The sequence below is a fragment of the Pseudomonas sp. PDM22 genome (assembly GCF_014851965.1).
Classification (GTDB): Bacteria; Pseudomonadota; Gammaproteobacteria; order Pseudomonadales; family Pseudomonadaceae; genus Pseudomonas.
Map to the genome: position 1 here is coordinate 616,506 of NZ_JACVAR010000003.1, position 115,343 is coordinate 731,848.

The 115,343-nt window shown below is 64.2% G+C and carries 99 protein-coding genes and 1 pseudogene (2 of these 100 cut by a window edge); 63 read left to right on the top strand and 37 right to left on the bottom strand.

Annotation, left to right across the window (positions count from 1 at the left end):
- The 9 genes from IB255_RS13820 to IB255_RS13860 form a co-directional block, all read right to left on the bottom strand.
- A protein-coding gene (locus tag IB255_RS13820; RefSeq protein WP_081518962.1) for an aspartate aminotransferase family protein crosses the window boundary here: on the bottom strand, positions 1 to 1,368 show its 5' portion. It extends 12 nt beyond the left edge of the window; only the first 1,368 of its 1,380 coding nucleotides appear in the window; its start codon is at positions 1,366 to 1,368; its stop codon lies off the left edge, out of view.
- A 16-nt stretch (positions 1,369 to 1,384) separates the two neighbouring features.
- A complete protein-coding gene (locus IB255_RS13825) occupies positions 1,385 to 2,842 on the bottom strand; it encodes an NAD-dependent succinate-semialdehyde dehydrogenase (protein WP_081518963.1) in 1,458 nt (485 codons plus the stop codon).
- Positions 2,843 to 2,976: 134 nt separating this feature from the next.
- Positions 2,977 to 3,627 carry a 7-cyano-7-deazaguanine/7-aminomethyl-7-deazaguanine transporter gene (locus tag IB255_RS13830; protein WP_081518964.1) on the bottom strand — a complete coding sequence of 217 codons (651 nt, stop codon included), beginning with the start codon at positions 3,625 to 3,627 and terminating at the stop codon, positions 2,977 to 2,979.
- 240 nt (positions 3,628 to 3,867) lie between these two features.
- Complete coding sequence (locus IB255_RS13835) at positions 3,868 to 4,356, bottom strand: Lrp/AsnC family transcriptional regulator (RefSeq protein WP_081518965.1); 489 nt, start codon at positions 4,354 to 4,356, stop codon at positions 3,868 to 3,870.
- 18 nt (positions 4,357 to 4,374) lie between these two features.
- Entirely contained in the window at positions 4,375 to 5,391 is a 1,017-nt protein-coding gene (gene doeB, locus IB255_RS13840) for a N(2)-acetyl-L-2,4-diaminobutanoate deacetylase DoeB (protein ID WP_081518966.1), read from the bottom strand.
- 4 nt (positions 5,392 to 5,395) lie between these two features.
- Complete coding sequence (gene doeA, locus IB255_RS13845; protein WP_081518967.1) at positions 5,396 to 6,586, bottom strand: ectoine hydrolase DoeA; 1,191 nt, start codon at positions 6,584 to 6,586, stop codon at positions 5,396 to 5,398.
- 238 nt (positions 6,587 to 6,824) lie between these two features.
- Positions 6,825 to 7,817, bottom strand: a complete 993-nt coding sequence (locus IB255_RS13850; RefSeq protein WP_192210491.1) for a cyclodeaminase — start codon at positions 7,815 to 7,817, stop codon at positions 6,825 to 6,827.
- The gene (gene eutB, locus IB255_RS13855; protein WP_081518969.1) at positions 7,810 to 8,784 is read right to left on the bottom strand and encodes a hydroxyectoine utilization dehydratase EutB; all 975 of its coding nucleotides are present in this window, start codon (positions 8,782 to 8,784) and stop codon (positions 7,810 to 7,812) included. The genes IB255_RS13850 and eutB overlap by 8 nt, the downstream gene beginning before the upstream one ends.
- 348 nt (positions 8,785 to 9,132) lie before the next feature.
- On the bottom strand, positions 9,133 to 10,527 hold the full coding sequence (locus IB255_RS13860; protein WP_192210492.1) for a PLP-dependent aminotransferase family protein: 1,395 nt from the start codon (positions 10,525 to 10,527) through the stop codon (positions 9,133 to 9,135).
- Between the two features lie 430 nt (positions 10,528 to 10,957).
- Here IB255_RS13860 and ehuB point away from each other — a divergent pair, with 430 nt between their 5' ends.
- From ehuB to ehuA, 4 genes are all read left to right on the top strand, one after another.
- Complete coding sequence (gene ehuB / locus IB255_RS13865; protein ID WP_081518971.1) at positions 10,958 to 11,812, top strand: ectoine/hydroxyectoine ABC transporter substrate-binding protein EhuB; 855 nt, start codon at positions 10,958 to 10,960, stop codon at positions 11,810 to 11,812.
- Between the two features lie 77 nt (positions 11,813 to 11,889).
- Positions 11,890 to 12,546 carry an ectoine/hydroxyectoine ABC transporter permease subunit EhuC gene (ehuC, locus tag IB255_RS13870; RefSeq protein WP_081518972.1) on the top strand — a complete coding sequence of 219 codons (657 nt, stop codon included), beginning with the start codon at positions 11,890 to 11,892 and terminating at the stop codon, positions 12,544 to 12,546.
- On the top strand, positions 12,546 to 13,202 hold the full coding sequence (ehuD, locus tag IB255_RS13875; RefSeq protein WP_081518973.1) for an ectoine/hydroxyectoine ABC transporter permease subunit EhuD: 657 nt from the start codon (positions 12,546 to 12,548) through the stop codon (positions 13,200 to 13,202). Before ehuC ends, ehuD begins: the two co-directional genes overlap by 1 nt.
- Before the next feature lie 23 nt (positions 13,203 to 13,225).
- Positions 13,226 to 14,071, top strand: a complete 846-nt coding sequence (gene ehuA / locus IB255_RS13880; protein WP_081518974.1) for an ectoine/hydroxyectoine ABC transporter ATP-binding protein EhuA — start codon at positions 13,226 to 13,228, stop codon at positions 14,069 to 14,071.
- Positions 14,072 to 14,197: 126 nt separating this feature from the next.
- On the opposite strand, the gene IB255_RS13885 is transcribed toward ehuA, so the two are convergent.
- The 3 genes from IB255_RS13885 to IB255_RS13895 all read right to left on the bottom strand — a co-directional run bounded on the left by IB255_RS13885 (position 14,198) and on the right by IB255_RS13895 (position 16,821).
- Positions 14,198 to 14,464, bottom strand: coding sequence for a PilZ domain-containing protein (locus IB255_RS13885; RefSeq protein ID WP_081518975.1), 267 nt, complete (start codon positions 14,462 to 14,464; stop codon positions 14,198 to 14,200).
- A 57-nt stretch (positions 14,465 to 14,521) separates the two neighbouring features.
- Entirely contained in the window at positions 14,522 to 15,835 is a 1,314-nt protein-coding gene (locus tag IB255_RS13890; protein WP_081518976.1) for an Nramp family divalent metal transporter, read from the bottom strand.
- Between the two features lie 98 nt (positions 15,836 to 15,933).
- Positions 15,934 to 16,821: a lysophospholipid acyltransferase gene (locus IB255_RS13895; protein ID WP_081519185.1), complete on the bottom strand. Its 888-nt coding sequence runs from the start codon at positions 16,819 to 16,821 to the stop codon at positions 15,934 to 15,936.
- A gap of 157 nt (positions 16,822 to 16,978) precedes the next feature.
- Here IB255_RS13895 and IB255_RS13900 point away from each other — a divergent pair, with 157 nt between their 5' ends.
- Positions 16,979 to 18,955, top strand: a complete 1,977-nt coding sequence (locus IB255_RS13900; protein WP_192210493.1) for a VIT and vWA domain-containing protein — start codon at positions 16,979 to 16,981, stop codon at positions 18,953 to 18,955.
- Positions 18,952 to 20,292, top strand: a complete 1,341-nt coding sequence (gene xrtQ / locus IB255_RS13905) for an exosortase Q (protein WP_168190523.1) — start codon at positions 18,952 to 18,954, stop codon at positions 20,290 to 20,292. Before IB255_RS13900 ends, xrtQ begins: the two co-directional genes overlap by 4 nt.
- Here xrtQ and IB255_RS13910 read toward each other — a convergent pair.
- Entirely contained in the window at positions 20,289 to 20,843 is a 555-nt protein-coding gene (locus IB255_RS13910) for a DNA-3-methyladenine glycosylase I (protein ID WP_081518979.1), read from the bottom strand. The genes xrtQ and IB255_RS13910 overlap by 4 nt on opposite strands.
- Before the next feature lie 192 nt (positions 20,844 to 21,035).
- Between IB255_RS13910 and glyQ the strand changes: the two genes are divergently transcribed.
- The 4 genes from glyQ to IB255_RS13930 all read left to right on the top strand — a co-directional run bounded on the left by glyQ (position 21,036) and on the right by IB255_RS13930 (position 25,455).
- Positions 21,036 to 21,983: a glycine--tRNA ligase subunit alpha gene (glyQ, locus tag IB255_RS13915; protein WP_081518980.1), complete on the top strand. Its 948-nt coding sequence runs from the start codon at positions 21,036 to 21,038 to the stop codon at positions 21,981 to 21,983.
- A complete protein-coding gene (gene glyS / locus IB255_RS13920; RefSeq protein WP_081518981.1) occupies positions 21,983 to 24,037 on the top strand; it encodes a glycine--tRNA ligase subunit beta in 2,055 nt (684 codons plus the stop codon). The genes glyQ and glyS overlap by 1 nt, the downstream gene beginning before the upstream one ends.
- Positions 24,038 to 24,137: 100 nt before the next feature.
- Complete coding sequence (gene gmhB / locus IB255_RS13925; RefSeq protein WP_081518982.1) at positions 24,138 to 24,668, top strand: D-glycero-beta-D-manno-heptose 1,7-bisphosphate 7-phosphatase; 531 nt, start codon at positions 24,138 to 24,140, stop codon at positions 24,666 to 24,668.
- A gap of 13 nt (positions 24,669 to 24,681) precedes the next feature.
- Positions 24,682 to 25,455 carry a lysophospholipid acyltransferase family protein gene (locus IB255_RS13930; RefSeq protein WP_081518983.1) on the top strand — a complete coding sequence of 258 codons (774 nt, stop codon included), beginning with the start codon at positions 24,682 to 24,684 and terminating at the stop codon, positions 25,453 to 25,455.
- A gap of 63 nt (positions 25,456 to 25,518) precedes the next feature.
- Here IB255_RS13930 and gyrB read toward each other — a convergent pair whose 3' ends face one another.
- The 4 genes and pseudogenes from gyrB to dnaA form a co-directional block, all read right to left on the bottom strand.
- Positions 25,519 to 27,936: a DNA topoisomerase (ATP-hydrolyzing) subunit B gene (gyrB, locus tag IB255_RS13935; RefSeq protein ID WP_081518984.1), complete on the bottom strand. Its 2,418-nt coding sequence runs from the start codon at positions 27,934 to 27,936 to the stop codon at positions 25,519 to 25,521.
- 3 nt (positions 27,937 to 27,939) lie between these two features.
- Positions 27,940 to 29,042, bottom strand: a pseudogene (gene recF / locus IB255_RS13940) (DNA replication/repair protein RecF).
- Between the two features lie 9 nt (positions 29,043 to 29,051).
- Positions 29,052 to 30,158 carry a DNA polymerase III subunit beta gene (dnaN, locus tag IB255_RS13945; protein ID WP_024765010.1) on the bottom strand — a complete coding sequence of 369 codons (1,107 nt, stop codon included), beginning with the start codon at positions 30,156 to 30,158 and terminating at the stop codon, positions 29,052 to 29,054.
- Between the two features lie 29 nt (positions 30,159 to 30,187).
- On the bottom strand, positions 30,188 to 31,717 hold the full coding sequence (dnaA, locus tag IB255_RS13950; RefSeq protein ID WP_081518986.1) for a chromosomal replication initiator protein DnaA: 1,530 nt from the start codon (positions 31,715 to 31,717) through the stop codon (positions 30,188 to 30,190).
- Between the two features lie 521 nt (positions 31,718 to 32,238).
- Between dnaA and rpmH the strand changes: the two genes are divergently transcribed.
- From rpmH to IB255_RS14055, 21 genes are all read left to right on the top strand, one after another.
- The gene (gene rpmH / locus IB255_RS13955) at positions 32,239 to 32,373 is read left to right on the top strand and encodes a 50S ribosomal protein L34 (protein WP_003100258.1); all 135 of its coding nucleotides are present in this window, start codon (positions 32,239 to 32,241) and stop codon (positions 32,371 to 32,373) included.
- Positions 32,374 to 32,387: 14 nt separating this feature from the next.
- Positions 32,388 to 32,795 (top strand): ribonuclease P protein component, encoded by a 408-nt coding sequence (rnpA, locus tag IB255_RS13960; RefSeq protein WP_081518987.1) that lies wholly within the window; start codon positions 32,388 to 32,390, stop codon positions 32,793 to 32,795.
- Complete coding sequence (gene yidD / locus IB255_RS13965; protein WP_015479779.1) at positions 32,788 to 33,036, top strand: membrane protein insertion efficiency factor YidD; 249 nt, start codon at positions 32,788 to 32,790, stop codon at positions 33,034 to 33,036. Before rnpA ends, yidD begins: the two co-directional genes overlap by 8 nt.
- Positions 33,037 to 33,038: 2 nt before the next feature.
- On the top strand, positions 33,039 to 34,787 hold the full coding sequence (gene yidC / locus IB255_RS13970) for a membrane protein insertase YidC (RefSeq protein WP_081518988.1): 1,749 nt from the start codon (positions 33,039 to 33,041) through the stop codon (positions 34,785 to 34,787).
- Positions 34,788 to 34,894: 107 nt separating this feature from the next.
- Positions 34,895 to 36,262, top strand: a complete 1,368-nt coding sequence (gene mnmE / locus IB255_RS13975) for a tRNA uridine-5-carboxymethylaminomethyl(34) synthesis GTPase MnmE (protein WP_081518989.1) — start codon at positions 34,895 to 34,897, stop codon at positions 36,260 to 36,262.
- A 548-nt stretch (positions 36,263 to 36,810) separates the two neighbouring features.
- The gene (mnmG, locus tag IB255_RS13980) at positions 36,811 to 38,703 is read left to right on the top strand and encodes a tRNA uridine-5-carboxymethylaminomethyl(34) synthesis enzyme MnmG (RefSeq protein ID WP_081518990.1); all 1,893 of its coding nucleotides are present in this window, start codon (positions 36,811 to 36,813) and stop codon (positions 38,701 to 38,703) included.
- Positions 38,703 to 39,353: a 16S rRNA (guanine(527)-N(7))-methyltransferase RsmG gene (gene rsmG / locus IB255_RS13985; protein WP_192210494.1), complete on the top strand. Its 651-nt coding sequence runs from the start codon at positions 38,703 to 38,705 to the stop codon at positions 39,351 to 39,353. Before mnmG ends, rsmG begins: the two co-directional genes overlap by 1 nt.
- Positions 39,354 to 39,371: 18 nt before the next feature.
- The gene (locus IB255_RS13990; RefSeq protein WP_024765005.1) at positions 39,372 to 40,160 is read left to right on the top strand and encodes a ParA family protein; all 789 of its coding nucleotides are present in this window, start codon (positions 39,372 to 39,374) and stop codon (positions 40,158 to 40,160) included.
- 17 nt (positions 40,161 to 40,177) lie between these two features.
- Positions 40,178 to 41,050, top strand: a complete 873-nt coding sequence (locus tag IB255_RS13995) for a ParB/RepB/Spo0J family partition protein (RefSeq protein ID WP_081518992.1) — start codon at positions 40,178 to 40,180, stop codon at positions 41,048 to 41,050.
- A 153-nt stretch (positions 41,051 to 41,203) separates the two neighbouring features.
- On the top strand, positions 41,204 to 41,611 hold the full coding sequence (locus tag IB255_RS14000) for a F0F1 ATP synthase subunit I (RefSeq protein WP_081518993.1): 408 nt from the start codon (positions 41,204 to 41,206) through the stop codon (positions 41,609 to 41,611).
- A 16-nt stretch (positions 41,612 to 41,627) separates the two neighbouring features.
- Complete coding sequence (gene atpB, locus IB255_RS14005) at positions 41,628 to 42,497, top strand: F0F1 ATP synthase subunit A (RefSeq protein WP_017518843.1); 870 nt, start codon at positions 41,628 to 41,630, stop codon at positions 42,495 to 42,497.
- Between the two features lie 109 nt (positions 42,498 to 42,606).
- Positions 42,607 to 42,864 (top strand): F0F1 ATP synthase subunit C, encoded by a 258-nt coding sequence (atpE, locus tag IB255_RS14010; protein WP_003457994.1) that lies wholly within the window; start codon positions 42,607 to 42,609, stop codon positions 42,862 to 42,864.
- Between the two features lie 52 nt (positions 42,865 to 42,916).
- Entirely contained in the window at positions 42,917 to 43,387 is a 471-nt protein-coding gene (locus IB255_RS14015) for a F0F1 ATP synthase subunit B (protein ID WP_081518994.1), read from the top strand.
- A gap of 12 nt (positions 43,388 to 43,399) precedes the next feature.
- Positions 43,400 to 43,936, top strand: coding sequence for a F0F1 ATP synthase subunit delta (locus tag IB255_RS14020; RefSeq protein ID WP_017518841.1), 537 nt, complete (start codon positions 43,400 to 43,402; stop codon positions 43,934 to 43,936).
- A gap of 18 nt (positions 43,937 to 43,954) precedes the next feature.
- Entirely contained in the window at positions 43,955 to 45,499 is a 1,545-nt protein-coding gene (atpA, locus tag IB255_RS14025; protein ID WP_045213785.1) for a F0F1 ATP synthase subunit alpha, read from the top strand.
- 52 nt (positions 45,500 to 45,551) lie between these two features.
- Positions 45,552 to 46,412, top strand: a complete 861-nt coding sequence (gene atpG, locus IB255_RS14030) for a F0F1 ATP synthase subunit gamma (protein WP_017518839.1) — start codon at positions 45,552 to 45,554, stop codon at positions 46,410 to 46,412.
- Between the two features lie 30 nt (positions 46,413 to 46,442).
- A complete protein-coding gene (atpD, locus tag IB255_RS14035; protein ID WP_045213787.1) occupies positions 46,443 to 47,819 on the top strand; it encodes a F0F1 ATP synthase subunit beta in 1,377 nt (458 codons plus the stop codon).
- Positions 47,820 to 47,859: 40 nt separating this feature from the next.
- Positions 47,860 to 48,285 (top strand): F0F1 ATP synthase subunit epsilon, encoded by a 426-nt coding sequence (locus IB255_RS14040; RefSeq protein WP_045213789.1) that lies wholly within the window; start codon positions 47,860 to 47,862, stop codon positions 48,283 to 48,285.
- 112 nt (positions 48,286 to 48,397) lie between these two features.
- Positions 48,398 to 49,765 (top strand): bifunctional UDP-N-acetylglucosamine diphosphorylase/glucosamine-1-phosphate N-acetyltransferase GlmU, encoded by a 1,368-nt coding sequence (glmU, locus tag IB255_RS14045; protein ID WP_081518995.1) that lies wholly within the window; start codon positions 48,398 to 48,400, stop codon positions 49,763 to 49,765.
- A gap of 120 nt (positions 49,766 to 49,885) precedes the next feature.
- A complete protein-coding gene (locus IB255_RS14050; RefSeq protein WP_017518835.1) occupies positions 49,886 to 50,473 on the top strand; it encodes a MarC family protein in 588 nt (195 codons plus the stop codon).
- A gap of 22 nt (positions 50,474 to 50,495) precedes the next feature.
- On the top strand, positions 50,496 to 51,278 hold the full coding sequence (locus tag IB255_RS14055) for an N-acetylmuramoyl-L-alanine amidase (protein WP_081518996.1): 783 nt from the start codon (positions 50,496 to 50,498) through the stop codon (positions 51,276 to 51,278).
- Here IB255_RS14055 and IB255_RS14060 read toward each other — a convergent pair.
- The gene (locus IB255_RS14060; RefSeq protein ID WP_081519186.1) at positions 51,275 to 53,062 is read right to left on the bottom strand and encodes a KinB sensor domain-containing domain; all 1,788 of its coding nucleotides are present in this window, start codon (positions 53,060 to 53,062) and stop codon (positions 51,275 to 51,277) included. The genes IB255_RS14055 and IB255_RS14060 overlap by 4 nt on opposite strands.
- A gap of 2 nt (positions 53,063 to 53,064) precedes the next feature.
- Positions 53,065 to 54,411, bottom strand: coding sequence for a sigma-54-dependent response regulator transcription factor AlgB (gene algB, locus IB255_RS14065; protein ID WP_081518997.1), 1,347 nt, complete (start codon positions 54,409 to 54,411; stop codon positions 53,065 to 53,067).
- Between the two features lie 228 nt (positions 54,412 to 54,639).
- Here algB and IB255_RS14070 point away from each other — a divergent pair, with 228 nt between their 5' ends.
- The 5 genes from IB255_RS14070 (at position 54,640) to IB255_RS14090 (ending at position 57,408) form a co-directional block, all read left to right on the top strand.
- Positions 54,640 to 55,494 carry a BON domain-containing protein gene (locus tag IB255_RS14070; RefSeq protein ID WP_081518998.1) on the top strand — a complete coding sequence of 285 codons (855 nt, stop codon included), beginning with the start codon at positions 54,640 to 54,642 and terminating at the stop codon, positions 55,492 to 55,494.
- 33 nt (positions 55,495 to 55,527) lie between these two features.
- A complete protein-coding gene (locus tag IB255_RS14075) occupies positions 55,528 to 55,962 on the top strand; it encodes a ferritin-like domain-containing protein (RefSeq protein ID WP_081518999.1) in 435 nt (144 codons plus the stop codon).
- 279 nt (positions 55,963 to 56,241) lie between these two features.
- Entirely contained in the window at positions 56,242 to 56,559 is a 318-nt protein-coding gene (locus IB255_RS14080) for a hypothetical protein (protein WP_081519000.1), read from the top strand.
- Positions 56,560 to 56,737: 178 nt separating this feature from the next.
- Positions 56,738 to 56,899 carry a DUF1328 domain-containing protein gene (locus IB255_RS14085; RefSeq protein WP_081519001.1) on the top strand — a complete coding sequence of 54 codons (162 nt, stop codon included), beginning with the start codon at positions 56,738 to 56,740 and terminating at the stop codon, positions 56,897 to 56,899.
- Positions 56,900 to 56,937: 38 nt separating this feature from the next.
- Positions 56,938 to 57,408 carry an inhibitor of vertebrate lysozyme family protein gene (locus IB255_RS14090; RefSeq protein ID WP_081519002.1) on the top strand — a complete coding sequence of 157 codons (471 nt, stop codon included), beginning with the start codon at positions 56,938 to 56,940 and terminating at the stop codon, positions 57,406 to 57,408.
- Between the two features lie 238 nt (positions 57,409 to 57,646).
- On the opposite strand, the gene IB255_RS14095 is transcribed toward IB255_RS14090, so the two are convergent.
- Positions 57,647 to 58,306, bottom strand: a complete 660-nt coding sequence (locus IB255_RS14095; RefSeq protein ID WP_081519003.1) for a DUF3313 domain-containing protein — start codon at positions 58,304 to 58,306, stop codon at positions 57,647 to 57,649.
- Between the two features lie 684 nt (positions 58,307 to 58,990).
- Here IB255_RS14095 and gltP point away from each other — a divergent pair.
- Positions 58,991 to 60,340 (top strand): glutamate/aspartate:proton symporter GltP, encoded by a 1,350-nt coding sequence (gene gltP / locus IB255_RS14100; RefSeq protein ID WP_081519004.1) that lies wholly within the window; start codon positions 58,991 to 58,993, stop codon positions 60,338 to 60,340.
- 108 nt (positions 60,341 to 60,448) lie between these two features.
- On the top strand, positions 60,449 to 61,678 hold the full coding sequence (locus IB255_RS14105) for a nucleoside recognition domain-containing protein (RefSeq protein ID WP_081519005.1): 1,230 nt from the start codon (positions 60,449 to 60,451) through the stop codon (positions 61,676 to 61,678).
- Here IB255_RS14105 and IB255_RS14110 read toward each other — a convergent pair.
- Positions 61,660 to 62,316, bottom strand: coding sequence for a S1C family serine protease (locus IB255_RS14110; protein ID WP_192210495.1), 657 nt, complete (start codon positions 62,314 to 62,316; stop codon positions 61,660 to 61,662). The two genes, IB255_RS14105 and IB255_RS14110, sit on opposite strands and share 19 nt — an antisense overlap.
- 427 nt (positions 62,317 to 62,743) lie before the next feature.
- Here IB255_RS14110 and IB255_RS14115 point away from each other — a divergent pair, with 427 nt between their 5' ends.
- On the top strand, positions 62,744 to 64,033 hold the full coding sequence (locus IB255_RS14115) for an MFS transporter (RefSeq protein ID WP_081519007.1): 1,290 nt from the start codon (positions 62,744 to 62,746) through the stop codon (positions 64,031 to 64,033).
- Positions 64,034 to 64,157: 124 nt separating this feature from the next.
- Positions 64,158 to 64,709, top strand: coding sequence for a GNAT family N-acetyltransferase (locus tag IB255_RS14120; RefSeq protein ID WP_081519008.1), 552 nt, complete (start codon positions 64,158 to 64,160; stop codon positions 64,707 to 64,709).
- A 25-nt stretch (positions 64,710 to 64,734) separates the two neighbouring features.
- Here the strand turns inward: IB255_RS14120 and IB255_RS14125 are convergent, their stop codons facing one another.
- Positions 64,735 to 66,108, bottom strand: coding sequence for a M16 family metallopeptidase (locus IB255_RS14125; RefSeq protein ID WP_081519009.1), 1,374 nt, complete (start codon positions 66,106 to 66,108; stop codon positions 64,735 to 64,737).
- A gap of 207 nt (positions 66,109 to 66,315) precedes the next feature.
- Between IB255_RS14125 and IB255_RS14130 the strand changes: the two genes are divergently transcribed.
- The gene (locus tag IB255_RS14130; RefSeq protein WP_081519010.1) at positions 66,316 to 67,272 is read left to right on the top strand and encodes an NAD-dependent epimerase/dehydratase family protein; all 957 of its coding nucleotides are present in this window, start codon (positions 66,316 to 66,318) and stop codon (positions 67,270 to 67,272) included.
- 84 nt (positions 67,273 to 67,356) lie between these two features.
- On the opposite strand, the gene IB255_RS14135 is transcribed toward IB255_RS14130, so the two are convergent.
- Positions 67,357 to 68,391 (bottom strand): AraC family transcriptional regulator, encoded by a 1,035-nt coding sequence (locus IB255_RS14135; protein ID WP_081519011.1) that lies wholly within the window; start codon positions 68,389 to 68,391, stop codon positions 67,357 to 67,359.
- Positions 68,392 to 68,489: 98 nt separating this feature from the next.
- On the bottom strand, positions 68,490 to 70,214 hold the full coding sequence (locus IB255_RS14140) for a Na/Pi cotransporter family protein (protein ID WP_081519012.1): 1,725 nt from the start codon (positions 70,212 to 70,214) through the stop codon (positions 68,490 to 68,492).
- A gap of 339 nt (positions 70,215 to 70,553) precedes the next feature.
- Between IB255_RS14140 and IB255_RS14145 the strand changes: the two genes are divergently transcribed.
- Both IB255_RS14145 and IB255_RS14150 read left to right on the top strand, forming a co-directional pair.
- On the top strand, positions 70,554 to 71,861 hold the full coding sequence (locus IB255_RS14145) for a PQQ-dependent sugar dehydrogenase (RefSeq protein WP_192210496.1): 1,308 nt from the start codon (positions 70,554 to 70,556) through the stop codon (positions 71,859 to 71,861).
- Positions 71,862 to 71,878: 17 nt separating this feature from the next.
- On the top strand, positions 71,879 to 72,352 hold the full coding sequence (locus tag IB255_RS14150) for an LEA type 2 family protein (RefSeq protein ID WP_081519014.1): 474 nt from the start codon (positions 71,879 to 71,881) through the stop codon (positions 72,350 to 72,352).
- Between the two features lie 90 nt (positions 72,353 to 72,442).
- On the opposite strand, the gene IB255_RS14155 is transcribed toward IB255_RS14150, so the two are convergent.
- The 6 genes from IB255_RS14155 to IB255_RS14180 form a co-directional block, all read right to left on the bottom strand.
- Positions 72,443 to 73,201, bottom strand: coding sequence for a TerC family protein (locus IB255_RS14155; protein ID WP_081519015.1), 759 nt, complete (start codon positions 73,199 to 73,201; stop codon positions 72,443 to 72,445).
- 17 nt (positions 73,202 to 73,218) lie between these two features.
- Positions 73,219 to 74,523, bottom strand: a complete 1,305-nt coding sequence (locus IB255_RS14160; protein WP_081519016.1) for a CitMHS family transporter — start codon at positions 74,521 to 74,523, stop codon at positions 73,219 to 73,221.
- Between the two features lie 288 nt (positions 74,524 to 74,811).
- Positions 74,812 to 75,348 (bottom strand): hypothetical protein, encoded by a 537-nt coding sequence (locus tag IB255_RS14165; RefSeq protein ID WP_218035500.1) that lies wholly within the window; start codon positions 75,346 to 75,348, stop codon positions 74,812 to 74,814.
- 109 nt (positions 75,349 to 75,457) lie between these two features.
- Positions 75,458 to 76,432, bottom strand: coding sequence for an AEC family transporter (locus tag IB255_RS14170; protein WP_192210497.1), 975 nt, complete (start codon positions 76,430 to 76,432; stop codon positions 75,458 to 75,460).
- Between the two features lie 79 nt (positions 76,433 to 76,511).
- Positions 76,512 to 78,905, bottom strand: coding sequence for a carbohydrate-binding family V/XII (locus IB255_RS14175; RefSeq protein WP_192210498.1), 2,394 nt, complete (start codon positions 78,903 to 78,905; stop codon positions 76,512 to 76,514).
- Between the two features lie 140 nt (positions 78,906 to 79,045).
- The gene (locus tag IB255_RS14180) at positions 79,046 to 79,225 is read right to left on the bottom strand and encodes a hypothetical protein (protein ID WP_139791602.1); all 180 of its coding nucleotides are present in this window, start codon (positions 79,223 to 79,225) and stop codon (positions 79,046 to 79,048) included.
- Between IB255_RS14180 and IB255_RS14185 the strand changes: the two genes are divergently transcribed.
- The 4 genes from IB255_RS14185 (at position 79,224) to IB255_RS14200 (ending at position 83,651) form a co-directional block, all read left to right on the top strand.
- Complete coding sequence (locus tag IB255_RS14185; protein ID WP_081519019.1) at positions 79,224 to 80,198, top strand: ABC transporter substrate-binding protein; 975 nt, start codon at positions 79,224 to 79,226, stop codon at positions 80,196 to 80,198. The two genes, IB255_RS14180 and IB255_RS14185, sit on opposite strands and share 2 nt — an antisense overlap.
- A 58-nt stretch (positions 80,199 to 80,256) precedes the next feature.
- Complete coding sequence (locus IB255_RS14190; RefSeq protein WP_024764976.1) at positions 80,257 to 81,063, top strand: ABC transporter permease; 807 nt, start codon at positions 80,257 to 80,259, stop codon at positions 81,061 to 81,063.
- A complete protein-coding gene (locus tag IB255_RS14195) occupies positions 81,051 to 81,884 on the top strand; it encodes an ABC transporter ATP-binding protein (RefSeq protein ID WP_081519020.1) in 834 nt (277 codons plus the stop codon). The genes IB255_RS14190 and IB255_RS14195 overlap by 13 nt, the downstream gene beginning before the upstream one ends.
- Positions 81,885 to 82,022: 138 nt before the next feature.
- Positions 82,023 to 83,651: a GMC family oxidoreductase gene (locus IB255_RS14200; RefSeq protein ID WP_081519021.1), complete on the top strand. Its 1,629-nt coding sequence runs from the start codon at positions 82,023 to 82,025 to the stop codon at positions 83,649 to 83,651.
- A 216-nt stretch (positions 83,652 to 83,867) separates the two neighbouring features.
- On the opposite strand, the gene IB255_RS14205 is transcribed toward IB255_RS14200, so the two are convergent.
- Both IB255_RS14205 and IB255_RS14210 read right to left on the bottom strand, forming a co-directional pair.
- Positions 83,868 to 84,338 (bottom strand): DUF1348 family protein, encoded by a 471-nt coding sequence (locus IB255_RS14205; RefSeq protein WP_081519022.1) that lies wholly within the window; start codon positions 84,336 to 84,338, stop codon positions 83,868 to 83,870.
- 201 nt (positions 84,339 to 84,539) lie between these two features.
- Entirely contained in the window at positions 84,540 to 85,499 is a 960-nt protein-coding gene (locus tag IB255_RS14210) for a GlxA family transcriptional regulator (protein ID WP_081519023.1), read from the bottom strand.
- 228 nt (positions 85,500 to 85,727) lie between these two features.
- Here IB255_RS14210 and IB255_RS14215 point away from each other — a divergent pair, with 228 nt between their 5' ends.
- The 10 genes from IB255_RS14215 to IB255_RS14260 all read left to right on the top strand — a co-directional run bounded on the left by IB255_RS14215 (position 85,728) and on the right by IB255_RS14260 (position 104,527).
- Entirely contained in the window at positions 85,728 to 86,666 is a 939-nt protein-coding gene (locus tag IB255_RS14215; RefSeq protein ID WP_192210499.1) for a choline ABC transporter substrate-binding protein, read from the top strand.
- Between the two features lie 87 nt (positions 86,667 to 86,753).
- Positions 86,754 to 87,638 carry a 3-keto-5-aminohexanoate cleavage protein gene (locus IB255_RS14220; protein WP_151188814.1) on the top strand — a complete coding sequence of 295 codons (885 nt, stop codon included), beginning with the start codon at positions 86,754 to 86,756 and terminating at the stop codon, positions 87,636 to 87,638.
- Between the two features lie 124 nt (positions 87,639 to 87,762).
- Positions 87,763 to 88,728 carry an L-carnitine dehydrogenase gene (locus tag IB255_RS14225; RefSeq protein WP_192210500.1) on the top strand — a complete coding sequence of 322 codons (966 nt, stop codon included), beginning with the start codon at positions 87,763 to 87,765 and terminating at the stop codon, positions 88,726 to 88,728.
- A gap of 100 nt (positions 88,729 to 88,828) precedes the next feature.
- Positions 88,829 to 89,302 carry a thioesterase family protein gene (locus IB255_RS14230; RefSeq protein ID WP_151188813.1) on the top strand — a complete coding sequence of 158 codons (474 nt, stop codon included), beginning with the start codon at positions 88,829 to 88,831 and terminating at the stop codon, positions 89,300 to 89,302.
- A gap of 6 nt (positions 89,303 to 89,308) precedes the next feature.
- Complete coding sequence (locus IB255_RS14235) at positions 89,309 to 90,238, top strand: alpha/beta hydrolase (RefSeq protein WP_192210501.1); 930 nt, start codon at positions 89,309 to 89,311, stop codon at positions 90,236 to 90,238.
- A 13-nt stretch (positions 90,239 to 90,251) separates the two neighbouring features.
- Positions 90,252 to 91,430 (top strand): gamma-butyrobetaine dioxygenase, encoded by a 1,179-nt coding sequence (locus IB255_RS14240; protein ID WP_192210502.1) that lies wholly within the window; start codon positions 90,252 to 90,254, stop codon positions 91,428 to 91,430.
- A gap of 278 nt (positions 91,431 to 91,708) precedes the next feature.
- Entirely contained in the window at positions 91,709 to 91,957 is a 249-nt protein-coding gene (locus tag IB255_RS14245; protein WP_081519030.1) for a hypothetical protein, read from the top strand.
- Positions 91,958 to 92,124: 167 nt separating this feature from the next.
- On the top strand, positions 92,125 to 93,825 hold the full coding sequence (locus IB255_RS14250; protein ID WP_225594828.1) for a ShlB/FhaC/HecB family hemolysin secretion/activation protein: 1,701 nt from the start codon (positions 92,125 to 92,127) through the stop codon (positions 93,823 to 93,825).
- A gap of 56 nt (positions 93,826 to 93,881) precedes the next feature.
- Positions 93,882 to 104,057 (top strand): filamentous hemagglutinin N-terminal domain-containing protein, encoded by a 10,176-nt coding sequence (locus IB255_RS14255; RefSeq protein WP_225594829.1) that lies wholly within the window; start codon positions 93,882 to 93,884, stop codon positions 104,055 to 104,057.
- Entirely contained in the window at positions 104,054 to 104,527 is a 474-nt protein-coding gene (locus tag IB255_RS14260) for a hypothetical protein (RefSeq protein ID WP_139791603.1), read from the top strand. Before IB255_RS14255 ends, IB255_RS14260 begins: the two co-directional genes overlap by 4 nt.
- Before the next feature lie 23 nt (positions 104,528 to 104,550).
- Here IB255_RS14260 and IB255_RS14265 read toward each other — a convergent pair whose 3' ends face one another.
- The gene (locus IB255_RS14265) at positions 104,551 to 104,877 is read right to left on the bottom strand and encodes a hypothetical protein (RefSeq protein ID WP_081519032.1); all 327 of its coding nucleotides are present in this window, start codon (positions 104,875 to 104,877) and stop codon (positions 104,551 to 104,553) included.
- A 467-nt stretch (positions 104,878 to 105,344) separates the two neighbouring features.
- On the opposite strand from IB255_RS14265, the gene IB255_RS14270 reads away from it, so the two are divergent.
- The 4 genes from IB255_RS14270 to IB255_RS14285 all read left to right on the top strand — a co-directional run bounded on the left by IB255_RS14270 (position 105,345) and on the right by IB255_RS14285 (position 112,291).
- Positions 105,345 to 109,664, top strand: a complete 4,320-nt coding sequence (locus IB255_RS14270) for a hemagglutinin repeat-containing protein (protein ID WP_225594830.1) — start codon at positions 105,345 to 105,347, stop codon at positions 109,662 to 109,664.
- Between the two features lie 11 nt (positions 109,665 to 109,675).
- Positions 109,676 to 110,131: a hypothetical protein gene (locus IB255_RS14275; RefSeq protein WP_192210503.1), complete on the top strand. Its 456-nt coding sequence runs from the start codon at positions 109,676 to 109,678 to the stop codon at positions 110,129 to 110,131.
- Positions 110,132 to 110,944: 813 nt separating this feature from the next.
- Positions 110,945 to 111,250 carry a hypothetical protein gene (locus tag IB255_RS14280; protein ID WP_192210504.1) on the top strand — a complete coding sequence of 102 codons (306 nt, stop codon included), beginning with the start codon at positions 110,945 to 110,947 and terminating at the stop codon, positions 111,248 to 111,250.
- Positions 111,251 to 111,595: 345 nt separating this feature from the next.
- Complete coding sequence (locus tag IB255_RS14285; RefSeq protein ID WP_192210505.1) at positions 111,596 to 112,291, top strand: hypothetical protein; 696 nt, start codon at positions 111,596 to 111,598, stop codon at positions 112,289 to 112,291.
- A 172-nt stretch (positions 112,292 to 112,463) separates the two neighbouring features.
- Here IB255_RS14285 and IB255_RS14290 read toward each other — a convergent pair whose 3' ends face one another.
- Positions 112,464 to 112,868 (bottom strand): type II TA system antitoxin MqsA family protein, encoded by a 405-nt coding sequence (locus IB255_RS14290; protein ID WP_192210506.1) that lies wholly within the window; start codon positions 112,866 to 112,868, stop codon positions 112,464 to 112,466.
- A 2-nt stretch (positions 112,869 to 112,870) separates the two neighbouring features.
- Positions 112,871 to 113,122, bottom strand: a complete 252-nt coding sequence (locus tag IB255_RS31060) for a type II toxin-antitoxin system MqsR family toxin (RefSeq protein ID WP_412548120.1) — start codon at positions 113,120 to 113,122, stop codon at positions 112,871 to 112,873.
- Positions 113,123 to 113,279: 157 nt separating this feature from the next.
- On the opposite strand from IB255_RS31060, the gene IB255_RS14300 reads away from it, so the two are divergent.
- Positions 113,280 to 113,684 (top strand): VOC family protein, encoded by a 405-nt coding sequence (locus tag IB255_RS14300; protein WP_192210507.1) that lies wholly within the window; start codon positions 113,280 to 113,282, stop codon positions 113,682 to 113,684.
- Between the two features lie 12 nt (positions 113,685 to 113,696).
- Here the strand turns inward: IB255_RS14300 and IB255_RS14305 are convergent, their stop codons facing one another.
- The gene (locus tag IB255_RS14305; protein ID WP_192210508.1) at positions 113,697 to 114,350 is read right to left on the bottom strand and encodes a hypothetical protein; all 654 of its coding nucleotides are present in this window, start codon (positions 114,348 to 114,350) and stop codon (positions 113,697 to 113,699) included.
- Between the two features lie 447 nt (positions 114,351 to 114,797).
- On the opposite strand from IB255_RS14305, the gene IB255_RS14310 reads away from it, so the two are divergent.
- Positions 114,798 to 115,277 (top strand): Bro-N domain-containing protein, encoded by a 480-nt coding sequence (locus IB255_RS14310; protein ID WP_225594831.1) that lies wholly within the window; start codon positions 114,798 to 114,800, stop codon positions 115,275 to 115,277.
- A 62-nt stretch (positions 115,278 to 115,339) separates the two neighbouring features.
- Here IB255_RS14310 and IB255_RS14315 read toward each other — a convergent pair whose 3' ends face one another.
- On the bottom strand, positions 115,340 to 115,343 hold the 3' end of the coding sequence (locus tag IB255_RS14315; protein WP_192210509.1) for a hypothetical protein. Its footprint extends 1,460 nt past the window's final position; only the last 4 of its 1,464 coding nucleotides appear in the window; its start codon lies off the right edge, out of view; its stop codon occupies positions 115,340 to 115,342.

The following is a 115,343-nucleotide window of genomic DNA, read 5'->3' on the forward strand; positions in this document are numbered from 1 at the left end:
GGCCGCCACCACATCCACCGCCGCCTTGGCGATACCGACGACCTCGTCCGCTTCGGCGCGGGTCAGCACCAGCGGCGGGGCGAAGCCGAGGATGTCGCCGTGGGGCATGGCGCGGGCGATCATGCCGCGTTCCAGGCAGGCCGCCGAAACCTTCGGGCCGACTTTCAGGGACGGATCGAAAGGCTTGCGCGCCTCGCGGTCAGCCATGAACTCCAGCGCCGCCAGCATGCCGTCGCCGCGCACCTCGCCCACCAGCGGATGGCCCTCGAAGGTCTGGCGCAGCTGCTGGTTGAGGTAGCCGCCGACTTCCGCCGCATTGGCGGTGATGTTCTCGCGCTCGAGGATGTCCAGGTTGGCCAGCGCCGCCGCCGCACAGATGGGGTGACCGGAGTAGGTCCAGCCGTGACCCATGGCGCCTTCGCGGCTCGACGCGCTGTCGATCACGTCCCACACCCTTTCGCCGACTATCACCGCCGACAGCGGCGCATAGGCGCTGGTCAGGCCCTTGGCGGTGGTGATCAGGTCCGGACGCATGCCGTAGCGCTGGCTGCCCATCTTGTCGCCGACGCGGCCAAAGGCGCAGACCACCTCGTCGGCGATCAGCAGCACGTCGTACTTCGCCAGCACCGCCTGGATCGCCTCCCAGTAGCCCTTGGGCGGGACGATGATGCCGCCGGTGCCCATCACCGGTTCGCCGATGAAGGCCGCGACCGTGTCCGGCCCTTCGGCGAGGATCAGGTTCTCCAGTTCCTGGGCGCAATGACGCACGAAACTGGCTTCGTCCATGCCGGCCGGGGCCTTGTAGAAGTGCGGGCAGAGGGTGTGCTTGACGCCCTCCACCGGCAGGTCGAAGTGCTGGTGGAAGCTCGCCAGCCCGGTGAGGCTGCCGGTGACGATGCCCGAACCGTGGTAACCGCGCTGGCGCGAGATGATCTTTTTCTTCTGCGGCCGACCCAGCACGTTGTTGTAGTAGCGCACCAGCTTGACCTGGGTCTCGTTGGCGTCGGAGCCGGAGAGTCCGTAGTAGACCTTCTTCATGCCCGCTGGCGCCCAGTCGCGGATGATCCGCGCGGACAGCTCGATGATCGCCTCGGAGGAGTGGCCCACATAGGTGTGGTAGTAGGCCAGCTGCGTAGCCTGCGCATGGATCGCGTCGGCGACTTCGGTGCGGCCGTAGCCGATGTTCACGCAGTACAGCCCGGCGAAGGCGTCGAGCAGCTCGCGGCCCTGGTGGTCGCGGATGCGCACGCCCGAGGCGCCGGTGATGATCCGCCCCGGCAACGCGCCGCTGGCGTGATCGTGGGCGTGTGTCGAGGGGTGCATGAAGTGCGCGCGGTCGTCTTCGAACAGCTTGGCGTAGTCGGTCATGGCGGTGGTCTCCCGGTCAGATGGCGCCGTGGTGCAGGGCGAAGTACTTGGTTTCGACGAAGGGCTCGAAGCCCTCGCTGCCGCCTTCGCGGCCCAGGCCAGAAGCCTTCATGCCGCCGAAGGGAATGGGGTGGCCGGTGAACCTGGCGCCGTTGACCGCCACCATGGCGAACTCCAGGCGCCGCATCAGCGGCCAGATGTGATCCAGGCGTTGCCCACAAAGGTAGGCGGCCAGGCCGTACTCGGTGTCGTTGGCCTGCCGGACGGCTTCGTCCAGGTCGTCGTACGCGCTGATGCCGGCGATGGGGGCGAAGTTTTCCTCGCGCCAGATGCGCATCTGCGGCGTGACATCGGCCAGCACGGTCGGCTGATGGAACCAGCCGCCCAGCGCATGGGGCTCACCGCCGGCGAGCAGGCGCGCGCCCTGGGCGATGGCGTCCTGCACCCGCTCGCAGGTGACGTCGAAGGCGCCCTGGTGCATCAGCGGGCCGATCTGGCTGCGCGAGTCGCTGGCCGGGCCGACGCGCAGGTCACGCACCGCGCGGGCGAAGCGCTGCAGGAAGGGTTCGTAGAGTTCACGGGCGACCAGGATGCGGTTGGCCGCGCAGCAGTCCTGCCCGGAGGTCTGGAACTTGGCGTCGAGGGCGAACTGCACCGCCTGCTCCAGATCGGCATCGGGCAGCACGATGAAGGGCGCGTTGCCGCCCAGTTCCAGGGCGACTTTCTTCACGTCCCGGGCGGCGGCCTGCAGCACGAGTTTCCCCACCCGGGTCGAGCCGGTGAAGCTCACGGCGCGCACGCGGGTGTCGCCGACCAGGGTTTCCATGGCCATCTGCGGCTCGCCCAGCACCACATTGAACACCCCGGCGGGGAAGCCGGCTTCTTCCGCCAGTTGCGCCAGGGCGAAGGCGGAGTAGGGCGTCTCGTGAGCCGGCTTGACCACCACGGTGCAACCCGCGGCCAGGGCGGCAGCGGCCTTGCGGGTGATCATCGCGCTGGGGAAGTTCCACGGCGTGAGCAGGGCGGCGACGCCGACCGGCTCGACCACCGTACCCAGGTGCGCGTTGGGGATGTGACTGGGAATGTTGCGGCCGTTCAGCCGTCGCGCTTCCTCGGCGAACCAGGGAATGAAGCTGGCGGCGTAGTCGATCTCGCCGAGTGCTTCAGCCAGCGGCTTGCCCTGTTCCAGGCTGAGGATCTGCGCGAGGTCCTCGCGATGCTGGCGAATCAGCTCGGCCCAGCGGCGCAGCAGCGCGCCGCGTTCGTCCAGCGTGCGGGCTCGCCAGGCGGGGAAGGCGGCAGCGGCGGCGTCGACTGCGGCGACGATCTGCTCGCGATCGAGCAGCGGCACATGGCCAATGGCTTCGCAGGTAGCGGGGTTGTCGACGGCGATGCTGGTGCCGCTGGCGCTGTGCAGCCAGTGGCCATTCACATAGCAGAGCGACTTGAACAGCAGGGGATGGGCGAAGGACATGGCGGCGGCTCCCGGACGGTTGGCATGGAGACCATGCTAGGGGCCGGAGGCGCGCGGTTTTTTCCTAAGCGGGGGATGGCGGCGGCAAATCTTTTCGCAGTTCTGCCGCCGCTGTTGGGCTTTTTCGGGTGGCGTCAGACGACAGCGGTCTGGCGCCGCAGGTTACGGGTGATGGCGCTGAGCAGCATGCCGTAGAGCGGCACGAAGAGCATCAGCATGACCGCCAGCTTCACACCGTAGTCGACCCAGGCGATCTCCACCCAGTGCTCGGCCATGAAGGCGTTGTCGCTGTGCCAGAAGGCGATGGAGAAGAAGGTGAAGGTGTCCAGCAGGTTGCCGAACAGGGTCGAGACCACCGGAGCGATCCACCACTGGCGCATGCGCCGCAGGCGGTCGAAGACCTGGATGTCGAGGATCTGGCCGAACACGTAGGCCAGGAAGCTGGCCAGGGAAATCCGCGCGACGAAGGTGTTGAATTCGCCCAGGGAGGCGAGACCTCTGAAGGCACCTTCCTGGAAGATCACCGAGATCACGTAGGAGGCCAGCAGCGCCGGGATCATCACCCGCGCGATGACCAGCCGCGCCGGGCGCTTGCCGAGCAGGCGGACGGTGAGGTCGGTGGCCAGGAAGATGAACGGGAAGCTGAACGCGCCCCAGGTGGTGTGCCAGCCAAATAGGGTCATTGGCAGCTGCACCAGGTAGTTGCTGGCGATGATGATCAGGATGTGGAACGCGACCAGGCCGGCGAGTGCGCCGCGCCTTGCCGCCGGAAGGGATGCCGACATGCTTTGGGCCTTTTTCGTCGATGGGGTGAGGGAACCCATGCCCGGCACCATGCCGAGCGGCGCGCATTGTATACGATCCGGACCTGGAAGTCAGGATTTGTTGCGCAAATTTTGTTCAACCACCGACGGGCGTTTATGTAGGAGCGAGCTGCCCGTAGGGCGCATAACGCGCCAGCGTTATCCGCCGCATGGATTTCCGCCGGATGGAAACGGCGGATAACCTGTTCCAGGTTATTCGCCCTACGAGGAGCTGCCTTCCAGTGCCTCGGCGGGGATCGCCGCCTCCTGCGTCTTGATCACCTTGGTGACGATGTAGGTGAAGTAGCGCTCGATGCCCACGTCCTCCAGCAGCAACTGGTCGATGAAGCGCTGGTAATGGTCGATGTCACGGGCCTGGATCATCGCGATGTAGTCCACCCCGCCGCCGGTGGCGTAGCAGAAGCCCACCTCCGGCGCCTGATGCAGGCGCTGCTCGAAGCGCTTCATGTCCTGCGCGGTGTGGCGCGCCAAGGTGATTTCCACCAGCACCTGCTGCTGTTTGAACAATGCCGACCAATCGATCTGCGCGCGGTAGCCCTTGATCAGCCCGGCCTCCTCCAGCTTGCGCACGCGCTCCCAGGCCGGGCTGACCGAGAGGTTGATCGCCTCGGCCAGGCTCGACTTGGTGATGCGCCCATCGCCGGCGAGGATGCGCAGGATCTTCAGGTCATAACGGTCGAGCTTGATCATGCTTGCCTCCCGAACGGCTCAGTCGAGCACCTCGGCAACCACCGCGAGGGTGTCGCCGCTCTGCACCAGGCCGGGGAAGTGCCGCGCGGCAAGGATGCCGCTGCGTCTGGCGCGGTACTCCACGGGTGCCGCGCCGGTGCGCAGCACGTCGTGCACCCGCGCCAGCACTTCGCCGCGTTCGACCTTCTCACCCAGGTCACGGCACATCTCCAGCAGCCCGCCGTGTTCACTGGCGACGAAGCAGTCGCCGTCGGGCATGTCGAGCATCACCGACTGCGCCGGCTCCAGGTCGCCGCGCAGGATGCCGGCCTGCACCAGCACGTTGCGCACGCCGCGCCGGGCGATGGCTACAGTGTGCGCGCTGCTGCTACCGCCGCCCCCGAGTTCGGTGGTGACGAACAGCTTGCCCTGCTCCTCGGCGGCGCTGTCGTACATGCCCACCGCGTCCAGCTCCAGCATGCGCATGGAGAAGGGCGCGGCAAAGGCACGCATCAGCGCCTCGCTGGCTTCCTGCTGGGCCTTGTCCGGCAGCACATGGCAGGCGGCGAAGGGCAGGAAGTCGAGGGTGCGGCCGCCGGAATGGATATCCAGCACCACGTCCGCCAGCGGCAGCAGGGTGCGCTGGAAGTAGTCGGCGATCTTCTGCGTCACCGTGCCGTCGGGGCGACCGGGGAAACTGCGGTTGAGGTTGCCGGCGTCGATGGGCGAGGTGCGCTTGCCGGCGAGGAACGCCGGGGTGTTCATGAAGGGTACGATGATCACCCGGCCGCGTATGTCCTCGGCGCGCAGCTCCTGTGCCAGGCGGCTGAGCGCCACCGGGCCCTCGTACTCGTCGCCATGGTTGCCGCCGGTGAGCAGCGCGGTAGGACCATTGTCGTTCTTCACCACGCAGATCGGGATCATCACCGCGCCCCAGGCCGAATCGTCCCGCGAGTACGGCAGCTTGAGGTGGCCGTGCTGCACGCCGTCGCGCAGGAAATCGACACTGGCGGCGATGGGGTTTTCGCGCAGCGGCTTGTCGAATGCTTGGGTCATCGCCTCACTCCTTCACGAACAGCTGGCGCGGGTAGTCGCAGAAGGTCTCCACGCCGCGCTCGGTGATGAGGATGCTTTCGGTGATCTCCAGGCCCCAGTCGTCCATCCACAGGCCGGGCATGAAGTGGAAGGTCATCCCTGGCTCGAGCACGCTGTTGTCGCTCGGGCGCAGGCTCATGGTGCGTTCGCCCCAGTCCGGCGGGTAGCTGATGCCGATGGGGTAGCCGCAGCGGCTGTCCTTGTGGATGCCGAACTTCTCCAGCACGCCGAAGAAGGCGCGGGCGATGTCGCCGGTGGTGTTGCCGGGCTTGGCTGCGTCCAGGCCAGCGGCGATGCCCTCGACCACGGCTTTTTCCGCGTCGAGGAAGTGCTTGGGCGGCTTGCCCAGGAACACCGTGCGCGACAGCGGGCAGTGGTAGCGCCTGTAGCAGCCGGCGATCTCGAAGAAGGTGCCGGCGCCGCGCTCGAAGGGCGTGTCGTCCCAGGTCAGGTGCGGCGCGCTGGCGTCGGCGCCGGTGGGCAGCAAGGGGACGATGGCCGGGTAGTCGCCACCATGGCCGTCGGCGCCAAGGATGCCGGTGCTGTAGATCTCGGCGACCAGCTCGTTCTTGCGCATGCCCGGTTCGATACGCTCTACGATGTGCGCGTGCATCTTCTCGACGATGCGTGCGGCGACGCGCATGTACTCGATTTCGCGCAGCGATTTCACTGCGCGCTGCCAGTTCACCAGCGCGGTGGCGTCGATGAACTTCGCGCTCGACAGGTTGGCCTGCAGGGAGCGGAAGGCGGCGGCGCTGAAGTAGTAGTTGTCCATCTCGACGCCGATCGTCCGGCCGGCCCAGCCGCGCGCGGCGATGACCTCGCGGGACAGATAGTCCATCGGATGGCGCTCGGTGGACTGCACGTAGTGGTCGGGGTAGCCGACGATGTTGTCCGCCTGCATGAACACCGTGCGCCGCGCACCGTTGGCGTCCTGGCCGCGACCGAACCAGACCGGCTCGCCTTCCAGCGCCAGCAGCACGCACTGGTGCACATAGAAGGACCAGCCGTCGTAGCCGGTGAGCCAGGCCATGTTCGACGGGTCGGTGACCAGCAGCAGTTCGATGCCGCGCTCAAGCATGCTGGCGCGGACCTTGGCGATCCGCTGGGCGTATTCCTCCCGGCTGAAGGGGAGGTTGACGACGATTTCGGACATGCGGAAATCCTCTTGGGGGAATCTGTTTCGGGCTTCATCCGGACAACCCGTGCCTGTGCAATCCCCTCACCCCAGCCCTGGCTGCGCGCCCCGCTCCTGAGGGAGTGGGGGCAGTCCGAGCCGGCTGACATTGCGGCGTCAGCTGGCTCCGATCAGTTCCCTCTCCCGCTTGAGGAGCGGGGCGCGCAGCCAGGGTTAGGGTGAGGGCGCTCTTCCCGCGAAGCGGGACGAAATTTTTTCAGCTGCTGAAGCGGAACCCCTTGCCCATCCGCTGCGCCCGCTGGAAAGCCAGGCCGGCGATGGCGGTATCCTGTGCGCCGGTGCCGGTGAGGTCGCAGAGGGTGATGTCTTCGGCACGGCGGCGGCCTTCGCGCTGCCCGGCGATGACCTGGCCGAGCTCGGCGAAGTCGGCATCCCGGCTGACGTTGCCGGCCTGCACCGCGTGGTGCAGCTCGCCCAGCACCAGGGTCTGGCTGACGCGGTCGGCGACGTAGCAGTCCACCGCCGCCAGGGCGTCGGCGGCGATCTCGTTCTTGTGCTCGGCGTCCGACCCCATGGCGGTGATGTGCAGGCCGGGGCGCAGGTGCTTTTTCTGGATCAGCGGCTCACGGCTGGGCGTGCTGGTGATGGCGATGTCGGCGCCTTCCAGCGCTTCGTCGATGCTGGCGCAGGCGCTGACCGCAATGCCCAGGCTGGCGCTCAGTTCCTGCGCGCAGTGCCGCGCCTTGTCGAGGTCCCGCGCCCAGACGCTGGCACCCTCGATGGGCCGCACCAGGCACAGCGCCTTGAGCTGCAACCGCGCCTGCTCGCCGGCTCCGATCAGCGCGACCTGCCGCGACTCCTCGCGGGCCAGCCACTTGGCTGCCACCGCGCCAGCGCACGCGGTGCGCACGGCGGTGAGGTAGCCGTTGTCCAGCAACAGCGCGTCGAGCAGGCCGGTGCGCGAGGAGAGCAGCATCATCATGCCGTTGAGGCTGGGCAGGCCGAGCCTGGGGTTGTCGAAGAAGCCGGGGCTGACCTTGATGGCGAAGCGCGACAGGCCGGGCAGGTAGGCGGTTTTCACGTCGACTTCGCCATTGTGCTCGGGCACGTCCAGGCGAAGGATCGGCGGCATCGCCACCGGCGCGGTGGCGAGCAGGCGGAAGGCCTGTTCGACGGCGTCGAGGCTCTCCCGGTCGATGGCCACGCAGGCGCGCAGGTCGGCTTCGCTGAGCAGGGTGACGTCAGCCATGGGCGGATTCCTCGAGGATTTGCTGGTGTTGTTCGATGGCGATGTTGCGGCCGCTGACGATCACCACCACCGGGCCGACCGGGGCGATCAGGCCGTCCAGCAGGGCGGCGATGCCGACGGCGGCGGCGCCTTCCACCACCTGCCGTTCCTCGCGGTAGGCGTGGCGGATGCCGGCGGCGATGGCGGGCTCGTCGAGCAGGTGCAACTGGTCGCAGTAGTCGCGGGCCAGGGCGAAGGTGTAGCGGTTGTCCAGGCCGATGCCGCCGCCGAGGGAGTCAGCCAGGGTCGGCAGCTCTTCCACTTCCACGGGGTGGCCGGCAGCGAGGCTGGCGGCCATGGCGGCGCCACGGCGCATGCTGATGCCGTGCACGCGAATGCTCGGGTCGACGTGCTTGAGTGCCAGCGCCACGCCGCCGAACAGGCCGCCGCCGGAGAGCGGCACCAGCACCTGGCGCACGTCCGGCAGCTGTTCGAGGATTTCCAGACCGAGGGTGCCCTGGCCGGCGATGATCTGCGGATGGTCGAAGGGCGGCAGCAGCGTCGCGGCCTGCTCGCGGGCAATCCGCTCGGCTTCGGCCTGGGCGTCGTCCTGGCTGTGGCCGACGATGCGCACCTCGGCGCCCAGTTCGCGGATCGCCTGGACCTTGTTCCCCGGCACCAATTGCGACAGACAGATGGTGGCGTGCACGCCGAGCACCCGCGCGGCATGGGCCAGCGCCCGGCCGTGGTTGCCGGTGGAGGCGGCGACGACGCCCCTGGCCTTCTGCTCGTCATCGAGCTGGGCTATCGCATTGCTCGCGCCGCGCAGCTTGAAGCTGCCGGTGATCTGCTGCGATTCGAGCTTGAGATACACCGGGGCGCCGAGCAGGCGCGACAGGCTGGGCGAATGCTCCAGCGGCGTCTGCCGCACCAGGCCCTGGATGCGCTGGCGTGCGCGGTACAGCTCGACGGGGGAAATCGGCTCCATCTCGGCCTCCGGGGAATGCAGTGGGGCCGAGTGTAGGGGCGGGTAATTGTCGCGATGAATGTACTAGGACGATGTCGTGGGCGGAGGTGTCTATTGTTGCTGCTGGAATCTCATGCCCACCTCCGCTGCGGACTTTGCCCTCACCCTAACCCTCTCCCGGAGGGAGAGGGGACCGCTCGGCGCAGGAGATACACCACGGCATCAGCCGGCACGTACGGCTCCCTCTCCCCCTGGGAGAGGGCTGGGGTGAGGGCGATCCCGAGCACCGAAACTTCCTGTAGGCCGTAGGGCGGATAACGCTGGCGCGTTATGCGCCCTACGGCTACAAGCGCGGGCCCGGCGTAGGGCTTAGAAATCGTGGATCTTCGGGTACTGCCCGAACAGTTCGCGCATGTCTTCCAGAGCGCTCGCCATGCGCTCGTCGCTGCATTCAGCGCCCATGCACAGGCGCACCGCACGCGGCCTGGGGGTGCCGCGCACCATGAACGGATCGGGCGGCGTCACGGCAATGTGTCGATGACGCAGCTCGCGCACCAGGCTGTCCAGTTCCCAGTGTTCGGGGATGCCGATCCACGCGCTCAGCGAATGCGGATCACACCCGCGCAGATGCTCGCCGAGGTACTCGCGCACCAGCCCCTGGCGCTTCTCCAGCACTCGGCGCTGCAGGCCGATCAGCGCGGCGGCGTTGCCGTTGTGGATCCAGCGCGCCGCCACTTCCGCCAGCAGCGGCGTGCCCATCCAGCTGTTCACCCGCAGGATGCTCTCGGTGCGCAGCGCCAGCCGTCGCGGCATGGCCAGGTAGCCGATGCGCAGGCCGGTGAGCACGCTCTTGGTGAAGCTCGTGCAGTAGAACGACAGGTCCGGCAGGTAATGGCTGAGCGGCGGCGGGCGGCGCTCGCCGAGCAGCGGGCCGTAGACGTCGTCCTCGATCACATACACGCCATAGCGCTGGGCAATGGCAGCAATCTCGCGGCGGCGCGTGTCGGGCATCAGGCAGGAGGTCGGGTTGTTCAGGTTGGGCGTGCACACCAGCGCGGTGATGCGCTCGTTGGCGCAGAGGTCTTCGAAGTGCTCCGGGTCGATGCCTTGCTTGTCGATCTCCACGCCCTTGAGGGTGAAGCCGAGCACCTGGGAATTGCCGATCACGCCGTGGTCGGTGAGCTGCTCGCAGAGCACCACGTCGTCCGGCCCGGCGAGGGAGGCGAGGGCAAGGAAGATGCCGTGGGCCGCGCCATTGGTGATCAGCACGTCATCGCGCTCACGCTTGAGGCCCAGTTGCGCCAGCCATTTCACCCCGGCGTCGCGGTGCGTATCGAAGCCGGCCACCGGGCGGCAGGCGCGCATCCACGGCTGGTCGGTTTCCTGCGCCAGCTCACGGCAGCTGTCCTGCCACAGGCGGTCGTGCTCGCGGGTGTGGACGATGCTGGCGATGGAGAAATCCACCAGCGCGCGCTCGGGGTGATCGACCATGTAGTGGGCCATGCCCTCGGTCATCCGCCGCGTGACGAAGCTGCCGCGGCCGACCTCGCAACGCACCAGGCCCTGGCGTTCCAGTTCCTTGTAGGCGTTGGTCACGGTCTGCACGCTGATGCCCAGGCCATCGGCGACGTGGCGCTGCGGCGGCAGGCGCTGGCCGTCGCTCAGGCGGCCCTGTTCGATGTCGCCGGCAATGGCCTGCACCAGAGTCTTGTACTTGGATTCGCCGACCCGCAGGTCGGCCAGGGCGCGACGCCAGGCTTCCATCTTCAGCGCTCCGTCTGGTCAGGGGTCCAGAGTGACGGACCGGCACACCGGCGGCAATTGTCCTAGTGCAATGTCGACCGTTCCGACCCTTTTGTATGCTCGGGCACAGGACATATAGCCGCGCACCTGTCAGTACATCGGGCAGCACATCGGGCCGCATTGTCAGGCCCGCGCAGAAAAAACCTGCGGATGCGTTCGTCGCGACGGTGGCTTTTTCCCGCCGCGGGGTTGTCGATCAGGAACAGCCGCAAGGCGCCGCGGCTTAGTCTGGCGTCGAGCTTGTCGCCGTCGCCATCGACAGCGGCGCAAGAACTTCGGAAGGCCCCACCCGGGCCCGACCTACAAGAACAACAGTCGTACGACATTGCTACCTGCCATCCATCGCCGCGCGCCCACCGCGTTCGGCAAGCGAAGATCAGGAGATCCGAAGATGAGTACCGCCCCTGTTTTCCTGCGCCGCCTGAGTCTTGCCTGCACCCTGCTGGCCTGCGCCGTCGCCAGCGCTGGCAGCTATGCCGAAACCACCCTGGAACGCATCAAGAGCACCGGCACCGTGCGCATCGGCTACGCCAATGAAGCGCCGTTCGCCTACACCGAGACCTCCGGCAAGGTCACCGGCGAGTCCCCGGAAATCGCCACGCAGATCTTCACGAAAATGGGTGTGAAGAAGATCGAGCCGGTGCTGACCGAATGGGGCGCGCTGATCCCCGGCCTGCGTGCCGGGCGTTTCGACGTCATCGCCGCCGGCATGTACATCACCCCGCCACGCTGCCAGCAGGTGATCTTCACCGACCCGCACTACCAGATTCCCGACTCGCTGCTGGTGAAGAAGGGCAACCCGAAGAACCTGCACAGCTACGCCGACGTGAAGAACAACCCGGACGTGAAGCTGGCGATCATGTCCGGCACCGCCGAGCTGGGTTACGCCCGCGCGGAAGGTGTGGCGGAAGAGCAGATCGTCCAGGTTCCCGACACCACCGCGCAGCTGCAGGCCGTGCGCGCCGGCCGCGCCGACGCCAGCGTCGGAACCGCGCTGACCATGAAAGGCCTCGCGGCGAAAGGCGGCGACTCGGTGGAAGCCATCACCGACTTCAAGGACGACCCGTCGCACATCGGTTACGGCGCCCTTGCCTTCCGCCCGGATGACAAGGACCTGCGCGATGCCGTCAACGCCCAGCTCAAGCAGTGGCTGGGCGGCGCCGAGCACCTGGCGACGGTCAAGCCGTTCGGCTTCGACAAGTCCAACGTCACCGACAAGACCGCCGCCGAACTCTGCAAACAGTGACCGTGCGGGGCGCGTCGCTGGCATAGGGCGCGCCTGCCCGGCCGTTTGGTCGAACCTGTCGCAACGGGATACGTACCATGGGTGAATTGCTTCCTCTGCTGCTGGAGGGCGCCTGGATCACCGTCCAGGTGACCGTCTTCGGCTCCCTGCTGGCGGTCGCCGCCGCCATCATCGCCGCACTCGGCCGGCTCTCGCCGTGGCCGGCGCTGCGCTGGGTGTCCATCGCCTACATCGAGCTGTTCCGCGGCACTTCGCTGCTGGTGCAGCTGTTCTGGCTGTACTTCGTGCTGCCGCTGCCGCCGTTCAACCTGGAGATGAGCGCCTACAGCGTGGCGATCATCGGCCTGGGCCTGCACATCGGCGCCTACGGCGCGGAAGTGATGCGCGGCGCCATCGGCTCGGTGCCCAAGGGGCAATACGAAGCCTCGCTGGCGCTGAACATGTCGCCCTTCACGCGCTTCCGCCGGATCATCCTGCCGCAGGCGCTGCTCTGCGCGATCCCGCCCGGCACCAACCTGCTGATCGAGCTGCTGAAGAACACCTCGCTGGTGTCGCTGATCACCCTCTCGGACCTGACCTTCCGAGCCCGCCAGCTGGACCAGGCGACCTTCGAGACCATGAAGATCTTCCTGCTCACCCTGGTGCTGTACTTCGTCATGGCCCAGGTCATCGTCTTCCTCATGCGCCGCCTCGAACGCTGGCTGGGGCACGGCCGAATCCGCGGAGGCCTGTGATGAAATTCTTCGACTGGGACTTCGCCTGGCAGATTCTCCCGCAGCTGCTGCACGCCTCGCTGCGGACCATCGCCATCACCCTGGTGGGCTTCGCCCTGGCGGTGGTGTTCGGCCTGCTGTTCGCCATCGCCCGGCGCAGCCGGCACATCTGGCTGTCGTGGCCGGCGGCCTGGCTGATCGAGTTCATCCGCAGCACGCCGCTGCTGATCCAGGTGTACTTCCTGTTCTACGTCCTGCCGACCTACGGGCTGAGCATGACCGCCCTGGTGGCCGGCACCCTCGGCATCGCCCTGCACTACGCCTGCTACACCGCCGAGGTGTACCGCGCCGGCCTGGAAGCGGTGCCGCGCGGGCAGTGGGAAGCGGTCACCGCGCTGAACTTCTCGCCGTTCAAGGCCTACCGCGAGGTGATCCTGCCCCAGGCCATCCGCCCGGTGCTGCCGGCACTGGGCAACTACCTGATCGCCATGTTCAAGGACACCCCGGTGCTCTCCGCGATCACCGTGGTGGAAATCATGCAGCAGGCGAAGAACATCGGCTCCGACAGCTTCCGCTACCTGGAACCGATCACCCTGGTCGGGGTGTTCTTCCTGCTCATCTCCATCGGCCTGGCGGGCGTCGTGCGCCAGGTGGAAAAACGTACGGCGCTGCCATGACTGACTCTTCTGGAGGTACTCCGATGTCCGTTCACTCCCTACAGACTGCGCCACGCGTGGCCAGCCAGGATGCCCCGGCCGCGCGCGCCGAGACGGCCCAGCCGATGGTCAGCTTCCGCAACGTGTGCAAGAGCTACGGCAGCTTCAGCGTGCTCAAGGACCTCAACCTGGAGGTGAAGGCCAACGAGAAGGTCGCCATCATCGGCCCCAGCGGCTCGGGCAAATCGACCCTGCTGCGCGCACTGATGACCCTGGAAACCATCGACAGCGGTCTGATCGAAGTCGACGGCGAGCCGCTGACCCACCTCAAGCGCAACGAGACCCTGGTGCGCGCGCCGGAGAGCCACGTGCGCAAGGTGCGCAGCAAGATCGGCATGGTGTTCCAGTGCTTCAACCTGTTCCCGCACATGAGCGCGCTGCGCAACGTGATGGAGGCACCGGTGCAGGTGCTCGGCATGCGCCGCATTGAGGCCCGCGAGCGCGCGGTGGAGTTGCTGGAAATGGTCGGCCTGGGCAACAAGCTCGACCACTATCCGTCACAGCTTTCCGGCGGCCAGCAGCAGCGCGTGGCCATTGCCCGCGCGCTGGCGATGCGGCCCAAGGTGATGCTGTTCGACGAGGTGACTTCGGCGCTGGACCCGGAGCTGTGCGGCGAGGTGCTCAACGTGGTGCGCAAGCTGGGCGCCGAGCACAACCTGACCATGCTCATGGTCACCCACCAGATGGGTTTCGCCCGCGAATTCGCCGACCGCGTGTGCTTCTTCCACCAGGGCAGCATCCTCGAGCAGGGCAGCCCGCAGCAGTTCTTCGGCCATCCGCAGCATGAGCGGACGCGGGCCTTCCTGAGTGCGGTGAACGAGGCGAATTGATCGGCTGGGGCTCTTCGTAGGACCGAGGGGGCGCCTAGCCCTTGCTCGCGAACAAACTCCACTGCGGGTCTTGGGTTCGCGAGCAAGCTCGCTCCTACAGAAAAGCAGTTCGCAGCGCAGCGGGGATCAGGCGTTGCCGACGAAGCGGAAGCCCGCGCCCTCGGCGTCGGTGCGCATCACTTCCATCTCCAGGATTGGCGCATCGAAGGGCATGTCCTGCACCTGGCCGGTCACGCGGGTTCCGGCGGGCAGCGCGGCGAGCACTTCATGACGGACGTAGACGCCGCCATCGGACAGATCACGGGTATGGCCGAACACATCACCGAAGCTGGCATGGCTGATCTTGATCCGGCACTTCATCGGGGTACGCGGGTACTGCCTTTGGTTCGACATGGATGGCATCCGTCCTGAATGTCAGCGCACTAATGGGCCTGAAACCCGGGGGTCAGGTCAAGCCAGCAATTGCGCGAGCAGCCAGAGATTGGCGGCGCTGATGACGCAGAACAAGCCCCAGGCCAGCACACGGGTCAGCAGGGAGTTGGCGAACTCGCCCATCAGCGCGCGATCGCTGGTGAAGCGGATCAGCGGCCAGAGCGCGAACGGCAGCTGCAGGCTGAGCACCACCTGGCTGAACACCAGCAGCTTGCCCACCGCCTTGTCGCCCAGCATCACCACGCCGATCAGCGCCGGGATCAGTGCCAGGGCGCGGGTAATCAGGCGGCGTTGCCAGCAGGGAATCTTCATCTGCAGGAAGCCATCCATGATCACCTGCCCGGCGATGGTGCCGGTGAAGGTGGAACTCTGCCCGGAGGCGAGCAGGGCGACGCCGAAGAGGATCGCCGCAAGGCCGGTGCCCACCAGTGGTTCGAGCAGGCGGTAGGCGTCCTGGATTTCGGTGACGCCGGTGTGGCCGGTCTCGTGGAAGGCCGCGGCGGCGAGGATCAGGATCGCCGCGTTGACCAGCAGCGCGAGGCTCAGTGAGACCACGGTGTCGATGCGTGTCAGACGGATAGCCGCAGCCTTGCCGTTGCTGCCGCTGACCTGCCGCGTCTGCACGATGGAGGAGTGCAGGTAGAGGTTGTGCGGCATCACCGTGGCGCCGAGGATGCCGATCGCCAGGTACAGCGGCTCGCGCTGGGTCACCGCGTCCCAGCTGGGCAGGAAGCCGGCGGCGACGTCGGGCCAGTAGGGCTTGATGAGGATCAGCTCAACCAGGTAGCAGCCGCTGATGGTGACGATCAGGCCGAGCATGATCGCTTCCAGGTGGCGGAAGCGCTGGCCCTTGAGGCCGAGCACGATGAGCGTGTCGAAGGCGGTGAGGATCACCCCGGTGACCAGGTCGACGCCCAGCAGCAGGTGGAAGGCCAGGGCGCAGCCGAGCACTTCGGCGAGGTCCGTGGCGACGATCGAAAGCTCCGCCAACAGCCATTGCAGGCGCGCCGTGCCCAGGCTGTAGCGACTGCGCGAGAGCTGCGCCAGGTCCTGGCCGGTGACGATGCCCAGGCGCATCGCCAGGCACTGCAGGACCATCCCTGCAAGGCTGGAGAGCAGCACCACGAACAGCAGCTGGTAGCCGAAGCCCGAGCCGGCTTCGATGGCGGTGGCCCAGTTGCCCGGGTCCATGTAGCCAATGGAGACCAGCAGGCCGGGGCCGGCGAACTGCAGGATGCGCTTGAACAACGGCGCGCCGGCCGCGACCTGGATGCTGCCTTTGACTTCCGAGGGACAGAACGGCGCAGTGGCGGTAGTCGGCAGGCCGAGCATGGGGAGGGATTCCGGGAGCGTGGGACGTTCAGCCTGACGCCCCTGGCGTCAACAATCCAGGGGCGCCGTGCCTATCGGGTCGATTGAGCCTGGCGTGCTCAGTACCAGCGGGCCTCGCCCTCGGGACGCTTCTTGAAGCGCTTCATGGTCCACATGTACTGGCTGGGATAGGCGCGCACGTACTTGGCCAGCTCGCGGCTGAGCGCAGCCACCGACACTTCCATGTCCTTGTCGTACATGTCCGCCGGCGCGGCTTCGAGGATCACCTTGTAGCCGCTGCCATCGGGCAGGCGCACGGCGTGGAAGAACACCCCGCGGGCCTTGCCGCGCGAGAGCAGGGAGGGCACGAACTTGCTGGTCAGCGCGGTGGTGCCCAGGTAGGGCACGAACAGGCCCGAGCCCAGGTCCGGCTCCGGGTCGCAGGGGATGCCGACACAGCCGCCGTTCTTCACTTCCTTGATCACGCTCTTGATGCCTTCGGGCGTCGAGGGCGCGACGCGGTTGCCCAGCTGTACGCGCTGCTTCTTCAGCAGATCGTCCACCGCCTTGAGCTTGGGCGGGCGGTAGAAAATGATCGGCTTGGCGTAGGAGCAGTAGAAGTGGTTGAGCACTTCCCAGTTGCCCAGGTGGCTGGTGATGCCGACCAGGCCATCGCCGGAGGCCAGCGCTTCTTCCAGCACTTCCATGCCTTCGACTTCGCGGATGTACTGCAGCGACTTCTGCGGCGACCACATCCAGGCGCAGGCGCTCTCGGTCAGCGTGCGGCCGATGTCCATCAGGCTCTGGCCGACGAGCTTCTCCAGTTCAGCCCCGGACAGTTCGGGGAAGCAGTGCGACAGGTTGATCCGCACGATCTCGCGGGACCGGTTGGGCAGTTTCCACATCAGCCAGCCGATGCCGGCGCCCAATGCGCCCACCGCGCGCCACGGCAGCATGGCGAACAACCGCAGGAAGCCCACCACCAGTGCGCCCTTGAATTTCTCCACGGAAAACTCCTTCAAGCAGATGGCGGCCATTGTAGCCGCTCGCGCCGGTAAATCGGGCGCCATCGCGGCTCCACACAATCTCCACCTGGCGAGCACATTGCGCCCACAGCGCGCGCGCAACCTGCGGCCATTCGATCCACTGGCCCGGAGGCCCGCGATGCGTATCCCAACCTTCCTTGCACGGCTGTGCTGCCTGCTGCTGGCGATGAGCGCCAGCCTGGTGGCGCTGGCTGCAGAGGACAGCAGCTCCAGTCCGTACTTCTTCGTCGAGAATGCCGATCCGGCCGTCGATGCCCTGCCGCTCAAGGCGACCCGCGTGGAGGCCCGCGTGCTGGGCAACATCGCCGAGGTGACGGTGACCCAGGAATACCGTAACCAGGGCAAGACGCCGCTGGAAGCACGCTACGTGTTCCCCGCCTCGACCCGCGCCGCCGTCCACGGCATGACCGTCCACCTGGGCGACCGGGTGATCCAGGCGCAGATCCGCGAGAAGCAGAAGGCCAAGGCCGAGTACCAGCAGGCCAAGCAGGACGGCAAGACCGCCGCACTGCTGGAACAGGAACGCGAGAACGTGTTCCAGATGAAGGTCGCCAACATCCTCCCCGGCGACGTGGTGCAGGTGGAGTTGCGCTACAGCGAGCTGCTGGTGCCCACCGACGGGCGCTTCCAGTTCGTCTTCCCCACGGTGGTCGGGCCGCGCTACAACGGTCGCGGTGAATCCGGCAGCGGCAAGCAGCAGTGGATCGAGTCACCGTACCTGCCGGCCGGACAGCCTTCGGCCACGACCTTCGCCCTGCAGGTCGAACTGCTGGCGCCGGTGCAGATCGGCGAGATCGCCTCGCCTTCCCATCGCCTGACCATTCAGCGTGACGGCCGGCGCGCCACCGCGCAGATAGCGGCCGACGATGCCACCGCCAGCAACCGCGACTTCATCCTCGATTACCAGCTCGGCGGTGAGTCCGTGCAGAGCGGCCTGCTGTTGTCGCGCGGCGAGCAGGAGAACTTCTTCCTCGCCATGGTCGCCCCGCCGCGCGCGCCGGACACCCGGCTCATCGTGCCGCGCGACTATATCTTCGTGGTGGATGTCTCCGGTTCCATGAACGGCTTCCCACTGGACACCACCAAGACCCTGCTGCGCGACCTGATCGGCCGCCTCCGCCCCAGCGACACCTTCAACCTGCTGCTGTTCGCCGGCGACAACCGCAAGCTGGCGGAGCGTTCGCTCCCCGCCACGCCGGAAAACATCCGTCTGGCCATCGAGCTGCTGGACAGCCAGGTCGGCGCCGGCGGCACCGAGCTGATGCCGGCCCTGCGCGAGGCGCTGGCAATGCCCACGGACCCGGAGCGCTCGCGCAGCTTCGTGGTGGTTACCGACGGCTACGTCACCGTCGAGAGCAGCGCCTACAAGCTGGTGCGCGAGAACCTGAGCAAGGCCAACCTGTTCGCCTTCGGCATCGGCAGCGCGGTGAACCGCAGCCTGATCGAAGGACTGGCGCGGGCGGGGCAGGGCGAGCCTTTCGTGGTGACCGATGATGAGCAGGCGAACAAGGCGGCGCAGCGCTTCCGCAAGATGATCGACAGCCCGCTGCTCAAGGGCATCCACGCCCGTTTCGAAGGCCTCGATGTCTACGACGTGGAGCCGCTGCAATTGCCCGACCTGTTCGCCAATCGCCCGCTGGTACTGTTCGGCAAGTGGAAGGGCGCGCCGCGCGGCGAGCTGCGTCTCGACGCCCACGCCGCCGACGGCCCGTTCCAGGTACGGTTGCCGATCAGCACCGGCAACCTCACTGACAACGGTGGTGCGCTCGCCCACCTGTGGGCACGCCAACGCCTCGCCAGCCTGATGGATCAGGAGGCGCTCGATGGTGGCTTCGAGTTCAGCTCGCAGATCCTCGACCTCGGCCTGAAGTACCAGTTGCTGACGCCCTATACCTCGTTCATCGCCGTCGACCAGCAGGTGCGCAATGCCGATCCGCAGTTGAGCCAGACGGTCGACCAACCGCTGCCTATGCCACAGGGCGTGAGCAACAACGCCATCGGCAGCACCGTGCCCGGCACGCCGGAACCGGGCGTATGGGCCATGTTGCTGCTGGCCGCGCTGGGGGCCTGGTTCTGGCGGAGGAAGGCCGCATGATCCGCCGCCTGCCCGGCTGGAGCTGGCTGTTGTTCGCCGCACTGGCGGCCTGGCCGAGCTGGCTGTGGGCGGCACGGCGGCTCGGTGATGGCTCGGATGATCCGCTGGGAATCATCGCGCTGGCGGCACTCGGAGTACTGCTTTGGCGCGACCGTCACAGCCTGCGCACGCAACCACGCCTGCACTGGCTGGGTGCGGCAGCGCTGTTGCTGATCTCCGGCGCGCTTTTCCAGTCGATTCTGCCGCCGCTGCTGCGCGGGCTGCTCTCGGTGTTGGCGCTGCTGCTGGTGATCCTCAGCCTGCGAGCGTCCGGCCAGCCCTGGCTGTCCTGGCTGGGGCTGGGCGTGCTGTCGTTGCCGCTGCTGTCTTCGCTGCAGTTCTTCGTCGGTTATCCATTGCGCGTCATCACTGCCGAGGTCAGCGCGTGGTTGCTGCGCCTGGGGAGCTGGACAGTGGAACGGCAGGGTAGTGCGCTGCTGGTGGACGGCCAGTGGGTGATGGTCGATGCGCCGTGCTCGGGCATCCAGATGGCCTGGGTCGGCTACTTCACCGCCTGCGCGCTGGCGGCCTGGCTGCGGCTGCCGGACTGCCTGCTGCTGCGCCGCCTGCCGCTGGTGGGACTGCTGGTACTGGGCGGCAACATCCTGCGCAACACGCTGCTGGTGTGGGGCGAGAGCGGCGCGAGCGGGTTTCCCGGCTGGGCCCATGAGGCGGTCGGGCTGCTGGTGTTCGTCGGAGTCTGCGGGATGATTTTCCGGGTGATCGGGCGGCGTGCTTTTGCACTGCCGGCATCGGTGAAAGCAGCGCAGCCTGACGCTTCGACACATTTCACCGGCAGCCTGCTTGGTGCTCTGCTGCTGGCGATGCTCTGGCCTTTCCTGTCGCCGGCTACCACCGCGTCAGAGGCCGCTCGCGTCGCCCATGAATGGCCGGTGCAATTCGAAGGTCGTGCCTTGCGCCCGCTGGCGCTTTCGCCGGTGGAGCAGCGCTTCGCCGCGGACTTTCCCGGCCAGCTCGGCCGTTTTACCGATGGCCAGCGCAGCATCGTACTGCGCCAGGTGCTGCGGCCGACGCGCAAGCTGCACCCGGCAGAGGATTGCTTCCGCGCGCTGGGCTATCGCATCGAGCAGACGCAGCTTCGGCAACGGGTTAGCGCGCAGGGCCTGCAACGCTGCTTCGTGGTCGAACGCGAGGGAGTGCGACTGCAGGTCTGCGACTACATCGAGGACGCCATCGGCCAATCCTTCTCCGATACCTCGGCGTGGTACTGGTCGGCACTTTCCGGGCGCTCCACCGGGCCTTGGCAGGCGATCACTGTGGCCAGCCCGCTGCCCTAGGCGCGGGTCAGCTGGGCGTAGCGGTCACAGTCAACGGTGTGGTCCATCACCATGCCGGTGGCCTGCATGAAGGCGTAGCAGATGGTCGGGCCGACGAAATTGAAACCGGCCTTGCGCAGCGCCTTGCTCATGGCCTCGGCCTCGGGTGTCACCGCCGGCACGTCGCCGCGGCCACTGAAGTGGTTGACCTTGGGCTGGCCGCCGACGAAGGACCAGAGGAAGGTCACCGGGTCCTCCAGCTTCAGCCAGGCCTGGGCGTTCTGCCGCGCGGCCTTGAGCTTGGCGAAATTGCGAATGATGCCCGGGTCCTGCATGCGCTCCTCGATTTCCTCGTCGGTCATGCGTGCCAGGCGTTCCGGATCGAAGCCGAACAGTACTTCGCGGTAGCGCTCGCGCTTCTTCAGCACGGTGATCCACGACAGGCCGGCCTGGGCGCCTTCAAGGATGATCATTTCGAACAGTGCGCGAGCGTCGCGCTGGGGCACACCCCACTCGGCATCGTGGTAGGCGATGTACAGCGGGTCGTCGTTACACCAGGAGCAGCGGGACATGGCAGTCGGCCTTCGAAACGGGAAGGTTCTGACTATAGACAAATAGCTGTACAAAAATACAGTCATAAATCCTGTTTTTCCCCCTTCGAGGGCCTACGAACGGTCGCGCAAAAATCGCTGTGAAGCCCAAGCTGCAAGCGTCTTGGGGTATACTGCCGGGTTTTAGTCGCATATCCAGCACAGGTGAAATTCGTGAGCCAGACTACGCCCGCCGTGCCCACCTTCCAGGACCTGATCCTCGCCCTGCAAAAATACTGGGCCGATCAGGGCTGTGTGGTGCTGCAGCCCTACGACATGGAAGTAGGCGCAGGCACCTTCCACACCGCCACCTTCCTCCGCGCCGTGGGCCCGGAAACCTGGAACGCGGCGTACGTGCAACCGAGCCGCCGTCCTACCGACGGCCGCTACGGCGAGAACCCCAACCGCCTGCAGCACTACTACCAGTTCCAGGTGGTCCTCAAGCCCAACCCGGAGAACTTCCAGGAGCTGTACCTGGGCTCGCTGCAGGCCATCGGCATCGACCCGCTGGTGCACGACATCCGTTTCGTCGAGGACAACTGGGAATCGCCGACCCTCGGCGCCTGGGGCCTGGGCTGGGAAATCTGGCTGAACGGCATGGAAGTCACCCAGTTCACCTACTTCCAGCAGGTCGGCGGCATCGAGTGCTACCCGGTCACCGGTGAAATCACCTACGGCCTGGAACGCCTGGCCATGTACATCCAGGGCGTCGACTCGGTCTACGACCTGGTGTGGGCCGACGGCCCATTCGGCAAGGTCACCTACGGCGACGTGTTCCACCAGAATGAAGTGGAGCAGTCGACCTACAACTTCGAACACGCCAACGTCGAGAAGTTGTTCGAGCTGTTCGACTTCTATGAAAGCGAAGCCAACCGCCTGATCGAGCTGCAACTGCCGCTGCCGACCTACGAGATGGTCCTCAAGGCCTCGCACACCTTCAACCTGCTGGACGCCCGCCGCGCCATCTCGGTGACCGAGCGTCAGCGCTACATCCTGCGCGTGCGCACCCTGGCCCGCGCCGTGGCGCAGAGCTACCTGCAGGCCCGCGCCCGCCTCGGCTTCCCGATGGCCACCCCCGCATTGCGTGACGAAGTACTGGCCAAGCTGAAGGAGGCCGAATAATGAGCGCGAAGGATTTCCTCGTCGAACTGGGCACCGAAGAGCTGCCACCCAAGGCGCTGAAAAGCCTCGGTGAAGCCTTCCTGGCCGGCATCGAGAAGGGCCTCAAGGCCGCCGGCCTGACCTACGCCGCCGCGCGCTGCTATGCCGCGCCGCGCCGCCTGGCCGTGCAGATCGACCAGCTCGCCGTGCAGCAGCCGGACCGCACCGTGAACCTCGACGGCCCGCCGCTGCAGGCTGCCTTCGACGCCAACGGCAACCCGACCCAGGCCGCCCTCGGCTTCGCCAAGAAGTGCGGTGTGGACCTGGAGCTGATCGACAAGAGCGGCCCGAAACTCAAGTTCAGCCAGACCATCGCCGGCCAACCGGCCGTAGGTCTGCTGCCGGGCATCGTCGAAGCCTCGCTGAACGAGCTGCCGATTCCCAAGCGCATGCGCTGGGCAGCCCGTCGTGAAGAGTTCGTGCGTCCGACCCAGTGGCTGGTGATGCTGTTCGGCGACGACGTCGTCGACTGCGAGATCCTGACCAAGAAGGCCGGTCGCGAATCCCGCGGCCACCGCTTCCACAACCCGGCCAACGTGCGCATCTCGGCACCGGCCAACTACCTGGAAGACCTGCGCAGCGCCCACGTGCTGGCCGACTTCGCCGAGCGCCGCGAGATCATCTCCAGGCGCGTCGCCGAACTGGCTGCCGAGCAGAAGGGCAGCGCCATCGTCCCGGCCGACCTGCTGGACGAAGTGACCGCGCTGGTCGAGTGGCCGGTGCCGCTGGTGTGCTCCTTCGAGGAGCGCTTCCTCGCGGTGCCGCAGGAAGCCCTGATCACCACCATGCAGGACAACCAGAAGTACTTCTGCCTGCTGGACGCCAACGGCAAGCTGCTGCCGCGCTTCATCACCGTGGCCAACGTCGAGAGCAAGGCGCCGGAGCACATCGTCTCCGGCAACGAGAAGGTCGTTCGCCCGCGCCTGACCGACGCCGAGTTCTTCTTCAAGCAGGACCAGAAGCAACCGCTGGAAGCCTTCAACGCCCGTCTGAAGAACGTGGTGTTCCAGGCCCAGCTGGGCACTGTCTACGAGAAGGCCGAACGGGTTTCCAAACTGGCCGCCTACATCGCCGAGCGCATCGGTGGAGATGCCACCAACGCTGCCCGCGCCGGCATCCTCTCCAAGTGCGACCTGGCCACCGAAATGGTCGGCGAGTTCCCGGAGATGCAGGGCATCGCGGGTTACTACTACGCCACTGCCGGTGGCGAAGCCAAGGACGTCGCCCTGGCGCTGAACGAGCAATACATGCCGCGCGGCGCTGGCGCCGAACTGCCGGGCACCCTGACCGGTGCGGCGGTCGCGGTGGCCGACAAGCTGGACACCCTGGTCGGCATCTTCGGCATCGGCATGCTGCCCACCGGCAGCAAGGACCCGTACGCCCTGCGTCGTGCCGCCCTGGGCGTGCTGCGCATCCTCATCGAGAAGCAGCTGGACCTGGACCTGGTCGACGCCATCAGCGTCGCCGTGGCCCAGTACGGCGACAAGGTGAAGGCCGAAGGCCTGTCCGAACAGGTGCAGGACTTCGTCTTCGACCGCCTGCGCGCCCGTTACGAGGATGAAGGCGTCAACGTAGCCGTGTACCAGGCCGTACGTGCACTCAAGCCGACCGCTCCGCTGGACTTCGACCAGCGCGTGCAGGCCGTACAGGCGTTCCGTCAGCTGCCCGAAGCCGAAGCCCTCGCCGCCGCCAACAAGCGCGTGTCGAACATCCTGGCCAAGGCCGAAGGCGACGTGCCTGCCGCCGTCAACGCCAGCCTGTTCACCGAGGCTGCCGAGAAGGCCCTTGGCAGCGCCGTGGCAGCCGCCGAGAGCGAAGTGGCTCCGCTGGCAGCGGCTCGCGACTATCGCGCCGCCCTGGCCCGTCTGGCAGCCCTGCGCGCGCCGGTGGACGCCTTCTTCGAGGAAGTCCTGGTCAACGCGGACGACAACGCCGTGAAGGCCAACCGCTACGCGCTGCTGGCGAAGCTGCGCGGGTTGTTCCTCGGCGTCGCCGACATCTCGCTGCTGGGTTGATGCCCACCTGAAAGCCGGGAGTTCGCAACGGTTCGCCGTGACGGACTCCCGGCTTTTTCATTTCCGACTTATCGAAAGTGTCTGACTTGCCGAATCACCCATGAAGCTACTGATCCTCGACCGCGACGGTGTCATCAACCAGGACTCCGACGCCTACATCAAATCCCTCGACGAGTGGATCCCGATCCCCAGCGCGATCACCGCCATCGCCCGCCTGAGCAAGGCCGGCTGGACCGTGGCCGTGGCCACCAACCAGTCGGGCATCGCCCGCGGCTATTACGACCTGGCCACCCTGGAGAGCATGCACCAGCGCCTGCGCGAACTGGTGGCAGAGCAGGGCGGTGAACTCGGCGTGGTCGTCTACTGCCCCCACGGCCCCGACGAGGGCTGCGACTGCCGCAAGCCGAAACCCGGTATGCTGCGGCAGATTGCCCAGCATTACGGCGTGGAATTACGCGGCACCTGGTTCGTGGGTGACAGCCGGGGTGACCTGGACGCCGCGCTGGCCGTCGATTGTCAGCCAGTGTTGGTAAAGACCGGCAAAGGCGAGCGAACCCTGACCAAGCCGTTGCCCGAAGGCACGCTGGTATTCGACGATCTGGCGGCAGTAGCCGACCAACTTCTTTCCTGAGGACCCATCTCCCATGTCGATAGTGCAGGCCATCAGAACCGTTCTTTTCTACCTGCTGCTGTCGTTCAGCGCTTTCGTCTGGGGCACCCTGAGCCTGCTCATTGCGCCCTTCCTGCCGTACCGCGCGCGCTACCGCTTCATCGCCCAGGCCTGGTGCAAGTTCGCCGTCTGGCTCGCCAGCTGGGTGGTCGGCGTGCGCTACGAACTCAAAGGCGCGGAGAACATCCCCGACCAGCCCTGCGTGATCCTGGCCAAACACCAGAGCACCTGGGAGACCTTCTTCCTCACCGGCTACTTCGAGCCGCTGGCGCTGGTGCTCAAACGCGAGCTGCTGTTCGTACCTTTCTTCGGCTGGGCGATGGCACTGCTCAAGCCCATCGCCATCAACCGCGAGCAGCCCAAGGTGGCCCTCAAGCAGATCGCCAAGCAGGGCGATGAGTGCCTCAAGAAGGGCGCCTGGGTATTGATCTTCCCCGAAGGCACCCGCGTTCCTACCGGCCAGATCGGCAAGTTCTCCCGCGGCGGCGCCTCCCTGGCGGTCAACGCCAACCTGCCGGTACTGCCGATTGCCCACAACGCGGGCCACTGCTGGCCGAAGAACGGCTGGGCGAAATACCCGGGGACCATCCAGGTGGTAATCGGCCCGGCCATGTACGCCGAAGGGGAGGGCGCACGCGCCATCACCGAGCTCAACCAGCGCGCCGAGAACTGGGTCATCCAGACCCTGCGCGAGATGGGCGAACTGCCGGCCGACGCCACGCCTCAATCGGTGGCCGAGGCGTCCTGACACAGCGCCTTCCCGCAGACAAAAGAAAAGGGCCCCGAAGGGCCCTTTCTTTTTGCCTGTAGGTCAGACGTCCAGGTTGGACACCGCCAGGGCGTTGCTTTCGATGAAGTCGCGGCGCGGCTCCACGGCATCGCCCATCAGGGTGTTGAACAGCTGGTCGGCCGCGATGGCGTCCTCGATGGTTACCTTCAGCATGCGCCGCACGTTCGGGTCCATGGTGGTTTCCCACAGCTGATCCGGGTTCATCTCGCCCAGACCTTTGTATCGCTGGATGCTGTGGCGCTTGGTGCCTTCGGTCATCAGCCAGTCGAGGGCTTCCTTGAAGGTGCTGACCGGCTTCTTGCGCTCGCCCTTCTGTACGTAGGCACCTTCCTCCAGCAGGCTGTTCAGCTTGCTGCCCAACTCGGTGACCGCGCGGTAATCGTTACTGGCGAAGAAGTCGCGGTTGAAGGTGATGTAGCTCGACAGGCCGTGAGCGACCATCTCGACTTCCGGCAGCCACAGGTGACGCTCGCGGTCTTCGCGCAGGCTGACCTTGTACACCAGGCCGGATTTCTCGCTGCTCTTCAGGCGCTCCTGATACTGGTCCAGCCAGCTCTGCATGGCAGCCTGGTCACCCAGTTGCTCGGTTTCGATGCGCGGCAGGTAGACGAAGTGCTCGGTCAGGTCCTGCGGGTACAGACGGGACAGGCGCTTGAGGGTGCGCATGACGGCGCGGTACTCGTTGACCAGCTTCTCCAGCGCCTCGCCGGACAGGCCCGGAGCGCTTTCGTTGACGTGCACGCTGGCCTCCTCAAGGGCCGACTGGGTCATGTACTCATCCATGGCCACGTCGTCCTTGATGTACTGCTCCTGCTTGCCGCGCTTCACCTTGTACAGCGGCGGCTGGGCGATGTAGATGTAGCCGCGCTCGACCAGTTCCGGCAGCTGACGGAAGAAGAAGGTCAGCAGCAGGGTACGGATGTGCGAACCGTCGACGTCAGCATCGGTCATGATGATGATGTTGTGGTAACGCAGCTTGTCGATGTTGTACTCCTCGCGACCGATACCGCAGCCCAACGCGGTGATCAGCGTGCCGACCTCCTGGGAGGACAGCATCTTGTCGAAGCGAGCCTTCTCGACGTTGAGGATCTTGCCCTTGAGCGGCAGGATCGCCTGGGTCTTGCGGTTACGGCCCTGCTTCGCAGAACCGCCCGCGGAGTCACCTTCCACGATGTACAGTTCGGAGAGGGCGGGGTCCTTCTCCTGGCAGTCGGCGAGCTTGCCCGGCAGGCCGGCGATGTCCAGCGCGCCCTTGCGGCGGGTCATCTCACGGGCCTTGCGCGCAGCCTCACGGGCACGGGCGGCATCGATCATCTTGCCGACTACGGCCTTGGCTTCGTTCGGGTTCTCCAGCAGGAAGTCGGCGAAGTATTTGCCCATCTCCTGCTCCACGGCGGTCTTCACCTCCGAGGAAACCAGCTTGTCCTTGGTCTGCGAGCTGAACTTCGGATCCGGCACCTTCACCGAAATGATCGCGGTCAGGCCTTCGCGGGCATCGTCGCCAGTGGTGGCGATCTTGAACTTCTTCGCCAGGCCTTCCTGCTCGATGTAGTTGTTCAGGTGACGGGTAAGGGCAGAGCGGAAGCCTGCCAGGTGGGTACCACCGTCACGCTGGGGAATGTTGTTGGTGAAGCAGAGAATGTTCTCGTTGAAGCTGTCGTTCCACTGCAGGGCGACTTCCACGCCGACGCCGTCTTCTTCACGCTGGCAGTTGAAGTGGAAGACCTGGTTCACCGCGGTCTTGTTGGTGTTCAGGTACTCGACGAAGGCGCGCAGGCCACCCTCGTACTTGAACAGCTCTTCCTTACCGGCACGCTCGTCACGCAGAACGATGCCGACGCCGGAGTTCAGGAACGACAGCTCGCGAATCCGCTTGGCCAGGATGTCCCAGCTGAAGTGGATGTTGTGGAAGGTTTCCGGAGACGGCTTGAAGTGCACCTCGGTACCCGAGCCATCGGTGTCACCCACCGGGCGCAGTGGGAACTGCGGTACGCCGTGGTGGTAGACCTGTTCCCAGACCTTGCCTTCACGGCGAATGGTCAGACGCAGCTCGTGGGAGAGGGCGTTCACCACCGACACACCCACGCCGTGCAGACCGCCGGAGACCTTGTAGCTGTTGTCGTCAAACTTACCGCCGGCGTGAAGGACGGTCATGATGACCTCGGCCGCGGAGACCCCTTCTTCCTTGTGGATATCCACCGGAATGCCGCGACCGTTGTCGCGCACGGTGATGGATTCATCGGTGTGAATGGTGATGCTGATCTCGCTGCAGTAGCCCGCCAGCGCTTCGTCGATCGAGTTGTCCACGACCTCGAAGACCATGTGGTGCAGGCCTGTGCCGTCGTCGGTATCACCGATGTACATGCCCGGACGCTTACGTACGGCATCCAGCCCCTTCAGTACCTTGATACTGGAAGAGTCGTAGGTGTTCTCGCTCATTCTTCACTCCCGATGGTAGTGTCCTGAGAGACGCGCCCATGTTCCACGTGGAACATCGACACCGGCGTTTCCGTTTGCCAGCCGTCTTTCAATAAGTGCGGGTCGACGCAGGTGATGAACACCTGACAACCCAGATCCTCGAGAAGCCGGCACAGAGACAACCGATGCTTCTCATCCAATTCGGAGGGGAGGTCATCCACCAGGTAGACGCATTGCCCGCGCTTGGCCTGGTTGATCAAGTGCCCCTGGGCGATCCGCAAAGCGCAGACCACCAGTTTCTGTTGGCCACGGGAAAGAATCTCCGCAGCATTGTGTCCCCCCAGACGAATTCTCAGGTCCGCCCGTTGCGGCCCCGCCTGGGTGTGTCCCATCTGCTGATCGCGCAGCAGGCTGGAAGACAGTACTTCACTCAGGTTGCGGTCCTTGTCCCATCCCCGGTAGTAGCTGAGCGTCAGGTCATCGATCTGGATCAGCTCGGCCAGGGTCCGCTCGAATTGAGGCTTGAGAGCCTGGATATAGGACCGTCGATAAGCGTCAATTTCGTCGCTCGCCGCGCACAATTCGCGGTCCCACGCAGCCTGCGAAGCACCGTCCAGTCTACCATGTCGGAGCCACGAGTTCCGCTGCCGCAGGGCCTTCTGCAGCCTCTGCCAGGCGACCATGAAGCGTTGTTCCACGTGGAACACTCCCCAGTCGAGGAACTGCCGGCGAATCTTCGGCGCCCCCTCCAACAGACGGAAGCTATCCGGATTGATCAACTGCAACGGCAACGTCTCGGCAAGTTGAGCAGCGCTTCGAGCATTCTGCCCGTCGATGCGAATCTGGAACTCGCCCTGACGATCACGTGAAACCCCCAGGCTGCTAACGAAGCCATTGCCCAGGCGAACCTGTCCGAAAACCGTGCAAGCCGGTTCTTCGTACTGGATGACAGGTTGCAGGCGCATGCTGCGGAAGGAGCGGGCGAGACCGAGCAGGTAGATGGCTTCCAGCACGCTGGTCTTGCCGCTGCCGTTTTCGCCGTAGAGGATGTTGATGCGGGGGGAGGGGGAGAAGGTCACCGGGTGCAGGTTGCGCACCGCGGTGACCGAAAGGCGGGTAAGGGACATCGATACGCGTCAGAGGCGCATCGGCATGACGACGTAGGCAGAATCGTCGTTGTCCGCTTCCTGCAGCAGCGCACTACTGTTGGAGTCGGAGAGAATCATGCGCACCTGCTCGGTCCCCATGACACCCAGGACGTCCAGCAGATAGCTGACGTTGAAGCCGATTTCCAGGCTGCCGCCGTTGTAGTCGACCTGCACTTCTTCTTCCGCCTCTTCCTGCTCCGGGTTGTTCGCCTGGATTTTCAGGAGGCCGTTGGAGAGTTGCAGACGGATGCCACGGTACTTCTCGTTAGACAGGATCGCGGTACGGCTGAACGCTTCGCGCAGCACCTGGCGATCACCGATGACCAGCTTGTCACCGCCCTTGGGCAGCACACGCTCGTAATCCGGGAACTTGCCGTCTACCAGCTTGGAAGTGAAGGTGAACTCGCCGGTGGTTGCACGGATATGGTGCTGGCCGAGGACGATGGACACTTCGCCATCCTGCTCGGTGAGCAGGCGAGCCAGTTCGAGGATGCCCTTACGCGGCACGATCACCTGGTGGCGATCCTGCGCTTCGGGCACGCCGTTGCTCAGCGAGCACATGGCCAGGCGGTGGCCGTCAGTAGCCACTGCACGCAGGGTGCCGCCACCCACTTCCAGCAGCATGCCGTTGAGGTAGTAGCGAACGTCCTGCTGCGCCATGGCGAAGCTGGTGCGATCGATCAGGCGACGCAGCTTGCTCTGCACCAGGCTGAAGGTCAGCGAACCCGGGCCTTCCTCAACAGTGGGGAAGTCGTTGGCCGGCAGGGTGGAAAGGGTGAAGCGGCTGCGGCCGGCCTTCACCAGGAGCTTCTGTTCGTCAACGCGGATGTCGATCACGGCGTCGCTGGGCAGGCTCTTGCAGATGTCCATCAGCTTGCGCGCCGGTACGGTGATTTCGCCCGGCTCGGCAGCGTCTTCCAGGGTGACGCGACCTACCAGCTCGACTTCCAGGTCGGTGCCGGTCAGCGACAGTTGCTGGCCTTCGACAACCAGCAGGACGTTGGAAAGAACCGGCAGCGTCTGGCGGCGCTCGACAACGCCAGCGACCAGTTGCAGGGGTTTCAACAGAGCTTCGCGTTGAATAGTGAAATGCATGGTCTAGTCCCTTGCCTCGTGAGGCTGCGTCAGGTGGTCAGAGTACGCAGCAGGTTCTTGTAGTCCTCGCGGATATCCGCGTCGGATTCCTTGAGTTGAGCGATCTTACGACAGGCATGCAGCACCGTGGTGTGATCCCGACCGCCGAAGGCCACGCCGATCTCCGGCAGGCTGTGGTTGGTCAGTTCTTTGGAGAGTGCCATGGCAACCTGACGCGGACGTGCCACCGAGCGCGAACGGCGCTTGGACAGCAGGTCGGCGATCTTGATCTTGTAATACTCGGCGACGGTGCGCTGGATGTTGTCGATGCTGACCAGCTTGTCCTGCAGGGCCAGCAGGTCCTTCAGCGACTCGCGAATCAGCTCGATGGTGATCGGCCGGCCCATGAAGTGGGAGTGGGCGATCACGCGCTTGAGCGCACCTTCCAGCTCACGCACGTTGGAGCGGATGCGCTGGGCGATGAAGAATGCAGCGTCGTGCGGCAGCTCAACCTTGGCCTGCTCAGCCTTTTTCATCAGGATCGCCACGCGGGTTTCCAGCTCCGGCGGCTCCACAGCCACCGTCAGGCCCCAGCCGAAGCGCGACTTCAGGCGCTCTTCCAGGCCTTCGATTTCCTTCGGGTAGCGGTCGCTGGTCAGGATGACCTGCTGGCCGCCTTCGAGCAGGGCGTTGAAGGTGTGGAAGAATTCTTCCTGGGAACGCTCCTTGCGGGCGAAGAACTGGATATCGTCGATCAGCAGTGCATCCACCGAACGGTAGAAGCGCTTGAACTCGTTGATGGCGTTCAGCTGCAGCGCTTTCACCATGTCTGCGACGAAACGCTCCGAATGCAGGTACACGACCTTGGCATTGGGGTTCTTCTTCAGCAGGTGGTTACCCACAGCGTGCATCAGGTGGGTCTTGCCCAGGCCGACGCCGCCATAAAGGAAGAGCGGGTTGTAGCCGTGCTTGAGGTTGTCCGCGACCTGCCAGGCGGCCGCACGGGCCAGCTGGTTGGATTTACCTTCGACAAAGTTCTCGAAGGTGAAGGTGCGGTTGAGGTAGCTGGTGTGCTTGAGCGCACCTTCTACCTGCACGTTGCGCTCGGTGCGCACAGCTGCGGCCGGCATGGCAGCAGCCATCGGATCGATGCCCGGACTGGATTCATCGAGATCGACGATGGTCTGCACCGGCGCGGCCTGGATAGGCTGCGGCTCGGGCATGGAGAGAGCCACCGGCGCAGGTGCAACCACTGGCGCAGGCGCAGCGGCAACAGGAGCGGGCTGAACATGTACCTGCGGCGTGGGAACCAGGGCAGGGCGTGGAGTGCGGCTGCGGCGGCTGCCAATCAGCAGCGAAATCGCCGGAATCTGGCCATTACCACGTTCGCTCAGCAATTCGAGCAGGCGCCCCATGTACTTCTCGTTGACCCAGTCGAGTACGAAGCGGTTGGGTGCGTAGACGCGCAGCTCCTCACCCTCGGCCTCGACCTGCAAAGGTCGGATCCAGGTGTTGAACTGCTGGGACGGCAGCTCGTCGCGCAGAAGCTCCACGCACTGCTGCCAAAGTTCCACGGACACGGATATCCCCCAAAAGAAGTCGCAAAGCGAAACAGGCGGCTATTGTATCCCCGCCGGACCAACTTATCCACAGTTAAGCGCGCCGGGATGCAAGCAAAATCAAGGTGTTAATGATTTTACCGGTGGTCGGGTAATAGCGCCTTGAACCTTGTGGATAACAGCTTGATGGGGCAGGGGATGACCCTGGTGATGGTTCTGTGGAAAAAATCCCTGTGGAAAAATCCGCATTCCATACCCAGCTTTCCAACCGGCTCCGCACAAGCGGCCCACGACTTCCCGACAGGGTTATCATTTCCTCAGAGGCGCTTGTTCAAAGGCTGAAGGAGAGTTATGCACAGGCATTGGCCGCCATAAACATAATCATCACTTCAATCTCTAGAAAAAGAGATTTCCTCCCTTTCTATAGATTTTGTATCGGGGTCTGGTTGGAAATTGACCTGACCGCGCGATTTCACTAGAATCGCCGGTCTCTTTAAACGGGGTCACTGCGACCTCATGTCGTCAAACCCAGGTACCGAATCATGAAACGTACTTTCCAACCCAGCACCCTCAAGCGCGCTCGCGTGCACGGCTTCCGCGCTCGCATGGCCACCAAGAACGGTCGTCAGGTTCTGTCGCGTCGTCGCGCCAAGGGCCGTAAGCGTCTGACCGTCTGATTTGTCTGACACAGGTGGTGAGTCGAGATTTCAGCCGGGATAAACGTCTTCTGACAGCCCGGCAATTCACAGCAGTCTTCGACTCCCCCACCTCCAAGGTTCCCGGCAAGCACATCCTGCTGCTGGCGCGCGAAAACGGTCTCGATCACCCCCGCCTGGGCCTGGTGATCGGCAAGAAGAACGTCAAGCTCGCCGTCGAGCGCAACCGCCTCAAACGCCTTCTCCGTGAATCCTTCCGCCATCACCAGCAGAAGCTGGCCGGCCTGGATATCGTGGTGATCGCGCGCAAGGGCCTCGGCGATCTGGAGAATGAAGAGCTGCATCAGCAGTTCGGAAAACTCTGGAAGCGCCTGTTGCGCAACCGGCCCAGCCCGGAACCTTCGACAGAATCTCCGGGAGTGGCCGACAGTTCCCATGCGTAGACTGGCGCTGTTACTGATCCAGTTTTACCGCTACGCCATCAGTCCCATGATGGGCAGGCACTGTCGTTTCTACCCCAGCTGTTCCTGCTACGCGCAAGAAGCCATTGAAACCCATGGTTTCCTGCGTGGTGGCTGGCTGGCCGCTCGTCGCCTAGGCCGCTGCCACCCCTGGCATCCCGGTGGCTACGATCCGGTACCGCCAGATCCTTCCAAGCCCGCCCCTTCCTCGACGGCCGAGTAACCATGGACATCAAACGTTCAATCCTATTCGTCGCCCTGGCAATCGTGTCCTACGCGCTGGTTCTCCAGTGGAACAAGGACTACGGCCAGCCCGAACTGCCGGCGCAGACCGCGACCTTCAATCAGACTGAAGGCCTGCCGGACACTTCCGTGCCTGCCGGCAATGCGGCCAATGCCGACGTACCCACCACGCAGAACGCCCAGGCCAGCCTGCCCAATGAGCAGAAGCCGGCTGCAGCCAGCGAGCAGCTGATCCGCGTGAAGACCGATGTCCTGGACCTGACCATCGACCCGCGCGGCGGCGACGTGATCAAGCTCGGCCTGACCCAGTACCCGCTGCGCCAGGATCGCCCGGACGTACCGTTCCCGCTCTTCGAACGTGACAACCAGCGCACCTACCTGGCCCAGAGCGGCCTGACCGGCGCCAACGGCCCGGATGCCGCTGCCAGCGGTCGCCCGCTCTACGCCTCGGCCAAACCCGTCTACGAACTGGCCGACGGCCAGGACCAGATGGTGGTCGACCTGACTTATGCACAGGATGGCGTCAGCTACATCAAGCGCTTCACCTTCCACCGCGGCCTGAAAAACGACTGCACCGAGAAGGAAAAGGCACAGAAGAAGCTCGAGTGCATCAACCCCAATGCCTATCAGGTTGGCGTGAGCTACCTGATCGACAACCAGAGCGACAAACCGTGGAACGCTTCGCTGTTCGCCCAGCTCAAGCGTGACGCCAGCGTCGATCCGTCCTCCACCACCGCTACCGGCGTATCGACCTACCTCGGCGCTGCGGTCTGGACCCCTGAAAAGCCCTACGTGAAAGTGTCCATGAAGGACATGGACAAGGAGCAGTTCAAGGAAACCGTCCAGGGTGGCTGGGTAGCCTGGCTGCAGCACTACTTCGTCACCGCCTGGGTTCCCGCCAAGGGCGATACCCACAGCGTGATGACCCGCAAGGACGCCCAGGGCAACTACATCGTCGGCTACACCGGTCCCAACCTGACCGTTGCGCCGGGTGCCAAGGGCGAAACCAGCATGACCCTGTATGCCGGCCCGAAACTGCAGGCGTACCTGAAGGAACTGTCCCCGGGTCTGGAACTGACCGTCGACTACGGCCCGCTGTGGTTCATCGCCCAGCCGATCTTCTGGCTGCTGCAACATATCCACAACCTCGTGGGTAACTGGGGCTGGTCGATCATCTTCCTGACCATCGTCATCAAACTGGCCTTCTTCCCGCTGTCCGCCGCCAGCTACCGGTCCATGGCCCGCATGCGCGCCGTGTCGCCGAAACTGGCTGCCCTGAAGGAACAGCACGGCGACGATCGCCAGAAGATGTCCCAGGCGATGATGGAGCTGTACAAGAAGGAGAAGATCAATCCGCTGGGCGGCTGCCTGCCGATCCTGGTGCAGATGCCGGTCTTCCTCTCCCTGTACTGGGTACTGCTGGAAAGCGTCGAGATGCGCCAGGCCCCGTGGCTGGGCTGGATCGTCGACCTGTCGGTGAAGGATCCGTTCTTCATCCTGCCGATCATCATGGGTGCCACCATGCTGGTTCAGCAGATGCTCAACCCGACTCCGCCGGACCCCATGCAGGCCAAGGTGATGAAGCTGATGCCGATCATCTTCACCTTCTTCTTCCTGTGGTTCCCGGCCGGCCTGGTGCTGTACTGGGTTGTGAACAACTGCCTGTCCATCGCACAGCAGTGGTACATTACCCGTCGGATCGAAGCGGCCGCGAAGAAGGCTTCTGCCTGATATCACCGCCCGACACCGATCGACAAGACGCCCCCTCGTGGGGCGTTTTGCTATGTGGATAACTTTGCCTTGCCGCGAGCCACGACAACAACCGCGAGACCGCCGACATGAATGCAGCCCGTGAAACCATCGCCGCCGTCGCCACCGCCCAGGGCCGTGGCGGGGTGGGCATCGTCCGTGTCTCCGGTCCTCGTGCGCGCACCATGGCGATCACCCTGAGCGGCCGCGAGCCCCAACCTCGCTATGCCCACTACGGGCCCTTCCACGCCGATAATGGCGACGTCATCGACGAAGGCCTGCTGCTGTACTTCCCCGGCCCGAATTCCTTCACCGGCGAAGACGTACTCGAGCTGCAGGGCCATGGTGGCCCCGTAGTGATGGACATGCTGCTGCAGCGCTGCCTTGAGCTGGGCGCCCGCCAGGCCCGCCCTGGCGAATTCAGCGAGCGCGCGTTCCTCAATGACAAGCTCGACCTGGCCCAGGCCGAAGCCATTGCCGACCTCATCGAAGCCAGCTCCGCGCAGGCCGCACGTAACGCCGTGCGCTCACTCCAGGGTGAGTTCTCCAGGCGTGTGCATAACCTGACCGACCAGCTGATCGGCCTGCGCATGTATGTCGAGGCTGCCATCGACTTCCCGGAAGAGGAAATCGACTTCCTCGCCGACGGCCATGTTCTCTCGCAACTGGATGCAGTGCGCGCCGAACTCGCCTCGGTGCTGCGCGAGGCAGGTCAGGGAGCGCTGCTGCGTGACGGCATGACGGTAGTCATCGCCGGGCGTCCCAACGCCGGAAAATCCAGCCTGCTGAATGCCCTGGCAGGGCGTGAGGCGGCCATCGTCACCGATATCGCCGGCACCACCCGCGACGTGCTGCGCGAACATATCCACATTGACGGTATGCCGCTGCACATCATCGACACTGCCGGCCTGCGCAGCACCGATGACCATGTGGAAAAAATCGGCGTGGAACGCGCCCTGAAGGCCATCAACGAGGCGGATCGAGTCCTCCTTGTGGTGGATTCCACTGCGCCGGAAGCCAGCGATCCCTTCGCGCTTTGGCCGGAATTCCTCGACAGTCGCCCGGATCCGGCGCACGTGACCCTGATTCGCAACAAGGCGGATTTATCCACAGAGAGCATCGGGCTCGAAGAGAGTTCTGACGGCCACGTCACCATCACCCTGTCCGCGCGCTCCGGCAATGGCCTGGAACTGCTGCGCGAGCACCTCAAGGCCTGCATGGGCTTCGAGCAGACCGCAGAGAGCAGTTTCAGCGCGCGCCGGCGCCATCTGGAGGCCCTGCGCCTGGCTGGAGACAGCCTCGAGCACGGCCGCGCACAGCTCACCCTGAGCGGCGCAGGCGAGCTGCTGGCCGAAGACCTGCGTCAGGCCCAGCAAGCCCTGGGCGAGATTACTGGTGCCTTCACGCCGGATGACCTGCTGGGACGCATTTTCTCCAGCTTCTGCATCGGCAAGTAATCCACAACGCTGTTTTTCCCTGCCGGTGACGGGTCCATCCCGTCACCGCGCCTCCGGCTGCCCGGCAATCAGCGCCAGGATCAGCTATCCACAGCCATAAACTCCACAGAACGCCCGATATACGTGGCTTACAGAGCATAAATAGTACATTCCACAGGCCTCCGTGAACCTTGTGGAAAAGTCGCGTACAGATACGTTAACAAACCCTGCCTCATCCAGTGGATAAATCCGCCTGTTGATAACAATGCACTTAATCCACAAGCTAGACACGGGAGATCCCCTGCCAACGTACAGAATCGGCACAGGGTTGTTAGGCTCTGAAACCCAGGGGTTAATTGGCCTTGAGTGGGTTATCCACAGAAAACGGCTTCACCATACATAAACACAAGCTCTAAAAAGATTTAAAAAGATTCTTCTCTTTTAATTTCTATAGAGGCGAACAGGACCCGTTGGCTATTTTTTGTTCAGGTGCCTTCAATCGAAAGCCCTTACCCCCTATACTGTCCGGCTCTCTTCTTTCTCCTTGATCAACAGGCACGAGGTGCGTGGTGGATTTCCCTTCCCGTTTTGACGTGATCGTGATCGGCGGCGGCCATGCCGGCACAGAGGCCGCACTAGCGGCCGCACGCATGGGCGTGAAGACGCTGCTGCTCACCCACAATGTGGAAACCCTTGGCCAGATGAGCTGCAACCCCGCCATCGGTGGGATCGGCAAAAGCCATCTGGTAAAGGAAATCGATGCGCTGGGCGGTGCCATGGCACTGGCCACCGATAAAGGCGGCATCCAGTTCCGTGTGCTCAACAGCCGTAAAGGCCCGGCAGTCCGTGCGACCCGAGCCCAGGCTGACCGCGTTCTCTACAAGGCCGCCGTGCGCGAGATCCTGGAGAATCAGCCGAACCTGTGGATATTCCAGCAGGCCTGTGATGACCTGATCGTCGAACAGGATCAGGTGCGCGGCGTAGTGACCCAGATGGGTCTGAAATTCCATGCGGATAACGTCGTACTCACCGCCGGCACTTTCCTCGGTGGACTTATCCACATTGGCCTGGAGAACTACTCAGGTGGCCGCGCCGGTGATCCGCCCTCGATCGCCCTGGCCCGCCGCCTGCGTGAACTGCCGCTGCGTGTTGGTCGTCTGAAGACCGGCACTCCGCCACGCATCGATGGCCGCAGCGTCGATTTCAGCGTGATGACCGAGCAGCCCGGCGATACGCCGATCCCGGTGATGTCCTTCCTGGGCTCCAAGGAGATGCATCCGCGCCAGGTCAGCTGCTGGATCACCCACACCAACGCGCGGACCCACGAGATCATCGCGTCCAACCTCGATCGCTCGCCCATGTACTCCGGCGTTATCGAAGGGGTCGGCCCGCGCTATTGCCCGTCGATCGAAGACAAGATCCATCGCTTCGCCGACAAGGACAGCCATCAGGTCTTCCTCGAACCCGAGGGCCTGACCACCCACGAGCTGTACCCGAACGGCATCTCCACTTCGCTGCCCTTCGATGTGCAACTGGATATCGTCCGCTCGATCCGCGGCATGGAGAACGCGCACATCGTTCGCCCGGGCTACGCCATCGAGTACGACTACTTCGATCCGCGCGACCTGAAGTACAGCCTGGAAACCAAGGTCATCGGTGGTCTGTTCTTCGCTGGCCAGATCAACGGCACCACCGGCTACGAAGAAGCCGGCGCCCAGGGGCTGCTCGCCGGCGCCAACGCCGCGCTGCGCTCGCAAGGCCGTGAAAGCTGGTGCCCGCGTCGCGACGAGGCCTACATCGGTGTACTGGTCGACGACCTGATTACCCTCGGCACCCAGGAGCCGTACCGCATGTTCACGTCGCGCGCCGAGTACCGGCTGATCCTGCGCGAGGACAACGCGGATCTGCGCCTGACCGAGAAAGGCCGCGAACTGGGCCTGATCGACGACGAGCGCTGGGCTGTCTTTGAAGCCAAGCGCGAAGGCATCGAGCGCGAGGAACAGCGCCTGAAGAGCACCTGGGTTCGCCCCAACACGCCGCAGGGCGACGCTATCGCCGAGCGCTTTGGCACTCCGCTGGCTCACGAATACAACCTGCTGAACCTGCTGGCCCGCCCGGAAATCGACTACCTCAGCCTGGCCGAAGTGACCGGCGCCGGTGCCGAAGACCCGCAGGTCGCAGAACAGGTGGAGATCCGTACCAAGTACGCCGGCTACATCGATCGCCAGCAGGAAGAGATTGCGCGCCTGCGAGCCAGCGAAGATACCCGCCTGCCTGTGGATATCGACTACGCGTCCATCTCCGGGCTGTCCAAGGAGATCCAGCTCAAGCTGGGCACCGCACGACCAGAGACTCTCGGTCAGGCCGGGCGCATCCCGGGCGTGACTCCGGCGGCGATCTCCCTGTTGCTGATCCACCTGAAAAAGCGCTCGTCCGGTCGTCAGCTGGAGCAGAGCGCCTGATGTCCCTGGTCACTGCCCGCCACGCCGAAGAACTCGCGCGTGGCATCCAGACGCTCGGCCTGGATATCGACGAAGCCGCCCAGCAGCGCCTGCTGGATTACCTGGCCTTGCTGGCCAAGTGGAACAAGGCCTACAACCTCACCGCCGTGCGCGATGTGGATGAAATGGTCTCCCGCCACCTGCTCGACAGCCTGAGCATCGTCCCGCAGTTCGAAGCTGCCGGTGGCGAGCGCTGGCTGGACGTCGGCAGCGGCGGCGGCATGCCCGGTATCCCGCTGGCCATCCTGTTCCCCGGCAAATCCCTGACCCTGCTGGACAGCAACGGCAAGAAGACCCGCTTCCTGACCCAGGTGAAGCTGGAGCTCAAGCTCGACAACCTGCAGGTTATCCACAGCCGGGTGGAGGCCTTCCAACCGGAGCTGCCGTTCAATGGCATCGTCTCGCGGGCTTTCAGCAGCCTCGAGGACTTCACCAACTGGACGCGCCACCTGGGTGACACCCAGACCAACTGGCTGGCCATGAAAGGCGTACACCCCAGCGACGAGCTCGCGGCACTCCCGGAAGATTTCCGGGTCGAAGCCGAACGCGCTCTGGCGGTGCCGGGTTGCCAAGGCCAGCGCCATCTGCTGATACTGCGCCGCACTGCATGACGGGGAGTGGGGAAAACCATGGCTAAGGTATTCGCGATCGCCAACCAGAAGGGCGGCGTCGGCAAGACCACGACCTGTATCAACCTCGCGGCATCGCTGGTCGCCACCAAGCGACGCGTGCTGCTGATCGACCTCGATCCACAGGGCAACGCCACCACCGGCAGCGGTGTGGATAAGTTGTCCCTGGACCATTCCATCTACGACGTGCTCACCGGTGAATGCGACCTGGCCCAGGCCATGCAGTTCTCCGAGCACGGCGGCTACCAGCTGCTCCCCGCCAACCGCGACCTCACCGCGGCTGAAGTGGTGCTGCTGGAAATGGACATGAAGGAACATCGTCTGCGCCATGCCCTGGCGCCGATTCGCGAAAACTACGACTTCATCCTCATCGACTGCCCGCCGTCGCTGTCGATGCTGACGGTCAACGCCCTGTCCGCCTCGGACGGCGTGATCATCCCGATGCAGTGCGAGTACTACGCACTGGAGGGCCTGACCGACCTGATGAACAGCATCCAGCGCATCGCCGAGCGGCTGAACCCGGCGCTGAAGATCGAGGGTCTGCTGCGCACCATGTACGACCCGCGCATCAGCCTGACCAACGATGTCAGCGCGCAATTGCAGGAGCACTTCGGCGACAAGCTCTACACCACCGTGATCCCGCGCAACGTGCGACTGGCCGAGGCACCCAGCTTCGGCATGCCGGCGCTGGTCTACGACAAGCAATCGCGCGGTGCCCTCGCCTACCTGGCGCTGGCCGGCGAGCTGGTGCGCCGTCAGCGCGCCGCCCGCACCACCGCCCCCGCCTAAGAGATTAAGGAACCCGCATGGCCGCCAAGAAACGAGGTCTCGGACGCGGGCTGGACGCCCTGCTCAGTGGCTCCAGCGCCGCTACGCTGCAGGAAGAAGCCGTTCAGGTGGACAGCAAGGAGCTGCAACACCTGCCGCTGGACCTGATCCAGCGTGGCAAGTACCAGCCCCGTCGCGACATGGACCCGCAGGCCCTCGAAGAACTCGCCCAGTCGATCAAGGTCCAGGGCGTGATGCAGCCGATCGTCGTGCGCCCGATCGACAAGGGCCGCTACGAGATCATCGCCGGCGAACGCCGCTGGCGCGCCAGCCAGCAGGCCGGCCTGGACAAGATCCCGGCCATGGTCCGCGAAGTACCGGACGAAGCCGCCATCGCCATGGCGCTGATCGAAAACATCCAGCGCGAGGACCTCAACCCCATCGAGGAAGCCGCCGCGCTGCAGCGACTGCAGCAGGAATTCCAGCTGACCCAGCAACAGGTCGCCGACGCCGTGGGTAAATCCCGCGTGACCGTGGCCAACCTGCTGCGCCTGATCGCCCTGCCGGAAGAGATCAAGACCCTCCTGTCCCACGGCGACCTGGAAATGGGCCACGCCCGTGCCTTGCTTGGATTGCCCGAAAACAGGCAGGTTGAGGGTGCGCGACATGTTGTCGCACGCGGCTTCACCGTGCGTCAGACTGAAGCATTGGTGCGCCAGTGGCTCAATGCCCCCGAGGAACCTGTCAAAGCGGTCAGGACCGACCCGGACATCAGTCGCCTCGAACAGCGCCTGGCCGAGCGCCTGGGCGCTCCGGTGCAGATTCGCCATGGGCAGAAGGGCAAAGGCCAGTTGGTGATCCGCTACAACTCCCTCGACGAGCTTCAAGGCGTACTCGCCCACATACGTTGATACGAACGTAGCATGTAGGGGTCGTCGGAAATCACTACCTGACGGTTGAACGGGGGGCCTGCAGCCCCCTATACTCTGCGCGCAATTTTGTCGGCACAAAGTATGCCAAGTTATTGATTTGTGACGCCGACGCCAGAGGACTGTGAGCTGAAGATGGAACCCCGCAAGCCCGATCGTTTGCCCTTCCATCAACAACCGGCTTTTCGCCTGTTGCTCGTCCAGCTGGTGGTGCTGCTTATCGGTGCAGCAGTCCTGTGGTTTGCACGGGGATCGGTTGCAGGCTATTCCGGTTTGCTCGGGGGCCTGATTGCGTGGTTGCCGAATCTGTACTTTGCTCGCAAGGCGTTCCGCTACAGCGGCGCGCGTTCTGCCCAGCTGATAGTCCGGTCCTTTTATGCCGGTGAGGCGGGAAAACTGATTTTGACGGCAGTGCTCTTCGCACTGACGTTTGCAGGTGTGAAGCCCCTGGCGCCACTGGCGCTGTTCGGCCTCTACCTGCTGACCCTCGCGGTCAGCTGGTTTGCACCCCTGCTGATGCGAAACACATTTACAAGACCTTAGAGCGATTGAGGCAAACATGGCAGCAGAAAGCGCTTCGGGTTACATCCAGCACCACTTGCAGAACCTGACCCTGGGTCGTCTGCCGGATGGTTCCTGGGGGTTCGCCCACACCGCCGAACAAGCCAAGGAAATGGGCTTCTGGGCATTCCACGTTGATACCCTGGGCTGGTCCGTATTCCTCGGCCTGGTGTTCATCCTTATCTTCCGCATGGCAGCCAAGAAGGCCACCAGCGGTCAACCTGGCGGCCTGCAGAACTTCGTCGAAGTTCTCGTGGAGTTCGTCGACGGCAGCGTGAAGGACACCTTCCACGGCCGTAACCCGCTCATCGCACCGCTGGCGCTGACCGTGTTCGTCTGGATCTTCCTGATGAACCTGATCGACCTGGTGCCCGTGGACTTCCTGCCGCTCGCGGCCCAGGCGGTCACCGGTAACGAGCACCTGTTCTTCCGCGCCGTAGCCACCACCGATCCGAACGCCACCTTCGGCATGTCGATCGCGGTCTTCGCGCTGATCATCTTCTACAGCATCAAGGTCAAGGGCATCGGCGGCTTCCTCGGCGAACTGACCCTGCACCCGTTCCACAGCAGCAACATGGTGGTTCAGATCATCCTGATCCCCGTGAACTTCCTGCTGGAGTTCGTGACCCTGATCGCCAAGCCGGTATCCCTGGCACTGCGTCTGTTCGGCAACATGTACGCCGGCGAGCTGATCTTCATCCTGATCGCCGTGATGTTCGGTTCCGGCATCCTCTGGCTGGGCGGCATGGGCGTCGTGCTGAACTGGGCGTGGGCCGTGTTCCACATCCTGATCATCACCCTGCAGGCCTTCATCTTCATGATGCTGACCATCGTCTATCTGTCGATGGCGCACGAAGACAGCCACTGATCCAAAGATTCTGTACGCCCCTTCCCGGATGGGAGGGGGTGAAAGAAGAGCTTCACCACCTTAACTTGCTTCACCTTTAACCAACACGACAAAAAAGTCGGGAGGAAAAATGGAAACTGTAGTTGGACTCACTGCTATCGCCGTTGCTCTGCTGATCGGTCTGGGCGCTCTGGGTACCGCCATCGGCTTCGGCCTGCTGGGCGGCAAGTTCCTGGAAGGCGCTGCTCGCCAGCCGGAAATGGTTCCGATGCTGCAGGTCAAAATGTTCATCGTCGCCGGCCTGCTCGACGCCGTGACCATGATCGGCGTTGGTATCGCTCTGTTCTTCACCTTCGCTAACCCGTTCATTGCTCAGGTTGCCCAGTAATTTCCGCAACGCGGGAATCTGTGACTGAACAACGAACGAGCGAGGTATTGGCGTGAACATTAATGCAACTCTGATCGGCCAGGCCATCGCGTTCGCCATCTTCGTCCTGTTCTGCATGAAGTTCGTATGGCCTCCGGTCATCGCGGCTCTGCACGAGCGTCAGAAGAAGATCGCCGACGGCCTGGACGCTGCCAACCGCGCGGCTCGTGACCTGGAACTGGCTCACGAGAAAGCGGGTCAGCAACTGCGCGAAGCCAAGGCTCAGGCAGCCGAAATCATCGAGCAGGCGAAGAAGAGCGCTAACCAGATCGTTGACGAAGCCCGTGATCAGGCCCGTGGTGAAGGTGATCGCATGATCGCTCAGGCCAAGGCCCAGATCGAACAGGAACTCAACAGCGTCAAAGACGCCCTGCGTGCCCAAGTGGGTGCCCTGGCTGTCTCCGGCGCCGAGAAGATCCTGGGTGCTTCGATCGATGCCAACGCGCAAAAGCAGCTGGTTGATCAACTGGCCGCCGAGATCTAAGCAGAGGGCGATATGGCAGAACTGACCACATTGGCTCGTCCATACGCGAAGGCGGCTTTCGAGTACGCCCAGGCTCATCAGCAACTGGCCGACTGGTCCGCTGCTCTGGGTGTGCTGGCTGCAGTGTCGCGGGACGACACCGTGCGCCAGCTGCTCAAAGAGCCCCAGCTGACCGCGGCAGCCAAGGCTGACGCGCTGATCGACGTGTGTGGCGACAAGCTCAATGCTCCGGCCCAGAACTTCGTCCGGACTGTGGCTGAAAACAAGCGGCTCGACCTCCTGCCGACCATCTTCGTGATGTTCGAGCAGCTCAAGGCCGAGCAGGAAAAGCTGGTCGAGGTCGAGGTCACCAGTGCCTTCGCCCTGGACCAGGAACAGCAGGACAAACTCGCCAAGGCTCTCAGCGCCCGGCTCAGTCGCGAAGTGCGACTTCATGCGTCGGAAGACGCGAGCTTGATCGGCGGCGTGGTAATTCGCGCCGGTGACTTGGTAATCGATGGCTCGGTGCGCGGCAAAATCGCGAAACTGGCCGAAGCGTTGAAATCTTGAGTTTGAAGGGGCAGCGGCATGCAGCAACTCAATCCTTCCGAAATTAGTGAAATCATCAAGGGGCGCATCGAGAAACTCGACGTCGCCTCGCAAGCGCGCAACGAAGGCACCATCGTCAGTGTTTCCGATGGCATCGTGCGCATCTTCGGTCTGGCCGACGTCATGTACGGCGAGATGATCGAATTCCCGGGCGGCGTCTACGGTATGGCGCTGAACCTGGAGCAAGACTCCGTCGGCGCTGTGGTACTGGGTGAATACCAGGACCTCAAAGAAGGCATGAACGCCAAGTGCACCGGCCGCATCCTGGAAGTACCGGTTGGTCCGGAACTGCTGGGTCGCGTTGTCGACGCTCTGGGTAACCCGATCGATGGCAAAGGCCCGATCGATGCCAAGCTGACCGACGCAGTCGAGAAAGTGGCACCGGGCGTGATCTGGCGTAAGTCGGTAGACCAGCCGGTTCAGACCGGTTACAAGTCGGTCGACGCCATGATCCCGGTTGGCCGTGGCCAGCGCGAGCTGATCATCGGTGACCGTCAGATCGGTAAAACCGCTCTGGCCATCGACGCCATCATTAACCAGAAGAACAGCGGCATCCGCTGCGTCTACGTTGCCATCGGTCAGAAGCAATCGACCATCGCCAACGTCGTACGCAAGCTGGAAGAGAACGGCGCCCTGGCCAACACCATTGTGGTCGTTGCCAGTGCTTCGGAATCCGCCGCTCTGCAATACCTGGCTCCGTACTCCGGTTGCACCATGGGCGAATTCTTCCGCGACCGCGGTGAAGATGCCCTGATCGTGTACGACGACCTGTCCAAGCAGGCCGTAGCCTACCGCCAGATCTCCCTGCTGCTGCGCCGTCCGCCGGGCCGCGAAGCTTATCCGGGCGACGTGTTCTATCTCCACAGCCGTCTGCTGGAGCGCGCTTCCCGCGTTTCCGAAGAGTACGTAGAGAAGTTCACCAACGGCGAAGTGAAAGGCAAGACCGGTTCCCTGACCGCCCTGCCGATCATCGAAACCCAGGCTGGCGACGTTTCTGCGTTCGTTCCGACCAACGTGATTTCCATCACCGACGGTCAGATCTTCCTGGAATCCGCAATGTTCAACTCGGGTATCCGTCCGGCCGTCAACGCCGGTATCTCGGTATCCCGTGTGGGTGGCGCGGCCCAGACCAAGATCATCAAGAAGCTGTCCGGTGGTATCCGTACCGCGCTGGCCCAGTACCGTGAGCTGGCGGCCTTCGCCCAGTTCGCCTCGGACCTGGACGACGCGACCCGCAAGCAGCTGGAACATGGTCAGCGCGTTACCGAGCTGATGAAGCAGAAGCAATACGCGCCGATGTCCATCGCCGAGATGTCGCTGTCCCTGTATGCCGCCGAGCGTGGCTTCCTGCAGGACGTCGAGATCGCCAAGGTGGGCGCCTTCGAACAAGCGCTGATCGCCTACTTCCAACGTGAGAACGCCGCTCTGCTGGCGAAGATCAACGAGAAGGGTGACTTCAACGACGAAATCGACGCAGGCATCAAGGCCGGCATCGAGAAGTTCAAGGCCACCCAAACCTGGTAAGCCGCAGCGGGGGTCGTTAACGGCCCCCGCCTGCTAAACCGATAGGTGTGAAATGGCAGGCGCAAAAGAGATTCGCAGCAAGATTGCGAGCATCAAAAGCACGCAAAAAATCACCAATGCCATGGAAAAGGTGGCGGTGAGCAAGATGCGCAAGGCACAAATGCGCATGGCGGCCGGCCGTCCCTACGCGGAGCGCATTCGCCAGGTGATCGGCCATCTGGCCAACGCCAACCCGGAATACCGTCACCCGTTCATGGTCGAGCGTGAAGTAAAGCGCGTCGGCTACATCGTGGTGAGCTCCGACCGTGGCCTGGCTGGCGGCCTGAACATCAACCTGTTCAAGGCTCTCGTCAAGGACATGAGCGGGCAGCGCGATCGTGGCGCGGAGATCGATCTCTGCGTGATCGGCTCCAAGGGTGCATCCTTCTTCAAGAGCTATGGCGGCAACGTAGTTGCAGCTATCAGCCACCTGGGCGAAGAGCCGTCGATCAATGATCTGATCGGCAGCGTCAAGGTCATGCTGGATGCCTACCTGGAAGGTCGTATCGATCGCCTGTACGTGGTTTCCAACAAGTTCGTCAACACCATGACCCAGAAGCCGACCGTGGAACAGCTGATTCCGCTGGTGGCCGAGGACAATGCCGAGCTGAAGCACCACTGGGACTACCTCTACGAACCCGACGCCAAGGCCCTCCTCGACGGTCTGCTGGTGCGCTACGTGGAATCCCAGGTGTACCAGGCCGTGGTTGAGAACAACGCCTGTGAGCAGGCGGCCCGGATGATTGCAATGAAGAACGCTACCGACAACGCCGGTGATCTGATCAGTGGTCTGCAACTGATCTACAACAAGGCACGTCAGGCGGCGATCACCCAGGAAATCTCGGAAATCGTCGGCGGCGCTGCCGCGGTGTAAGAACAGGTTCAAAATTCAGAGGAACCAGACATGAGTAGCGGACGTATCGTTCAAATCATCGGCGCCGTGATCGACGTGGAATTCCCGCGCGATGCCGTGCCGAGCATCTACGAGGCCCTGAAAGTTCAGGGCGTCGAAACCACCCTGGAAGTTCAGCAGCAGCTGGGCGACGGCGTGGTTCGTTCCATTGCGATGGGTTCCACCGAAGGCCTCAAGCGTGGCCTGAACGTGGAAAGCACCGGCGCAGCCATCTCCGTCCCGGTCGGCACCAAGACCCTGGGCCGCATCATGGACGTGCTGGGCAACCCGATCGACGAAGCCGGTCCCATCGGCGAAGAAGAGCGCTGGGGTATTCACCGCGACGCTCCGTCCTACGCTGACCAGGCTGGCGGCAACGACCTGCTCGAAACCGGCATCAAGGTTATCGACCTGGTCTGCCCGTTCGCCAAGGGCGGTAAAGTCGGTCTGTTCGGTGGTGCCGGTGTAGGCAAGACCGTAAACATGATGGAACTGATCCGTAACATCGCCATGGAGCACAGCGGTTACTCTGTGTTCGCTGGTGTGGGTGAGCGTACCCGTGAGGGTAACGACTTCTACCACGAGATGAAGGATTCCGGCGTACTGGACAAGGTAGCCCTGGTTTACGGCCAGATGAACGAGCCGCCGGGCAACCGTCTGCGCGTTGCACTGACCGGCCTGACCATGGCCGAGAAGTTCCGTGACGAAGGCCGTGACGTACTGCTGTTCATCGACAACATCTACCGTTACACCCTCGCCGGTACCGAAGTATCCGCACTGCTGGGCCGTATGCCTTCGGCAGTAGGTTACCAGCCGACCCTGGCCGAAGAGATGGGCGTTCTGCAAGAGCGCATCACCTCCACCAAGAAAGGCTCGATCACCTCGATCCAGGCCGTCTACGTTCCCGCGGACGACCTGACCGACCCGAGCCCGGCGACCACCTTCGCCCACCTGGACGCCACCGTCGTACTGTCCCGTGACATCGCCTCGCTGGGTATCTACCCGGCAGTTGATCCGCTGGACTCGACTTCCCGTCAGCTGGACCCGCTGGTCATCGGCCAGGATCACTACGACACCGCTCGTGGCGTGCAGTACGTTCTGCAGCGCTACAAGGAGCTGAAGGACATCATCGCGATTCTCGGCATGGACGAACTGTCCGAGTCCGACAAGCTGCTGGTGGCCCGTGCTCGTAAGATCCAGCGCTTCCTGTCCCAGCCGTTCTTCGTGGCTGAAGTATTCACCGGCTCGCCGGGCAAATACGTCTCCCTGAAGGACACCATCGCTGGCTTCAAAGGCATCCTCAACGGCGACTACGATCACCTGCCCGAGCAGGCGTTCTACATGGTCGGCGGCATCGAAGAAGCCATCGAGAAAGCGAAGAAGCTGTAATCCGTGCGCCCGGCAACGGGCGCTTACGTGAGGCAAGGGTATGGCTATTACTGTCCACTGCGACATCGTCAGCGCCGAAGCGGAGATCTTCTCCGGTCTGGTCGAGCTGGTCGTAGCGCACGGCTCCCTGGGCGATCTGGGTATCGCTCCGGGCCACGCGCCGCTGATCACCGAGCTCAAGCCGGGTCCGATCCGCCTGGTGAAGCAGGGTGGCGAGCAGGAGGTGTACTACATCTCCGGTGGCTTCCTCGAAGTACAGCCGAGCATGGTCAAGGTTCTCGCCGACACCGTGATTCGCGCAGGTGACCTCGATGAAGCGGCTGCCCAGACCGCACTGAAGGAAGCTGAAAAGGCTCTGCAAGGTAAAGGTGCAGAGTTCGACTACAGCTCCGCCGCAGCCCGCCTGGCCGAAGCCGCAGCGCAACTGCGCACGGTCCAGCAGGTTCGCAAGAAGTACGGCGGCTAAGCCGCGAAGTCCCCAGGGACTTCAGCGTCAAATAGGAAAAGGGTAGCCTTGGCTACCCTTTTTCTTTTTCTACACCCGGGGTTTCCCCGCTCACCAGGACGGTCCCTCACTCATGTCCCTCGAAATCGTCATTCTTGCCGCTGGCCAGGGCACCCGCATGCGCTCGGCACTGCCGAAGGTCCTGCATCCGGTTGCTGGCAAACCGATGCTCGCCCACGTGATCGATATCGCCCGCGGCCTCAGCCCGACGCGAATCCATGTGGTGATTGGCCATGGCGCCGACCTGGTGCGCGAGCGCCTGCAGGCGGATGACCTGAATTTCGTGATCCAGGAGCAGCAGCTGGGTACCGGCCACGCCGTGGCGCAGGCCGCCCCGTTCCTGAGCGCGGACAATGTGCTGATCCTCTACGGCGATGTGCCGCTGATCGAGCAGCCCACCCTGGAGCGGCTGATGGCCCAGGCCACGCCGGAGCAGCTGGCGTTGCTGACCGTCGAGCTGGAAGACCCCACCGGCTACGGACGCATCATTCGCGATGGCGCTGGCGAAGTTCAGGCCATCGTCGAGCAGAAGGACGCCACTGCCGAGCAGCGCGCCATCCGCGAAGGCAATACCGGCATCCTCGCTGCGCCGCGTGAGCGCCTGCTGGGTTGGCTGTCGCGTCTTTCCAACTCCAACGCCCAGGGCGAGTACTACCTCACCGACGTCATTGCCATGGCAGTCGGCGACGGCCTGCGTGTGGCCACCGCCCAACCCAAGGTAGCGATGGAGACCCAGGGCGCCAACGATCGCCTGCAGCTCTCCGAGCTGGAGCGTTTCTTCCAGCAGCGGGTGGCGCGGCGCCTGATGGCCCAGGGCGTGACGCTGATCGATCCGGCGCGCTTCGACGTACGGGGTGAAGTCAGCGTCGGCCGCGACGTGAGCATCGACATCAACGTGATCCTCGAAGGCCAGGTGGAGATCGAGGACGACGTACAGATCGGTCCGAACTGCTACATCAAGGACAGCACCTTGCGCCGCGGCGCCATCATCAAGGCCAACTCGCACCTGGAAGGCGCCCACGTCGGCCCCGACAGCGACGTCGGCCCGTTCGCTCGCCTGCGTCCGGGCAGTGTGCTGGAGCGCAAGGTGCATGTGGGTAACTTCGTCGAGCTGAAGAACGCCCACCTGCAGGACGGCGTGAAGGTCGGTCACCTGACTTACCTGGGCGACAGCGAAGTCGGTGCGCGCACCAACATCGGCGCCGGCACCATCACCTGCAACTACGATGGCGCGAACAAATGGCGCACCACCATCGGCGAGGATGTCTTCATCGGCTCCAACAATTCGCTGGTGGCGCCTGTGGATATCGGCACCGGCGCCACGACTGGCGCGGGTTCCACCATCACCGCCGAGGTTCCGGCCGGCACCCTCGGCGTCGGTCGCGCCAAGCAGCGGGTGATCGAGGGCTGGAAACGCCCGGAAAAGATCAAGAAACCCTGATGCACAAGCCATCGTCCTGTGGGTAAGTTGTTATCCACAGGACGATTGGCTCATTCCGTTATTCACAGGCCATCCCGCAAACCGCGGGGGTGCCTCGTTCTCGCTGGAGTTTTCCCGGTCATGCTTGGCGTCGCCATCCTGATCTTTCTGATCACCGACCCGTTCGGCAACATCGCGGTATTCCTCGCCGCCCTCAAGTCCGTCCCCGCCGAACGCCGTCTGAAAGTGGCACTGCGCGAGCTGCTGTTCGCCCTGGGCCTGCTGCTGCTGTTCCTCACCCTGGGCGAACACATCCTCACCGGGTTGGGTCTGTCCAAGGAAGCCACCGGCATCGCCGGGGGCATCATCCTCTTCGTGGTCGCCATGCGCCTGATCTTCCCCACCCCCCAGGGCGTGCTGGGCGACATGCCGGACAACGAGCCGCTGTTCGTGCCGCTGGCCACTCCGGCGGTGGCCGGGCCCTCTGCGCTGGCGATGCTGATCACCCTGCGCAGCACCTACACTGGTCCGTTGTGGGAGCTGTATCTCGCGGTGATCCTCGCTTGGGCCGCGACTGCCTTCATCCTGATGCAGGCGGCATTCCTCCAGCGCTTCCTCGGCCCGCGCGGGCTGATGGCCGTGGAGCGCCTGGCCGGCATGCTGCTGATCATGCTCAGCGTGAACATGCTCCTGCAGAACGTGCGCAGCTTCCTGCACATCGCTGCCTGATGCTCTCCTCCTGAGAACCGCCATGATCCTGCGTGTCCTGACCTTCGCCTTGCTCACCACACTGCTTGCCGGCTGCGCCGACAAGGGCCTGCAGATCGATCGCGAGCATGTGTCGAAGAACCAGGACAGCCGCATCCAGTACGTCATCGTCCACTACACCTCGGCCGATCTGCCGCGCTCGCTGGCGCTCCTGACTCACGGTGAGGTGAGCGCGCACTACCTGATAGGTGACAACCCGGCGACCATCTACCAACTGGTGGACGAGAACCGCCGCGCCTGGCACGCCGGCGCCAGCGAATGGCAGGGGCGTACCTGGCTCAATTCCACCTCCATCGGCATCGAGCTGGTGAACCCCGGCTACCGTGATACCCCGAGCGGGAAGATCTGGTATCCCTACCCGGATGCGCAGATCGATGCACTGATTGCCCTGCTGCGGGATATCACCAAGCGCCAGGGCATCACCCCGGAACATATCCTTGGCCACAGCGACATCGCCCCGCAGCGCAAGGTCGACCCCGGTCCGCTATTCCCCTGGAAGAAGCTCGCCGACGCCGGCCTGATCCCCTGGCCTAAGCCGGGCGAGCTGGCACGCCGCCTGACCGAGCTGAACGGCCAGCTGCCGGCTCCTGGCTGGTTCCAGCAGCAGCTGGCGCGCCACGGTTACGCGGTGCCGCTCGATGGGGTGATGGATGAGGAAACCCGCAATGTGATCGCGGCATTCCAGATGCGCTTCCGTCCGGAGCGCTTCGACGGTGAGCCGGACCTGGAAACCGCCGCGCTGTTGCTGGCGGTACCGACCTCTTAAACCGGCAGCAGCAGGTAGAAGCGCGAGCCCTTGCCCTGTTGAGAACGCAGGGCGATGCGCCCGCCGTGCAGTTGCACGATTTCCCGGCATAGCGCCAGGCCAAGTCCGACGCCGCCTTTCTTGCGGCCCACCTGCACGAAGGGTTCGAAGATGCGTCCTTGCTGGCTCAGCGGGATGCCGTCGCCGCTGTCCTCCACCGCAATCGCCACGCGCTCTTCCTGGCAGCGCGCCTGCAGGCGAATGGTGCCGCCATCGGGTGTATGGCGCAGGGCGTTGCCGATCAGGTTGTCCAGCACTCGCTCGATCTGCGTGCGGTCGATATTGATGGCAGGCAGATCCTCGGCGATCTCCAGATCGAGCTCGATTCGCTTGTCTCCGGCCGGCCCGATGAAGCGTTGGTGAGCCTGGCGCAGCAGGTCGCCGACATCGCAAAGCTGCAGCTCGAGCTTCTGGGTGCCGCTCTGGTAGCGCGAGAAATTCAGCAGATCGTTGATCAGCCGCACCAGGCGGTGCATCTCCTCGTCCACGGTGCGCACCAGGTCGCGTTCGCGGGATTCCTCGGGAAACTTCAGGCGCTCGGCGAGCAGTCCGAAGGCCATGTGCATGCCCGTCATGGGCGTGCGCAGCTCGTGGGAAGCACGCAGTACGAAGTCGTTGCGCACGCGCTCGAAGGCCCGCTGCTCAGTGACGTCGCGCACCACCATGACCGCGCCGATGTTGCGTCCGTCGTCGTGGGTGACCGGCGACATGCCCCAGGTCAGCAGCCGACTCTCGCCGCTTACCTCCACCACCAGGTCCTGCGGGGTTTCCTCCAGCAGGTTGCCGCTCAGGACACGCTGCACGGCCTGGGTCAGCGCCGGGTTGTTGAGCATCGTGCCCAGTTCCTGAGCCTGTGGATCGCTGTGGGAAAACAGCTGGCGCGTGGCCACCGGATTGGCGTGCTCGATGCGGCCGTGACGGTCGAGGATCACCAGGCCGTCGTCGATGCTGTCGAGTACCGCCAGCAGGCGCTTGCGGCCCGAACCCAGCGCCTCGGTATTGCTCGCGCGGTAAAGCCGCAGGGCTTCGGCCATCAGGCCGAAGCGGCGACTCAGGGACGACATCTCGGAGACGCCGGAAACCGGCAGGGTGACGTCGAAATCACCCTGGCCGATCTTGTCTGCGGCCTTGGCCAGCGTCTCGATCGGCGCGCCGAAGCGGCGGGCAATGCTGTGGGCAGTGATGAAGCCGACCACCAGGATGGCGATGCCGATGAGCCCGAGCAGGCCGCTGACCAGCAGCGTGCGGTCGCGTGCCGAGCGTTCGTCGGCGCTGATGTTCTCCATCGCCCCCTGGTGCAACGCCAGCAGGCGATTGCGCAGAACGTCGAGGGTACGGCTGAGGTCGCTGTCCTCCAGCAGTTCCGGGCGCCCCGGACCGGGCGTGTCGGTTGCCTCGATGAACAGCCGGTGAGCATCGGCGATTTCCGTCATGGCCTGGCGCTCACTGCTGGTACGCGCCAGAGCCCGCCCCTGCTCGAGCGCCTGGGAGAAGTGCGTGCGGGCCTGCTCCAGGCGTTCCGGGCTGGGCCGCGCGCTGAGTACCTGCACCAGTTCATCGCCCAGCGCCTGGCGCAGACGCTGGCTGACCTCGATGACGTCGAAGTTGCGCTGGATCAGCTGGGCCTGCTCGCGGCCGGTCAGCACCACGCTGAACAGCCCTAGCAGCAGGCCCAGTAGCGCTACCGTGATCAGCGCCGAGATACTCAGGAAGAGTCTCGTGCGCAGCGTCATCGGGATCGGCAGGTTCACAGGCTGTACTGCTTGCGCTTGCGGTAGAGGGTGGAAGCGTCGATCCCCAGGGTCTTGGCGGCCTGGTCGAGGGTGGCGCTGGAGGCCATGACGGCAGCGATGTGGGCTTTCTCCAGTTCCTCCAGGCTCATGGCCTCGCCGATGCGCGGAGCCGAGTTGGTGGTTTGTTCACCGATAGCAAGCTGTTCGACACCGATAAGATCTAGATTGCAGATGATGCTTGCTCTTTCGATCACGTTGCGCAGCTCTCGCACATTCCCCGGCCAGTTATAGCGGCGCAGCAGCGCGCGCGCTTCCTCGGTGAAGCCGCGAGCAGGGCGGCCGTAGTCCTTCACGAAGCGGGCCAGGAAGCGCTCGGCCAGGCCGATGATGTCCTCGGCGCGTTCACGCAGTGGCGGCAGATTCAGCACGATGACGTTCAGACGGTAGAGCAGGTCTTCACGGAAAGTGCCTTGGGCGACCATGCCGGCGAGATCACGGTTGGTGGCGGCGAGGATGCGTACATCGGCGTTGCGAGTTACCGGATCGCCGATCCGCTCGTATTCCTTGTCCTGGATGAAACGCAGCAATTTCGGCTGCAGGATGAGGGGGAAATCGCCGATCTCGTCAAGGAACAGCGTGCCGCCATCCGCCTGGCTGATGCGCCCGAGGGTGTTTTCGGTCGCGCCGGTGAACGCGCCGCGGCTGTGGCCGAAGAGTTCGCTCTCCATCAGTTCGGCGGAGAGGGAAGGGCAGTTGATGGTCACGCAGGACTTCTTCGCCCGCTTGCTCCAGCCGTGGATGGCCCGCGCCAGCTCACCCTTGCCGGAGCCGGATTCGCCGAGGATGAGGATGTTGGCGTCGGTGGCGGCCACCTGCCTGGCCGTCTCCAGCACGGCGGCCATGGCTGGGCTGTGGGATTCGAGCACATCGCCCTGCTTGCGCATCTCGCCTTCCAGCGCCTCGATGCGCGCGGTGAGCTGGCGCACTTCGAGCTGCTTGGCGGCGGCCAGGCGCAGCTGGTCGGGGCTGCAGGGCTTCACCAGGTAATCCGCAGCGCCGGCCTGCATGGCATCCACGGCGGTGTCCACGGCCGAATGCGCGGTGACTATCACCACGCGCATCCAGGGCGCCTGTACACGCATCTGCGCCAGCACATCCAGGCCGTTGTCGTCGCCCAGCCGCAGGTCGAGGAAGCACAGGTCGAACACCTGGCGCTGCAACAGGTTCTCCGCCTGCTGCGCGCTGCTGGCGGTGGCCACGCTGTAGCCCTCGTCCTCCAGGCAATAGCGGAACGAGCGCAGGATGGCGGACTCGTCATCGACCAGCAGGATCCGGCCTTGCTGTTCAGGCGTTGCGTCCATTCAGCGATTTCCTCGTTGTGTGATTCGTTGTTGTAAGGGGTGCGATTTTTCTTAGTCCAGGGATTTTCGTGCAAGTTGCAAGAATCTTTCGAGTCCTTCGGGCAGGGTGCACAGTCCGGGTTCTGCGCAGACCATTCAACACATTGAATTACAAGAATTTTATCCACAAATCGCACTGGCACGGCGCTTGCGAATCCAATGCTGCACCATCGTTTGACGGAGACCGCCATGCCTGACTCGAAGATCCTTGCCCTCGTCCTGGGTTCCGCACTGCTCACCCTGCAACCGCTGGCCAGCCACGCCGCCGAGGCCGGGCTGAGCGCGCAACTGGCCGAAGCGCGCCAGGAAGGTTCGATCTGGACAGCCATCAACCTCAACCGCGAGCTCAAGCCCTACGCGATCAAGGTGGATGTGGAAAACGGCCGCGCGCAGCTGACCGGCGCCGTGGCCAGTGAAGAACAGAAGGCGCTGGCCGGGCAGATCGCCGGCAGTGTCGAAGGCATCACGGCTGTGGATAACCAGCTGGGGGTCGAGGCTTCGCTGGCTGACGCCCAGAAGGCCGACACCACCAAGGATTCAGGTGTGGTGCAGAAGTGGGACGACGCCACGCTGGCGGCGAAGGTGAAATCCAAGCTGCTGCTGGAGAAACACAGCGAAGGCCTGGATATCAAGGTCACCAGCAAGTCCGGCGCGGTCACCCTCGAAGGCACGGTTGTCAGCGAGGAGGCCAGCCAGCAGGCCGCCCACCTGGCGGCGCAGACCGAAGGCGTCAGCGCTGTGGATAACCGCCTGAAGGTCGATCCGGACGCGGCTTCCACGCAGACATTCGAGAAATCCGTCGGTGATGCCCAGGCCGCCGTGAGCGATGCCTGGATCACCAGCCAGATCAAGGCCGGCATCCTCTCCGCTCATGCGCTGCAGGGGCTGTCCATCGGCGTTTCCACCCGCGACGGCGTGGTCACCCTCAGCGGCCAGGTGCCCAACGCCGACGAACGCCAGCAATTGATTGATTCCGCCCGCAAGACCCGTGGTGTGCGTGAGGTGGACGCCACTGCGCTGAAGGTGGCCGGCCAGGCTGCCTGACTCTTCCACCCTTCCTTTGCAGGAGTACCTGTCATGACTCGAACGACCAGTCAGCTCAATGAACTCATCGAGATAACCCGTGACGGCCAGCGCTTTTACCAGCACGCCATCCAGGAAGTGAAGGATGCCCGTCTGCAGCGGCTGTTCCAATCCATGGCCCAGGCCAAGACCGACGTGATCAACGCCCTGGCCGGCAAGGTCGCCGCCAACCACGACGACCCTGCTACCGGCGGCACGCTGCTGGGCAAGCTGCGTCAGGTCTATGCCGACACCCGCGCGACCCTGGCCAGTGACGAAGGCGCCACCTATGTCGCCCAGCTGGAGGAAACCGAGGACCGCATCCTCCACGCCTTCGAGGACGCCCTGGAGAAAGGCACGCCGGAAACCCAGGCGCTGCTGCGCGCTGAACTGCCCAAGGTACGGGCTTGCCACGACCAGATGAGCCAGCTGAAGCACTCGCTTAAGTGATGCGGTTCACACGAGCGCAGGGAGGCGCTCCGGCCTCGGGATTGCAAATCGCACGACCCATCCCGGCCCATCGTGCAGGATGCGACAGAAAGGCACCTTGGTACCATATTCAAATTATTGATTTAAAAGGAAAAAATAAGATTCAACAGACTGGCATGCGGCGTGCAATTCCTACTGCAAGACAGTCAACAGAACCACCCGCGACGACGAGAACCGGAAAGGCCAAGGAAACCGCCACAAGGTTCGACAGACAGATCGGCGACGGGCAGGAGAAACGGGATGAACAGCGGAACCAACAGCCAAGTGCAAGTCGCGCGTATCGATGTGTGGAGCCGGATCTTCTTCGCCGGTGCCCTCCTGCTGTTGCTGATCAACCAGGTGCAGCTGCAGATGCAGGTTTCCCAGTCCCAGGCCGCCAGCGCATCGGTCGCCTACGTTCCAGCTGTTTCCAACACCCCTGATTTGTACCGCGAAGCCTCGCGTTATCCACAGGCAGCCCCCGCCCGCAACCAGGCCCAGGTGCTGCAACCGCCGCAGGCGCAAACCCAGGCTCAGGTCCAGCCGATGGTTCGCCCGCAGGGCGGCTGGGTGTTCTGAGCCCATGCTTCTGAATCAACGGCTTTCTGAATCGCCGGCAGGCCCACTGGCTTGCCCGACAGGTCCGCAGTGCCCGGAAGCGCCCGGGCGGACACCCCTTCCGGAGACTGCCTTGCGATGACTCCGGAGCAGGTACCCGAAGCGGTGCCGTACCGACAACGAGAAGAGGAGAGACCCCATGCTTAGCTGGGCACTGACATTCCTGATCATCGCCATCATCGCCGCGGTCCTGGGCTTCGGTGGCATCGCCGGCGCCGCGACCAGCATCGCCAAGATCCTGTTCGTGATCTTCCTGGTGCTGTTCATCGTGTCCTTCGTCATGGGCCGTCGCCGGGGCTGACGCCGCGGACCGGTGGAAGTTGAACAAGGAGCGTAGCGATGAGTTTTACCCGCAATCTGCTGCTGACGGCTGTACTGCTCGGCGCCGGGGCCCAGGCCCTGGCCGCCGAGGCGGACAAGGACGCGCAGTACCGCCTGAACGAGCTGGTGGCCAGTGACCCGCAGTACCGCGACACCTGGCAATCGGTGGTCAAGGACGAGAGCCGGCTGCCCGACTGGGTGATGAACCTCAGTGGCACCGCGACGCCGATGCAGGCGGTGGACGAGCAGGGCGACAAGTACCTGGTCGGCGAGTTGTGCGAAGCGCACAACTGCTCCGCCCATCGGCTGTACGTGGCTTTTACCTGGGACAAGGACAAGGCCTACGCGCTTTACGTGAAGGTTCCGGAGAACCTTCCGGCGGACAAGTCGCCGAGCAAGCACGCCAGTTTCCGCTGGCTGGGTGAGCCGGACGATTCGGTGAAACGGATCCTCGACGACCAGCTCAAGAGTGATCCGAACTGGTACTGACCCTACCAGCAGAGAGTTTCCGAGATACGCGTACCCAGAAGGCGTACGCACGGCCAGGGGGCCGGGATGTTCGGGATGCGTCAGGTCCTGAATGACCCAGGGGTACAGGGGGTACCTCCGCATCAAGCGGGCCGGGCCAGGCAAAGCCTCCGGAACCGACGCGGGATTCTCGCGCCGGCTCCGGAGCGCTTCATTTCATGCGGCGGCTTTCATGCAGAAGCGGGCATGCAGCAGCGGATCATGGCTTGAAGTTGGCCGCGTCGCGCGCCCAGCCATCGAGTACCGGTTTCAGGTCCGTCAGATTCAGGTGAGTGCTGGTGTTCTCCAGTGTCTTGCCCGCGCCCTTGCGCACTACCTTGGCGACCGGTTTGCTGGTCGCGCCATCCAGAGCCTCGAATTCCACGTAGACCTCGGTGTCCTGGTCGCGGGTGCCAATCGCCGTGGTCGTCGCGGCCACCACCAGGGCAATCGGGATCACCTCATAGGCTTTCAGGCCTTCGGTGGAGATGTTCACCCCGGTGATCGCGGTGCGCAGCACCAGGGTGTCGCGATCAGCCTGCTGGACGATGCGGTAACGGCTGCCCAGTTGCAGCTCGACCTGCTTCTTCAGGTAATCGGGGATTTCGTTGAGGGTCTTCTGGTCGATGTTCTCGTTCGGCTTGGGCGGCGGGTAGTAGACCGGCCGCTCGACCAGTACCGAGCTGTAGTTCTGCAGCTTCAGGTCCGGGTCGACCCAGCGCAGCACCGGCTGTCCGCTGGGGGAAGTGGCGGGCTTGAGTTGCGAGTAGTCGCCGAGGAAGCCCGAGTACTGCGAGGCGTCCGGTTTCTGGCTGGAGCAGCCGGCCAGCGCCAGGGCGCCAGTGAAAAGCAGGGTGGGTACTACGTAGCGTCGCGTCATAGAGCGTCCTTATTCAGAGTGTCACCGCGTTGTGCTTTCACCACACATTCAACAACCCGTTGCTACCCGGCTGTCGCGGTCATGGCGGCAGGGTATCCGCACGCTCGCTCGAAGCCGGTTGAACTTCACTGATGTCAGTCAATTCGGAGTGCTGTGGAAACGTCTTACAATCACTCGCCGATTCCCGTCGGTCGATTTACCTGACCTGTCGGGAACCAGCCACCGCCACAATGAAGAGCGGAATCCGGCGACTTATCCACAGGAGCGCCCGCATTCCCGCCAGCCTTGCAGTCGAAGGGCCCTTTGCTCGCCCTCGGCCATCCCTGACGGTCTCCGGACGGCGACCGTACATCCGGTAACAAGAAGCCGCGACCCGAACGTCCCGATCTTCCTGACCGATCAATCCGGGCCATTGATGGCCGATTTGCTCCAAGCCTAGACGGCTTTGAACAGCGCTGCGTGACAGGCGTTGAGGAACCTGTGTCATGCAGAAAATCAAGGGTCTCACGACCTGGAACCAAGGTTTCAGATGCCTTTTCCTATGCCGATTGTGCATGGGGTAGGCGTTTCCGGCATTAGACGGGAAAAGGGCGGGTCGGAATCATGCGCCCCTTTTTTCGCTGGCCGTCGGCATCCCGATGGCTCGGCGACCCCGACTTCCACAAGAATCAAGGGTGACTCACTATGGGCAAAGCCAAGCTCAGCCTCGCCTGGCAGATCCTCATCGGCCTGGTACTCGGAATCGCACTGGGCGCCGCGCTCAACCACTTCAGCGCGGAAAAGGCCTGGTGGATCAGCAATATCCTCCAGCCGGCGGGCGACATCTTCATCCGCCTGATCAAGATGATCGTCGTACCGATCGTGATTTCCTCGCTCATCGTCGGCATCGCCGGCATGGGTGATGCGAAGAAACTCGGCCGCATCGGCCTGAAGACCATCATCTATTTCGAAATCATCACCACGGTCGCCATCGTCGTCGGCCTGCTGCTGGCGAACATCTTCCAGCCCGGCGCCGGCATCGACATGAGCACCCTGGGCACTGTGGATATCTCCCAGTACGCGCAGACCGCCAAGGAAGTCGAACACCACCACGCGTTCATCGAGACCATCCTCAACCTGATCCCGTCGAACATCTTCGCGGCCATGGCCCGTGGCGAGATGCTGCCGATCATCTTCTTCTCGGTGATGTTCGGCCTGGGCCTGTCCTCGCTGCCGGCACCGACCCGCGAGCCGCTGGTGAAGATGTTCCAGGGCGTGGCCGAGGCCATGTTCCGCGTCACCCACATGATCATGCGCTACGCCCCCATCGGCGTGTTCGCGCTGATCGCGGTGACGGTCGCCAACTTCGGCTTCGCCTCACTGCTGCCGCTGGCCAAGCTGGTGGTCCTGGTGTACTTCGCCATCGCCTTCTTCGCCTTCATGGTGCTGGGCCTGGCCGCACGCCTGTTCGGCTTCTCGATCATCAAGCTGATGCGCATCTTCAAGGACGAGCTGGTCCTGGCCTACTCCACCGCCAGCTCCGAGACCGTGCTGCCGCGCATCATCGAGAAGATGGAAGCCTACGGCGCACCCAAGGCGGTGAGCAGCTTCGTGGTCCCCACCGGCTACTCGTTCAACCTCGATGGCTCGACCCTGTACCAGAGCATCGCGGCGATCTTCATCGCCCAGCTCTACGGCATCGACCTGTCCATCGGCCAGCAGCTGATGCTGGTGCTGACCCTGATGGTCACCTCCAAGGGCATCGCCGGCGTGCCGGGCGTTTCCTTCGTGGTGCTGCTGGCGACCCTGGGTAGCGTGGGCATTCCGCTGGAAGGCCTGGCCTTCATCGCCGGCGTCGACCGTATCATGGACATGGCGCGCACCGCGCTGAATGTGATCGGCAACGCCCTCGCGGTCCTGGTGATCTCCAAGTGGGAAGGCGTGTACGACGCACAGAAAGGCGCCCGCTACTGGGAAGCCATGCGCAACGGCCGTGTCGAACAATTCCTTGAAGGGGAAGGTTCCGACAGCAAAGAAAGCCCGGCCATGCATTGACCTGCAAGGGTTAGCCACAAGGCCCCGGTTTCGTCCGGGGCCTTGTCGTTTCTGGCGTAGGACTGGCCCGTGCCGCTATCATCGCGGCCATTCCAAGGGGGACATCGCATGCTCAACGGCCTGTGGCTGGGCTTTTTCATCGTCGCGGCGGTCACCGCGCTTTCCCGCTGGCTGCTGGGTGGCGAGGCCACCGTGTTCGCCGCCATGGTGGAAAGCCTGTTCGCCATGGCCAAGCTGTCGGTAGAGGTCATGGTGCTGCTGTTCGGCACCCTGACGCTGTGGCTGGGCTTCCTGCGCATCGCCGAGAAGGCCGGGTTGGTGGAGAAGCTCGCGGTGCTGCTCGGCCCGCTGTTCCGTCGCCTGATGCCCGAAGTGCCCGCTGGCCACCCGGTCATCGGCCTGATCACCTTGAACTTCGCCGCCAACGGCCTGGGCCTGGACAACGCCGCTACGCCCATCGGCCTGAAGGCGATGAAGGCGCTGCAGGAGCTCAACCCCGGCAGCACCACCGCGAGCAACGCGCAGATTCTCTTCCTGGTGCTCAACGCCTCGTCGCTGACCCTGCTGCCAGTGACCATCTTCATGTACCGCGCCCAGCAAGGCGCGGTGGACCCGACCCTGGTATTCCTGCCGATCCTGCTGGCGACCAGCGCCTCCACGCTGGTCGGCCTGCTCAGCGTGGCGGTGATGCAGCGCCTGCGCCTGTGGGACCCGGTAGTGCTGGCGTACCTGATTCCCGGCGCGCTGGCGCTGGGTGCCTTCATGGCACTGCTGGCGGGACTGTCCTCCGCCGCGCTGGCGCAGCTGTCCTCGTTGCTGGGCAACCTGACGCTGTTCGGCATCATCATGCTGTTCCTCGTCGTCGGCTGGCTGAAGAAGGTGCCGGTGTACGAAACCTTCGTCGACGGTGCGAAGGAAGGCTTCGACGTCGCCAAGAGCCTGCTGCCCTACCTGGTCGCAATGCTTTGCGCAGTCGGCGTGCTGCGCGCCTCTGGTGCCCTGGAGATGGCGCTGGACGGCATCCGCTGGGTGGTGGAAGGCGTCGGCTGGGACACCCGCTTTGTCGATGCGTTGCCCACCGCCCTGGTCAAGCCATTCTCCGGCAGCGCCGCGCGGGCGATGCTGCTGGAGACCATGCAATCCCATGGCGTGGACAGCTTCCCGGCCCTGGTAGCGGCTACCGTTCAGGGCAGTACCGAGACCACCTTCTACGTGCTCGCCGTGTACTTCGGCGCGGTCGGCATCCAGCGTGCCCGCCATGCCGTGGGCTGCGCGCTGCTGGCGGACCTGGCCGGCGTACTGGCGTCCATCGGCGTCTGCTACTGGTTCTTCGCCTGAAGCGCGTGAGCGGCCTTGCGCACCGACTGGGCCTGGAACAGCAGCCACTCGCGCTGGATCACGCTATAGGGCACGAACACGCTCAGGCGTGACATACCGGCCAGCTCCGGGCGGTTCGCCGGCGGCCGGAAGCCTGCCTGGAAGCCGATGTTGATCCCCAGCACGCTGCCGTCGCTGCCGATCAGCGGCCCGCCGGACATGCCCTTGGCGATGGCCGCGTCGTGCACGCCGTAGCGTTCGCCGCTGGCCGAACCGTCATCGACAAAGGGCACCGGCCAGATCTTGCCCATGCTGCTCATCGGAATCAGCAAAGAACTGCTGCCCAGCGCCGTGACCACCTCGCCAGCGCGGAACTGGCGCCATTGCGGCAGCGCACCGTCAGCCTTGTGCGCGATGAACAGCAGGTCGCAGCCGGTACTGCAGCGATAGGCCTGGTTGCGCAGGAACGGCGTATGAGCGGCGGTCACGGCGTAATCGGCATTCCATTGCACCGCCGAGGCGACGATGAAGCCCGGAATCGGTGGTCCGGAGAGGACGGTGAAGTAGCGCTCCGTCAGGCGGCCATCGGTTTCCGGCGAGACCCAGCCGTTGCAGCCGGCCAGGGAACACAGCAACAAAATTCCCCATAGATTCTTCATGTGAAAGCTCTCCCTTTTTTGTGGGAAAGCTAACTTCTAATTAGGGAAATTTCTTATATAAAAATAAGATTCTTACTTGCGATATTTCATTGGGAATTATCTTGAATAATGAAAGTTTCCTACAGTTAATTGTGTAGGAAGTTAAATATGTAAAGGGTCAAGTGACTTATCTATTGATTTGAATATATTTAGAAGAATGAGAGCTCTATCGCTAAACACAGTCTTCCGACGAGCGGTCACGAAGCTTTCGCCAATCTTTCAATTCCAGTAAATATGGGCCTTTCAGCCATTTTCTGATTGTCGAGCCGAGGCTTTTACACATAGGGTTACAAATCAATCGCCCATCCAGTGCCTGCCTGCCGCGGATGGGGATCATCGATTTCCCTGCCGGGAAGTCCCCCGTGTAACAGCCCTGAGTGATGTTCTTATGGCCTCGAACAACTCCAAAGCCAAAGCCGTCTTCCGTGTGGTGAGTGGCAACTTCCTCGAGATGTATGACTTCATGGTGTATGGCTTCTATGCCACCGCCATTGCCAAGACCTTCTTCCCCGGCGATGACCCCTTCGCCTCCCTGATGCTGTCGCTGGCGACCTTCGGCGCCGGTTTCCTGATGCGCCCGCTCGGCGCCATCTTCCTTGGCGCCTATATCGACCGCCACGGCCGCCGCCAGGGGCTGATCATCACGCTGGGCCTGATGGCCATGGGCACCCTGCTGATCGCCTTCGTCCCGGGCTACGCCACGCTCGGTGTGGCAGCGCCGCTGCTGGTGCTGTTCGGCCGGCTGCTGCAGGGCTTCTCCGCTGGCGTGGAGCTGGGCGGCGTGTCGGTGTACCTGGCGGAAATCGCCACCCCCGGCAAGCGTGGCTTCTTCGTCAGCTGGCAGTCGGCGAGCCAACAGGTTGCGGTGGTCTTCGCCGGCCTGCTGGGGGTGATCCTCAACCACTGGCTGAGCCCGCAGGACATGGGCGAATGGGGCTGGCGCGTGCCCTTCTTCGTCGGCTGCCTGATCGTCCCGGCGCTGTTCATCATCCGCCGCTCGCTGGAGGAAACCCCCGAGTTCCAGCAGCGCAAGCATCGTCCGACCCTGAGCCAGGTGCTGCGCTCCATCGGCCAGAACTTCGGCCTGGTGCTGGCCGGCACCGCCATGGTGGTGATGACCACGGTGTCCTTCTACCTGATCACCGCCTACACCCCGACCTTCGGCAAGAACGAACTGCACCTGTCGGACTTCGACAGCCTGCTGGTGACCATGTGCGTGGGTCTGTCCAACTTCATCTGGTTGCCGCTGATGGGCGCGGTATCCGACCGTATCGGGCGCAAGCCGCTGCTGCTGACCGCCACCGTGCTGGCGCTGGTCACCGCCTACCCGATGCTGTCCTGGCTGGTGGCCGAGCCGAGCTTCGCGCGCCTGCTGGAAGTGGAGCTGTGGCTGTCCTTCCTCTATGGCAGCTACAACGGCGCGATGGTCGTCGCGCTCACCGAGATCATGCCGGCGGACGTGCGCACTACCGGCTTCTCCCTGGCCTACAGCCTGGCGACCGCGACCTTCGGCGGTTTCACCCCCGCGGTCTGCACCTGGCTTATCCACACCCTGGACAACAAGGCCGCGCCTGGCATCTGGCTCAGCGGTGCAGCGGCCCTGGGCCTGCTCGCCACCCTGGTGCTGTTCCGCAAGGGCGCCCGCGTGCGCCCCGGGGCCCTGGCCGCCAGCGCCTGAGTTCAGCTGCGACGTTCTGCCCCAGTACGGTTCCGGGCGGCATTGACCCAGGTCAGGCCCGCCCGGCATCCGTGGGAGAAGGATAGGGTCATCCCAATCCCTCTTCGCCAGCGGAGAACGCGTCATGATGACCCACACCACCGCCGAGCTCGCAGCCCTCGGGGCTGTTGGCGCCGATCACTGGATAGAAACCCTCGACGACGGCAGCCATGTGCTGATCCGCCCGTTGCGCGCGGAAGATCGCGAGCGCGAACGCCTGTTCCTCGAGCGCCTGTCCCCGATGACCCGCAAGTTCCGCTTCCATGGCGAAGTGAAGATCGACGACAAGCTGCTCGATCGCCTCATGGATGTCGACTACCAGACCACCATGGCCTTCATCGCCCTGACCCATGTGGATGGCGAACTGCGCGAAGTCGGCATCAGCCGTTACGCGGCTGTGGATAACCAGCAGTGCGAATGCGCGGTGACCGTCGCCGACGAGTTCAAGCAACTGGGCCTCGGTCTTGCGCTGATGCGCCACCTGATCGACGTGGCCAAGCGCAACGGTTTCCACCAGATGTACTCGATCGACTCGTCCATGGACCGCGACATGCGTGACATGGCGCGCGAGCTGGGCTTCCGCGCCCAGGTCGACCCGGATGATTCCTGCCAGGTCATCCGCCGCCTCGCACTCTGAAGCCTGAAGGCGTTCCGACGGGGTTTCAGCCCCGTCGGCGCCACAGCGCCAGCCCCACCAGTACTGCCAGCAACACCGCGCCCAGCGCCGCCAGCGGATAGACCATGTCGTCATCCAGCAGCGGCTTCTCGATGCGCAGATAACCCTCATCCTTGAACAACTGCTTCGCCACGTCGTTGGCGTGAGCCAGGCTGACCTTCGCCAGGCGCTTGTCCTCGTCCGGGAACTTGCCGTCGTCGAAGTCCGCCAGCGCGCCCCAGTAGTAATCCGCCAGTGTCGAATTGCCCGGCGTGCTCCAGGCCAGTTGCGCCCGCGCCACGCGCTGGATGCGGGCAAAGCGCTGAGGGTCGAGGCCGTCGTGGCGGATCTTTTCCACCAGCTCCCTCAGGGCCTTTTGCGCGACCTCCTGCTCATCCCGCTCGACATTCGCGTTGAGGCTCATGAAGCCCTGGTTGGCCCAGGCGGTGCGTTCGCTCCAGGGGCCGTACGACAGCTCGCGGCGTACGCGCAGCTCGGTGTAGAGCGCATCGTTCAGGTAGGCCTGCAGCAGGTCCAGCGTGGCGCCGTCGGCATCCTCGGGCTCGGGGAATATCCAGTGCAGGACTGCACTCTCGCCGAACAACCCGGTGGTCAGGCTGCGCTGGCGCTCGGCGGCTTTCTTCATTTGCGGCAGGTCGCGGTGCTCCGGCGTGTCGTGATCGACGAGAGCGCCATAGGTGCGGCCCAGGTAGACCGGCAAACGCGGGTCGAGGTCGCCGACGATGATCAGGGTCATGTTGCCGGGGACGTACCAGTCCTTGCGCAGCTGCTCCAGCTGGGCCTGGGTGAGGTTATCCACAGGCGCGCGCTCATCGCAGGACAGCCCCAGCTCCACGGCCAGTTGTTCCTGGCCGGCGCGGCTGACGTTCTGGTGATCCAGCCAGCGCTGCAGGTGCGAATAGTGGCCGCCATCCTCGCGCACCAGCACCTGCTTGGCGGAGTCGATCTTGCGCTGGTCGAGCTGGGTGCGGGTGATGATTTCCAGCAGCAGGTCCAGCACCTGGCGCTGGGTGGCCGCGGGGGATTCGACGACGAAGGCGGTGTCGCCCTCGCTGGTGTAGGCGTTCCACTGACCGCCCAGGGCCTGCATGCGCGCTTCGAGGTCGGCCTCGTCGCCGCCGTCCAGGCCACTGAAGAACAGGTGCTCCATCAGGTGCGGAAGCTGGCGGTCGCGGCAACTGAAATCGCTGAAGCCGACACCGACGATCAGGCGGATCGACACGTGGCCCTTCTCGCGGGTGGGCTTGAACAGCACGCCCATGCCGTTCGCCAACTGGTAGGCCTCGACCGTCTGTCGCTGGTCCGCATGGGACCAGGCGCTGAGCAGCAGGGACAACAGGGGGACGAACAACCAACGCATGAGCGGTGTGCCTGAACGCAAAGCCGTGAGGATAGCGGATTGACCGGCGCGAACCCACCGCGTTCAACCTTTGTCGGGTGGCATCTTCGGTCATGGGCACTGGCTTGCATGGTCACTGTCGCTGCCGGACCACGACACTACGCTCAGATCATCTAACCTCACTGATGGACCCGTTGTTCGTTCCGCGCGGAGCGATCTGGAGGCTACATGCGTGTCCTGGTTACCGGCGCCGCGGGAATTCTCGGGCAGAGCCTGCTCAATGAGCTTGCTGTTCAGCATCTGGACTGGACGCTCATTGCCGCCGATATGCAGCGGATCAAGTCCCAGGGCCTGCGGCCGAACATCGAGCCGGTAGCGCTGGACCTCAGCGTGGCCGCCAACACGCGGGCCTGCGTGGAACACTGGAAGCCCGACGCGATCGTGCATTTGGCCGCGGTCGTGAATCCGCCGCGGGAGATGACGCCGCAGAAGCGCCATGCCATCGAGGTCGGCGGCACCCGCGCGCTGATCGAAGCGGCGCGGGACACCGGCGTCCAGCAGCTGATTGTGACCAGTTCCGGCGCCGCCTATGGCTTCCACCGCGACAACGCCGAATGGATCGACGAATCGCATCCACTTCGCGGCCATCCCCACCTGCTCCACGCCCGCTGCAAGCAGGAGATCGAGCAACTGCTGGCCAACGCGCGGGAGCGTTATCCACAGCTCAAGCAACTCATCCTGCGCCCTGGCACCATCCTTGGTCGGCGTGTGCATAACCCATTGGCCGAGCTGTTCGCCCGTCCCACTCTGGTGGGAGTGCTCGGGCATCGCAGCCGCTTCGTGTTCATCTGGGACCAGGACGTGGTGAACGTGATCCGCCAGGGGCTGGAACGCGGCAGCGAGGGCATCTACAACCTCGCCGGTGACGGCGCATTGTCCATGCGCGAGATCGCCGGCCTGCTCAACAAACCCTACCGGCCAATGCCGGCAAGCCTGATGCGCGTAGGGTTGGGGCTGCTCAAGCCGCTGGGGCTGTCGCGCTTCGGGCCCGAGCAGGTGGACTACCTGCGCTACCGGCCGGTGCTGGACAACCGACGGCTGAAAGAAGAGTTCGGTTACGAACCGCGCTACTCCAGCCGCGAGGCGTTCCTGGCCTATCTGGCCGCGCGGGGCCCGAACGGCTGATTCGCGGTTCTGTGGAAAACCTGTAGACAAGTCTGTTGAAAAACCTGTGAGCCGATCTCCGGGATCGGCCCCTGGCAGCTCTCGTCAGCTCTCCGACTGGCGCCGCCGCTGGCGATACTCGCCCGGCGTCAGCCCAGTCCAGTGGCGGAAGGCGCGGAAGAACACGCTGGGCTCGGAATAACCGAGCAGGGCGGCGATATCCGTGGCCGGCAGGTTGCCTTCCCCCAGGTAGCGCTCCGCCAATTGCCGCCGGGTATCGGCCAGCAGCTGTTGATAACTGCTGCCTTCCTCCGCCAGCCGGCGTTGCAGCGTGCGTTCGCTCAGGCCCAGTTCGCTGGCGACGGCAGCACGGCCGGGTTCGCCGCGGGTCAGTTGCTCGCCGAGCAGGGCGACTACCCGGCCACTGACACTGGCGCTGGGCAGGCGGGCGAGCAGGCCCTCCGCGTGCTGGCGCAACAGATCACGCAGCGGCGGGTTGGCCTGCGGCAGCGGAGTATCGATGAGCGCCCGGGGCAGGCCCAGGGCATAGTCCGGTGCGTCGAATTGCAGAGGGCAGTCGAAGGCCTTTTCGTAGTCCGCGAGGCTTTCCGGCTGGCTGTGGATGAAACGGCAGCCGGCCAGTTGCAGGCCGCTGAGCAGGGCGCGCAACTGCCGTGACCAGAACCCCAGCAGCGCCAGCGCGCGGGCGCGGGTGGCTGGCGGTTCCGGGTTCAGCGGGCGGTAGCTCACCCAGATGATCTCGGCCTGGGCCTCGATGGATACCTGGCCGCCTTCGCCCACCAGGCGCTGGTAGCGCATGGCCGACTCGAGGGCGTCACCCATCGTGGTGCTCGACTGCAGCAGGTAGCCCAGCGCGCTGAAGGATGCCGGTGACAGCGCACGGCCCATGGCCAGGCCGGGCTCGTCATGCTTCAGGTCGGTCTGGATCACCTGCCACATGCGCTCCTGCAACGCGAAGTCGATGCGCGCGTCCGGGTCGCTGAGCTGGGATTCTTGAATGCCGCTGGCGGCGAGCAGGGCGTCGCGGTTCAGACCGAGACGCACAGCCGCCAGTAGGATGGCCTGGGTCAGGCTGGCGCTGACCGAGGGAGGGCGTTGGGATTGAGTGCATGCTTCCATGGCGGCGGATTCTGCCCGAACCCTGGGCATCGTGATATCAGGACTTTGTAGGGGCTGGCGAAGGTTCCGACGGAACGTTCGCACAGGCCCCCTGGCCATCAACCCGTCGCGCTGGAGCCGGGGGGAGCCGGCCGCTGGTGATCCTGTACCGCTTCGACTTCGCGTTCGACGAAGTCTTCGTCTTCCACAGGTTCGCCGATTGCCGAACTGCTGGCATCGGGGTTGTCCAGCACAGCATAGGCGATGGCGCAGAACAGCGAGTTCAAGCGTTTCATGTCGCTGATCAGATCAAGGTGCAGCGAGCTGGTCTCGATGCTCTGCACCACCTGCTGGCGCAGGCGGTCGACGTGGGAGTGGGCGAAGCGTCGTTCCTGCAGGCGGAAGCGCTGCTTGGCGCGGCGCAGGCGCTTGGCGCCTTCCTGGTCGCCATTGAGGAACACCGAGAGCGACAGGCGCAGGTTGGCCACCAGTTGGCCGTGCAGCACGGTGATCTCCTCCAGGCCGTTGTCGGAGAAGGAGCGGCTGCGCGAAGTCTTCTTGTCCTGCACGGCGCCGAGCATGTGCTCGATGATGTCGCCGGCCTGCTCCAGGTTGATCGCCAGTTCGATGATCTCCGCCCAGCGGCGGCTGTCGGCTTCGCTCAGGTCCTCGCGGGGCATGCGTGCCAGGTACAGCTTGATCGCGGTGTAGAGCGCGTCGACATCGTCGTCCTGCTTGCGGATTTCCTTGCCCAGCAGCGGATCGCCGCTGTGGATAACCTGCATCAGGTTGTTCAGCATCTGCTCGACGATATCGCCCATGCGCAGGGTTTCGCGCACCGCGTTGACCAGCGCCAGGCTCGGCGTATCCAGCGCCGCCGGATCAAGGTGGCGCGGGCGGACGGTGTCTTCCGGGGAATGGCGGTCGGGCATGATGCGCGTGCAGAAAGCCGCCATCTGCCCGGTCAGCGGCAGGCAGGCGAGGCAGCGGGTGGCGTTGTAGAGCACATGGAAGGCGATCACCAGTTCGGCGGTGCTGAACTGCCAGTGGTCGATCCACTCGGCCAGCGGACCCACCAGCGGCAGCACCAGGGCGCAGCCGGCGACCTTGAACAGCAGGCTGCCCAGCGCCACGCGGCGACCGGCGGCGTTCTGCGAGGAAGCACTGATCATCGCCAGGATGCCGCTGCCCAGGTTGGCGCCGACCACCAGGCACAGCGCCACCTTCAGCGAGATCACCTTGGACGCCGCCAATGTTGCCGTGAGCAGGACGGCGGCCAGGCTGGAGTAGGAAATCATCGCGAACAGCGCGCCGGTCAGGGCGTCCAGCATCACGTCGCCGGTGAGGCTGGAGAACAGCACCTTCACGCCCTTGGCCTGGGTCATGGGCTCGGCGGCGGCGACGATCAGCTGCAACGCGAGGATGATCAACCCCAGGCCGATGAACACCCGGCCCAGCTGGCCGAGGCGCGTCTGCTTGCGGCCGAGGAAGAAGATCACTCCGAAGAAGATCAGCAGCGGCGACAGCCAGGACAGGTCCAGGGTCAGCACCCGCGCCATCAGTGCCGTGCCGACGTCGGCGCCGAGCATGATCGCCAGCGCCGGCGCCAGGGCCATCAACCCGGTGGCGACGAAGGAGGTGGCCAGCAGCGCCGTGGCGTTGCTGCTCTGCACCAGGGCGGTGACGCCGATGCCGGCGGCGAAGGCCAGCGGGCGCTTCTCCACGCTGCGGCTGAGGATTTTTCGCAGGTTACTGCCGTAGACCCTGAGGATGCCGGTGCGGACGATATGTGTGCCCCACACCAACAGGGCGACGGCAGAGAGCAGATCGAGCAGTTTGAGCATGTCGGGCCCCCTCGCACTCAAGCGGGCCCGTGGGCGGTGCGTCCGTCAACGGACCCTGTAACGACCTCGCCCGCGGCTCCGTACAGACAGCGCGGAGGGCCGAGAAGGACACGGCAACGCTCAGGCGATTGTCACAAGACTGTCATGGTAGACCCCCGTTCTTCCTTGAGGGTTCGCCAAATCTCTGATTTGCCGGCAATCCTGTCTGTCAGTAAAGCCGATCAAAAGCGGATGCGAGCGCCTTTGCATCGGTTATTTCGCACGGAATGGCGAGCGGTAATGTCTAGACTGCCTGTCCACTTGCTGAAAGAAACACACCAAGGGTCGAGGAGTAGTCCCATGCGTTGGTCGTTCCCCCTCCTGATTGCGCTGGCGGTTACCGGTTGTGGCGACAAGTCGGCGTTGCCATTCACCGCCGGTACCGGGCCGCAACCGCAGCTGCCGGAACCGCAGAGCAGCCTGCTGCCTACCGTCAACATCGCCAATGCCACCGGCTGGCCTGCCGACCAGAAGCCGCGAGCGGCCGAAGGCCTGGAAGTGCAGCGCTTCGCCGACAAGCTCGAACACCCGCGCTGGCTTTACGTGCTGCCCAACGGCGACGTGCTGGTGGCGGAAAGCTCGGCGCCGCCCAGGGAAGAGTCCGGCGGACTGAAGGACTGGGTCGCCGGCAAGGTGATGGAGAAGGCCGGCGCCAACGTACCTAGCGCCAACCGCATCACCCTGCTGCGCGATGCCGATGGCGACGGCGTGCCGGAGCAGCGCAGCGTGCTGCTCGAGGGTTTGTTCTCGCCCTTCGGCATGGCCCTTGTGGATAACTGGCTGTACGTCGCCAATGCCGACGCGGTGGTGCGTTTCCCCTACAAGACCGGCGAGACGACGATCAGCGCCAAGGCCGAGAAGGTCGTCGACCTGCCGGGCGGGCCGATCAACCACCACTGGACCAAGAACATCCTCGCCAGCCCTGACGGCCATTACCTCTACGCCACCGTCGGCTCCAACAGCAACGTCGGCGAGAACGGCCTGGATACGGAGAAGAACCGCGCGGCGATCCTGCAGATCGACCTGTCCAACCGCAACGTGCGGGTGTTCGCCTCCGGCCTGCGCAACCCCAACGGGCTGGATTGGGAGCCCAACAGCGGCGCCCTGTGGACAGCCGTCAACGAACGCGACGAACTGGGCAACGATCTGGTGCCCGACTACATGACCTCGGTGAAGGACGGCGGCTTCTACGGCTGGCCCTGGAGTTATTACGGCCAGCATGTGGATAAACGCGTTGAGCCGCCGCGCCCGGACAGGGTGGCGGAGGCGCTGGTGCCGGATTACGCCCTCGGCGCGCACACCGCTTCCCTCGGCCTTGCCTTCTATCAGGGCAGTCTGCTGCCGGAGCGCTATCGTGGCGGGGTATTTATCGGCCAGCACGGCTCGTGGAACCGCAAGCCGCGCAGCGGCTACCAGGTGGTGTTCATCCCCTTCGGCGGCGGCAAGCCCAACGGCCAGCCGGTGACGGTGCTGGACGGCTTCATCAACGACAACGACGAAGCCATGGGCCGGCCGGTCGGCGTCGCTGTGGATAAGTTCGGCGGCCTGCTGGTGGCCGACGATGTGGGTAACACCGTCTGGCGCCTGCGCCCGGCGACCCTGAAGTGAATCGACAAGGAGAAAGCATGGCGATTGCCCGGCGTATTGCCCTGATGACCTTGCTGCTGGCGCTGGGCGCCTGCAGCAGCCTGTTCGGCACGCGCGACCCGCTGAACATCGATCTGGTCGGCCTGGAGCCGGCCACCGGGCAGGGCATGGAAGCGCGCTTCACGGTCAAGCTGCGGGTGCAGAACCCCAATGACCAGGCCATCGACTACAACGGCATCGCCCTGGACCTGTCGGTGAACGGCCAGCCGCTGGCCAGCGGGGTGAGCGACGCCAGCGGGCAGGTGCCGCGCTTCGGCGAAACAGTGATCAGCGTGCCGGTGAGCATCTCGGCCTTTTCCGCCTTCCGCCAGGCCTGGGGCCTGTCCGGCGGGCCGCCGCGCCAGGGCATGCCCTACGAGATCAACGGCAAGCTGGCGGGTGGCCTGTTCGGCACGGTGCGCTTCAACGACAAGGGCGTGCTGAACTGGCCGGAGCCGGTCGCACGCCCTTGACGTCGAGCTGCTGTGGATAAGCCGGGCTGTGGATAGCCCGGCTTTTTATTGCCCGGCTGTTATTCACCGCCGGTGGATAACACTTGTGAATTACTGCCCCGGAATGTCCTTGCGCAGTTTCACCGGGTCTTCCTTCTTGCCGCGCGCGGTGCGCATGCGGATGTTCAGCGCTTCCACCGCCAGCGAGAAGGCCATGGCGAAGTAGACATAGCCCTTGGGCACGTGGACTTCGAAGGCTTCGGCGATCAGCACGGTGCCGACCACGATGAGGAACGACAGCGCCAGCATCTTCAGCGACGGGTGCTTGTCGATGAAGTCGCTGATGGCGCCGGCCGCCAGCATCATCACCAGCACCGCGACAACGATCGCCGCGACCATCACCGGCACGTTGGAGACCATGCCCACGGCGGTGATCACCGAGTCCAGCGAGAACACGATGTCGATGATGGCGATCTGGATGATGGTGCCGATGAAGCCGCCCATCACGCTCTTGGGTTCGCCCTCGGTTTCGTCCTCGCCTTCCAGGCCGTGGAAGATCTCGCTGCTGCTTTTCCACAGGAGGAACAGGCCGCCGAAGAACAGGATCAGGTCGCGCCCGGAGATGCCCTGGCCGAACACTTCGAACAGGTCCGCGGTGAGGCGCATGACCCAGGTGATCGAGAGCAGCAGCAGGATGCGCGTGACCATCGCCAGCGCCAGCCCGAAGAAGCGCGTGCGCGGCTGCATGTGCTTGGGCATGCGGCCGACCAGGATGGAAATCATGATGATGTTGTCGATGCCCAGGACGATTTCCAGGGCAGTCAGGGTGAAGAACGCAATCCAGATTTCAGGGCTGGTCAGCCATTCCATTTGAGCGGTACTCGAAGTCAGTCGTTAAAGAGAGGAAAAAGGCCCAGCAGCAGGGCCGCGGCGAGGATCGCCAGGCACACCAGCACGGCCCACTTGAGGGTGAAGCGCTGGTGGTCGCCGAAGTCCACCTTGGCCAGCCCCACCAGCAGGTAGGTCGAGGGCACCAGCGGGCTGAGCAGGTGTACCGGCTGGCCGACAATGGAGGCGCGGGCCATTTCCACCGGGGTGATGCCGTACTGCGCGGCGGCCTGGGAGAGTACCGGGAGCACGCCGTAGTAGAAAGCGTCATTCGACATGAAGAAGGTGAACGGCATGCTCACCAGCGCCGTGATGGTCGCCAGGTACGGCCCCAGCGCCGGCGGGATCACCGCCAGCAGGCTTTTCGACATGGCTTCGACCATCCCCGTTCCGGAAAGAATCCCGGTGAAGACCCCGGCGGCGAAGATCAGCGAGACCACCGCGAGGACGTTCTCGGCATGGGCGCCGATGCGCTTTTTCTGCTCCATGATGCAGGGATAATTCACGATCATCGCGATACCGAAGGCGATCATGAAGAGAACCGGCATCGGCAGCAGGCCGGCGATCAGGGTGCCCATCAGGACCACCGTGAGCACCGCGTTGAACCACAGCAGCTTAGGCCGGCGCGCTTCGGGGAACTGCGAGACGCTGACCTCGGCCATGGCGTCGTGGTCGGTCGGCAGGTGCAGCTCGCCCAGGCGGGCACGCTCACGTTTGCCGTAGACCCAGGCCAGGCCGAAGATCGCCGCGATGCCGGCAAGCATGGCCGGGATCATCGGCACGAAGATGTCTGCCGGGTCCACGTGCAGTGCGCTGGCCGCGCGGGCGGTCGGGCCGCCCCAGGGGGTCATGTTCAGCACGCCGCTGGAGAGCATGATCAGGCAGGCCATCAGCAGCGGGCTCATGCCCAGCCGGCTGTACAGCGGCAGCACGGCCGCCACGCAGATCATGTAGGTGGTCGAGCCGTCGCCATCCAGCGAGACGATCATCGCCAGCGCGGCGGTGCCCATCGATACCTTCAGCGGGTCGCCCTTGACCAGCCTGAGGATGCGCCGCACCGCCGGGTCGAACAGTCCGGAGTCGATCATGATGGCGAAGTAGAGGATGGCGAACATCAGCATCACACCGGTCGGCGCCAGGGTGCGGATGCCGTCCAGCATCATCGGCCCCAGGCCCTTGGCGAAGCCGCCGAGCAGGGCGAAGGCGATCGGGACCAGGATCAGCGCGATCAGCGCCGACAGACGCTTGGTCATGATCAGGAACATGAAGGTCGCCACCATGGCGAAGGCAAGGAAAGTCAGCATGGGGATAACTCCGGGTCGGCGCGGGGGATTCAGCAGCGGCTGTGGATAAGCACGCGCGGTGCGGACGGAGTCGGGGCGGGTAGGGACAGGAAGCGGGGCATGGGCAATCACCGATTGTTGTTTTTGTACGCTGCGCGAACGCAGGTCCGGCCGGGAGGACCGAGGCGGCGATGCTAGGGGGTCAAGCTTTCAGCAGGCTTTCGCGGACGATGACCGCTGATCGGAGCGATTTCTGTCGGAGCGGGCCCTGCCCGCGATAGCCTGGCAGCGAATCTTCCCCGTGCTGATTCAACGGCGCTGGAAAGCTTTGGCCGGCGGCTGCCAATCCATCAGCTCGTTCTCCCGCGCCTCGGCGTTGGCCTTGAGCCAGGCGCTCATGCTTTCGCCAATCGCCTTGCCGTAGAGCCTGTGGGAGTAGATCACCCCCGTGCCCACGCCGTTCTCCAGCCGGAGGCGGGTGAATACCGCTTCGATGAAGCTCGGTTGCGGGAACACGGCGGCAATGAAATAGACCGCGGGCTGACTGCCCCGGGCGGGGCTGGCGTCGACCTTGAGAATCATCGCGCCCTGCTGCTTGTAGTTGTCCAGCACAGCGTTGGCCACGGCCGCCATCTGCTCGGCATTCGTGGCCGCCGTGTAGCGGTGCAGGGTGAGCATGTCCTGCCATTTCGCCAGGTCCGTCTGGCCTTGCGGTGTGAACTCGTGCTGATCCTCCCGCGACCAGCGATGGAAATAGTCAGTGCCGGCGAAGGTGAAGTCCTTCGCCGCATCCGTCGCCCAGCACAGAGGAGCGACCAGAGCCAGCAGAGTCAGCCAGTTGCGCACGGAGTTGCCTCGTTACGAGAGAGAAGCCGAGATCAGCTCAGCCCGATCACGCCAGGATCGCCTGCAGCCATTGTGGATCACTGTATTGGCGATAGGCAGCGTCAGCGGATCAGCCGAGTGACTGGATCAGTCCCATCACCACCAGCAGACTCGCGCCGGCCAGCAATGTCTGCAGGGTAATGATCCCGGCCATCAGTCCGCTCTCGCCACCCAGTTGGCGGGTCAGCACATAGGCGGTCGGGGCTGTGGGCAAGGCGAAGAACAGCACCAGCAGCGCGCTTTCCAGCGGCGGCAGGGCCAGCAGTCGGGCGATGGCGAAGGCCAGCAGCGGCATGGCCAGCAGGCGGATCGCGCAGTTCCAGCCCAGCGCCGAGACTTCCGCGCGCAGTTCCTGCGGCTGCAGCGCGGCGCCGACGCAGAGCAGGCCCAGCGGCAGGCTGGCCACGGCGAGCAGGTTGAACAGCCGGTCGGTGCCGCCAGGCAGGCCGATACCCGTGACATTGAGCAGAGCGCCGGCCACGCAGGCGAGGATCAGCGGGTTCTTCACGATCGGTAGCAGCAGCGAGCGCAGGCTGATGCCGCGCTCGGCGGTCAGCGCCCACACCGACATCACGTTCACCGTCGGCACCATCAGCGCCAGCATCAGCGCGGCCAGGGTCAGCCCCGGCTTGCCGTACAGGCTGCCGACAGCGGCAAGTCCCAGGTAGGTGTTGAAGCGCAAAACGCCCTGGGCTATGGCGCCGAAACGTGCGGCGTTCCAGCCGCGCAGGCGCTTGACGACCAGCAGGGCGACCCAGGCGATGCCCAGGCCCAGCACCACCGCCAGCGCCTGGCGGGCGAGGCCGGGGTCGTTCAGCGGTGCACTGGCCAGGCTGCTGGCGAGCAGCGCGGGGAACAGGATGAAGTAGTTGAGCCGCTCCGCTGCCGGCCAGAAGGCGTCGCCGGGGAAACCTTTGCGGCGCAGCACGAAGCCGCCGACGATCAGCGCGAACAACGGCCAGAGGGCCTGGAACAGAGCGGTCACGGCAACCCCGCGATGGTGGTGGGAGCGGGCATCTTGCCGAGGGCGTGCGGGAAAGGGCAAGGCGTGTGGATAAGTTTCTCACCTTGCCCAGAGCGGTTTTCCACAGTCATCAGCGCTGTGGAAAACCTTGTCCACAGACTCAGCGGCGGAAGCCGCCTCCACCGAAATGGCCCCCGCCGAAATGCCCGCCACCGAAGCCGCCACCGCCCCACTGCCGCTGGGTCTGGTTGAAGCGCTGCTGGCCGATCTGCCGCGACTGGTATTGCTGGTCCAGCTGGCTGCGGACGTTGGCCTGGCTCTGCTGCACCGGTTGCCAGCCGTTGCTGGTGTGCTGCTGCCAGCCGCTGTCGGTGTGCTGGTAGACGTTGCCGTCGTGGCCGGCGTAGACGTCGCCGTTCTTCCAGGCCACGGCGTTGCCAGTGCGCCGGTTGTAGCTGATGCCCTGGTTCTGCTTGTCGTAGCTGCCGCGTCCGTCGTCCACGTCGCCGGAGACGCCCCGCTCGGCGATGGTGGTGCGGCCGGTCTGGGCGTTGTGCTGGATGCCCTGCTGGCCGGCCTTGAAGTCACCGCTGTCGGCGTCGTAGGCCACGCCGCTGCGGCCCGCGCCGGACATGCCGGTGGAAGCATTGGAGTAAGCCCCGCGCCGCCCGGCCGCGCCCTCGTCGGTGTAGGGATTGAAGGCCGAACCCTGGGCGCCCTGGAAGTGCGTCCCGGTGCGCGGGTTGTAGCCCACCGCCGAGCTGCCCTGCCACTGGGTGCCGGTCCAGCCGTTGTAGCCATAGGCGTGGGTGACCGTGCCCTGGCCCCAGCGGCCGTAGAAGTTCGCCTGGTTCACGTTGGCGTAGCTCCAGCCGCCGTGCGGATAGGGGCCCCAGTACGGGCCCCAGTAGGGTTCCGGAGAGCCCCAGTAGGCGCCCGCCGCGTAACCGAAGGCGAAGCCGGTCAGCGCGCCCACGGCAAAGCCTGCGCCGTAGCCGTAGGTCGGCGGATAGCCGTAGTAGACGGTCTGGCTGACGTAGGCCGGGTAGGTGTAGCCGGTGCCGTAGACCACCGTGCCGTCGCTGTTCACCACCACGCCCAGGTAGCCGGGGGAGTAGCCCACCACCACGGTCTGCGGGGTGACCGAGTAGATGTGCACGTAGGTCACGTAGTACACCGGCGAGCTGGGCGGGATGCCGTAGATCGCCGCCGGCACCTCGGTTGCCACCTGCCAGGGCCCGGTGGGGCTGGGGGCAACGAACCAGACGCCGTTGGTGACGGCGAAGAACTGGTTGGCGGCGACCTCGATCACCGGTGTCGGCGTGTTCACCGCGTACTGCAGACTTGTCCCGCTGATGGGCTGGAAGCTGGGCGCGCCGTCGTAGCTGACCTTCATGGTCGCCTTGCTGCGTGAGACGGAGGCAGTCTGCGGAATGCTCGCAGCGATGGCCGCTTCCTTCGCCTGCGGGGTGCCGGGCACCGATACCAGTACGTTGGCCTTCGGGTCCCTGGGCGAGATTTTCGCGAAGTCGGCGGGCAGGTCCTTGCCCTCGACGAACTGCCACGGACCCTGCTCGCCGGGGCCGCTGAACCAGCGGCCGGAGAGCAGCACGTACCAGGTGTTATGGGTCGGATCGACGAACACCGCGTGGTCGGCATTCTTCATCGTCAGCAGGCTGACGCCGTCCACTGGCTGCATCTGTGCGGTGCCGTCGCTGACGATCAGCTCGGTGGGGCGGGTCGCCACCAGGATCGCCGGCGCCTTGCCCGGCACCTTGCCGTCCTTGGGCAGCAGGGCGTCCACCGGGCCCGCTTTCTCCGCCACCTGCTGCGCATTGAGCAGCGCCTTGGGTGGCTGGCTCAGTACCAGCCAGCTGCCATCCAGTGCCTGGGCCGTGTACCAGTTGCCGGCGGCATTGAGGTAGTGGTTGCCCTGGGCGTCGCGCAGGACCAGCACGCGGCTGTTGAGTACGCGCTGGAAGTCGCTGCTCGGCAGTGCCTGCCAGTTCGGCTGGCCATCGATCATCACCAGCACCGTCGGGGTCGCGGCGAAGACGATCTGCGGCGCGTCGTTCTTCACCTGCACATGGCGCAGCTGGTCGAGCTGCTGGTTCACCGCGTAGCTGGCCTGCAGCTCATCGAGGGAGACGGTCAGGCCGTCCCTGGGCAGGCGCGCCACCAGCGCGTCGCGCACCTTGCCGGCGCTGTCCGGGGCGGTGGGTACTTCCACCTTGTCGATGCGCAGGTCGGTGAGCTGCACCAGCCCCGTGGCCTTGTCGATGGCGGCGGCCGCGGAGAACTGCGCCACGCCGTAGGTCGGTGCGCCGTTGGCGGGGCCGATGGCGATGGCCGCGCGGCCACTCATGCGGGTGCCGTCCCAGCCCTCGATCTGCGGCTGGAAGATCTGCACGTGCTGCTCGCCCAGGGCGAAATCCCGCGGCCATTTCAGCTCGGTGACGGCGGGGGCCTGGGGATCGGCGGCGACGGAAAGAGCGGGGTGCAGCGACAGCCCGATGGCGAGCGCCAGGGCCGACAGAACGGGACGTAAAGCCATGTTGGAAACCTTCCTTGAGGAGAGCTGCGTTCAACCTTAGTGCAGCGCGAAACAACCCGCGCGTGTCCGAGTTCTCCCCTGCGCCATGCTGGTGCAATTTCGCCGGCAAGGCAGCTTTTTCTTATGGCGCAACGACATATTTAATAATTTTCCGAGCCTCCCGCTTCGGCGACCATCGGTCTGTCAGACATGTCGCGAGACAAAGCCTTCAGACGCTGAGCCATAGAGCTCGATGCCGCGCATGTCCCGGTTTTACCGGCCTTCTGGCCACTGCCGCAGTAAATCAACAAAAAAGCCAAACGGCTGTGGGAGTGCTTCATGATCAAGTCCTTGTTCGTGCGTTCCATCGCGTGTTCCGCCCTGGCTCTCGCCGCCGTTTCTGGCGCGCAGGCCGGCACCCTGTCCATCGGCCACACCACCTGGGTCGGCTACGGCACCCTGTACCTCGCCCGCGACCTGGGCTACTTCAAGGAACAGGGACTGGACCTGCAGCTGACCACCATCGAGGAAGCCTCGATGTACATGGCGGCCCAGGCTTCCGGCCAACTGTCCGGCTCCGCCTCCACCATCGACGAAATCCTCAAGTACCGGCCCAAGTTCTGCTTCAAGGCCGTGGCCGCACTGGACGACAGCCATGGCGGCGACGGCGTGCTGGTGGGCAAGGACGTCACCTCGCTGGCCCAGCTCAAGGGCCAGGAGGTGGCGGTCAACGAAGGCTCCGTCTCGCAATTCTGGCTGGCCTACCTGCTCAAGCACGCCGGCATGAACATGAGCGACATCAAGGTGCAGAACATGACCGCCGATGACGCGGCCAGCGCCTTCATCGCCGGTCGCGTGCCCGCCGCCGTGACCTGGGAGCCGCATCTCTCGCTGGTGCGCGAGAAGCAGCAGGGCAAGGTGCTGGTGGACAGCTCCACCACTCCCGGCGTGATCGTCGATGTGGTCGCCCTCAACTGCGACGTCATCGAGAAGCAGCCCGAGGACGTGAAGGCCCTGGTGAAAGGCCTGTACAAGGCCGTGCAATACACCAAGGAGCACCCGGACGAGGCCTACGCGATCATGGCCAAGGGCGTCGGCGGCTACCTCTCCGATCCCAAGGCCCTGGCCGATGCCGCCAAGGGCGTGCGCTTCTACGACAAGGCGATGAGCGAGCAGCTCATTGGCACCCCCGGCAAGCCCGGTGACATCAAGGGCTTGATCCGTCTCGCCAACGAGACCTGGAGCGGCCTGCAGGGCAAGCGCCTGGAAGTCAGCTACGACGACCTGGTCGACCCGCGTTTCGTCTCCGAGTAACCGTCTCACTTTTTGTCCCCGCGGGCGGCCTGGTGCCGCTCGCCTGGAGGAATCCGCGATGCCTCGTCGTTCGCAATCCTGGCTCAGCCGTTGCCTGACGCCCAAGGTCGACCTGCCGTTGAAGCTGGTCTGGTCCGCCGGCACGCTGTGCTGGCTGCTCGTGTTCGGCCTGTGGGCCGGGCTTTCCTACGGTGGCGTGGTGCCGGCGATGTTCCTGCCGACCCCGGACGCGGTACTCGCGGCCGGCGTGCGCCTGGCCAGCGACGGCACCCTTGCCACCCACGTGATGGCCAGCGTCAAGGTGGTGATGATCGGCTTCATCATCTCCTCGCTGGTGGCGGTGCCGCTGGGGCTGCTGATGGGCAGCTTCCGCATCGTCCAGGCCTTCCTCGAACCGCTGGTGAACTTCATCCGCTACCTGCCGGTGACCTCCTTCGTACCGCTGTTCATCCTGTGGATCGGCATCGGCCTGGAGCAGCGCGTCACCGTGATCATCTTCGGCGTGTTCTTCCAGCAGCTGGTGATGATCGCCGACGTCTCCCGCGGCGTCGCCAAGGACCTGGTGAACGCCTCCTACACCCTGGGCTGCAACCGCCGCGACGTGGTCCTCCATGTGCTCGGCCCGGCCTCGCTGCCCGGCGTGCTCGACACCCTGCGCGTGACCATGGGCTGGGCCTGGACCTACCTGGTGGTCGCCGAACTGGTCGCCGCCTCCAGCGGCCTGGGCTACATCAGCCTCAAGGCCATGCGCGGCTTCCAGGTCGACGTGATCTTCCTGGCAATTGCCATCATCGGCCTGCTGGGCCTGATCACCGACCAACTCTTCCGATTCATCCGACTGAAGGTGGCGTCATGGGCGCAGTAGCGATCAAGCAGGAAGAACAGGCCGTGACCGGTCAGCAACCTGCCAACCCGGCCCGCCTGCGGGTGGAGAACGTCAGCCTGCGCTACCGCACGCCGGACGGCGGCACCTTCAGCGCGCTGGAAAACGTCTCCTTCGAGGTGCCGGACCAGCAGTTCGCGGTGATCGTCGGGCCATCGGGCTGCGGCAAATCGAGCCTGCTCTACCTCACCGCTGGCCTGTCCGAGCCCACCGAGGGCGATATCTACGTCGGCGGCCAACTGGTCGACGGCCCCGGCGCCGACCGCGGCATGGTGTTCCAGAGCTACACCCTGTTCCCCTGGCTCACCGTGCGCCAGAACGTCGAGTTCGGCCTCAAGCGCCGCGGCATGCCGGCGGCCGAGCGCCGCGAGATCGTCGACTACTACCTCGACGAAGTCGGCCTGCGCCGCTTCGAGAACAACTACCCCAAGCAGCTTTCCGGCGGAATGATGCAGCGCGTGGCGATTGCCCGCGCGCTGGCCAACGACCCGCAGATCCTGCTGATGGACGAGCCCTTCGGCGCGCTCGACAGCCAGACCCGCATGCAGATGCAGCAACTGCTGCTGCGTGTGTGGGACCACAGCAAGAAGACCGTGGTGTTCGTCACCCATGACATCGACGAGGCCATCCTGCTGGGCGACCGCGTCTACGTCATGGGCGCCCGCCCCGGCCGCATCAAGCAGATCCTCGACGTGCCCATCGAGCGACCGCGCTCGCTGGACATGGTCATGGACCGCCAGTTCATCGAGATGAAGCGCGAAATCCTCGGGCTGCTGCACGACGACCTGGAAGAAGCGCACTGACCTGCCGCCGGCTGGCGCCTCCTGCAGGGCGCCGGCCGATGCGGTGATCCGCTGCAGCACCGTTCGGCCCCCTCTTCCCTCGGAAGAGGGTTGGGGTGAGGGGTTCTGCGATTCACGCAAGACTCACTGGGAGCCCCCATGTCCTTCACCCAAGATTCCACCTACGACTACCTCATCGTCGGCGCCGGCTCCGCCGGTTGCGTGCTGGCCAACCGCCTGAGCGCCGACCCGTCGGTACGTGTCTGCCTGCTGGAAGCCGGCGGCAGCGACGCCAGCCCGCGCGTGCAGACCCCGGCCGGCACCATCACCCTGTACAAGAGCAAGGTGTTCAGCTGGAACTTCTTCTCCGCGCCGCAGAAGCGCCTGAACAACCGCTCGCTGCACTGCCCGCGCGGCAAGGCGCTGGGTGGTTCCAGCTCGATGAACAGCATGATCTACATCCGCGGCCACGCCTCCGACTACGACCGCTGGGAAGCCGAAGGTTGCCCCGGCTGGGGCTGGAAGGACGTGCTGCCGTTCTTCAAGAAATCCGAACGCAACCTGCTCGGCCAGGACCCGGCGCTGCACGGCACCCTCGGCGAACTGGTGGTGGACAAGCCGCGTGACCCCAACCCGCTGTCCAGCCTGTTCATCAAGGCTGGCGAACGGATCGGTCTGCGCCGCAACGATGACTTCAACGGCCGCGAGTTCGAAGGCGTTGGCATCTACAACGTGACCCAGAAGGATGCCAAGCGCCTGAGCAGCTACCGCGCCTTCGTCGCGCCGCTGCAACGCCCGAACCTCACCGTGCTGACCGAGCGCCAGGTGGGCCGCCTGCTGCTAGAAGGCGAGCGCGTCACCGGCATCGAACTGCGCAGCGGCGAACGTCTGCTCGCGCGTCGCGAGGTAATCCTCACCGCCGGCGCCCTCGGCTCGCCGCAGATCCTGCTGGCCTCCGGCATCGGCCCGGCAGCCGAGCTGAAAGCCGCCGGCATCCCGGTGAAACACGACCTGCCGGGGGTGGGCAAGAACCTCCAGGACCACCTCGACGGCCTGGTTACTGTGCGTTCGCCGAGCCCGCTGAGCCTGGGCTTCTCCCTCGGCTCGCTGCCGCATATCCTGCTTTCGCCGTTCAAGTACCTGCTGGCGAAGAAGGGCTGGCTGACCACCAACTACGTCGAGGCCGGCGGATTCGCCCGTACCCCTCTGGCGGATGGTCTGGCTGACGTGCAGTTCCACTTCGTGCCCGGCTACCGCAGCCACCGTGGCCGCCTGTTCGAATGGGGCCATGGCTACGCCGTGCACACCTGCGTGCTGCGGCCGAAAAGCATCGGCGAGCTACGGGTGAAGCCCGGTGGCGACATCGAGATCGACTACAACTTCCTCGCCAACGAGGAAGACGGCCGCGTGCTGGTGGAAGGCGTGAAGCTGGCGCGCAAGATCCTCGCCCAGCCGGAGTTCGACAGCATCCGTGGCGCCGAGATGCTCCCCGGCCCGCAGGTGCAGACCGATGAGCAACTGATGGAACACCTGCGCGAATACGCCGCCACCGTGTTCCACCCGGTGGGCACCTGCAAGATGGGTGAGGACCCGCAGGCGGTGGTCGACCTGCGCCTGCGCGTTCACGGCCTGAAGGGCCTGCGCGTGGTGGACGCGTCGATCATGCCGACACTCATCAGCGGCAACACCAACGCACCCTGCATCATGCTCGGCGAGCGCGCGGCGGCGATGATCCTGGAAGAGAGCAGCGCGACGTCGGCTGCTCCCGCCCAGGCAGTCCCGGCCTGATAGCGCAGTGGTAGGGCGAATAACCTGGAACAGGTTATCCGCCGTTTTCTGCGCCCTACGACGGCATCCCCATTGGCTCTGCCGTCACCGGGAAGCTCATTCGTAGGATGGGCGGAGCTTGCGATACCCATCGGCGAGTTTGCCGGTGATCGATGGGTATCGCTTCGCTCCACGCCATCCTACGCGGTGCCCCGGTCAATCTTGTGGATAACGGATCTAGAGCCCCAGATCGCTGAGCGACGGATGATCGTCCGGCCGGCGGCCCTGCGGCCAGCGGAACAGGCGCTCGTCCTCGCTGATCGGCAGGTCGTTGATACTGGCGTGACGCTCGAACATCAGGCCGTTCTCGTCGAAGGCCCAGTTCTCGTTGCCGTAGGAACGGAACCAGTTGCCCGAGTCGTCGTGCCACTCGTAGGCGAAGCGCACGGCGATGCGGTTGTCGGTGAAGGCCCAGAGTTCCTTGATCAGCCGATACTGCTGTTCGCGCACCCACTTGGCAGTGAGGAACTGGACGATCTGCTCGCGGCCCTGGACGAAGGTCGCGCGGTTGCGCCAGCGGCTGTCCGGCGTGTAAGCCAGCGACACGCGATGCGGATCGCGGCTGTTCCAGCCGTCCTCGGCGAGGCGGACTTTCTGGATGGCGGTTTCGCGGGTGAAGGGCGGCAGAGGGGGACGGGCTTCGCTCATGGTGGTCTCCAAAGGCAGTGAGGGTTTGAACCTGATCTGCATACTCCGCCCGGCCCCGAATGGGGTAAATGACGGTAATCCCACAGATATTGCCAACTTGCTTTTCGTAGCAGCGGAACTCCAGAAACGTAGGGCGCATAACCCGGAACGGGTTATCTGCCATGGCGGATAACGCCGTAGGCGTTATGCGCCCTACAGGTTTCAGGCTTTGGCAGCGACCTTGCGCAACCCCACGCGGTCCTGGCTCGGGCACACCCCGAACTTCGCCCGGTAGCTGCGCGACAGGTACGAGGGCGTCTCGAAGCCGCAGGCCACGCCGATCTCCAGCACGCTCATGTCGGTCTGGCGTAGCAGCTGGCGCGCCTTGTCCAGGCGCAGGCCGAGGTAGAAGTTCGATGGCGTGTCGTTGAGGTGCAGGCGGAACAGGCGCTCGAGCTGGCGCCGGGTCACCTGGATGCGTTCGGCCAGCTCCAGCGTCGACAGCGGTGGCTCGGTGTGACGCTCCATCTCGCCGATCACCTGCACCAGCTTGCGGTTGTTCACCCCGTAGCGGCTGGCGACCTGCAGGCGCTGGTGGTCCTGGCGGGTGCGGATGCGCCCGACCACGAACTGCTCCGAGACCTGCACCGCCAGCTCCGGCCCGTGGGCCTGGGCGATCAGGTCGAGCATCAGGTCGATGGATGCGGTGCCGCCGGCTGAGGTGATGCGCGGCCCGTCGATCTCGAACAGCTCCTGGGTCGCCTGCACCTGTGGATAAGTCTCCCGGAAGGCATCCAGCGCCTCCCAGTGCACCGTGCAGCGCTGGCGCTGCAGCAGCCCGGCCTCGGCCAGCACGAAGCTGCCGGTGTCGATGCCGCCCAGGGTCACGCCGTCGCGGTCCAGGCGCTTGAGCCAGTGCAGCAGCGCCGGGGTGCAGGCGCGCAGCGGCTCGAAGCCGGCCACCACCAGCAGGGTGTCGCCCGCGCGCAGCGCTTCCAGGCCACTGTCGGCGTTCATCGACATGCCGTTGCTGGCCAGCACCGGCCCACCGTCCAGGCTCATCAGGTGCCAGCGATACAGCTCGCCGCGAAAACGGTTGGCCACCCGCAGCGGCTCCACGGCGGAGACGAAACCCATCACCGAAAAACCGGGCAACAGCAGGAACCAGAAGTCTTGGGACATGGCGGGTACCGTGCAATTGGGGGCAGCGTAGTGGCCGCTGAGCCCATGCTTATGAACCAAGGACGTCGCCCTGGCAATCGGGGAGGTCGCTGCTGTGCAAGAGCTGGTCGCCGCAGTGCGATCCACCACCCCTGCAGCTGCGTAACTTGATCACCACAGCCCCCCGTGAGGGGCCGCATGACACACAACAACGATAACCAATGCCGCAAAGGCCTTGAGGGAGAAGTCATGAAGCTATCGATCCAAGCGCTCGGCTGTGCCGCGCTCATGCTCGCCGCCAGCACCAGCTGGGCCGCAGAGCCCGCCCAGTGCCAGAACGTGCGCATGGGCACGGTGAACTGGACCGACGTGGTGGCCAGCAGCGCCGTGGCCGAGGCCGTGCTCGACGGCCTGGGCTACAAGGTCAAGCAGACCAGCGCCTCGCAGCAGATCATCCTGGCCGGCATGGCCGACAAGCAGCTCGACGTCTTCCTCGGCTACTGGCAACCGACCATGCAGCCGGTGGCCAAACCCTACCTCGACAAGCAGCAGATCGACGTGATCACCCCGCCGACCCTGCCCGACGCGCAGTCCACCTACGCCGTGCCCAGCTATGTCTACGACGGCGGACTGAAGACCTTCGCCGACATCGCCAAGTTCAAGGACAAGCTGAGCAACAAGATCTACCTGATCGAGCCCGGCAGCGGCTCCAACCGCATCACCGCGAAGATGATCGCCGACGACAAGTTCGGCCTGAAGGGCTTCCAGATCGTCGAGTCCAGCGAGGCCGGCATGCTCACCGCGGTCAAGCGCGCCATCAAGCGCAAGCAGTGGGTGGTGTTCTTCGGCTGGAAGCCGCACCCGATGAACCTGCAGATCGACATGAAATACCTCACCGGCAGCGACGACGTGTTCGGCCCCAACGAAGGCTCCGCCACCGTCTCGATCATGACCGCCGGCGGCTACCAGGCGCAGTGCGGCAACGTCGCCAAGCTGCTGCACAACCTCAAGTTCAGCAGCGAGCAGGTGAGCCAGGTGATGGTGCCGATCCTCGACCGCAGCCAGCCGGTGGACGCCGCCAAGGCCTGGCTGAAGCAGAACCCCGAGCCGCTCAAGGCCTGGCTCGACGGCGTGACCACCTATGACGGCAAGGACGGCCTCGCCGCTGTCCAGGCCTCGCTGAAATAGCGCCCGGACAAACAACTCCCACCAGCAACTCCCTGCGCGCCGCCCGGCGCGCAGTGGGTTCGTTCGACCCGAAGAAGGACAGCCACCGTGAACCATGAAGTGATAGTCACCTGCGCGGTGACCGGCGCCGGCGATACCGTCGGCAAGCACCCGGCCATTCCCGTCACCCCGAAGGAAATCGCCGCCGCCGCCATCGAGGCCGCCAAGGCCGGCGCCACCGTCGCCCACTGCCACGTCCGCGACCCGCAGACCGGCAAGCCCAGCCGCGACGTGAACCTCTACCGCGAAGTGGTCGAACGCATCCGCGAGAGCGACACCGACATCATCATCAACCTCACCGCCGGCATGGGCGGCGACCTGCAGATCGGCCAGGGCGAGCAGCCGCTGGAGTTCGGCGCCGGCACCGACCTGGTCGGCCCGCTGGAGCGCCTCAAGCACGTCGAGGAGCTGCTGCCGGAAATCTGCACCCTGGACTGCGGCACCCTGAACTTCGGCGACGGCGACTTCATCTACGTCTCCACCCCGGCCCAGCTGCGCGCCGGCGCCAAGCGCATCACCGAGCTGGGGGTGAAGGCCGAGCTGGAAATCTTCGACACCGGCCACCTCTGGTTCGCCAGGCAGATGCTCAAGGAAGGCCTGCTGGAAGACCCGCTGATCCAGATCTGCCTCGGTATCCCGTGGGGCGCCCCGGCGGACACCACCACCATGAAGGCCATGGCCGACAACATCCCCGACGGCCTGACCTGGGCCGGCTTCGGCATCGGCCGCTCGCAGATGCCGATGGTCGCTCAGGCCATGCTGCTGGGCGGCAACGTGCGGGTCGGCCTGGAGGACAACATCTGGCTGGACCGCGGCGTGCACGCCAGCAACGGCCAACTGGTCGAGCGCGCCATCGAGATCATCGAGCGCCTCGGCGGCCGCGCCCTGAGCCCGGCCGAGGGGCGCAGGAAGATGAACCTCAAACCCCGTTGATTGCGAACCGTAGGGCGAGTAACCCGGAACGGGTTATCCGCCGCCGAACTGGATCGGCGGATAACGCTGCGCGTTATGCGCCCTACGAAGAACCCGACGCCCCGCCCACTTTCCGGAGCCACCCATGTCCTTCATCACCCAAATCAAGACCTTCGCCGCCCTCGGCAGCGGCGTCATCGGCAGCGGCTGGGTCGCCCGCGCCCTGGCCCATGGCCTCGACGTCATCGCCTGGGACCCGGCTCCCGGCGCCGAAGCCGCGCTGCGTGCGCGCATCGCCAACGCCTGGCCTGCCCTGGAAAAGGCCGGCCTCGCCCCCGGCGCTTCGCCCGATCGCCTGCGCTTCGTCGCCACCATCGAAGAATGCGTGCGTGAGGCCGACTTCATCCAGGAAAGCGCCCCCGAACGCCTCGACCTGAAATGCGAGCTGCACGCGAAGATCAGTGCCGCCGCCAAGCCCAACGCCCTGATCGGCTCCAGCACCTCGGGCCTGCTGCCCAGCGAGTTCTATGCCGACGCCACGCACCCCGAGCGCTGCGTGGTCGGCCACCCGTTCAACCCGGTCTACCTGCTGCCGCTGGTGGAAGTGGTGGGCGGCGCGAAGACCGCGCCGGAAGCGGTGCAGGCCGCCATCGAGGTCTACCAGTCCCTCGGCATGCGCCCGCTGCACGTGCGCAAGGAAGTCCCCGGCTTCATCGCCGACCGCCTGCTCGAAGCCCTCTGGCGCGAAGCGCTGCACCTGGTCAACGACGGCGTCGCCAGCACTGGCGAGATCGACGATGCGATCCGCTTCGGCGCCGGCCTGCGCTGGTCCTTCATGGGCACCTTCCTCACCTACACCCTGGCCGGCGGCAACGCCGGGATGCGCCACTTCATGGCCCAGTTCGGCCCGGCGCTGCAGCTGCCCTGGACCTACCTGCCCGCCCCGGAGCTGACCGACACCCTGATCGACCGCGTGGTGGAAGGCACCGCCGAGCAGCAGGGCAGCCGCAGCATCGCCGAGCTGGAGCGCTACCGCGATGACTGCCTGCTGGCGGTGCTCGGCGCCATCAAGGAGACCAAGACCAAACACGGCTTCGCCTTCGCCGACTAACCTCTCATTTCACCGCCCGCTCCGGACGGCCCCCTCTCTCTTCAGGGGGGGACGCCTAGTTAGAGGGTTGGGGAGAGGGGACCTGAATAGAGAGCCGAAAATGCACGCCCTGAAAACCTACGAAACCCCCATCCTCGCCGAGTGGACCGACTACAACGGCCACCTGCGCGACGCCTTCTACCTGCTGCTGTTCAGCTACGCCACCGACGCCCTGATGGACCACCTCGGCCTCGACGCCGAGCACCGCGCGGCGACCAACGATTCACTGTTCACCCTCGAGGTGCACCTCAACTACCTGCACGAGGTGAAGGAGGGCGAGAGGGTCGAAGTGCGCACCCAGCTGATCGCCCACGACCGCAAGCGCCTGCAGGTTTTCCACAGCCTGCACCGCGCTGGAGAAGACCTCGCCCTGGCCGCCAGCGAACAGATGCTGCTGCACGTGAACCTCGAAGGTGGCGCGCGCTCGGCGCCCTTCGAAGGCGTCGTGCTCGAGCGCGTGCTGGCGCTGGCCGAGGCCCATCGCCCATTGCCGCGCCCGGACTACGTCGGCCGCGTCATCGGCCTGCCGGGCTGAGCGGACATGAGCCGGCGCTATCCGCTGTCCGATGCCATGCAGGCCTTCGTCACCGAGACGGAGGCCCACCCACTGGAAGGCCCCACGCTCGACGCCCAGCGGGAAAACTACGAGCGCATGGCCGCCGCCTTCGCGCCGCCGGTTCCGCCGGGCCTGCTGGTCCGCGACGTACAGCCTGACGGCCTGGTGGAGCTGCGCCTCTACCGGCCCGAAGGCGCACCGCCGGCGAATGGCTGGCCGACAATTTTCTACATCCACGGTGGCGGCTGGGTACTGGGCAACGCCCGCACCCACGACATGATCTGCATTCCCCTGGCCGCCGAACTGGGCGCGCTGGTGGTCGCCATCAGCTACCGGCTGGCGCCCGAGCACCCTTATCCCGCGGCCCTCAACGACTGCCTCGACACCTGGCGGCGGATTCACCGGGACGGCCTCGGCGAGCCTGTGGATAAAACCCGTATCGCGGTCGCCGGCGACAGCGGCGGCGCCAACCTCGCCGCCGCGCTGTGCCTGGCCCTGCGCGGTAGTGGTGAAGCGCTGCCGCTGGCCCAGGCGCTGATCTACCCCGCGCTGGGCAACCTCGACACACCCTCGCGCACCACCTGCGCCGACGCACCGCTGATGACCAGTGCGGCGGTGGACGACTACCTCGCCGCCTACCTCTCGCGCCCCGCCGACCGGCGCGACCCGCTGGCGCTGCCGCTGCTCGCCGAAGACCTCAGCGGCCTACCGCCGGCCTTCATCGCCGTCGCCCAGTTCGACCCGCTGCGCGACGACGGCGCGCTGTACCGCGACCGCCTGCGCGAAGCCGGCGTGGCGGTGGATTACTTCCCCGGTGCCGGACTCGTCCACGGCTGCCTGCGCGCCCGGCGCGTGGCGGAAGTGGATGCCCTGCGCGGCGCCCTGATCGCGGCCCTGCGCCGCAGCCTGAGCTGACAAGGAGAAGAGCATGGAAACGACGCTGGAACGTCCCACCATCGCCGACTGGCGCACTTATCCACAGACCGCTGCGCTGACCTCGTTGCGCCCGCAGGCCAACCGCCTCGACCTGATATGGGACGACGGCCGCGTCAGTCCCTTCCATCACCAGTGGCTGCGCGACAACTGCCCGTGCGGCGACTGCGTCTACGCGGTCACCCGTGAGCAGGTGCTGGAGATCATCGACGTGCCCGCCGATCTTGCGCCCGAACGGGCCGCCATCGAACTGGGCTATCTGTGTGTGCACTGGAGCGATGGCCACCGCAGTCAGTACGACCCGGGCTGGCTGCGCGCCCACGCCTACGACGATGAGTCCCGCGCCGAACGCCTCGCCGCGCACCAGACCACCCGCGCCTGGCGCCGCGACTTCGAGGTGCCGGTGTTCCAGCACGACCAGTTGATGGACGACGACTCGGCACTGCTGGAATGGATGCTCGCCCTGCGCGACCTCGGCCTCAGCCGCGTGGATGGCGTGCCCACCGCGCCCGGCTCCCTGCACCGCATCGCCCAGCGCATCGCCTTCATCCGCGAGACCAATTTCGGTGTGCTGTTCGATGTGAAGTCCAAGGCCGCGGCCGCCGACAGCAACGCCTACACCGCCTTCAACCTGCCGCTGCACACCGACCTGCCGACCCGCGAACTGCAACCGGGGCTGCAATTCCTGCATTGCCTGGTGAACAACGCCGACGGCGGCGACAGCGTGTTCGTCGACGGCTTCGCCATCGCCCAGGCACTGCGCGACGAAGCGCCGGAAGACTTCCGCACGCTCTGCGAGATGCCCATCGAATTCCGCAACAAGGACCGCCGCAGCGACTACCGCTGCCTGGCGCCGGTGATCGCCCTGGACGCGCGGGGCGAGATCAGCGAAATCCGCATCGCCAACTTCCTGCGCGGCCCCTTCGACGCCCCGGCCGAGCGCATGGATGCGCTGTATCACGCCTGGCGGGCGTTCCTCACGCTCACCCGTGACCCGCGCTTCCGTCTGCAACAGAAGCTGCGCGCCGGGCAGATGTGGTGCTTCGACAACCGCCGCACCCTGCACGCCCGCACCGCCTTCGACCCGGCCAGCGGCGAGCGGCACCTGCAGGGCTGCTACATCGACCGCGACGAACTGCTGTCACGCATCCTGGTGCTGCAGCGCGAGCGGTGAAGCGGCGCAAGCCGGACAAAAAAATCCCCTGCGGCGCCCGACGCGCGGCAGGGGACAAATCGAGCCGGTTCGGGCTCTCAGTGTGCGAGGCCCCGCAGCTGGCGCCGGTGCCGGCTGCGGGGTATGGAAGCCAGTCTGCGCGTCGCGTCGCCGCCTCGGTTAGCCGAAAACGACCTGCGCTTGCCCGCCGCGGACATTCCGTCGGACAGATGCTTGCCGCGCCCCGCCGGGCTTACCAGAATCGATGCAGACCCCTGCCGCTCCCAAGGAGACCCGCGATGATGCACGCCGACCTGATCGACCAGGACGATTTCCGCGAACGCCTGCAAGCGCTGGGTTTCGCCGTGCCGCCGGGCATCACCGCCGAGCAGGCCTGCGAATACGCCGTGCGCGGCCTGACCCCGGAGCGCTCGCTGGCGCTGCGCCGCCTGGTGGAGGAAATGCTCGCGGGGAATGCGACCCTGCTGCCCGCCGTGCGCGAGGCGATCTCCCGGCAATTGCTGCCGGCGCTGGTACCCAAAGTGTGACAATCAGGCGCACAGGCAAGCATCGTTTGTGCGCGGCATCTCCCAGAAAATGGGAAATGGCTTACAGTTCGTCGGGGTAATGGCCTAAGGGCATCATGTATCAAATATGATCCAATTCGTCTTTTTGGATGAACTGGCCGCCTGGCCAGAAGACAGGGATCGTAAGGATGCATGCTCTCTACCGTGGCTGGATGCCCGTCCTGGCATTCTGCTGTGCCTCGGCAAGCTTTGCCGCGCCACTCCCCTCACCGGGTGACAACGACCTTCAGCGCCAGCGCCAGGAACAATTGCTGCGCGAACAGCAGAAGCGCCTGGAAGAGCTCAAGCAGCTCCCCGGCAAGGCACCGACCGAGGCGCCGCCGACCACCGCGCCGGACACCCGTTGCTTCACTGTCCGCAGCATCAGCCTCGAAGGCGCCGAGCACCTCGACGCGCGTTCGCGCGAAGCGCTGCTGGCGCCGTACCAGGGCCAATGCCTGGGCGTGAACCAGCTCAACGAGCTGCTCAAGGGCATCACCGACCACTACCTCTCGCGCGGCTTCGTCACCACCCGCGCCTACCTGCCGCAGCAGGACCTCTCCAGTGGCGAGCTGAAGATCATCGTGGTCGAGGGCCGCCTCGAGGGCTTCGACCAGTCCGAGCTGGCCAGCGAGCGCGAGCTGGCGATGACCTTCCCCGGCACCACCGGCGAAGTCCTCAACCTGCGTGACCTGGAACAGCTGGTCGACCAGATCAACCGCCTGCCCTCGCGCCAGGCGCAGATGGAACTGGTACCGGGCAAGGAAGTGGGCGGCAGCCGCGTGCAGCTCAAGGGTGAGCGCAGCAAACCCTGGCGCGTCTCCGCCAGCCGCGACAACAACGGCGACGCGACCTCCGGCGAACAGCAGGCCGGCGTCGGCCTCGACTGGGACAGCCCGCTGGGCCTGGCCGACCAGTTCGGCCTGCGCTACGGCGAGGACGTGGTCAGCGACCACTGGAAGCACTCCGACAACCAGAGCCTGTGGTACAGCGTTCCCTACGGCTGGTGGACCTTCAACTACAGCTACAGCCGCAACTACTACCGCACCCGCAACGAAGACGCCGGCTTCGCCTTCAAGTACGACGGCGACAACGAGACCCACCAGCTGGGCGCCGAGCGCGTGCTGCACCGCGACGACGTGAGCAAGACCGGGGTGAACTTCGGCCTCAGCCACCAGCGCACGCGCAACTACATCGACGACACCCTGCTCGACGTCTCCAGCACCCACCTCAGCGAATTCAACCTGGGCTTCAACCATGGCCGGCGCATCGGCAGCGCCTTCGTCAACGCCGACATCGGCTGGCAGCGCGGCATCGGCGCCTTCGGCGCGCAGGATGACGAGCATGGCGCCCCGCACGGCAGCCCCACTGCCCGCTACAACAAATACAGCCTGACCCTGAGCTACCTGCAGCCGTTCACGCTGTGGGAGCAAGCCTTCAGCTTCGAAAGCCTCGCCACCGGCCAGCACAGCGAAGACCTGCTCTACAGCCCGCAGCGCATCAGCCTGGGCGGCCTCAGCTCGATCCGCGGCTTCAAGGACCAGACCCTCTCCGGCGACTCCGGCTACTACTGGCGCAACCAGCTGCGCTGGCGCCGCGCCGTGACCTGGGAGCCGCTGCTGCCCTGGGTGCAGGAGTACGGCGTGGCCTACGCCTACGACTTCGGCGCCATCGAGCACGGCCAATACAACCCGGGCCTCTCCGGACGCATGAGCGGCCACGGCCTGGAGTTCAGTGCGCGCGGGCAGTACGCCGCCGCCTCCGTGACCCTGGCGCGCTCCCTGGAGCGCCCCGACATCATCGAGCGACGCGAGCACCCGGTGTATTTCCGCGTCGACCTCTTCTTCTGAACCGATTCGCTCTTTAGCTAGTAGCTGGCATCTGCCGGCACTTGGGAGATTCCCACATGGACGTACGCCACCCGTTGTACCAGGCCATTGCCAGCGTGCTTGCCGGCATCCTGATCCTCAACCCCATCGTCGCGGCAGCGGCCGAGCTGGCGGTGGACGCGGCAGCCGGTGGCAATACGCACCTGGGCGCGGCGGGCAATGGCGTGCCCGTGGTGAACATCGCCACGCCCAACGGCGCGGGGCTCTCCCACAACAAGTTCAGCGACTACAACGTCGGGCAGAACGGCCTGATCCTCAACAACGCCACCGGCAAGACCCAGTCCACCCAGCTGGGCGGGATCATCGTCGGCAACCCGAACCTCAAGGGCGGCGCGGCCAACAAGATCCTCAACGAAGTCACCGGGGCCAACCCCTCGCAACTGCGCGGTTATACCGAAGTGGCCGGCCAGGCCGCCCACGTCATCGTCGCCAACCCCCACGGCATCACCTGCAACGGTTGCGGTTTCATCAATACCCCGCGCGCCACCCTGACCACCGGCAAGCCGCTGATGGATGGCGAGCGCCTGCGTGGCTACGACGTCGACGGCGGCGAGATCAGCGTCGAAGGCGCCGGCCTGAATGCCAGCAACCTCGACCAGTTCGAGCTGATCACCCGCAGCGCCAAGCTCAACGCCGACCTCTACGCGCAGCAACTCGCCGTGGTGACCGGCCGCAACCAGGTGGACGCCGAGACCCTCGCCGCCACCGCCAAGGCCGACGACGGCAGCGCCAAGCCGCAACTGGCCATCGACAGCTCCGCGCTGGGCGGCATGTACGCCGGCGCCATCCGCCTGGTGGGCACCGAGCAGGGCGTGGGCGTAAAACTCGCCGGCAACATGGCCGCCAGCGGCGGCGACATTCAGATCGACGCCAACGGCCAGCTGACCTTGGCCCGCACCAGCGCCGCCGGCAACCTGCGCGCCAAGGCCAGCGACATTGCCGTCACCGGCCCGGCCTACGCCAGCGGCGTCGCCGAGCTGAACGCCAGCGGCCAGTTGAGCAACAGCCAGAGCCTCGCGGCCGGCCAGCGTGTCGCGCTCACCGCCGCACAGGTCAGCAACAGCGGCGTCGTCGAAGCCGGCGTCAACCCGGATAACAGCCGCAACGCCCAGGGCGACGTGGCGATCACCGCGCAGACCCTGCGCAACAGCGGCAGCGTGGTCGCCAGCCGCAACCTGGACGCCAACGCCAGCGGCACCCTGGACAACCAGGGCGGCGCGTTCAAGGGCGCCACCACCCGCGTCAGCGCTGCCAGCCTGGACAACCGCCAGGGCCGCCTGCTCGCCAGCGATCAACTGACGCTCAACGCCGCGCGCCTGGACAACCGCAACGGCCAGGCCGTCGCCAACCGCCTGCAAGTCAGCGGCGGCGCGCTGGACAACCGCCTCGGCCTGTTCTCCGCCGAGCAGTCGCTGGACTTCACCCTCGACAGCCTCGACAACAGCGGCAAGGGCACTCTGGTCAGCAACGGCACTCTGCAGGCCCGCGTCCAGCACAGGCTCGACAACCAGGCCGATGGCCTGCTCTCGGCCAAGGGCGCGCTCGGTGTGCAGGCCGGCAACCTCGACAACCGTGGCGGGCTGGTGGTCGGCGATGCCGGCGTGACCCTTTCCGGGGCCAGCCTGAACAACAGCGCGCTGGGCGTGATCAGCAGCCTGGGTGACCTGAAGCTCGACGTCGGCCAGCTGGACAACAGCCAGGGCGGCGCCCTCGACAGCGGCGCGGCACTGCGCCTGACGGCCAGCCAGGTGAACAACGCCCAGGGCAGCGTGAATGCCAAGGGCGACCTGCAGGCCAAGGCCGACAGCTTCAGCCAGCAGGGCGGCGAACTGCTCGCCCAGGGCGCGCTGAACCTCGACGCCGGGCTGCTCGACAACCGCAACGGCGGCCTCATCGCCGCCAACAACGGCGTCAGCGTCAAAGGCACCGACCTGCTCAACCAGGGCGGCGAAATCTCCAGCCGCGCCAAGGTCGCTGTGCAGGCTGCCAGCCTGGACAACGGCGCCGGCAAGGTCATCGGCGACGCCGGCCTCGACCTGCAGGTGCAGCACATCGCCAACCGCGCCGGCACCCTGGCCGGCCGCGACGGCCTGAGCATCACCGGGCAGAGCCTGGACAACAGCCAGGGTGGCCGGGTGAACAGCCAGAACAGCCTCTGGCTGCAACTGGCCGGCGCGCTCGACAACAGTGGTAACGGCGCCCTGCTCAGCCAGGGCAGCCTGACCCTCAACGCCGGTAGCCTCGACAACCGTGGGGGCGCGGTCTCCAGTGCCGGCCTGCTGTTCTCCCGTCTCGCCGGTGCGCTCGACAACCGCGGCGGCAAGCTGCTCAGCGACGGCAGCATCGACCTCGCCGGCGCCGACCTGAACAACGCCGGCGGCATCCTCAGCGCCGCCGGCGATATCCGCCTGCAAGGCGCAAAACTCAACAACAGCCAGCAGGGCCGCATCGTCACCGACGCCGCCATCCACCTTGCCACCGCCCAGCTGGACAACAGCCAGGGCGGCAGCCTCTCCGCGCGCGGCGTCATCGACGGCCGCATCGCTGGCCTCGACCAGCACGGCGGCGGCCAGCTGATCGGCCAGGGCGGCGTCGACCTCGACCTCCAGGGCGGCGCCCTGAACAACGCCGGCGGCCTGCTCGGCAGCCCCGGCCAGCTGGCGCTGCGCAACGTCGCCAGCCTCGACAACCGGGGCGGCGAAATCTCCAGCGACCGCGGCTTTGCCCTCACCACCGGGGCCTTGCTCAACCAGGGCGGCAAGATTCTCTCCGGCGACCGCCTGACCCTCACCAGCGGCGCACTGAACAACAGCAACGCCGGGGTGCTCTCCGGCAGCAACGGCCTCAGCGTCAACGCCGCCAGCCTCGACAACAGCCAGGGCGGCACCCTCGCCAGCCGCAGTGACATGCTCGTTCGCAGCCAGGGCGCGCTGGACAACCACGGCGACGGCGCACTGGTCGCCAGCGGCAAGCTCGATGTCGGCAGCGCCAGCCTGAACAACCAGGGCGGCCTGCTGTCCGCCACCGGCGACCTGCTGCTGGCCACCGGCAGCACCGACAACCGCGACGGCCGCCTGCTCGCCCAGGGCCGTCTCGACGCCAACACCGCCGACCTCGACAACCGCGATGGCGTAATCAGCGGTGCGCAGGGCCTCGACCTCGGCGCCGGCAACGTCCTCAACGGCGCCAGCGCTGCCGGCAAACCCGGTGGCCTGATCACCAGCCAGGGCGCGCTGACCCTGCGCGGCGGCAAGCTCGAATCCACCGGCGGCGGGGAAATCTCCGCCAAGGGCGACCTGCACCTGATCGTCGCCCAGCTGATCCAGCGCCAGGCCGCGCTGATCGGCGAAGGCAAGGTCACCCTCGACCTGGGCAACGGCGCCCAGCGCGGCGACTTCGACAACCGTGGCGGCCTGCTCAGCGCCACCGGCGCCCTGCAGATCAACGGCCTGCGCAACCTCGACAACCGTGGCGGGGAAATCTCCGCCAGCCAGGGCTTCGCGCTCACGGCCAGCGGCCAGCTCGACAACGGCGACAGCGGCCGGATCATCAGCGCCGGCCAGCTCGAACTGAACGCCGGCGCCCTGCGCAACGTAAGCCAAGGCCTGCTCTCCGGCTGGCAAGGCCTGGTGGTCAACGCCGCCAGCCTGGACAACAGCAGCAGTGGCACGCTCTCCAGCCGCGATGGCGCGCTGACCCTGACGGTCAGCGGCGCGCTCGACAACCACGGCGCCGGCGCGCTGGTCAGCAAGGGCAACCTCGGCCTTGGCGCCGGCAGCCTGAACAACGCCGGCGGCATCGTTTCCACCCAGGGCGGGCTCGGCCTGACCGTGAGCGGCGACGTGGACAACAGCAACGGCGGCCTGCTCAGCGCCCAGGGCAGCCTGACCGGTAGTGCCAAGGCTGTGGATAACCGCGCCGGGCAGATCAGCGCCGCCAGCGTCGACTACGACGCCAGCAGCCTGAACAACAGCGGCGGCAGCCTGGTCAGCCAGGGCGCGCTGCGCCTGGGCCTGCTCGGCGCCCTGCTGAACAACGGCGCCGGCTCGAAAATCGCCAGCGGCGGCCCGCTCAACCTGAGCGTCGGCAGCCTGGAAAACCGTGGCGGCCAGCTCGCCAGCCAGGGGCTGCTCAAGGTCCTCGCCGGGCGCTTCGACAACAGCGCTGGCGGCACCGTGGCCGCGCAGGACGACCTGACCCTGCAACTCACCGCCGAGCTGCTCAACGGCCAGGACGGCCTGGTCTTCAGCAAGGCCGGCCAGCTCAACCTCAGCGCTGCCAGCATCGCCAACGGCGGCGGCACCCTGCAGGGCCAGGGCGACACCACCCTCAAGGCCACCGGCGCCCTCGGCAACCAGAACGGCCGCATCATCAGCCAGACCGGCCAGCTCGACCTGGGCAGTGGCAGCCTCGACAACAGCGGCGGCGTCATCAATGCCGCCAACGGCAACCTCAAGCTGGTCACCGGCCAGTTCAGCAACAACGCCGGCACCACCCAGGCCAAGGCACTGGACATCACCGCTACCGGCGGCATCGACAACCGCGCCGGCCACCTCTCGGCGGTCAGCGGCGACAACCGCATCAGCACCACCGACCTGAACAACCAGGGCGGCGGCCTCTATGCCGGCAGCCTGCTCTACCTGCGCGGCAACCAGTTGCTCAACGACGGCGCAGCACTTGGCCAAGGCGGCAAGATCGGCGCCGGCAACCTCGACGCCAGCCTCGGCGGCGCGCTGAATAACCAGTTCGGCCTGATCGAAAGCAGCGGCAACCTGACCCTCGGCGCGGCCAGCATCAACAACGTGGTCGGCGCCATTCGCGCACTCGGCCAGACGCCCGTCAGCCTGCTGCGCGCAGCCAGCCCCAGCCAGATGAAGATCGTCAGCGGCGGCCTGCTCAACAACAACCTCGGCCGCATCGAAGGCGCCACCCAGGACCTGATCCTGCAGACCGGCGCCCTGCAGAACGGCGGCGGCAACGTGCTGCAAGTCGGCACCGGCACCTTCGGCGTCGACCTCGCCCAGGCCGGCCAGGCCGGCGGCAACTTCACCTCCAACGGCAGCCTCACCTACCAGGCCGCCAGCTGGACCAACAACGCCATCATCCAGGCGCGCAACCTGAACCTGGACATCGGCCAGCTCGACCAGGGGCAGTACGGCCAGCTGCTGGCCGCGCAGAGCCTCATCGGCCGCGGCGGCAACTGGGCCAACGCCGGCCTGATCGCCAGCGATGGCACGCTCGATCTCGATCTGAGCGGCAACTACACCGCCGATGGCCGCCTGAGCAGCTTGGGCAGCCTGTCCCTCGGCGCTGGCTACATCGGTATCGGCCAGAGCGGCAGCATTGGAGGCGGTGGCGCGACGACCGTCATCAACAGCAGCGGCACCCTCGACAACGGCGGTCGCCTGACCGCCACCCAGGACCTGCGCGTCAGCGCCGCCAGCCTCAACAACCGCGGCACCCTCGGTGCCGCCGGCAACCTCTACCTCGGCACGCCCAACCTGCTCAACGAGAACGGCCTGATCTTCAGCGGCGGCAACATGCAGTTGCGCACGCAGAATTTCATCAACCGCAACGCCGACCTCTACAGCCTGGGCACATTGCACATCGCCGCCAACGACCAGGACGGCTGGGCGAGCAGCGTGCAAAACATCTCCGGCAGCTTCGAGAGCGGCGGGGCCATGACCCTGCTGGTGCAGGATTTCGACAACCGCCGTGCCGACGACTTCCAGATCGGCGAGCGCATTGTTGCCGGCAATTTCCGCATGTATGCCGACGACGTCTGCGATGGCAAGGGCTGCGAATTCAAGTTCCAGTCCTGGGAGCGCTATGAGGACATCATCCTCAAGGACGCGCCTCAAGCCTCGATCACCGCTGGTGGCGACTTCCGCTTCCGTGGCGACTCCTTCGACAACCTCTACAGCAGCATTGCCTCGGGCGGCAATATCGACATCCAGACGGCCACCTTCCGCAACCAGGGCGCCGCGGGTGGGGAAGAGCGCCACCTTGATGGCAGCTTCTATTCGCGTGATGACAACCTGTATTGGGCCGTTCGGAACAACAAAGACCTCTACAACCGTTACAACGATCCCAACTCGTCAGACTACAGTCCCGGCGCACTGACTCGACTGCAGATTCTTGAGTCTGGTGGCTATCCGGAGGGAAAAGCCTTTCGGAGCATGACCGAGTCCGTCATCCCTGTCTCCGGCACGCCCGCTGCCTCCGCGGTGATCCAGGCCACCGGCAATGTGACGATCAATGCCAGCGACAGCTTCGACAACAGCGTGGTGAAGCGCGACGCCGGCACCCAGACCATCAGTCCGCGCGACGTCGGCGTTGCCAACGGCGCCACCACCGTCCAGCTGGCGATCACCTCGCAGTTGCCGCCGGACCTCGCGCAGAAACAGGTCAACCCCGTCACCCTGCCGGGCTTCAGCCTGCCGCAGGGCGAAAACGGCCTCTTCCGCCTGAGCGGGCAGGGCGGCACCGGCGGCAGCACCGGCACTGTGCAGGGTGCGGGCGATCTCAGTTTCAGCGGCCAGAGCATCAGCGCCGCGCAGCGCGAACGGAGCCTCGACGGCGCTGTGGCTGGCGCGGGCAGCGTTGCTCCGGGTGGCAATGCCGCCGCCGCTGATGCTCAGTCGGGTGCGGCCATCAACGTCCCGCGCGTGCAGGGCCTGCCCAGTAGCGCCACACCGGACAACAGCCACAAATACCTGATCGAGACCAACCCCGAGCTGACCAACCTGAAGAGCTTCCTCGGCTCCGACTACCTGCTCGGCCAGCTCGGCTACGACCCGGACAAGGCACAGAAGCGCCTCGGCGACGGCCTCTACGAACAGCGCCTGATCCAGCAGGCAGTGGTCGCCCGCACCGGCCAGCGCTACATCGACGGCATGGCCAGCGACGAAGCCCTGTTCAAGTACCTGATGGACAACGCCATCGCCTACAAGGACAGCCTCCAGCTGCAACTGGGCGTCGGCCTCTCCGCCGCCCAGGTCGCCGCGCTGACCCACGACATCGTCTGGCTCGAAGAAGCCACCATCAACGGTGAAAAGGTCCTGGTGCCGGTGCTCTACCTCGCCCAGGCCGATGGTCGCCTGGCGGCGAATGGCGCCCTGATCATGGGCAACGACCTGTCGCTGATCAGCGGCGGCAACCTGACCAACCAGGGCACCCTGCGCGCCAGTGGCGACCTCGCCGCCAGCGCTTCCAACATCAACAACAGCGGCCTGATCGAAGCCGGTAACCGTCTCGATCTGCTGGCCGTCGACAGCATCCGCAACGCGGCTGGCGGCATCATCAGCGGCCGCGACGTCAGCCTCACCGCGCTGACCGGTGACGTCATCAACGAGCGCAGCATCACCTCGGTCGACGCCAGCAACGACGCCCACCGCATCCACAAGGAAATCGCCAACAACGCCGCCCGCATCGAAGCCCGAGGCGACCTGGAGATCACCTCCGGCCGCGACCTGATCAGCGCCGGCAGCGTCATCCAGGCCGGCGGCAATGCCGACCTCACCGCCGGGCGCGACCTGCGCCTGGAGGCCGCGCAGGAAGTCGACAGCATCGATTTCCAGAGCCGCCGCATCACCGGCAACGTCACCAGCGTCACCCAGCACGGCAGCGAGGTGCAGGTTGGCGGCAACCTCGAACTCAACGCCGGCCGCGACCTCAGCGCCGTCGCCAGCCGGATCGACGCCGCCCGCGACATCGCCATGAGCGCCGGGCGCGACGTAGTCCTCGCCTCCGCCGCCAACGAAGAGCACAGCGACGCCAAGTACAAGGGCGGCGGCAAGAAGGTCACGACCCAGGAAGACCACGTGGGCCAGCAGGCCACCGAGGTCAACGCCGGTGGCGACGTCCTGATCAGCGCGGGCGAAAACCTCACCCTCGTCAGCAGCAAGATCGGCGCCGGCAACGAGGCCTACCTGGTCGCCGGCGACAAGATCGAACTGCTCGCCGCCAACGACAGCGACTACTCGCTCTACGACATGGAAGAGAAGGGCGGCTGGGGCAAGAAGAAAACCCAGCGTGACGAAGTCACCGACGTCAAAGCCGTGGGCAGCGAAATCAGTGCCGGCTCCGACATCACCCTGCTCAGCGGCGGCGACCAGAAGTACCAGGGCGCCAAGCTGGAGGCCGGCAATGACATCGCCATTCTCAGCGGCGGCGAAGTCACCTTCGAGGCGGTCAAGGACCTGCACCAGGAAAGCCACGCCAAGGAAGACAGCGATCTCTCCTGGACCAGATCCAAAGGCGAAGGCAAGACCGACGAGACACTGCGCCAGACCCAGATGATCGCCCAGGGCAACATCGCCATCAAAGCCGTGGACGGCCTGAAGATCGACTACAAGCACATCGACCAGAAGACTGTCAGCCAGGCCATCGATGCGATGGTGCAGGCCGATCCGAACCTGGCCTGGATCAAGGATGCCGAGGCGCGCGGAGATGTGGATTGGCGAGCGGTGAAGGAGATTCACGACTCGTACAAGTACAGCCACTCGGGGATGGGGCCAGCCACTCAATTGGTGGTGGCCATTGCGGCGGCGGCTATTGGTGGAATTGCTGCAGCGGGAGCGCTGAGCAGCGCGGGAGTGGCCGGCGGCACCGTTGTTATGGGTGCCGGTGTTGGTGCTGCAGGCAGCCTGTCCAGTACCGCAGCGGTCAGCCTGATCAATAACAAGGGCGATTTAGGCAAGGTGCTCAACGACAGCTTCAGCAGCGACAGCCTCAAGCAAATGGCGGTTGCTGGCGTCGTTGGTGGATTGACGACAGGGTACTTCGACGATTGGACAGGCACCAAAACTCAGGTGCCGACCGACAAGATCATTACTCCTTTGAGCACGGCCAGCGGTATTGGGGGCTTTGCTGCAAATCAGGCATTGCAGAATGTCACCGCTACTGCGCTGAACAAGGCAATGGGAGAGGGCGGCAGTTTCGGCGACGCCCTGCAAAATACTCTCTACAACACCATTGCTGCCGTAGCTTTCAATGCGATAGGAGATGCGGGTCTTAAGACTGGAAGTGCGCAGAAGATTGCGGCTCACGCACTGGTCGGCGGTCTGGTTGCTGAAGCTGCCGGTGGTGACTTCAGCAGTGGAGCTATTGCCGCAGGTGCTAACGAAACACTAGCCAATGAGCTTCGCCAAGCGATCACTCAATTGAGCCCCGAGAAGCGCGACGCCTTGCTGTCGATGTCCTCGGAGTTGGTAGGTGTGCTGGCAGCATCGCTGGTTGATTCAGACCAGAAGAACTTGCAGACCGGCGGCTGGGTAGCCAAGAACGCCACCCAATACAACTTCCTTAATCACGACCAGACCCAAGACTTTGTTCACGACATCACGGCCTGTGGCAGCAACACTCAGTGCCAGCAGAACGTTTGGGTAGGTAATGGTTACAACCAGGACAGCTTGGGTAATCTCGAAGACGCTCTGAAGACGGCTGGTCCGGTGCGGGCAAAGGATCTGCTGACCTCGATTCAAGGCGGGCTGGCTGCCTTGGCGGAGCTGAATTGCACCACGGTTACCTGCGAAAGCTATAAGTTCGAGTTGATTGATCGCAGTATTCGGGCTAGCGAATACCTGGATGAAGTTTATGGCTTCGGCGCTACCGTTATTGGTGCTGTAGCTGGAATGGCTGGCGCTGGAGTCGGGGCCAAGCGACCGGGTGGAACAGTTGCTCCAGGAGCGTCATCTAGTGTAAACAAGGCCTACGAGTATTGGGGATTAGTGCGGGCTGAACGGGCGGCGGCGGCAAAAGGGGCTGGGACCGCTGGAAAGGCCGCTGATGAGTTCATCCCGCCAGGAATGGACCGTCCATTCCGGCCGGTTAATCCGGCATTCCCACCAAACAAAGCTGTCGTAGAAGCGATGGAGAGCCCGCAAATCAAAGGCATGACGACCTGCGGTGGGACAGACTGCTCGGAGATTGCAAGTAAGCTAATGAGTGCGGCGGGAGGGAAAGGAAAAGTTATCGAGGTTAGACCTTCCAAGCCAGGTAACTTGAATCTTTATACGAACGGCGCTAAAGAGCCTGAACAGTTCTATCACCAGGTTTATACCGATGGTCGATATGTCTACGATCCACGCTTGTCATCGCAACCAATTCCCAAAGGAGATTGGGAGCAGCATATCAAGGGGATGAATCCAGAAGGCGTTACAATCTCTGATAAGTTGAAGGGGTTGAGATGAGCACTCGGCGAATATCAGCCCCCGAAGGGGATTTGTTAAATGTATTGGAAGACATTAGCTCGCTTGAGTGGAGAAGGTATCAGCAGCGCAGCCCAGAGGTATGGCTTAACGGACGCTTTGAAAAGATTGAGCGCCCAGAGTATCCGCCATATATTTCATTTAGATTTGAGCATGAAAGTCAGGCGGTTATAGCTAGGCTGAAGGATTCCTTGCTTTCATATGGTGGAAAAATAAAGTGGCTGCTAGTTGAACATAAGAGAGACTCTCTTCCTGGCACGAACTGGATGGTATGTCCGGAAAAAATGGTTGAAGTTAGAGAGGAGGCTGCTCAGGCTGGAATTAGTACTGGGCAGTACTTGGCTCAATATGAGCCGGAATTTGGTCCCGCTGCTTATGATGATTTGGTTGGCCTAACTGAACATATCCGGCGAGCCTTCTCTGAAATATCAAATAAAAACCCCAGCCAATGAGCTGGGGTTTTCTTACCTACGATTTACCGCCGCCTACCTCGCTGCTCGTGATCGGCCTGATACAACGACTGCGCATCGGACGCCAGCAACAACAGCGCGCGGCTGATCTGGAAAACGTTCCTGATGGGTATGTCGTCCACATCGACCCTTTCCAGCACGGCGAGCAGGTCGAGCACGGCGCCGAGCCGATCTTCCGCCGCGTCATACAACGCCTCGGCGGGCGCATCGGTGTTCAGGAACAGCGTGGCGTCACGCGGGAAGTGACTGTGCTGTGAAGCCGTCGCCAGCGGGATAAAGTCGTGGACGGCGGGACGTGTGGACGGGTGTGACGTATGATTCGCGTCAGCCATTTTCAGCTCCTTGTTAGCTGCTTGTGGTTAGCGGGCCGGCGGTGTTGACGCACCGTCGGCCCGCGTCTTTTTGCGTTACCGCAAAACTCCTTTAAGTGATCCGCGCCGTTCGGCATTTCAGGATCATGTTCTGTTTATACGCTGTTGGCCGACGTATCGAACTTGCGTTTAAAGGTCGCCAATCTGCTGCGTACTGTCGAAAATATGCTGTGATTTTATCGTTTACAGATCACTCTTTTCTACGCTTTGGCGCGCATTCCACCGCGTCCCGCAAGGTCTTGGGAAACGGCTGACGGGTTTCCCGATTGAGTTCGCTAAGGTCGGAAATTCGTCTTTTCGATCTTTAACAACAAGAGCTTTTAAAGGGCAGGAAGCTCGGCGCAGACATCCCTGTCACAACTCCGTCGCTCTCCTGCACCCCCGGCCCCGCCATCCCTGGCGGGTCGCTCGCCGGGGCAACGCACGCGTTGCCAAACCCCGGCTCGCCCTACAAGGACAGCCTGCAGCTCTCCGTCGGCGTAGGCCTCTCCGCCGAACAGGTCGCGGCCCTGACCCACGACATCGTCTGGCTCGAAGAAGCCGAGGTGAATGGAGAGAAGGTCCTCGTCCCGGTGCTCTACCTCGCCCAGGCGGAAAACCGCCTAGCCCCCACCGGCGCGCTGATCCAGGGCCAGGACGTCACCCTCATCAGCGGCGGCGCACTCAACAACGCCGGCACCCTGCGCGCCAGCAACAACCTCAGCGCCAGTGCCAGCAACCTGAGCAACAGCGGGCTGATCCAGGCCGGCAACCGCCTCGACCTGCTCGCCGACGACAGCATCCGCAACGCCGCCGGCGGCATCATCGCCGGGCGCGACGTCAGCCTCACCGCACTGACCGGCGATGTGATCAACGAACGCAGCGTCACCCGCATCGACAGCGCGCAGAGCGCCAACCGCACCTGGACCACCAGCTTCGCCGACAGCGCCGCCCGCATCGAGGCCGCCAACAGCCTCGACATCAGCGCCGGCCGTGACGTCAGCAACCTCGGTGGCGTGCTGCAGAGCCGTGGCGACCTGTTCATCGGCGCAGACCGCGACGTCAACATCGCCTCGGTAGAAGTTACCAACGGCCAGCTCAACGGCCGCCGCTACTACAGCGAAACCACCACCCAGCTGGGCGCCGAAGCCAGCGCCGGCCGCGACCTCGACATCAGCGCCGGGCGCGACCTCAACGCCGTCGCCAGCCGCCTCGACGCTGCCCGCGACGCCGCCCTGAGCGCCGGCCGCGACGTCACCCTCGCCTCGGCGGCGGATGAGAGCCACAGCTATAGCAACACGCGCAAGACCAAGAGCAAGAACGATCGGGTCGAGCAGCAATCCACCGTCCTCACCGCCGGTGGCGATGTGTCGCTGTATGCGGGGCAGGACCTGGGTGTAATCGGCAGCCAGGTCAAGGGCGGCGCAAACGTGGCCCTGGATGCCGAGCGCGACGTCGCCATCGTCGCCACACAGAACGAGCAGTACGCCTACCTGTACAAGAAGAAGGAAGGCTCGTTCGGCAAGAGCAAGACCAAAACCTCCGAGAGCTATGCCGAGGCCAACGTCGACTCGGTGATCCAGGCCGGCAAGGACCTCACCGTCAACATCAGCAAGGCCGAAGACGGCGGCATTCGCCTGAACGGCGGCCGCGATCTGGTGGTTGCCGGCAGCCAGCTGCAGGCGGGCAATGACCTGATGCTCGGTGCCACGAGGGATATTGCCATCCTGGCTACCGAGCAGGATCAGGCCAGCGCCAGTGGCAAGAGCAAGTCCAGCGCCTTCGGCGTCTCCAAGATGAAAGAGGTGCGTAACAGCGCCTCCACCGAACAGGTCGGCTCGATCCTCCAGGGCGGCAGCGACACCGTCCTCGTGGCGGGGCGCAACGTCGACGTCAATGCCAGTCGCATCGGCGCCGGGCGAGATGTGGAACTGCACGCCGGCAAGCTCGACGCCACGGGCGACATCAACATCGTCGCCGGCAGTGACAGCAGTTCCTCCTATGCCGAGAAGCAGCGCAGCAAGTGGGGCATCAGCAACTCCGGCAACTTCGTCTCCATCAACACCGCGAGCAAGGCTGGCAACACCAGCGAGCAGACCGTCAACGCTCCGAGCGAGATCGCCGCAGGGCGCGATGTGCGCATGACCTCCGCGCGCGATATCAACGTCGTCGGCAGCAACATCGCCGCTGAGCGCACGGTGGGCATGCAGGCCGACCGCGACGTCAACATTCTGCCCGGTGAAAGCACCTCCAGCGCCAAGGACTGGGACAAGAAGCGTCAGACCGGCCTGGGCTGGAAAGCCGAGGAAACCACCGGCGTCGCCTACCTGGGTATCGACTGGAATGCCGAGCACGGCAAGCAGGTCGACACGGCAGCGGCGGGCAGCCAGGTTCGCGCCGGGGAAGACCTCGACATCCGCGCCGGCAGGGATATCCGCCAGCAGGGTAGCGACCTCGATGCCGGCCGTGACATTCGCCTGGTCGCCGGCCGTGACATCGTCTCCGATGCCGGGCAGGACACCAGCGAGCAGGAGCGGGTCAAGCGGCACCAGCGCGCCAGCATCGGCGTACAGGGCAGCCAGAGCATCAGCACCGGTATCCAGAACTTCGGCCACCTGGGCGACGGCGAGACCGTCTTCGGCAAGGTTTCCAGCGTGCTGAAAACCATCGACGGCACTAGCGATGCCGGCGCCTCCGCGAGCATCTACGTCGGTGCCAACCAGGAGCAAAGCAACGGGGAAGCCCAGCAGTACGACGCGCGCAATTCCACCCTCAACGCTGGGCGCGACATCATTGCCCAGGCCGGCCGCGACATCACCCTGCAAGGCACCCAGGCGGACGCCGGGCGCAACATCGTGCTCGATGCCGGGCGCGACCTGAGCATCCAGAGCAGCCAGAGCAACTACCGCAGCAAGGACCACAGCGACAGCGTCAGCGGCTCGGTCGGCATCGGCGTCGGCAACTACAACGTTGCCAGCCAGCAAGGCTCCAGCAGCATCGGCTCGAACAGTTCCGGCACCAACACATCCAACAGCGGCATCTACGGCGCCGGTTCAGTGGCCTGGAACAACCAGGAGCAGAACGGCTCACGGCAGAACAACGCCCACCTCAATGCCGGTGGTGACATCGACCTGCGCAGCGGCCGAGACACCCTGATCGCCGGTGCCACGGTGGAAGGTGGCGGTGTGAAGATCGACGTCGGCCGCGACCTCACGGTCGCCTCAGTGCGTGATCAGGATCGCATCGAAGGCAACGGCCAGAGCCATAGCGGTTCGGGTGGATTTGGTGGCGGCAGCGGCGCGATCTCCGTCAGCAAGACCGACGGCAAGCGCAATTGGGTAGGTGAGCAGACCCGCATCCAGGGCCGCGACAGCGTTGACATCTACACCGAAGGCCACACTCAGCTGGACGGCGCAGTTATCGCCAGCAACACCGGCGACCTGCTGCTCAACACCGGCACCTTCGGCCACAGCGACCTTTACGACAAGGATCGCTACAAGAGCGTCGATATCACCTCGGGCATGGCCTACAACAGCAAGGAAAACCAGGACAAAGGCAAGACCACCAACGACCAGGCCCAGGTCCCCAACAAGTTCATTGCTGGCAGCTACGACATCCGTAACGCCGAGCAGGTCAATCGCGCCACGGTGGGCGCCGGCGAGATCGTCGTGCGCGATAACCCGGGGCAGGACCTCTCCGGCCTCAACCGTGACACGGACAAGGCTCAGGAGTTGCTGAAGGATGAGCACAAGGGCGAAGACCTCTACCTCAGCAGCAATTCGGTGGAGCGTGCGGGCTATATCGCGGAGACGGTAGGGAATGCTGTCCCGGCCTTCGTGGAGGGCCTCCAGCAAGCGCAAAACCGCAAGGAGCTGACAACTGGTACTCCTGACGAGCGCTACGCGGCAGCAGGTCGCCTTCTCGATAGCTATGGCGCGGAAAAGCTGCCGGCTGAAGTGCGGCAGGGCCTGTCAGAGCAAATCGGTCAATTGGCGATCAAGGACCCACAAGCAGCGGCCGCTGCGACGGAGATCATGCATCGCCTGCTGGGCCAGGACGCAATGAAGCAGAACTTCGCCCAAGTACTGCTAGAGGGCGGATTAGCAGCGGCGTTGGGGGCTGCCCTGATTGCCACCACCCCGCAGGCGCAGGAGGCGTGGGCCAAGGTTGCACCTGAGCTCAGTTCCAGCGTTCGAGAGGATGTGCAAAAGCTGGCACTGTACCTGATCCTGCTGCAGCCAGGTTCACCGGTTAGCCCGACCGATCTTCGCTTCCCCATATTCCAGCCGGATAGCTTGCCACTGGTGACGCCCTCGGTTGATCCGACACTGTGGAAGCCTGGGAGTGGAGGGTATGGGGCAGACGGTAAAGTCGACACCTCGGTAAGCACCGGGGGGAGTGAGATCCACGAGAATAACGGATCAATCAATACTTCTCCGGCCGGGCCGGTTCCGTCGCCGGGCGCTATGATAAGCGAGACAAGTACTCCTAGCGGAAGAACGCTAACTGATCATGCGGTTGAAAGCTTGACACGGCATGGCTTCAAGGACCTCCAGCAGGTGGATGATGTTATAAATAACTCCACTCATACGATTACGCAGTTGGACGGTGCCACGGTTTATGTCCAAAAAAATGGAAGTGGAAGTAAGGCAAGGTACAACATTGTCGTGGAAGGTGAGGGTGGAATTGTTACTGGTATGCGAAATTTTAAAAAATTTGAAGTGGAGAAAATGGCGCGAAACCAAGGCTGGGAAAGTCTCCCATTTTGAGATTGGCAGAAATGAACATAGAGTTTAAAAGCAGCGCAGGAGTTTTATCCTTTTGTGAAGAGGGGTTTTTCCCCTCGGAAGGGATAGCTGATTTTTCAATTAGGTGTGAATTTCACGGTAAGTACTCTGGACTATTGGATAGAGTTTTCTATTGTCGGTTGTATAGGGCTGATGCTTCAAGATTGCTGGATTGCTATGATTCGCGCGTGGCCACAGTAAATGAGGGGGGGGCTTTTGAACCATACTTCTATATGCCTTTGGATAACGATTTTCAAGTTGCATTTTTAGCGGGGGAGGCAGAGAGTAAAGATGATGGATACTTCTTTGTAAGTTTTATGTTTAATCTTGGAGGAAAAGATGATGAGTCATCAAATGTGTATTTTGGATTTGAGGCGGAAATTGATTTTCTCGATATGAAGAAGTTCTGCAATGATTTGGCTTCTATTTTTTCTTTGTCAAAGGATTAAAGGTAGGAAAGAGGACAGATTTATTTTTCTACTCTAAAACGATCTAGCGGGTCAGGATTAGAGTACAGAAAATAAATCTGTCCCCTTTTTCTGAATTTGTATGGGCTTGTGAAGAGGTTTCGAGCTAACGCTGATCAGCGGGGAGAGTGCTGGGACTCATTTGTCATGTCTTATAGTAAAGGCGGGCAGGTTCATACAAATTTCAAGTATGCGTAGCTGTTATGTCCCGCCAAGGAATAGAAAAGGAGACAGATTTATTTTCTACTCTGATGCCGACTGATGAGTCAGGGTTAGAGTTCCGAAATAAAGCTGCCAACTTTTCTGATCTCTTTCTCTATCCACTTAGTGTGAGAATGAACTTTGAGAAAATTAAGAATTGTGGTGCTGGTTTCTAGTATTGTTTTGATTTGCGGATGTGCTGGGACGTACCGTAGTCCAGATATTGTTGAACAAGAAGGGTTTTCCATCATTGCTGTGGAGCCTAGTCTTCGACAAGAGCCTTATATCGTACGAGTCGATGGGAAGCAAATAGGGGTTGGTAGCTTCAACCGTTATGAAGTTCCTCCTGGCGTTCGTTCGATTACCGCAAGTATGTCCAGCAGGTGGCGCGCTAATACTAGTACAAAATGCTTTTTGGCTCGCGCCGGCGAGTCGTACGTTTTTGTTGGGGAGGTTAAAACGAACTTCTTTGACACGAAGGGAGAATGGACTTTCTGGATAAAAGATAAGGACGGAAATAATGTTGGAGATCCATGCTGATTGAGAGTGCAGAAAATAAAACTGTCCATTTTTTCCGCTTAGTTGGAGTCCGAAGTGAGTTCTAATTTGAGTTTGGATGAGTGGAACTTCCAAGTGGTCATGGTTGTTCAGGCCCTAGTTGGTGCAATCTCCAAAAACTTCAGAATGGTTGCTCTGTGCTATAACGATCCCGATTGGATTCTTAGCTTTTACTTGGAGAAAGATTTTCATGAAGATATAGAAGAGATTGAGGATGTTGTTTGTCAATATACTGCGTGTCAAGATATTGGTCTTGGGTGCAAGTATGAGATTATTATTGGTGCTCAAAGCTTACCGGCTTTCTCGGATGTAGGGCGGGTGGTTTATCGAAGAAGAGAGTAGCTAAGCAGTCAGTTGTTCCCAAAGGCACTCCTGCTTGGGATAACGCCTTATCTAAAGGTGACGGAGACTTTGGGTCTTTCCCGCTGTCCGTTAGAGCTCAAGAAAAAAGGGGACAGATTTATTTTTCTACTCTAAAGCTAGATGCAGAGTCAGGATTAGAGTGTCGAAAATAAATCTGTCCCATTATTCCGGGAAGGTAGTCAGCCCATGAAATTTATATTGTGGATAATTTTTTTATTGGAGAGCGTCCTATTGGCTGGCTGTTCTAGCCCAGGGCGGCTCGTCTATGAGACCGAGACGGATGGCTCTCTGATGTTGTGTGAGGTGGGTAAAAGTAGAGTCACCATGATGCAGCGTTTCTCGTTTGATATTCCACAAATATTTCAACGAGCTCCCTGTGGGGTGACTTCGGGTGGGTTTGATTATGATAAAGAGGCGGATGCTGTTTATATTGGAACAGCAGGGGTTTTTCAAAGCGGGGATTTTGAATCACATACTGCTCGGTATTCTATGTCATTTGTAAGTAATGCCCGTCGACTTGACACTCTTGTAGGGAGGGAAACTTTTTCTAAATATATTTTGGCTAGAGGGGTTCACTCCCCCGAACTGGGTCGTCCTGACAAGATCGAGAAAGTTCTGGTTGGGGATAATGATTGCGATAGATATAGCTATCTCCCACATAAATCGAATGTCGGCGGATGGGTCGAGAAGATCGAATATTGGTGCTGGGAAAAACAGAGTGGGTTGTCGATTCCCTTTCACGTCGAAGTTTCGCAAAGACAAGAGCAAGGCTCGGACGGAATTGATATGGAAAAGGAATTTATTCGGCCATTCTTCGATAGTTTGGTCGTGAACCATATGAGTAGCGTCGAGATCGAGTCGGTTCAGAAGAATAGGCAGAGGATATGTGAAGATCAGAAAAATCGGTTCGATGAAAATAGAATGTCAGGAGATGATTATCCCGACAGGCGTTTCTTCAGAACGCGCCTCCATTACTGCGGGTACGATTTCCCCTTGCCAGATCTGGGCGTGAATTTATAGACCGATATCGTGCTGAGGTTGGGTAAAATTGGTCGCGAGTTATTTAAGAAAACAATTTCAAGTTTCCATGGAAAGGAGGCAGATTTATTTTTCTACTCTAAAGCTGGCTGGCGAGTCGGGATTAGAGTACAGAAAATAAATCTGTCCCCTTTTTCTTCTTTTTCTTCTTCGCTTATTCCTGGCGCACTTCCTCCGCCAGCTCGGGGTGCGTCTTGAGGATGCCGAACAATTTGACCAGAGCGACCGGGGGCTCGGTTTCGCCACGTTCGTAACGGCTGAAAGCGTTTGGGCCGCCACCGAACAGCTCTCCCGCTTCACGCTGGGACAGGTGCAGCAGTTCCTTGCGGACTTCGCGGATCAGCGTCTGGTGGCCGGCTGCCTGATTCACCTGGCGGCGATGCTCGGCCATGGCCTGCATGACACGCTCGCTCTCGGTTGGCCCGGTGATGGACTCGCCGCAGGCGTCGCACCAGTCAGCCTCGACTCGGGCAATGGTGGTGAACTGCCCCTTGTACGTGTAGGGCAAGTCGCGGATGGCGTGGACCAGGTCGGCCTGGCCGCAGACCGGACATAGCATGGTCACTTCTCCTTGAATGAAACGATGAGCAAGTCGCCCTGCAGGGTGAGCTTTACGTACGCCTGCCGGCCGTTCACCCACGGGCGATAGACGTCCTGCCAGATGCTGTGGTCGGCGTAGGTGGTCATGCTCTTGTAGAAGTCCGCCGAGGTTAGGCCGGTAATGACCGCCAGGACCTGTTCTGTGGACTCCAGCCCCCAGTTCGAGGGCGCCTTCCAGTGCCACGCGGGTGAAGCGATATCGCCGCTCGGCAATGGCGAGCCTGATCAGCGGAAGCTTGTGGTGAGGCGTGCGCTTTTCCATCGAACGAAATTAACCTTATAGGTTAATTTCAGCCACGGAAATCCGGTCGTTTCGGAATCGCCTTACCGATGTCCTAGACTGGCCCCTTCCCTTCGCAGGAGAGCCGTCATGACTACAGCCACTCCCTTCCTCATGTTCCAGGGCGGCGTCGCGCAGGCGGCGCTGGATTTGTATCTCGCTACTTTTCCCAACTCCCGCGTGGTGCACGTGGAGCGCTATGGCGCCGGTGAGCCGGGGCCGGAGGGGACGATCAAGGTGGCGCGGTTCGAGGTGTGCGGGCAGGCATTCCTGTGTTCGGACAGCCCGGTGAAGCATGACTTCGATTTCACGCCGTCCAGTTCGATCTTCGTGGAGTTCGAGTCGGGGGATGTGCTGGAGCGGATTTTCGCGGTGCTGGCGGAGGGTGGGCGCGTGTATATGCCCTTGGGCGACTACGGCTTCAGCCCGCGATTTGGCTGGGTGAGCGACAGGTTCGGGGTGTCGTGGCAGTTGAACCTGTCGCCGGGAGCTTGAGCCGGTGAGCGGTCAGGGCGTCACGGTGAAGTAGTTGCCGTGGCCGTCGTTGCCGCAATAGTTGGTGGGGACGGGGCGGGTTTCCTGGACGGTTCCGCTACCGCTCAGGGCGACGAGGTCGACGGAACACTTGGCGTTGGCGAGGTAGCTCTCCTTGTGGAATTCGAGGCTCGCCTCATAGTCCTTGCCGGCCTCGGGCACGAACTGGATGGCCGGCGGGTAGCAGTGGCCGTTCTCGACCATGTAGCCGATATCGACCAGCACCGGCTGGTTGGCGGGAATCACGAATTCGTCGTAGCCCAGGCGATCGGTCTTCACTGCTTCGGTGTGCGCGGTGGCGGGGATGCCGATCACGCGGTTCTGGTAATCCTCGGCCTTCATGTTGAGCACGTCGGAGGTGCGCCAGAGGATGTAGCGCTGCTTGGGGTCGTGGGTACGCGCGACGATGTCGCCGACCAGTCGGCCATTCACCCGGTGATTGAAGTAGGCCTCGCAGGTCTTGCCGGGTACGAAGGTGGCGATCTTTTCCGGTGCGGAGTAGATGCGCAGGCGGGCGCTGGTGGCGGGGTCGTACTTGGCTGCTTCGGTTTCGTTGCGCAGGATGGTCTTGTCGTAGCTGCAACCGGTGAGCAGCAGCGCGCCGACGGCGAGCATGAGCCATTTCATCGAGTAACGTCCTTCCGTGGCGTGGTGTGATGACCGGGCATGATGCAGGGCTTGCCGCTGCGGCTCAATGGCGATGTGCTGCTATTGATGGCTGTCTCATGCTTCCTATCGTCGCAGCGTTGGCGGGGTGTTTGCCTGTGCAGCTGCGGGAGTTTCCCTACACTGCGCCGGCGTTGCGGTCCTACAAGCCCTCTGCGTAGCGTTCCTGGCACCACGTTTCGGCGTGGTCAGGTGTGGAAACCTGTACTCAACACACATCGCCATAGCAGAGGAAATCTGGCCCAACCGGGCCGGATTGACGCTGGTTGTCTATGGCGGACCGTGTGAGGCGGACTTCGGTCCGGCCGGTTTTGTGTGTTGAGCTGGTTTTCCACCCTTGCACGGTCCGCCTCCCTTATTTCGGCTGTTTCGGGCGGCGGCTTCCTGTCTTGAGCAAGGAGCTTCTGCATGATGACGTCGATGTCCTTCCCGGCCGAACATGGCCTGAATACCCAATCCTTCGTGCGCTATAACCGCCAGTTGCGCGGCGTGCTGCTGGATCAGCAGCCGTGGTTCGTGCTGCGCGACCTGACCAAGCTGACCGCGAGCAAGCGCGGGGCGGAGCTGGTGCGCAAGCTGGAGCCGGACCAGTCGCGCCGGGAGCGCCTGGCCGGCGCGGCGGAGGATGAGTGGCTGGTGAGCGAGAGCGGGGTGTATGCGCTGCTGTTGTTGCACCTGTACCACCCGGAGAACCGTAGCCTGCGGCAGTGGCTGAGCAACGAGGTGGTGCCGGCGCTGCGTGCGGCGCAGCAGGACAACGCGCTGTTGCCGCGCCACAAGTTCCGGGAGGTGCAGGGGCAGCACATTGCCTTGCTGGATTGGCAGGGGCGGTTGTGGGTGCGGTTTACCGATGCGGCGCGGTTGATGGAGCTGGACGGGCGGGGATAGGGCTGGCCGCTCCAGCAACAGCACCCTCTCCGGCGGGCGAGGGTGTGTCCCAGGCTCAGGTATCAG

Coding starts and splice junctions, on each gene's coding strand:
- IB255_RS13825 (WP_081518963.1), bottom strand. CDS start 2,842: ATGTCCTTCGCCCATCCCCTGCTGTTCAAGTCGCTCTGCTATGTGAAT.
- IB255_RS13830 (WP_081518964.1), bottom strand. CDS start 3,627: ATGTCGGCATCCCTTCCGGCGGCAAGGCGCGGCGCACTCGCCGGCCTG.
- IB255_RS13835 (WP_081518965.1), bottom strand. CDS start 4,356: ATGATCAAGCTCGACCGTTATGACCTGAAGATCCTGCGCATCCTCGCC.
- doeB (WP_081518966.1), bottom strand. CDS start 5,391: ATGACCCAAGCATTCGACAAGCCGCTGCGCGAAAACCCCATCGCCGCC.
- doeA (WP_081518967.1), bottom strand. CDS start 6,586: ATGTCCGAAATCGTCGTCAACCTCCCCTTCAGCCGGGAGGAATACGCC.
- IB255_RS13850 (WP_192210491.1), bottom strand. CDS start 7,817: ATGGCTGACGTCACCCTGCTCAGCGAAGCCGACCTGCGCGCCTGCGTG.
- eutB (WP_081518969.1), bottom strand. CDS start 8,784: ATGGAGCCGATTTCCCCCGTCGAGCTGTACCGCGCACGCCAGCGCATC.
- IB255_RS13860 (WP_192210492.1), bottom strand. CDS start 10,527: ATGGAAGCCTGGCGTCGCGCCCTGGCCGACCTGCGGGTCGGCGAATCC.
- ehuB (WP_081518971.1), top strand. CDS start 10,958: ATGAGTACCGCCCCTGTTTTCCTGCGCCGCCTGAGTCTTGCCTGCACC.
- ehuC (WP_081518972.1), top strand. CDS start 11,890: ATGGGTGAATTGCTTCCTCTGCTGCTGGAGGGCGCCTGGATCACCGTC.
- ehuD (WP_081518973.1), top strand. CDS start 12,546: ATGAAATTCTTCGACTGGGACTTCGCCTGGCAGATTCTCCCGCAGCTG.
- ehuA (WP_081518974.1), top strand. CDS start 13,226: ATGTCCGTTCACTCCCTACAGACTGCGCCACGCGTGGCCAGCCAGGAT.
- IB255_RS13885 (WP_081518975.1), bottom strand. CDS start 14,464: ATGTCGAACCAAAGGCAGTACCCGCGTACCCCGATGAAGTGCCGGATC.
- IB255_RS13890 (WP_081518976.1), bottom strand. CDS start 15,835: ATGCTCGGCCTGCCGACTACCGCCACTGCGCCGTTCTGTCCCTCGGAA.
- IB255_RS13900 (WP_192210493.1), top strand. CDS start 16,979: ATGCGTATCCCAACCTTCCTTGCACGGCTGTGCTGCCTGCTGCTGGCG.
- xrtQ (WP_168190523.1), top strand. CDS start 18,952: ATGATCCGCCGCCTGCCCGGCTGGAGCTGGCTGTTGTTCGCCGCACTG.
- IB255_RS13910 (WP_081518979.1), bottom strand. CDS start 20,843: ATGTCCCGCTGCTCCTGGTGTAACGACGACCCGCTGTACATCGCCTAC.
- glyS (WP_081518981.1), top strand. CDS start 21,983: ATGAGCGCGAAGGATTTCCTCGTCGAACTGGGCACCGAAGAGCTGCCA.
- gmhB (WP_081518982.1), top strand. CDS start 24,138: ATGAAGCTACTGATCCTCGACCGCGACGGTGTCATCAACCAGGACTCC.
- IB255_RS13930 (WP_081518983.1), top strand. CDS start 24,682: ATGTCGATAGTGCAGGCCATCAGAACCGTTCTTTTCTACCTGCTGCTG.
- gyrB (WP_081518984.1), bottom strand. CDS start 27,936: ATGAGCGAGAACACCTACGACTCTTCCAGTATCAAGGTACTGAAGGGG.
- dnaN (WP_024765010.1), bottom strand. CDS start 30,158: ATGCATTTCACTATTCAACGCGAAGCTCTGTTGAAACCCCTGCAACTG.
- rpmH (WP_003100258.1), top strand. CDS start 32,239: ATGAAACGTACTTTCCAACCCAGCACCCTCAAGCGCGCTCGCGTGCAC.
- yidD (WP_015479779.1), top strand. CDS start 32,788: ATGCGTAGACTGGCGCTGTTACTGATCCAGTTTTACCGCTACGCCATC.
- yidC (WP_081518988.1), top strand. CDS start 33,039: ATGGACATCAAACGTTCAATCCTATTCGTCGCCCTGGCAATCGTGTCC.
- mnmE (WP_081518989.1), top strand. CDS start 34,895: ATGAATGCAGCCCGTGAAACCATCGCCGCCGTCGCCACCGCCCAGGGC.
- rsmG (WP_192210494.1), top strand. CDS start 38,703: ATGTCCCTGGTCACTGCCCGCCACGCCGAAGAACTCGCGCGTGGCATC.
- IB255_RS13990 (WP_024765005.1), top strand. CDS start 39,372: ATGGCTAAGGTATTCGCGATCGCCAACCAGAAGGGCGGCGTCGGCAAG.
- IB255_RS13995 (WP_081518992.1), top strand. CDS start 40,178: ATGGCCGCCAAGAAACGAGGTCTCGGACGCGGGCTGGACGCCCTGCTC.
- IB255_RS14000 (WP_081518993.1), top strand. CDS start 41,204: ATGGAACCCCGCAAGCCCGATCGTTTGCCCTTCCATCAACAACCGGCT.
- atpB (WP_017518843.1), top strand. CDS start 41,628: ATGGCAGCAGAAAGCGCTTCGGGTTACATCCAGCACCACTTGCAGAAC.
- atpE (WP_003457994.1), top strand. CDS start 42,607: ATGGAAACTGTAGTTGGACTCACTGCTATCGCCGTTGCTCTGCTGATC.
- IB255_RS14020 (WP_017518841.1), top strand. CDS start 43,400: ATGGCAGAACTGACCACATTGGCTCGTCCATACGCGAAGGCGGCTTTC.
- atpA (WP_045213785.1), top strand. CDS start 43,955: ATGCAGCAACTCAATCCTTCCGAAATTAGTGAAATCATCAAGGGGCGC.
- atpG (WP_017518839.1), top strand. CDS start 45,552: ATGGCAGGCGCAAAAGAGATTCGCAGCAAGATTGCGAGCATCAAAAGC.
- atpD (WP_045213787.1), top strand. CDS start 46,443: ATGAGTAGCGGACGTATCGTTCAAATCATCGGCGCCGTGATCGACGTG.
- IB255_RS14040 (WP_045213789.1), top strand. CDS start 47,860: ATGGCTATTACTGTCCACTGCGACATCGTCAGCGCCGAAGCGGAGATC.
- glmU (WP_081518995.1), top strand. CDS start 48,398: ATGTCCCTCGAAATCGTCATTCTTGCCGCTGGCCAGGGCACCCGCATG.
- IB255_RS14050 (WP_017518835.1), top strand. CDS start 49,886: ATGCTTGGCGTCGCCATCCTGATCTTTCTGATCACCGACCCGTTCGGC.
- IB255_RS14055 (WP_081518996.1), top strand. CDS start 50,496: ATGATCCTGCGTGTCCTGACCTTCGCCTTGCTCACCACACTGCTTGCC.
- algB (WP_081518997.1), bottom strand. CDS start 54,411: ATGGACGCAACGCCTGAACAGCAAGGCCGGATCCTGCTGGTCGATGAC.
- IB255_RS14070 (WP_081518998.1), top strand. CDS start 54,640: ATGCCTGACTCGAAGATCCTTGCCCTCGTCCTGGGTTCCGCACTGCTC.
- IB255_RS14075 (WP_081518999.1), top strand. CDS start 55,528: ATGACTCGAACGACCAGTCAGCTCAATGAACTCATCGAGATAACCCGT.
- IB255_RS14080 (WP_081519000.1), top strand. CDS start 56,242: ATGAACAGCGGAACCAACAGCCAAGTGCAAGTCGCGCGTATCGATGTG.
- IB255_RS14085 (WP_081519001.1), top strand. CDS start 56,738: ATGCTTAGCTGGGCACTGACATTCCTGATCATCGCCATCATCGCCGCG.
- IB255_RS14090 (WP_081519002.1), top strand. CDS start 56,938: ATGAGTTTTACCCGCAATCTGCTGCTGACGGCTGTACTGCTCGGCGCC.
- IB255_RS14095 (WP_081519003.1), bottom strand. CDS start 58,306: ATGACGCGACGCTACGTAGTACCCACCCTGCTTTTCACTGGCGCCCTG.
- gltP (WP_081519004.1), top strand. CDS start 58,991: ATGGGCAAAGCCAAGCTCAGCCTCGCCTGGCAGATCCTCATCGGCCTG.
- IB255_RS14105 (WP_081519005.1), top strand. CDS start 60,449: ATGCTCAACGGCCTGTGGCTGGGCTTTTTCATCGTCGCGGCGGTCACC.
- IB255_RS14110 (WP_192210495.1), bottom strand. CDS start 62,316: ATGAAGAATCTATGGGGAATTTTGTTGCTGTGTTCCCTGGCCGGCTGC.
- IB255_RS14115 (WP_081519007.1), top strand. CDS start 62,744: ATGGCCTCGAACAACTCCAAAGCCAAAGCCGTCTTCCGTGTGGTGAGT.
- IB255_RS14120 (WP_081519008.1), top strand. CDS start 64,158: ATGATGACCCACACCACCGCCGAGCTCGCAGCCCTCGGGGCTGTTGGC.
- IB255_RS14125 (WP_081519009.1), bottom strand. CDS start 66,108: ATGCGTTGGTTGTTCGTCCCCCTGTTGTCCCTGCTGCTCAGCGCCTGG.
- IB255_RS14130 (WP_081519010.1), top strand. CDS start 66,316: ATGCGTGTCCTGGTTACCGGCGCCGCGGGAATTCTCGGGCAGAGCCTG.
- IB255_RS14135 (WP_081519011.1), bottom strand. CDS start 68,391: ATGGAAGCATGCACTCAATCCCAACGCCCTCCCTCGGTCAGCGCCAGC.
- IB255_RS14140 (WP_081519012.1), bottom strand. CDS start 70,214: ATGCTCAAACTGCTCGATCTGCTCTCTGCCGTCGCCCTGTTGGTGTGG.
- IB255_RS14145 (WP_192210496.1), top strand. CDS start 70,554: ATGCGTTGGTCGTTCCCCCTCCTGATTGCGCTGGCGGTTACCGGTTGT.
- IB255_RS14150 (WP_081519014.1), top strand. CDS start 71,879: ATGGCGATTGCCCGGCGTATTGCCCTGATGACCTTGCTGCTGGCGCTG.
- IB255_RS14155 (WP_081519015.1), bottom strand. CDS start 73,201: ATGGAATGGCTGACCAGCCCTGAAATCTGGATTGCGTTCTTCACCCTG.
- IB255_RS14160 (WP_081519016.1), bottom strand. CDS start 74,523: ATGCTGACTTTCCTTGCCTTCGCCATGGTGGCGACCTTCATGTTCCTG.
- IB255_RS14175 (WP_192210498.1), bottom strand. CDS start 78,905: ATGGCTTTACGTCCCGTTCTGTCGGCCCTGGCGCTCGCCATCGGGCTG.
- IB255_RS14185 (WP_081519019.1), top strand. CDS start 79,224: ATGATCAAGTCCTTGTTCGTGCGTTCCATCGCGTGTTCCGCCCTGGCT.
- IB255_RS14180 (WP_139791602.1), bottom strand. CDS start 79,225: ATGAAGCACTCCCACAGCCGTTTGGCTTTTTTGTTGATTTACTGCGGC.
- IB255_RS14190 (WP_024764976.1), top strand. CDS start 80,257: ATGCCTCGTCGTTCGCAATCCTGGCTCAGCCGTTGCCTGACGCCCAAG.
- IB255_RS14195 (WP_081519020.1), top strand. CDS start 81,051: ATGGGCGCAGTAGCGATCAAGCAGGAAGAACAGGCCGTGACCGGTCAG.
- IB255_RS14200 (WP_081519021.1), top strand. CDS start 82,023: ATGTCCTTCACCCAAGATTCCACCTACGACTACCTCATCGTCGGCGCC.
- IB255_RS14205 (WP_081519022.1), bottom strand. CDS start 84,338: ATGAGCGAAGCCCGTCCCCCTCTGCCGCCCTTCACCCGCGAAACCGCC.
- IB255_RS14210 (WP_081519023.1), bottom strand. CDS start 85,499: ATGTCCCAAGACTTCTGGTTCCTGCTGTTGCCCGGTTTTTCGGTGATG.
- IB255_RS14215 (WP_192210499.1), top strand. CDS start 85,728: ATGAAGCTATCGATCCAAGCGCTCGGCTGTGCCGCGCTCATGCTCGCC.
- IB255_RS14225 (WP_192210500.1), top strand. CDS start 87,763: ATGTCCTTCATCACCCAAATCAAGACCTTCGCCGCCCTCGGCAGCGGC.
- IB255_RS14230 (WP_151188813.1), top strand. CDS start 88,829: ATGCACGCCCTGAAAACCTACGAAACCCCCATCCTCGCCGAGTGGACC.
- IB255_RS14235 (WP_192210501.1), top strand. CDS start 89,309: ATGAGCCGGCGCTATCCGCTGTCCGATGCCATGCAGGCCTTCGTCACC.
- IB255_RS14240 (WP_192210502.1), top strand. CDS start 90,252: ATGGAAACGACGCTGGAACGTCCCACCATCGCCGACTGGCGCACTTAT.
- IB255_RS14245 (WP_081519030.1), top strand. CDS start 91,709: ATGATGCACGCCGACCTGATCGACCAGGACGATTTCCGCGAACGCCTG.
- IB255_RS14250 (WP_225594828.1), top strand. CDS start 92,125: ATGCATGCTCTCTACCGTGGCTGGATGCCCGTCCTGGCATTCTGCTGT.
- IB255_RS14255 (WP_225594829.1), top strand. CDS start 93,882: ATGGACGTACGCCACCCGTTGTACCAGGCCATTGCCAGCGTGCTTGCC.
- IB255_RS14260 (WP_139791603.1), top strand. CDS start 104,054: ATGAGCACTCGGCGAATATCAGCCCCCGAAGGGGATTTGTTAAATGTA.
- IB255_RS14265 (WP_081519032.1), bottom strand. CDS start 104,877: ATGGCTGACGCGAATCATACGTCACACCCGTCCACACGTCCCGCCGTC.
- IB255_RS14275 (WP_192210503.1), top strand. CDS start 109,676: ATGAACATAGAGTTTAAAAGCAGCGCAGGAGTTTTATCCTTTTGTGAA.
- IB255_RS14285 (WP_192210505.1), top strand. CDS start 111,596: ATGATGCAGCGTTTCTCGTTTGATATTCCACAAATATTTCAACGAGCT.
- IB255_RS14290 (WP_192210506.1), bottom strand. CDS start 112,868: ATGCTATGTCCGGTCTGCGGCCAGGCCGACCTGGTCCACGCCATCCGC.
- IB255_RS14300 (WP_192210507.1), top strand. CDS start 113,280: ATGACTACAGCCACTCCCTTCCTCATGTTCCAGGGCGGCGTCGCGCAG.
- IB255_RS14305 (WP_192210508.1), bottom strand. CDS start 114,350: ATGAAATGGCTCATGCTCGCCGTCGGCGCGCTGCTGCTCACCGGTTGC.
- IB255_RS14310 (WP_225594831.1), top strand. CDS start 114,798: ATGATGACGTCGATGTCCTTCCCGGCCGAACATGGCCTGAATACCCAA.